The organism is Ilyomonas limi, assembly GCF_005233845.1.
GTDB classification, from domain to species: Bacteria; Bacteroidota; Bacteroidia; order Chitinophagales; family Chitinophagaceae; genus Ilyomonas; species Ilyomonas limi.
In genome coordinates, this window is sequence record NZ_SZQL01000016.1 from 1 (window position 1) to 115343 (window position 115343).

Here is a 115343-nt window from a genome sequence, read left to right on the forward strand (position 1 = left end):
CACAAACGGCGAACGGCAATCCCTTTCAAATTGAAGAGAGCCGTTTAGTGGATAAAGCGGTAGGTGATAATCGAACTAACAAAACTCTACCTCCTAACTGACCGAAATAACGGGACGCTTACAAAAGCATTAAAAGAAAACCCCGCGGCAAAGCGGGGTTTTTATTTTTAAAATATAGATAAAAATTTATTTTAAACCACTAAAATGCTTCGTTTACAAATAATTCAACAAAACAGAAAGCTTATTATAAAAGCGTTTCTTATACACTGCTTTATACGCCATCTTGAGGTGGCTTTTATAAATTCCTCTTCACTCAAGACTTCCAGTTTGTCCGGCCCGTTTGCAAGTGCTTGCAATGCTGTTTTATCAGCAGGTTGTAGTTCGCCTGTAATGTCGCTTTCATTCTCAGTAAAGTAAACTATACCTACTTTTAATAGTTGTAGCAGTTGTTCATCATCAATAGCCTGCACCAATTGCAATACCTCACTTTCAACATCGGCTGCCGTAAATAGGCTTCTTCAAATATGCAAACTCGCTTTTGCGAAAGCAAAGCCTATCACCCCTCACTCCATTATCAACTGTTTATCAAAACCCAACGCTACCAATCGCTCATACGCCCGCCACACCTCATCCGGTATTTTCTGGTAAGTCTGAAAGCCTTTTTCGGGATAAATCTTAATGCGTTGTAAATCGCCTACCATAATATTAAGAACTTTTTCCAATGGTATGTCTTCGGTTGGATAATCTTCAAAAGCTATTTGGGATGAGGTAACTACAAACTGTTTACTTGGCCAATTTTTTTCAAACGTAGCAAGACTTCTCCTTTCCATATATGGCTTTTGCACAACAATGAATGTTTCCGGATCGAGCCCTTTTTCTTTTAGTAAGCGTTGCACCAGTTGTATATTTTCACCGGTATTGGTGGAACGGTTTTCAATCAGAATAGCTTCTTTTGGAACACCCTTTTCCATTGCGATACGGGCAAATAAATCCGCTTCCGTTTCTGTCCACATTCCTTCTGTTAATCTACCCAATCCGCCTGCAAAAATGAGTAGTGGCGCCCAGCCTTCTAGATACAATGCTGCTGCCCTGTCGGCCACTCTGGTGTCATGACTGCCCAAGGTTAAAATGCAATCAGATTTAACAAGCGTTTGATTGACGTGGTGATAATCCCAAATCTTTTTGGCTAATGCAATAACTTCTGTTGGTATCATAATTGAACGCGAATGTAAACAAGTAGGATAATGTTTACGCGCAGTTTTCTAAATGGCTCTGTGTTATAATTCCTTATGTTAGGGTATAATGTTTTGTCAAACTAAATGGAAATAAAGCATTGCGTCGTTCTCCCATCATAAATGGGATTAATAAGATAATTGTAGTACCTAACAGCTTAGTGCGGCTTTCCCCGATGTACAGGACAAATGTTACCGTAACCAAATTAAATGCAGTTTGGTAATTAAAATAGGCTTTGTTGCATGAATATATAATTTCTAAAGAATAATGATCAGAATGTAGATAAAGGTGATTTCGCCAACGTAAATCACCTCTTTTGTAACAACGCTGATTAAAGAATATTCATTTAAAAGCTGAATTTTTGAATAAAATATATTCATGCAACAAAGCCATTAAAATATATACCCTACATTAATTTAAAAGAATATCGCAAAACTTGCTGCTTTAGTTTCTGTTTTGATGTTGCCTAAAAAAATTGCTTTGTTACAGGAGCCGTTATATCCTACCATATTTCTATCTTCCTTTTGTCTCATCTGATAGCCGTTAACAGGGCCCTCTTTATAAAAAGTAAAGTTGGAGTATAATTCAAATTTATATCTGCTGTAAAAAATTAGATTGCGAACGGTACTCCCATTATTAAAGTTGCTTAATAATTCAACATCAGCGTTGTAGCGCGATGTTTTGCCGCCTTATGTATTGTCAATTGCCCCATAAAAACCTATCAAACCACTTTCTACTGCCCACTTTCTACTTTAGGAAAGTTATACTCCAGGTAATCTTTTGTCCTGAATTCCACAAAACCGGCGGTAGCAAAGTTGCCTTTGTCTGCAAAATAAGGTCCTTTATTAAAGTTTACTTTGTCTATCAATTCAGGAATAACAAAATGCAGATCTGCATATCCTTGTCCGTGTGCATGGCTTACTATGTTTACCGGCATTCCATCAACAAAAATATTAATATCTGTTCCATGGTCTAAATCAAATTCCCTGAGAAATCATTGTTCTGCTTTTCCTCCGCCTGCATGTTGCCCTATAAACAACCCCGGAACCATTCTTAATGCTTCCTGTGAGTTATTGATAGACCGTAAATGTATATCAAGGTCACTTATCGTCTTAAAGACACTGCCGTTTGCTATTGCAATTACCTCTACTTCTTCAAGGTCTGATACTTTGGGAGCTAAAAATGATAGAATATTTTCCAGTATCAGTAAGTGATGATACTGCTAATACCTTTGCCTCAAAGCCGATACAAGAAATAAACAATTTATCACATGAAACAGATAAGCTTCTTAAACTAATAAAGCTATTCTCATCTGCCAGAGCATTAAAACGGATATCTTCACTTTGAGCAAAAGCATCCTGAACAGGTACTTTAGTAACAGCATTAACAATATAAATGCCTTTGCTTATATTTTGAGAGAATGCTAAGCTGCTATCAGGTAAGAGAGAAAAAAAGAAAAGTATTTTAATTTCTCTATAGGATTTCTCATAAAATGACTCTTACATGCTGATAAAAGACTATTCAGCAAAGAAGAAAGAGAAAACAAACATCTTATTCTATTTATAAAATAATAATCCTTTCAACTGTCCAGTACGCTGCAATTAATGCAATGATGGCCGACATAGGATATACCAGCTTTCTTTTATAGGTAAGCCTTTTTCCAAAGGGTATTACAATCAACCCGAACACCATTAAAATGACAGCAATCTGACCGATCTCCACACCAAGGTTAAATGCAATGATGGATGAAAAAAAATTATTGCGCGGAAGCCCCACTTCATTTAAAGCACTCGCGAAACCCATACCATGCACAAGACCAAAGAAAAATACAATAAGCACCCGCCAGGGCTTTAACTCGCTTAGTATAATATTTTCGACAGCAACAAATACTATTGATAAAGAGATTACAGGTTCTATGAGCTGGGAAGGCGCAACAATGACGCTTTGCATACTAAGGGCAAGCGTAATAGAATGTGCAACCGTAAATGCAGAAGCCTGCCACAGGATAGTAGAAATTTTAGTACTTAACAGGCAAAGACTAATCACGAATAATATGTGATCCAGTCCATAAGGAACAATATGTGTAACGCCCATTTTAAAATAGAACCAAATCACATCTCCGGTTGGCGCTCTTTCCATGGTGATATTGATAGGGTGTGCTAACACTGGCAGCGCCAATAATATAAAGCACAGCAGTGCAGGTAATTGCTTATATAATGTGTTCTCCAACCTCATACCGGAACGGAATTATATTCTAATGGGCATTGCTGCTAAATGATATCCAGCATAAGAGCCCGTCTAAAATGGAACAGATAATATAATGAAAAGTAGCACCGTGTTCATAAAGAATGCACTCCTTATTAAACTAAAGTTTTTATAATGCCTGCAATATATTTTTACCTTCTGTTTTCAAGTGCTCAGTAATATTTGCATTTGTTTGTAATGCCGTCTGCAGTGTTGTTTTAGCCAGTGCTTTATTGCCTGCTTTTGCATAAATAAGTCCTGCACGGCAAAGCAATGTTGGGTTTTTACAATTGGTCTTAAGCGCAGCTTTAATGTAAGTAACGGCTTTCTGGTATTCGCCTTTCGAATAATACACCCAGGCAAGACACTCATTCACATCAATATTATCGGGGCGACGGTTGTATTCCAGCAAGGCATGTTTCTCTGCATCATCAACATCATTAATATTTAGGTAAGCATAAGCTAATTCCTTATCAACATAGTGACCAATATTTGCATCCTTCATACCACTTTCCGCATCTTTCGTCATAGCAGCAATCACTCCTTTTTCTATCGCATCGGCTTTGCTTTTGTTGCCTTGCTGACGGTACACTTCGGCTAAAGCTTCTTTAAAAGAGTAGTCCATTACCGAAGTATCTGCCTGCTGAAAATATTGAACAGCTTTAGTGTAATCTTTTTTAGCAGCAGCAATGCGCCCCAGGCCGGCGAGTGCATACGCGTAGCCTGGCCTTTCCTGTAAAGCAATAGTATAGTGCATTTCAGCATTAGCCAGATCGCCGGTGTTTTCGTACAAATGTCCTAATTGAATCCTTGCCCATTCGGTAGCTTCTTCACCAGGATAGCCGGCATCCACCGCCATCTTCATGGCTTCTATTGCGCCGGGATAATTACCATATATTTCACGCAAATAAGAAGCCCGTGAGTAAGAGCGTATATCTGGTCTTATTGACAACATTTTATCGGCATCATCCACCGCAGCTTTATAATTACCCATTTCTACATTACCATCTACACACAAGCCGTACACATAAGAGTTATAAGGACTGATAGCTTTAATTTTTTGTGCAAGTTCCAGCCCGTCTGCAAAATGATGTTGTGATAAGTACAACAGCGACTTTAGTAGCATAGCATCAAAATCGGTGGAATCAATGCTCAGGGCATCATTTACATATTTCATGGCAGCTTTGTCGTAATAAGTATAGTTGCCGGTTATACGTGCTTCCTGTATGTACAAAATAGCCAGCTTCGTTTTGGGTTTAACGTCTTCCGGATGGTTTTGGATAACCTCTATTAAGGCAACAGCCTGGTTTTTCACCTGCGGCCATGCAGGGTCTTTCGCAGCAATACCTTTTCTTTCGAGGATTACATAATTATCAGGTTCGTTGCCGGCGTTTTGCTGATATTTATAAATGATGAGAAAGAGCATGGAGATGGAGAAAACCACCATAGCAATGTATAATATATTCTTTTTCATACATGGGGTTATAGCTGTTAAGGAATAAAAGACCGCACCTGTTTATGCGGCCTTTTATTGCCTAACTATTGTTTATTGTTTAGTAACACGTACACTTTGCTGCAACTGCCCGTTGATAACTGCATTAACAAAGTAAACGCCACGTGCCACACCCGACGCATCCCACGTAAGTGAATAAGTACCTGTGTCTTGCTTCTGGTTCGTTAATACTTTTACCTGGTTGCCTTTTGCATCGTAAATAAGGATAGTAACACTGGAAGGCGTTGTAAGCCGGTATTTGATGGTACTGCTTGTTGTTACAGGATTAGGATAAGCCGACATAAAATACCGGGGAGCAGATATTTCTTTTCCGCTTATGCTATTAGTTATAGGAGCGGTCGATGGTATAGCTTCCTCCTGCTCTGGTTGCATGGTAGCATTGCAACTGCAGGTAGGGTTAATACCCGACCACGGCAATTGCTCGTAAGGAAAGCTCTTTCTGAAGGTAGTATCATTCTTGTAAACGCCGGTATTGTAACGCAACACTTTAATCAGGTCTGGTGTTACAAGGCTTTTACCGGTGTAATCATCATAAGGTAGGCCCAATACAGCAAGCACGATACCTCCTACCGCCTGCAGTTCAATACGCGTAACATCATCTTCCAGTCTTCTTCCATTGGGGAATCCATCCATGTTGGGTATCCATTGAATGTCTGTTGTTTGGTTATATTTAGGATCGAGTAAGCCGAAGACAGCAGCTCTCAGTAAACCTTCACGGCTAAAGAATGGATCATTTCTGGGCGTTGGCGGTACCGCCATGTTGAGGCGAAGCATATCACCGCCGTTGGGCAGGAAGTTGTTGATAAACGGCTTACCTGGTGCAAGCGGATTACCTGCTGGTTTGCCGGTAGCCAACTGGTAAGGACTCAGGTTAGGCACGCCTGTATTGAAGATAGGCCAAAGGTCAACCGATCTTGGCTGTCCCGGACCAGGCAACAATAAGGTACCAAACACAGCGTCATCCAGTGCAGTACCTGCAACAGCCGAAGTTCCTTTTAATGGATACAGACCGTTTTGACCATTACCAAAACCAAACGTACCTAAGGAGTTCTTCTGAACACGCAGCTTGCTAAAAGCCGGGATAGCACTGCCAAACTGAGCATCATCCATGTACAATGCCAGCTCGGGGTTATAGAAGTAATTGCCAAACTCATCTAAGTGCTGAAGGTCCTGATAAGGAGTCAAAGCATTCCAGTAGTCTTTGTCACCAATTGGCACTACTGCTTCATTGGTTAAAGGCATGCCTAATCTTGACACCTGTACCCAATCGCCTGTTTCTGTTTGAGTACCGTCGGTATTTAATACACGCATGCTTCTTCTGCTGGCGGAAGCCCATACACCAATTACAAAATCTCCATCCAAAATATTGGCAGCCTGGTCTGCCGTCTTGTGGTCTTTTTGCAGCTCAGCAATAGGAACCATTAACGCAATGGTAGATACATTTTTGCATTTCAGACCGTCTGATGGTGGTGTAGTTTGGCGCGGTGCATCGCCCAGGTCAAAAATACCGCCGAGATCAACAAAGAAAGGATCATCCACCGGACCTACAAACACATCTTCACCCGAGCTTGCTGTAGTGATGGCTTTGTTGAAAAGCTGCTGATAACTGCTGGCTCCCAAGCCTACAGGTGTACTAATGGAGCGTGGACCAATGTTGTAAGGTGCTACGTAACCGTCCGACTTAACAATACTAAAGCTCTTACCTCCGTCAGTGCTTTTTTCCATAGTGTAAGTGTTCTTCAGGTTTTCCTTACCAAGCCTGATGTTGAAAAATGTAGTAGGGTCTTCGTTGGTACGCTTAAAAGTAAAGCGGTAAACAATGTCATCGCCCGGAGTGTTGATGTTATTATCAATATGGATTTCGTAGCGGATGTTCTCTCCAAAATGATAATAATTAGGTCCTCCAAATGGCAATTGTCCGGGAATGTAATTGGCAATGATGCATATCTTATCCGGCTGGTCGGGGCTGCGGAAAGCATACACATCGGTGTTGTCGGCCAACGGGTCGTCGGCAATCATAGGAGCTTCCCTGTGGCTGGATGACATCAGGATGCCGGACAGCATCACAATGGCCAGTGCAGGAAGCCAACCTCCCATGCTGAGTTTTTTTTGCATAAATGATTAGTTTAAGCGAATGAGGAGATATGGTTTGAAATCGAAAGCGGGTACAGCAATCGTTCTTTAACATAAAATTACGAAATCTGATTGTTTTTGGATTTTGAAATAAAAAAATATTTACAACTTAATCCAGGCTCAGCCTGCAGTTTAAAACTGCTGGAAATACCATGGTTTTCGGGAGTGTGAGCTACTGCAGGACATACTGGAAAACCCTTTACTACTACCGGAAAATTATTGAAAACCAACTCATCAGGTTTACATTATACAGTGTATCAGCGCAGCGCAGGAGCACAAAGGAGAATGTTTTGTGTTTCTAAATGGCATTGTATTGGTGAGCCTAATGTTGCTCCTGCATTTTTAAAAATAATGATATGCGTTTCAGCAATAAAGTATGTATCGTTACCGGTGCCGGTTCGGGCATTGGCAGAGCTACCGCACAGCGCCTCGCTGCTGAAGGTGGTAACATAGTAATAGCCGACCGCGATGAACAAGGCGGCAACGAAACAGTGAATTTAATTACCCAAAAAAATGGCAATGCCCTTTTTGTTAAGTGCGATGTAGGTGACGAATCAGCCATAAAAACAACTATAGATGTTGCCCTTGCCAAATGGGGTAAAATAGATGTGGTAATAAATAATGCTGCTATGATGACTTTCAAAAAAATTGTTGACCTCCGCGCTGATGAATGGGACAGGTTGATGCACGTAAACATGCGCGCTGTTTTTTTGTTTTGCAAATACAGCATACCGCACATGAACGGCGGTGCGGTAGTAAATATCAGCTCGGTACATGCACACGAAACCACGGCTAACGTGATCCCGTATGCCAGCAGCAAAGGTGCTATGGAATCTTTTGTGCGCGGCGCCAGTCAGGAATATCCGGCTTCGCAGGTGAGATTTAATTGCGTGGCGCCAGGTGCAGTAGATACGCCCATGCTTTGGAACAATCCCAACGTAAAAAGTGGTGCAGAAAAAATAACCGGCGCCATTGGCAAGCCCGAAGAACTCGCGGCTGCCATTGCTTTTATGGCGTCGGATGAAGCTTCTTTTGTAAACGGCACCACGCTGGTAGTTGATGGTGCACGATTAGCCGTTTTATAAGCCTTATGTATGAGTAATTTATTATCGGAACAATTCATGTTTGCCACAGGTATCGAGAATAGTTACCCAACTATTTTATTACCCAACGGTATGAAAAAAAGAGTGGATGAAATGGCTAAAACAGATCACTATACTCATTGGGAAAAGGACTTTGAATTGACTGCTTCGCTGGGCATCAGTTTTTTACGGTATGGTCCGCCTTACTTTAGCACGCATGTAGGTCCCGGCAAGTACGATTGGGACTTTACCGATAAGACATTTGCCAGATTAAGAGAACTGAACATCTCGCCTATTGTAGATCTGTGCCATTTTGGTGTACCCGACTGGATTGACAATTTTCAGAATCCGGATTTTCCCGCATTATTTGCTGAATATGCACAGGCATTTGCGGAGCGTTTTCCTTATCTGCAATATTATACGCCTGTGAATGAAATATTTATTGCAGCTACTTTTTCTGCCTTATATGGCTGGTGGAACGAACGGCTTACGAGCGAGCAGGGGTTTGTAACGGCACTGAAGCATTGCTGCAAAGCCAATGTTATGGCCATGCAGGCTATATTGAAAGTGCAGCCCAATGCTATCTTTATACAAAGTGAATCATCGGAATTTTTTCATACTTCCAAGCCCGAAGCCGTCAATATAGCCAACTTTTTGAATGAGAAACGGTTTCTCTCGCTTGATCTCATTTATGGTTATCCGCTTCCTTCAAGAATGTATGAGTTTTTGCTGGATAACGGCATGACGAGAGAAGAATACCATTGGTTTGAAAACAACCAGGTAAACGCCCGTTGTATCATGGGCAATGACTATTACATCACCAATGAACATTTAGTACACTCCGATGGCAGAACAGAGCCTTCGGGAGAGATATTTGGCTATTATGTAATAACACACCAATACTACAGCCGCTACCGGCTACCGGTAATGCACACCGAAACCAACAGAGTAATGCCCGACTCGGTAAACTGGCTGTATAAAGAATGGGCAAACGTACACCAGCTTAAACGTGATGGCGTGCCGGTGATAGGCTTTACCTGGTATAGCCTGCTGCACCAAGTGGACTGGGATACTGCCTTACGTGAGGATAACGGATGTGTAAACGAATTAGGCTTATTTGACCTGCAGCGCAATATTATGCCCGTGGGCGAAGCGTATAAAAAACTGATCCGCCAATGGAAAGATGTACTGGCTGCAGAAAGCTATGGATTGAATTATTGAGGGAAAAACTTCTTTGTTTTTATACTGATTTGCTGCGTGTCTTCGCCGGCAAGTATAAAAAAAGCAGGGGTACATCAACATTTACACTACAAGATAAATAGTCCCACCAACCAACAAGCCATTGATGAAGGATCATAATACAAAACTTACTATTTTGCCCACTGCTGAAAAAAGTTATGTACAATTAATGAATAATGACTTAGGAGTGGGTATTTAATTTCTTTTGAAAAAAAATAAATTATTAGTTTTAAATATTCTATATGGCTGCTGTTTTAGAACCGTTTCCTGAAATACAAAGTCCACGATGCTTGCACAATGCAGCAATGTATATTCTCTTCTATCTTTTATGTTAAAAGGCAGTACCCCAACAACTATAGCGTCAATTCACCCCAGCCTTTACGGTACTTCCTTTTTACAAACTGGTTGGCAAGTTCAAAATTGGTGATGCGCATGTTTTCGCCATCCCATTTATAGGCAATATATCTTCCCGGCGTAGTGTTGTTATTGTCTTTCCCTTTTACCTGCAGGTTGAAGCTTCGCAACAGCAAATTGCCCATCAGCACTGTTTCGGTAAGCGGACCTGCATAACCAACAAAAGGCGAATCCACTTCGGCATTGCCATAACCTGCAATACAGGCATCTACCCATTGCCACCAATGTCCATCCATATCGCCTTCTACACGCGGGTATTTTTTGGGTACATTCACATCTTTATTCCGCGAAAGCGGTAATAATCTTGGATGAGTGCCACCCCAGCCGCAGGAGATTTTTCCTTTAGTTCCTATAAATAAAGTGCCGCCTTCATAGTCGTTTGCTTCGGGTGTATCGGCGAGTGCAGTATTCTCATTTACATCTGCATCCAATTCTTCCGGCCGGTCAGGTACAAGACCTCCATCCATCCAGTAGAGTTGTAGGTCACGCCCGTCTTTTAGTTTAAAAGTATAGCGCAGCTTACTTGCCGGCGGTATGCTTTCAGGGAAAAAAGCTTCTTCAAAAATGCCGGAGTATATCGTAACTGCACTGCAGGTTACTTGGGTAGGATAACCAAGATTAAACAACTTAAACGCAGGTCCAATAATGTGACAACCCATATCGCCAAGCGCACCAGTGCCAAAGCGCCACCAGCCACGCCAATTGAAAGGCACCAGGTTGTCTATATAATCTATATATTCTGCCGTACCCAGCCATAAGTCCCAGTTCAATTCTTTTGGGACTGGCGGATGTTGGGTTGGCCAGGGAATGCCTTGCGGCCATACCGGGCGGTTTGTCCAGTTATATACCTTTTCAATGTCGCCTATCAGCCCGGCATCAAACCATTCGCGTAAGGTGCGCATCCCATCGCACGAAGCACCCTGATCTCCCATTTGTGTAACTACTTTATATTTATCGGCAGCCTGTGTTAATATGCGTGCTTCGTAAATATCGTGGGTTAACGGTTTTTGCAAATACACATGCTTACCCATCTTCATTGCATGTAAAGCTACAATGGCATGATTATGATCGGGTATGGCAATAGAAACAGCATCGAAATTCTTTGCTTCTTTATCATACAGTTCGCGCCAGTCGTGGTAAAATTTTGCCTGCGGAAATTCTTTTCTGCGCGGCGCGGCCATACGGTCGTCCACATCGCAAAGACAGGCAATCACTGCATTCTTTTTTGGAGCCGTAGCATAATGATGAATATCGTTGGCACCCTCGCCACCACAGCCAACAGCAGCAATGTAAAGTTTATCGCTGGGTGCCGTGTAGCCTTTGCCACCCAACACATGGCGCGGAATAATGTAAAGACCGGCAGCAGTTACGGCTGTGTTTTTAATAAAATCTGCACGACTTAGTTTAGTGTTATTTGGTTGTTTCATAGTGGCGGCATTTAGCAATATATTGATGGTGTTGCAGCGTTACATGCTTTATAACTTTATACGATTTACTATACATAATTAAGTACATTCAAATAATTAGTTTAAAGTAATGCAGAAGATGCAGGCAGCTCAGTCATTCCGGAATTGCGTCCGGTCACAACACCGTTATTTGCAATTAGAAGGGCGCTTTGCCCGGAATCTGTGGCAGCTTTGGTTAAAACTAATTTCCTTGATACATTTAATAAAGCTGCAATTACCCAATATTAAGTAATCGTTGAATAATAATAGAACTAAAGTAAAATGCAACTTACAGCAACAATGCAACTTACTGAGATAAAATGATACAATACTTAAATAATCTGCAGACTTTGTTTGCGCAGCTCAAATAATATAATTGAAACAGCTATACGCTTGTTTATCCATCACAGTAGTAATCGGTTATTTGTTGCGGTGTTAGTTGTTCATCAGGCATAAGCAAGCATTTTATGCAGCCGAATGTGAGTAACAGCAGTACAATTATCCATTTTTCAAAAAAAGCAATACAACAATTTTGCTTTTACCTTTACACCGTTTTCATGCTGCATTATACATAGCAGCATTTGTTTTTTATAAATACACACCTATGAAGTCTTTTTTTGCTTTTTTACTTCTTGCCACCTGCTTGTTTACGCCTCAGCGCTCGGCTGCATGGGGTATGTTAGGACATCGTATTACCGGGCAAATTGCAGAAAGTTATTTAACTCCAAAAGCTAAAAAAGCTATTCATGCCATACTTGGCGATTCCATGATTGCTATGTCGAGCAACTGGGCAGATTTTATTAAATCCGACAGTACCCTACGCTATTTAGATCGCTGGCATTATATTGATTTTGAAGATAACATCAGTTATGAGGCAATGCAGACTTATTTAAACAAAGACACTGTAACAGATGCTTACACACAGTTACAATTTCTTACAGCGCAGCTTAAGAATAAAAAATTACCATTAGATACACAGCGTTTTTACCTGCGTATGTTGATACATATTGTTGAAGACCTGCACCAGCCAATGCATGTAAGCCGCGAAGCAGATTTGGGTGGCAATAAAATAAAAGTGCTGTGGTTTGGCGAGCATACCAACCTGCACAGCGTATGGGACGAAAAATTAATTGCATACCAACAGCTTGGTTATACCGAATATGCCAATGTTCTCAATCATACTACCAAACAACAGGTAAAGGATTGGCAGCAGCAACCTGTTAGCCAATGGTTGTTTGAGTCCTATACCATTGCACAACAATTATACAGCGAGATAATACAACCTGACCAAAAGCTGAGTTATCGTTACAATTTCGACCATGTTGCAACATTAAACCAACAGTTGTTGAAGGGTGGTGTGCAATTGGCAGGATTACTGAATAGTATTTTTGGATAAAAAATTTGTTCACAGATAACACCGATGAACACTGATGAAATAAGGAGTTGAACTACGAAGACACAAGGGACACGAAGGATGTAATAAGAAATACTTCTTATATCGTACTTATTCTGAGCTTTTGTTATGTTATTCTCTTATAACCAATATCGAATAGTTCTAAATTAGCTGTACTCCCTGTGTCATCTGTTAGAAAATAAAAAAATCAAATTTTACATTTCCATAATTATACCGTCATATGCTGGCACAATAATTATAACCTTTGATATTAAAAACAGAACAACACATGAAACGTTTATTTTTTTTAGTAGCTTGTTGCGTAGCTTTAGTGGTAAGTGCCCATGCACAGTTAAGAAAAATTCCTGCCGAAGCAACAAACGCCTTAAAAGCTAAATTTCCAAATGCACAAAAGGTAGAATGGAAAGACAAGCTTACTTATTTTGAAGCCAGTTTTGATAATAATGGAATAGCCACTACTGCCGATTTTTCCAACAAAGGCGAATGGCAGCAAACCGAAACCGCTCTGACCTGGGAAGAAACACCGGCGGCCATAAAGGATGGCTTTAAAAAAAGCAAATATGCCGATGCGGATGATTGGAAAATGGGTGATACTGTAACAAAAATTGTAAAAAGTGATAATAGCACGCATTATCGCATTTATGTAGATAAGGTGGATGGTATTCAAAAGAAGTATTTATACTTTAATACCAACGGACAGTTGGAGAAAGATGCCCTGACATTATAAAAAAATGGAAATATTTCATAAAGCCTGCTAATTGTAAGCAGGCTTTTTTAGTTTGCGCCCATGAATAGAATTTTTGTAACGCTTATTGTCCTTTTTCTTTTTATTTCATTGGCGCAGGCACAGCCCGATCGCTGGCAGCAGCGTGTTAAATACAACATCAATGTGCAGATGAATGTGGCAACCAACCAGTTTTCCGGAGTGGAAAAAATAAGCTATACCAACAACTCGCCCGATACGCTCAATCGCTTGTTTTTTCATACCTACTGGAATGCTTTTCAGCCCAACAGCATGATGGATGTACGCAGCCGCGAACTGGGTAAAACCGTACTGGGTACAACTGCCAGCGGACAGGAAGTACGCGATTGGGATTCGCGCGTTAAAGACCGCATCAGTAAGCTGCAACCAGATGAAATTGGGTATCAGCATGTAACCTCTATCCTCATTAACAATCAACCTCAGCAGTTGGTAGATCACGAAACAATATTGGAAGTAAAACTAAACAAACCCATTTTGCCACACACCACCACCAACATGACCGTTGCCTTTGAGGCACAGGTGCCTGTACAGATCCGTCGCAGTGGTCGGGATAATGCCGAGGGTATTCGGTATAGTATGAGCCAATGGTATCCAAAAATAGCAGAATATGACTATCAGGGCTGGAATGCAAATCCATATATTGCCCGCGAATTCTATGGCGTGTGGGGCGATTATGATGTAAACATTACAATAGATAAAAATTATTTGCTGGCTGCCACCGGCACGCTGCAAAACGCTAATGAAATTGGCTATGGTTACCAAAACGGTGCAGCGCCTGCCAAAATAGCTCCGGTGCAAACCACTGATCCTACCCTTACGTGGCGTTTTGTTGCGCAAAATGTACACGATTTTGTATGGGCAGCCGATACTGCTTTTACCATGATTAAAAAGCAAACAGCTAATGGTAATGGCCCGCTGTTGTATATCGTTTATAAAAAAGTAGATTCTTTGGAGAGCAAATGGCAGCAAATGGCAGACACCGTACAGCTGGTTTATCCATACATTGCTAAGACCTTTGGACCGTATCCTTACAAAAACTATTCTTTTATACAAGGTGGCGATGGTGGTATGGAATACCCGATGGCTACTTTAATAAAAAGCCCCAGCATTGGTACCGCTTTGCACGAATGGATGCATAGCTGGTACCAGGGAATGATGGGAAGTAACGAAAGCCTCTATCCGTGGATGGATGAAGGCTTTGCTACGTATGCCGAACTTCGTATTAGCGGGAACATGCGCAATAGCCCGGATTTTTGGTTTGCTAATGCGTATAAAAGCTATTACCGCCTTGTACAAAGTGGCCGTGAAGAGCCAATGACTACACATGCCGACTTTTACAATACTAATTATGCGTATGGACAGGCAGCTTACTCCAAAGGTTGCGTGTTTCTGGAGCAATTGGGGTATATTGTTGGTCAGCAGGCACTGGATAAACTTTTATTAGCCTATTACAATACCTGGCGTTTTAAACATCCCAATCCAAACGACTTTATTCGCATAGCAGAAAAAGAAAGTAACATGGAATTGCAGTGGTATAAAGAGAATTGGGTATATACCACCAAAACAATTGACTATGCGTTGGGTAATGCCAATACAGATAGTAACGGCAATGCAGTGATTACGTTGAAACGTATTGGTGAAATACCCATGCCGGTTGATGTGCTTATTACTTATCGCGATGGAAGTAGAGAGTTGCACTATGTGCCGCTGAGCCTGATGTATGGTGCAAAAAAAGCAGAAGATTCTACCGCATTTGTTGTGCATCCCGAATGGAAATGGACACACCCGGAATATGCTTTACCTATTACGCACAAAGTACAGGATATTAAAGAAATTGAAATAGATCCCAGCCAACGTTTAGCAGATATAAACAGGGTGAATAATAAGATTGTGATTCCGTAGTACACACCGTTATTTACATTACGTGAAGTTTTTGGCACGTGTTAGTGAAAGATGCCTGTACCCGTTATTGTGAGCACAGCGAAGCAATGTACTATTCCTTAAATTATTTTTGACGGTTTAGTTTGAACTTTATACTTGTTCTTTATCATCATGGATGCATATTTTGATTGTATTATTACCTACGGCTTGCTTCGCTATCGTTCGCAATGAAGCTCATTCACCTTTTAAATACATATAAGCATCTGAAATTTATTTTGCTTATACTAAACTCATGTATGCAACAGTGTACTGAGCAGTAAAACAGAACAGCAAAACCACTAGTATTTACCATTATTTTGTTTCATACATACATTACGCAGCCGCCGGTACACCGCTCAAAATGATGCAGCGTACCGGCGGTCATCTTTTTATAAAAACATTACACTATTCCGCTATTTTTGAGCAGGTACTTATTGCATCAATAATATTATCAATCATACAAATACATTTATGAAAAAATTAAAAACTACTGTTTGTGTTATCTTACTTGCATTTGCAAGTTTTATGGCTGCTGCACAAAATACCGGCAATAAAAAATGCAATGTACTGGCTTATTATACCGGCGGTGCGGCTGAAATAGATAATTACAATATCTCCGGGCTTACGCATATTATCTTTAGCTTTACGCATTTGCAAGGCAATAAGCTGCATGTAGATAACGCAAAAGATACCATCACTATCCGTAAACTGGTTTCGCTAAAAAAACAATATCCCGGACTTAAAATCATTTTTTCGATGGGTGGCTGGGGCGGTTGCAAAGAATGTTCTGCCGTGTTTAATACTGATGCTGGCAGAAAAGAATTTGCGGCTTCATCCAAACAATTATTACAATATTTTGATGCAGATGGATTGGATTTGGATTGGGAATATCCCACCATTAGCGGCTTTCCTGGTCACCAGTTTTTGCCCGAAGACAAGCACAACTTTACTATGCTGCTCCAGGAGTTGCGAAAAGCATTTGTTAATAAATACGAATTAAGTTTTGCGGCCGGTGGTTTTACCGATTTTATATTACGCTCGGTAGAATGGGACCAGATTATGCCGCTGCTCGACCGTGTAAACCTGATGACTTACGATTTGGTGCATGGTTTTTCTACTACCAGCGGGCATAGTACGCCATTGTATTCAACACCATACCAACGTGAGAGCGGCGATAATGCCGTTCGCATGTTAGACTCGATGCGTGTGCCGCTAAACAAACTGGTACTGGGCGCTGCTTTTTATGCCCGCATCTTTCAGGTACAGGATAGTTTGAATAACGGATTGTATCGCCCTTGCAAGTTTCTTCGCGGCGTGGATTATAAGAATATGGATACCCAGATTTTGAATGATACCAACTATCATTACTATTGGGATAGCATTGCTCATGCTCCTTACTTTTTTAACGACAAAGAAAACTTGCTGGTAACGTTGGATAACAAACAATCAGTTGCCGAAAAAACACAGTACGTGATTGATAAGGGTATGGATGGAATTATGTTTTGGGAGTTGACGGGTGATGTGCCACGCAACGGATTGTTGCAGGCAATTGATACAGTGGCAGAAAAAAAATGAAGAAAGTTGTTTAGGGAAAGTATTCCGTCATTGCAAACAAAATGAAGGACGCTGTTGGTTAGTTTTATTTACATTTAAAAGGTCAAAATGCCTTTTACCATGGATGAATATTTTGGCCGATACATCAAACGATATTACATATTTAGTGAGAAAAACAACTTTTGAAGAGAACGTTGTGTTAGATTATAAGAAAAGACAGCAGTTTTACTATCCAGACAAAGTAAGCCTGGACTCAACTAAAGTATGGTTTTATAAAAAACGAAAGAATAGCGGCACATAATATAAGTCTTGCTGTCATAGCGGCTAGAAGATTATGTGCAGAACATAAGAAATTCTATTAAACTATATATCTTTATCCATACTGACGTGCAAGCATGCTGCTCCGGCAGCAAGGCGGCGGGCATTATCTGCCATTTTCAAAATTTCTTGCTTATGGAAAAATTCAGAAAAAATAAATGGATAATTGGACTTTTTCTTATAGCAGTATTTTTGTTGCTGCTATTAATCAGGCACTACTTTCTATTTAACTCACAAAATAATGTCTATTCATTCGTATCAATACTTTTATTAATTGTAGGGATTCTGCTATTTATTCCTTTTGAATACATTCCATATTTTTTTTATGACAATAGAGAATATGTTGCAAATAAAACGGCAGAGCAACTTGTTAAAAAACTTCGTTATAGAGCGTTACTTTTTAATAACATTTCAATTGCCGTGCTTTTAATAAACATAGTAGTTATAGCTCTGGGGTTCTATCTGTTAATCAATCCACCCGTGAAAAATGTTAGCGATCAAAATCTACTTGCAACGAGTTTAACAATCAGGATTGGCGCATCAGTATTATTGATATTTTTAGTCCAAATTCTGTTCAGAGTATTTAAATACACACTTCGTATAGCTGCATTTTATAACGGGAAAGCGGATGCTATTGAATTTAATAAAATAATGCCAGAAGCAAACCTGGAAAAGTTTATGGAGTTATTTACTCCTGATAAGTATGACATATCTGATTTGCAACAACCCTCAATAACAGATAACCTTGTTACAAAGTGAATGTTACGAAACATATTATTCATGTAATGAGTTGCTTATTGGTGTTGAACAATAATGCTTGATAAAAAGCCAACTAAAGTCATATGCTGTATTGAATCTTAATGGGCTTTACCAACTATTCTTCAGTAGTATACTTTAAATTTAAAAATAACACTTATTCTGCGTATTGCCTCAAAGTTGAATGCCAGACACGCTTGCATTGAATAATTTCATAAATACCTTATTTAACTATTACAAGATTGTAGTTGCGGAGTGCAGCATTTACCGGCACATTCAATACATTTTAAATTTCTTTCACTAACAAGTTTTGGCTTTTTGTTATCGTAAACCTCTGCTTTTACGACCTGTCAAATATATGCAGGAAAAAGAATTTATACGGCTTACAAGCGTTTGTAATCATAAGCAAATTTTAAGCATGTTCTAATAAAATTAAGGGCATTCTAATTTTTGGAAATGTGTTGTATTTGTAGCTTCACTCTCAAAGAAGGACAGGCTATGAAAAAGTTTATCGTGACATTCAATTACAATGGTTTTGCCTTTACGGCAAAAGTGTTTATTCACAAGCATGGCAATACAATAGTTTATTCTACCCAGTTGATAGAAGACTACTTAGCATACATGTTTGAAAACAAGGAACTGATTTTTTCAAAAGAACCGGATGGCTACAAACTGGTGTTGTTTTCGGGTGCCACACGCGATGAACCACACTACAGCGAGATGCTGGATTGGCATATTAAAACAGAGTTTATTGATAAGACAAAAACGCTGTACAAACAAACGTTTAGCATGTCTTAACAAAGGGCTGTTTTAATAAAAAATAGCTGATAAATTTTTTAGTTAAAATAAGGCAACCTGTATTGTAAAAAGGGTTTCCTTCCTATCTTTACAACTCACCAAAGAAAAGGAGGTATTCATGCAATCTACAGATAAATCATGGACGCCTTCGGTTAGTATCGCCTAACCGGGCTTCTCCAAAAATAATCTGCCCCGCACGGGCGGGGATAGCCACTGCCACACAAAGCAGTGGCTTTTTTATACATTGAAGTAAGCCTTTTCTGCTGTAAGATTAAGGTACGGATGCGCTGCCTGCAACTGTGCAACTTTACTGGCATACTGTTGCAAAAACTGCTTGTGTTGCTGCGAAGCGGGATTGAAAGGTTTATGATTTCTGGCAATATTAATTTTACGAATATCTTCTGCTAAAGATTTTGCACTTTCTTCTACACAGGCATCAAAGAAATGCTCTAAAACAAACTGTGTGGCAGGATAATTAGGATGCGCCATATCTATATCGTAAAAACGATAATCGCGCAACACATCAATTACTAATTCATACGCAGGGAAATAATTTAATTTATCAAACTTGTTTACTACATGATGCACCGCTTCAATTAGTCTTGCTTTGCTGCGGTTATTCTCTATTACCCCATCGCGCAAGTGCCGTACAGGACTGATGGTGAAAATAATATTCAGTTTTGGATTAAAATGAAACAACCGAAACAGCATGCCATCCAAAGCTGTTACAATTTCTTCAATAGTGCACAAATGCTTTTGAAAAGTTTGTGCCGGTGCTTTGTGGCAATTGGCCACATTGTTTTGTTGCCTGCTAATTCCTTTTTGCAAGTCTGTTGGTGCAGTTGCAATAAGCTTATATATAAATGATGAACCTAATGTAATGATAAGCCAATCAGCCGCTTTTAAAAAATGATGTGCTTCCTGTTGAGATTGGTTGATAGCTTGTAAAGCCAGTGTTTTATCAGGATTGGAAAAGCGGCTGTGATGATGCCAGCTATGCCACGCCTCATTGAGATAAAATAAATCTTCATCTGTGTATTGCTTATTATCAATATAAGAGATAATACTCCCACAAACACTTAACGGATCAAACAAAATTCCATTAGGGTTTTGCAATACCTGGAATTTTACATCACTTAAATAATTGCCGATATGCTCGGTAAAACAAGAACCGATAAGCAGCAATTTATCCCGGTAAGTAATCGGTTCTGTTAAAGGTTTTATTTGTATAGGAATCTGGAACTGCATTACACAAAAATTTCCGAAGCAATAGCCATACTTTCGGCTAAAGCTTGCTTGTTGATATAGGTAGGAATAGCTTGTTGTTCAAAAAAATAGATCATCTTTTCAGTAGGCATATTTCCTACCAAAGCATCCTGCGCCATAGGGCAGCCACCAATACCTTTTAAAGCGCCATCAAAACGGCTACAACCTGCTTCGAGCGCGGCTTGCAGCTTGTATTTATAGTTTGTGGCAGTCGTATGCAAATGCACACCAAACTCCACATTGCTGTACTGCGGAATAAGTGTGTTTAATGCAAAATAAATTTGCTCTGGTGTTGCCAATCCTACCGTATCAGCCAATGAAATAATGTGAACATTTCTTTGTACCATTTCATCTGCATACTGCAACAAAATGTCTGCATTATATTCATCATTATACGGATTGCCAAAGCCCATACTTAAATAAATCACTAACGTTTTACGGTGCTTCAAACACAACCTTTGAATAGCTTCTACCGTTTGCAAACTTTGTTCAATCGTGCTGTTGGTATTGCGCAACTGAAACGTGAGTGAAATGGAAAACGGAAAACCTAGATACGTAATTTCATCATATTGCACTGCTTCTTCCGCACCACGGAGATTGGCTACAATAGCGAGTAGTTTCGTGGCAGTAATTGATAAATCTAAATGTGGAATTACTTCTTTTGTATCGCGCATTTGAGGTATGGCTTTGGGCGATACAAAGCTGCCAAAATCCAATATATCGAAACCCACTTGCAATAAGCTATTGAGATAACGTATTTTATCTTCCGTAGTAATAAAATGCTGCCAGCCCTGCATTGCATCGCGCGGGCACTCTATTATTTTTATTGCTCCATTATTGGGTAATGCCATACATCCTTTGTTTCATTGCTTCATACAAAATAATACCTGCTGCTACCGATACATTGAACGAATCAAAGTCACCTTTCATAGGTATGGTGAAGTGTTCATCTGCTTCATCGGCCAATCCTTTTTGAATGCCTTTTTCCTCATTGCCCATTACTATGCAACAAGGCTCCTGCATGTTGAGTTGGTGTAATTTTTTTACAGCTTTCATTTCACTGGTAAATAATTTGATGCCATTCAAGTGCAGCGTTTCTGCAGCTTTCAGCAAACCTTGTGTACGGCACACCTGTATTTTTTCCAAAGCACCGGCGCTACTTTTCACTGCTTCTTCGTTTAGGGCACCAACACCTTTTTCGGGTATGATGATCGCCTGCGCGCCACAACATACCGCACTGCGTGCAATAGCACCAATATTACGTACATCGGTTACACCATCGAGCATTAAAAACAGTGGCGCTTCACCTCGTTCATTTACCCAGTCAATCACCTGCTGCAAATCCTGATATGCCACGCCCGACTTAAAAGCCACGACACCCTGGTGTTGAATGTTAGTCAGACTATTCAGTTTTTCAACGGGCACAAATTGCACCGGCACATTGTATGTTTTGGCAAGTAACCGTATCTCATTGATGCTTTCGCCGGAGGCATTTTTAAACAATAAAATCTTATCAATCAATTGCCCGCTTCGCAAAGCTTCTGCCACCGGATTACGGCCGGCAACAATGTTTTTTTTCGACTGGTAATTAGGACTTTTCTTAAATGGTTCTTTCTTCAAATCTTTTGTTTCTTTAGAACAAAATAAAACAAAAAGTCCCGCTCTAGAAGCAGGACTCTTATTTACAAAGAATTTATTAACTGGTTACTCTACTACTATATTCTCGGAGAATACACTTTTATCTGCATTTATCACACGAACTACATACATGCCAGGAGTAATGGCTGCAGGCAATTGGATGGTTTGCGTTTGTCCTTTTACACTTACATACGCCGCTGTACCGGCAACTTTTTTGCCGCTTAATTCTGCTACTTCTATTGTGCTTTTACCCTGCACAATATTGTTGAAATACACATGCACGGTTTTGTTTTTAACCGGATTGGGATAAACAGCTATTGATTTGCCTGTAAACTCTTTTACCCGTATTGTTGGTACGTCTGTTTTTTTAATACCACATGCAATAAAATTGCCGTTAGCAAAGTCGGAAGCATTGAATACTTTTTCTTCTTTCTGGTCTATAGCACTGGCTTCCAATGTAGATAAATCAACACGATAGTAATTATTGGCATCTAACGAACTGCTTACCACTATCTGCCCGTTTTCATCAACGGCAGCAGCATTTACACTGTAAGGCGCTGGCAGGTTTTTGATAGTACCAAGGAAATCTGCTGTCATGTTTGCCGGGTTAATTTTAAATACATGTCCTGCAATAGTAAATAAATAAAGATTACCACCATCATCTGCCACCATATCGCCACCCCAGCTTTCAGCCTGCGTATGCACGCTGATATCGCCGTTATTTTTCCCATCTTTCAGGCTGCCCAAATCCGTAATATGGATGTTTTTGCCGGTAGAAAAACGAATCAAATGATTGCCACCGTTGGTTAATGCATAGCCGTAGCCATCGGAGCCAAAGGCCATACGGGTAATATTATCTGCCTCTCCGGGACGCGATACAAACTGTTTTACGTGTTGGTTTTCTACATGAAATATTTTCAGCTCGCGCTGGTTAAGATCAATGTACTGCAATTCGTTGCCAAAAAGGCTAATAAAATACAACCTGTTTTGCCCTGCATCATATGCCGAAGCTGCACTTAAAGATTGCGAACTGCCTACAGCAGGTTGATTACTAGCAGCAGCGTTTATTACATTGCCGGTAACGGCATCTACATGCGCTGGCTTTTGGGAAAGCGGAATATAAATATTACGTACCAGTGAGCCGTTGCTTAAATTCACTTCGCGCAAAACAGTCCAGTTGAGGTTTCCTTTAACTTCTCCGGTAATAGCAAAAGCAGTATTTTTTTGCGCCTGCGCCTGCGGAAGAATGGTTACAAACGAGACAGCAAGGGATAGCAAGAGTATAGGTCTTTTCATAAAAACAGTTTTTACAGTAAGCAAGTTAGTATAATATTTTGTCAAGTAAGGCATTTGCATCTAAGCTTTTTTTATTTGGCGCAAAGATAGTCTCCTTTGAACATAATAGATTTATTATACATTTAAAATAAGCTCTATTTAAGCCGACTTGCAGCTTTTTTTACACTTCCATATTGCATTAACATTGCTTTTGCCTTTTCGTAATCGTACATATCCAATTGTTGCATCAACATGCGGGTGCCGCGGTCAATCAATTTTTCATTGGTAAGCATCATATTTACCATGCGGTTGTCCTCTACTCTGCCCAGTTGTATCATTACTGTAGTAGAAATCATATTGAGTACCAGTTTTTGCGCCGTACCGCTTTTCATACGCGTGCTGCCGGTTACAAATTCGGGACCGGTGATTACTTCCACGGGAAAATCGGCTGCTGCTGCCAGCGGGCTGCCGGCATTGCAGGTAATGCAGCCGGTAGTAATACCGTTTTCTTTACATTTTCTTAAAGCTCCAATTACATACGGCGTGGTGCCACTGGCGGCTATGCCCACCACCACATCTTTTGGAGATATTTTATATTCCTGCAGATCTTTAAAGCCTTGCTCCGTATCATCTTCTGCATTTTCTACAGCTTTAATAATGGCGGTGTTGCCACCAGCAATAATACCGATAACCATATCGTACGGTACGCCATAGGTGGGCGGACATTCGCTTGCATCTAAAATACCAAGCCGCCCACTGGTGCCTGCACCGATGTAAAACAAGCGCCCGCCCGCGAGCATTTTATCTGTGATTTCTGTTATTAATTTTTCTATTTGCGGCAGCGCTTTTTCTACGGCAAAAGGTACGGTTTTATCTTCATTATTAATGTTGGTTATCAGTTCTTTCACCGTCATTTTTTCCAAATGCCGGTAAGGCGAAGGCTGCTCGGTAGTTCTGATAAAATCGTTAGCCATTTTGTTTGGTTCTGTTGTTTATTGGATAAGTTATTAATTGTTTCATAAGCTGTGGCAATAATTGAGTGATTAAGCAAATACATTTTTAAACTCCAGCATCAACAGCACTTCTACACAGAGGCAAGGATTATACTTTGTAATTCATCACATTTTAATAGAATTACAAAATTTTAAAACAATGAAATTACAAGAAACATACTTTATATGTATTCGAGTCTTCATAGTTCCATTATTGCGGCATTTTTGTGATAACGCTCAACCCACTCCATAATATTTCAGCAAACCTTCCATTGGGCTTTGCGCCACTTTTCCCAACTCAAACTCGTACGCATTGCATAGCTGTTGCAATATATCTTTAAAACCATAAGCAATACTGCCCACAAAATGAATAGGCATTTTCCAGCTTTCAGTGTATTTGCATAAATGCTGAAAAAAGAAATCGTTTAATCCATCTTCCAAAATATTTTCAATCATATAATGCCCGCGGTTTTGCGCCAAAAAAATGGCATACGATGCCAAGTAACGGCTGGGCAAAGGTTTGGTATAAACGCTTTCCAGAATATCTTTTGCTGTAACGGTAAAAGTAGCATCAAAACGGGCACGCAGGTCTTCATCAAAGGTGTTGTATAAATAATATTGAATTACTTTTTTACCCAAATAAGCACCACTGCCTTCATCGCCCAATACATAGCCTAAACCCGGGCTGTTTTTTACTATTTTTTTACCATTATAATAGCATGAATTGCTGCCCGTTCCCAATATTGCCACCACACCTTTTGCCCTGCCAACTGTAGCATGTACGGCAGCCATCAAATCGTGTGTTACTTCCACCGTTGCAGCCGGAAATGTTTTTTGTAAAACGGCTTTCATCAATTTCAAATTATCGGTATTGCCCAATCCTGTACCGTAAAAAGCTACTTTGCTTACTATTACTTTGGGCATGTTTGCCAGCAATTCCGCCTGCAAAACAGCTGCAATTTTTTCCTTTGATAAAAAATAAGGACTTATGCCGGCAGTGATGATGGTTTGTATTTCACCATCACGTACCAATCGCCACTCACATTTAGTAGCGCCACTGTCGGCTATCAGCGTTATGGCCATGTATCAAAATTTTATTTATCTTAAATAAAGTATTGCAGATATTCGCGCATCGTATATTAAGATACAAAGAACGAAGATTTATGGGAAGTAAAAAATTTCAGGTATGGTTGCCATTGCTGTTTGCCATTGTAATGACAGTGGGGATGGTGATCGGCTACCAGATGCGCGCGAAAACAGCGGTTGCAAATTCTTTTTTCCAAAACAATATCAGCAGCAGTGTGTTGCCGGAAATCCTCTCGCTTATCAAAAATAAATATGTAGATAAAGTAGGGACGGATAGTTTAAAGGCTGATGCTATTAATGAAATGCTGGCGCATCTCGATCCGCATAGTGTTTATATTCCGCCTTCGGAACTGCAGAATGTAAACGAAGATTTGCAGGGCAATTTTCAGGGTATTGGAATAGAGTTTCAGATATTTGACGATACGGTAAATGTAGTAAATGTAATAGCGGGCGGGCCATCCGACGAGGCAGGCATGGAAATAGGTGATAAAATGCTGGCAGTGTATGACACTATCTCCATTGCCGGAGTAAATATCAAACCCGATAAAATACGCAATCTGTTGCGTGGTGAGGGCGGTACCGATGTGAATGTTACGGTGCTCCGCAACGGGCAGCAAAAAAAACTGACCATCGAGCGTGGCACGATACCCGTTCCTTCGGTAGATGTGAGCTATGTAATTGCACCGCAAACCGGCTTTATCCGCATCAATAAATTTGCAGAAACTACTTACGAAGAATTTTTAGACGCTCTTAAAAAACTGCAGCAACAACACATCCAAAAACTCATATTAGACCTGCGCGGCAATGGTGGTGGTTTTTTAAACGAGGCAGTGAGTATAGCTGATGAATTTTTGGATGATAACAAATTGATTGTATACACACAAGGTACCAATGTGCCCAAAACCGAGTACCGCTGCAAGCGCGAAGGTTTATTTGAGAAGGGAGAACTGGTAGTCTTGGTGGATGAAACCTCTGCATCGGCAAGCGAGATATTGGCAGGTGCTTTACAGGATTGGGACCGGGCCACCATTATTGGTCGCCGCACCTTTGGCAAAGGCTTGGTGCAGCAGCAATACAACTTAACAGATGGTGGTGCTTTGCGTTTAACAGTGGCGCGCTATTATACACCTTTAGGCCGCAATATTCAAAAGCCTTACAACAAAGGCAAAGAAGCTTACGAAGAAGAACTGATACAACGCTTTCACAATGGCGAAGTAGTAATTGGCGATACCACCAAGCCAACCACACAAGCATTTAAAACACCGGGCGGGCATCTGGTGTATGGTGGTGGCGGCATTACGCCGGATATCTTTATACCTTTTGATACAACTGCACAACCACAACCGGTAGTAGATTTATTTTACAAGGGAACGCTCAGCAACTTTGTGTATCATTATTACATGGATCATAAAAGCACGCTGCAAAGTATTAAAACGCCGCAACAGCTCACCAATCAATATCGTCCTGATAATAATGACTGGCAACAACTGGTCAATTTTGCACAGCACGATCGCATCAATCTGAGCAATGTTTCGGAAACAGTGAAACAAGATGTATTAAAAAAATTGTCTGCTTATCTTGCCCGGCAGATGTTTAGAACAGAGGGATATTTTGTAGTAACAAATCCAAAAGACCCGATGGTGGAAAAAGCACTGGCGGTGTTGCAATAGCATTGACAGACCACAGTTGTTCGTTGATAGAAACAGCATTGAACCACTAAGAGTTTATAAGACAAATAAGTCTTTTTGAGTAGCTTATTTTCCTCAAGTCTTCGCGGTTCAAAGCAATTAATCTAACCCATAAAATCGTATAAAATAATGGTCAGATATTGCCTTGCCTTAGATCTGAAAGATGATGCAGATTTAATTGCTGAATATGAGCAGCGCCATCAGCACGTCTCGAAAGAAATCATTGATAGCATCACGAGTGCAGGTATTAATGTGATGGATATTTATCGTACCGGCAACCGCCTGTTCATGATTATAGAAGCGGATGATAGTTTCTCATTCGATAAAAAAGCGGCGATGGATGCAGCCAACCCCAATGTGCAGGAATGGGAAACACTAACCTGGAAATTTCAGCAGCCGCTACCCTGGGCAAAAGAGAATGAAAAATGGGTGCTGATGGAAAAAATATTTTCTTTACCCCAACCACACCAGCATGAACCTACACCTGCAAAATAAAGTATTTGTGGTAACGGGTGGCGCCAGCGGTATTGGTGCAGCCATTTGCAAACTGATAGCTGCAGAAGAAGGCATTGCGGTGATTGCAGATAGGAATACTACGCAAAATGAAACATTGCTGCAGCAACTACAACAAGCCGGGAGACAGGCAATGGCCGTGCAGGCTGAACTCACCAATGAAAGGGATTGCAAAGCGGTGATTGATGCAGTGATTGCTGCTTACGGCCGTATAGACGGGCTGGTAAATAATGCCGGCGTGAATGATGGCGTAAGTTTGGAAAATGGCACTGTAGAAAGTTTTAACCGCTCGCTGGATGTAAGCTTAGTGCATTATTTTGCTATGGCGCACTATGCTTTGCCCCACTTGAAAAAAACAAACGGATGTATTGTAAATATTGGTTCTAAAGTATCTGTAACCGGGCAAGGCAATACTTCGGGCTATGCGGCGAGCAAAGGCGCTATTAATGCACTGGCGAGAGAATGGGCTGCCGAGTTGTTGCCATATGGCTTGCGGGTGAATACCGTAATACCAGCAGAAGTAAGCACACCGCAATACGAAACCTGGATACAAAAGCAGCCCAGCCCCGAAGAAAAGCTGCAACAAATTGTATCGCGCATTCCACTGGGCAAACGTTTTACCACCCCCGAAGAAATTGCGAATACTGTTGTATTTTTATTGAGTGATGTATCGTCGCACACTACCGGGCAAGTTATTTTTGTAGATGGCGGCTATACACACCTCGATAGGTCGCTGACATAAAAGTTGTGAGTGGTCGGTTGTGAGTTTGGGAAAAATAAAAAGGTGAACATAAAAGTGTTTTATAAAACAACACTGTTTTCACCCCTCACCACTAAATACACACAACCAGCCACTCACCATTCACCACTATTGTTGCTTACCATATAAATCAGATTCATGGCATTAGCTACTACTTCGCAATCAACGATTGCTGCTTCTGAACAAGGTACTAAAAGCTATTTGTTTCCTTTTATTTTAGTTACCTGCTTATTCTTTTTGTGGGGATTTTCTTATGGGCTGCTCGATGTGCTTAACAAGCATTTCCAGGATACTATGAACGTATCTAAAGCCCGCTCTACTTTGCTGCAGGCTGCTTACTTCGGTGCCTATTTTTTAGTGGCTTTGCCCGCCGGTTTGTTTATGAATAAATTTGGCTACAAGCGTGGCATCATTGTAGGCTTATCGCTTTTTGCAACAGGCGCATTTTTGTTTTATCTTTTTGCTGCTTCCGATATTGCAAACGATTCCAAATTCAACTTCTTCCTGGGTGCATTTTTAATATTGGCATCCGGACTTACTTTTTTAGAAACGGCTGCCAACCCCTACTCTACTGTTTTGGGTAAGCCGGAATTATCTGAATTCCGATTGAACTTATCGCAAAGCTTTAATGGTGTGGGCGCTTTCTTAGGTCCGCTGGTAGGTGGCTATCTGTTTTTTAGTGAAGGTGAAGGATCTACAGGCAGTTCGCAATTAGGTAGCGTACAAATTGTATATGTGGTGATTGGCATTGTGGTATCGTTGTTTGCTATCTTGTTTTGGCGCACCCACTTACCCGAAATAAAGGAAAGCACTATTGTTTCCAGTATTGACCAGGACATTAAACCATTGGCAGCACACAGGCACTTTATCTGGTCGGTAGCTGCACAGTTTTTTTACGTTGGTGCACAGGTAGGTATCGCAGCCTTATTTATTAATTATTGCATTGAAGCAGACCGCACTATTAATGCCCAGACAGCATCTAAGCTATTAGGTACCAGCTTACTACTGTTTACCATCGGACGTTTTACCGGCTCGGCATTGATGAAGAAATTCGCACCTAATAAATTGCTAACGGTTTATGCACTCATCAATATTGTTTTGTGTGTTGTAGTTGTGTATTTAAAAGGTATTTTTTCTGTGTATGCATTAATGGCTATTTTCTTTTTTGAGTCCATTATGTTTCCTACCATTTTTGCTTTGGGAGTAAAGGACTTAGGGCATCATACTAAAAAAGGTTCTTCTTTTCTGGTCATGTCTATAGCCGGTGGAGCGATTATGCCGTATGTGATGGGCTTTATTGCCGATAAAACAGCTTATACTCCTAATGCTTACCTGATTCCGCTGTTTTGCTTTGCGCTTGTTGCGTGGTATGGATGGAAAGGGTATAAAGTGAAATAATTATTTCTTTTTTACCGCAGAGAACAGAAGTAAATAGCGTTTGGGTAATGGAACTGAGTTTATATCCAAAAGATTTCGGCAAACGGGCATATGATAAAGGGGTAACTTTGGACTATTCAAGACCAAATAAATCTACAGATAACCTGTTTGTAGAATCATTCAATGGTTTATTCCGGGACGAGTGTCGGAACATCAAATGATTCTTATCACTGGAAGATGCCTATGAAAAGATCAATGCCTGGATAGCAGAGTATAAGAACTTCAGACCCATACTTCTTTAGTGGGCTTAATACCGGCACAGGTAGTGGAAAGATGCCAGGCATTAGAAACAGAAAAGAAAACCTGAGCCCTTGCCGGGCTTCTGCTCATTGAAGCATTTTTTGCAGCTATAGAATAAACATCAGCAGCATCAGAAAAAACGATATTTCAAAGAGCAGATTTAAGCGCTGTAATAAGCCCGGAATCTCTACTTTTTGCATGCCCGAAATTAGGGAGGAAGCCAATCCTACAACACATACAATACCTCCACATTATCAGGTATTTCAAAAAGATGCAAATATTTAAGCCGTTAATCAAAAAAGAGTTGGATTATTTCATATTTATTTATTTACTTTGTAATTCAAAGTACTTTTAAATGAAAGTAGAACAAGATTATATCCGGGATATAGCGGAAATGCGCTCCCTCATGGAACGTTCTTCTAAATTTCTGTCGCTCTCCGGTTTGGCTGGTATTATGGCAGGTGTTTATGCCTTGGCTGGCGCCTATATTGCTTATAGGTTTTTTAATTTTAATCCCGATAAAATCGTTTACAGTATCGTGAAACCAGAAAGCTTATACGCTGATTTATTCAAGGTTGTTTTATTAGCCATTATAATATTGATATTAGCTATAGGTACGGCTATTTTTCTTTCCTTTAAAAAGGCTCATAAAAGGGGTGAAAAACTTTGGAATCCTACTGCCAGGCGGCTGCTCATCCATATGGCAATTCCACTTATCGCAGGCGGTCTGCTGATCCTTATTTTGACCTCTAAAGGATTGATTGGCCTTATTGCTCCATTTACGTTATTATTTTATGGGCTGGCGTTATACAATGCCGGTAAATTCACTTATGAAGAAGTGAAAAGCTTAGGACTTATTGAGATAGGATTAGGATTGATCAGCTCCTACTTTGTTGAGTATGGATTATTGTTTTGGACTGTAGGTTTTGGGGTGGTCCATATTATATATGGTATTTATATGCATTACAGGTACGAAAGATGAAAATAGTAACCGATCATTTACATAAAGCATTCGAAAGCAGGATCAGGCTGGGAATTATGTCGGTGCTGGCAGTTAATGATATGCTTGATTTTAATACATTGAAGGACTATCTGGATGTGACCGATGGCAACTTGGCCAGCCACCTTAAAGCATTAGAAAAGGAAGCCTTTATTGATGTAAAAAAGTCGTTTATTGGAAGAAAACCAAATACGAAATATTTTATGACGGAATTGGGCAAAAAAGCGTTTACTGATCACCTGAAAGCATTGGAAAAATTAATAAAATCGCAGCAATAGCTATGCATACAAAAACAGTACAACAGAACAATAAACAGGATAATGAGTATTTGCAGCTTTTAGTTTAAGAGAAAGAGCAGGACTAAAAATTTTTTGCCTTTTTACTTTGAAAAACAAAGTTCTTTTAAGAAAAAACAACAAAACAATTTATAACCTTAAAACAAACAAAATGACACAGAAAAACAATGCAGCAGAACAGCCCGAACAGATTTCAATGGGTAAACCAATGTTGATAGGCGCAGTGATTGGTTTAATCCTTATTTCACTATTTGTATTTGGAGTTGATGAGCCTAAACCAGAATGGGGAAAGCTATGGATGCTTAAACCGCTGATCATCGTTCCGTTTGCAGGTGCAACGGGAGGGCTGTTTTTTTACTTCATGAACTATCTGAGTTCAAAAGGCAGTTTTAATAAAACACTGGCTATTATACTAAGCCTGGTAGTATTCATTATCGGACTGTGGCTTGGATTTGTTTTAGGATTAAATGGCACGTTGTGGAATTAAAAAACCTTAGCTGATCAGAAGTAAAAACTTGACCAAACCGCTTTAAAATAAAAACAAATGAAAGACGAAATACTCACCCATCTAAACGACCCCAGGCAACTTGAAAAGATGTACCGGACGAACAAGATGGTTTTTAAAAGGGAGTTCAGTACACTCTATCCGGAGCTAAAAGGCAACACACTCGCTGATTGCTGGAATGAAAGACTGAATTACGAAAGTGAGGAAATTAACCGGGGCACAGGCAGGGAATTATTATTTGTGATTATTGCTTCGCTCCTGGCGGGTGCAATTGCAAAGCTGCCGGCAATTCTACATATAAACGAAGCGTTTTTCTATCCCAGAAATATTGGTTTTATCATTTTTCCGGCGCTATCGGCTTACTTTGCCTGGAAAAATAAATTACCAGCCGCCAAAATTGCTTTTATAGTTGGTACAATACTCATTGGTTTAATTTTTATCAACTCCCTTCCTGATGTTCAGCAGAGCGACACCTTGCTTTTATCGTGCATTCATTTACTCTTATTTCTATGGTGTGTATTAGGTTTTACTTTTGTTGGTGAAACCAAAAATGATGTTGAAAAACGCCTTAGCTTTTTAAAATACAACGGCGACCTGATAGTTATGACCACGCTCATCCTGATAGCAGGCGCAATTATGACCGGTATAACCATTGGTCTTTTCTCATTGATAGGCTTTAACATTGAGCAATTTTATTTTGAGAATGTTGTTGTTTTTGGGCTTCCTGCTGCGCCTGTTTTAGGCACCTATCTTACGCAGACCAACCCGCAACTGGTAGGTAAAGTTTCGCCGGTAATTGCTAAAATATTCAGTCCGCTGGTATTGGTGATGCTGGTAATTTACCTCGTAGCAATGGTATATTCGGGTAAAGACCCTTACAACGACCGCGAGTTTTTACTAATTTTTAATGCACTATTAGTTGGGGTGATGGCTATCATTTTCTTCTCTGTTGCCGAAACAGCTACAACAACTAAAAGCCGGCCGGAAATCTGGGTGCTTTTTTTGCTATCTGTTGTAACTATCATTGTTAGTGGCATCGCGTTGTCTGCCATTTTATTCCGGATTTCAGCATGGGGAATTACGCCAAACAGGGCTGCAGTTTTGGGAGGCAATGTGTTGATTCTGGTAAATCTTTTATTAGTAACTGTGCAACTTTTTGGGGTTCTTACAAAGAAGGCTGATATAACCAGGGTTGGAAAAGTCATTTCCTCCTACCTGCCCTTTTACTGCATTTGGGTTACGATTGTCACCTTTCTATTTCCGTTTTTGTTTGGGTTTAAATAAAGCAGCAGGTCAACAGCAATGTCGGTTGCTATGTTGCCTACGCCGCATGGGTGCTTTATGGATGAATCAACTTGCAAAAGCGATAAATTAACATAACGCATAGTCCTGCTTCTTTTATTTGCTTTTTGTAAAAAGCTGTTTTTTACAACGGAAATTACTAACATTCAGCTTAATGAATTAGCCTGCGGCAGGTCTGTGGTTCAAACCATCATTTTTAAATATTCTCTAAAAACTTCAACCGACAGACAATCTTCTGATATTGTAGCAAAATGTATTAATTATAGGGTATTTCATTATTAGAGTTGCTGTTGAAAATGGATTAGCATTGCGATGGTTGCCCAATGCTCATATTGTACTGATCATTTCCATATCTTCTTCTGCCATGGCTCTTGTTTTGGCACGATGAATAATCAATTTTCTTCCTCCACAGAAAACAGCAAACGCCGTTATTGCGCAGCAAGCCATTACGCCAGCCATAGGCAGTGGAGTGCCGTTTTGCAACACACTTACAAGTGCCGAAGCGCCTGCACCAATACCCATTTGAATAGCGCCCATCAACGCGGAAGCGCTGCCCGCAGTATTGCCAAAAGGCGCTAAAGAAAGTGCAGATGCATTTGGAAAAATAAAGCCTTGTCCACACAAAAATAAAAAAATGAGCAGGATGGTAATAAATAGTCCGTTTAAACCTAAGAAGGTGATGGCAGCCAATATGATTCCGATGATACTTTGACAGCAGGTTGCTGCTTTTATGATTTGCTCACTGGAATACTTTCTTAATGCCAGATTATTGACCTGGCTGGAGCCAATCACACCTATAGAAATCAGTGCAAATATCCACCCGTATTGTTTTTCGTTTACCTTAAATAGCTCCATAAAAACATAGGGCGACCCGCTGATATAAGCATATAAACCAGCATAGGCAATAGCGCCCGTTAACGTATAGGTGTAAAACTGCGGATGCTTAAGAATGCCTGTAAAATTGCTGAGAATAGCACCGGGCTTCAATGAAAAATAGGGATCAGGTTTTCTGCTTTCGGGCAACAAAAAATATACGCCGGCAAGGATGAGGAGGTTTATAATAATGAGTATTGCAAACACATACCGCCAGCCAAATGCAGCAGTAATATAACCACCTACGGTGGGGGCAATAATCGGCGATACCGCCACTACCAGCATTAGCGTAGAAAATATTTTGGCATTTTGTTTCACTTCAAATATATCCCGCACGATAGCCCTTGCCGCCACCATACCCGCACAGCCACCAAAAGCCTGCAAAAGCCGGAAGATAATTAACGCATGTACCGATGTAGCCATAGCACAACCTACGGAGGCAAGAAGGTAGATGAAAAGACCGGTGTACATCGGCTTTTTTCTGCCAAACCGCTCCAGCAGCGGGCCATAGACCAATTGCCCCACCGAAATACCTATAAAAAAACTGGAGAGTGATAACATAACCTGTGCTACGGATGTATGCAGACTTTTCGCAATATCCGGAAAAGCAGGCAGGTACATATCAATAGAAAAAGGACCAATGGCGGTGAGCAGACCCAATATAATAATGAGATGAAAGTATTTTTTGGCGCCGGTGTTGTTCATAGTATATAAATACCGCAAAGGTACTTCGCAGTATTTACCGCTTTTAAATGATTACCTAACAAAATATAGCTTTCAAATAATTATGCGGGTTAAAGTTAAATGCCATGATAACAGCAACAGATCTTAAATGAGCCTGTGCAAAACGAATAGGGCGGTATGAGCTATGTATTCATTCAACACCCTTTTTCGGGTAGAACCACCTGGGCTATACAATTTATCCTTTTCAATAAGTGTCCGCTCCATCCTGCCGGATGTTTTTACGGAGAGGAGGAATTTGTGCATGCCCATGTTTTAGCACATGTAGTGTTAGGAAAATACAATAATTTTCTTAATAAATATTATCATACTTTTTATAAATAAGGATATTGCTTAAATTCGCTCCACTATTGGCTTGCCATCATCCTTTCTGTTCATAGCCAATACTTTGTTTAACTAATAACTTTGCATCATGGAGTTTTTAAAAGACGTTCAGGATTGGTTTGTCGGTTTTTTTGGTATCAGACATATTTTGGATGTTGTTCATTCAGGCGACTATAGCTCGCTACTCTCGCTCGACGGACTTACCTGGATTATTGCGCCATTATTTCCGGTTCTGCTGTTTCTGGAGATCATGAAAGCATTGATCTTTAGAAAGTTCAGAGCCATTGATTATAAAATACCTTTCTTCTCTTATGTGCTCAATGCCTTTATAGGACGGTTTTTGTCTATCGGGCTTGTTGTAGTGTGTATCGGACTGTTCGAAAAATACGCGATTATCAAAATCTCGTTTACCTGGTACTGGTTCATTTACGGCTATATTGTGTGGGAGTTTGGTCATTTTATTTACCATTATCTCGGGCATAAAGTGCGCTTGTTCTGGTGTTTACACTCCACCCATCATGCACCGGAAGCAATGAACCTATCCGTTTCTTACGCCCACTTTTTCCTCGAAGGGCCTTATGCCGACTTTATCCGGACCACCGTTTGTATTCTTCTTGGTGTACCGCCGCCCATGCTGTTCCTTATTATGTTTATTGATGGTGTTTGGGGTGGCTTTATACACATTGGCGAGCACATGATGCGCGATGGCAAGCTCGGTCCGCTGCATAAATTCATTCTCACGCCCATGCATCACCGTGTACACCATGCCAAGAACCCATTGTATATGGATACCAATTTCTGCAACCTGCTCAATATCTGGGATCGTGTTTTTGGCACCTACCAGTTGCAGGAAAAGACAGTACCCATTACTTATGGCATCACCAGAGAAATGGCACCCAACAGCTTTCTCGATGCATATTTTGGTGAGTTCGGCGCATTGATCAAAGACATACGTAAAGCACCCGGCATTAAAAATAAATTCCTTTATCTTATTATGCCTCCGGGCTGGAGCCATACCGGCGATCATAAAACCGCCAGTAAGGTTAAAAAAGAATACTTTCAAAATCCACGACCTGAAATTGCAGAGGAAGCACGGGAAACACCGGTATTGGACGGTGCCGAGCCTTCGGTTGCCCAGGTAATTGCATAGATTATATCAGGGATGGAGCTTACTGATACCAACATTTTTATGGACGAATAATCGGGATTATCAATCAGTTCTCCAATAAATGATGTAATACTTTTTTGGAGTTTAATTATTAACTTCTTAACTAACCAGCCTTCACAGAAGCTACCATTAAATTTAGAAGTATTTTACCTTTTTAAACTGTCCGCTTCTGTTTTTGATGTGTCACCCATCATTGGAGCTACCGTACTCGTGTTATCGGACGTAGGTGGAGTAGTAATGCTATTGGTATTACTGTCTGACCCTCAGCACTTTCACTGCCATTTCAGCAAGACGTGAAAACACCTGCTATAGCGGCAATCAATAACATTTTTTTCATAATGAACCTATCTTTTTGGTGGCTGAATGCAAGCTGCTTACATAAAAGTAATAGCAGTTATTTACTGCTGCATAACAACGGGTGAAGTGGATTGCAATTGTTTTCCAAATGGTTTCTCATATAAACGCTTTCCGGTTGCCTTATGCAATGCGTTTGCAAGCGCACCAAAAATGGGCGGGAACAATGGATCACCAAGACCGGTGTCATGGTCATTTTTCACAAAATGTACCTCAATCGCCTTTGGTGCTTCGCTATATCTAACCATGCGATAGGTATTAAAATTATTTTTTTGTGGCGCTCCATCCTGAAATGTCATTTCTCCATACAGCGCATTTCCGATACCATCTACTATTGCTCCTTCGCCCATGTTGGCTGCTGCATCAGGATTTATCACCATGCCGCAGTCAACAGCAGCATACACTTTTTTAATAACGGGCTTATTGTCCTTCATCGTCAGATCAATCACTTCAGCTACTTCAGGTGTGTTATTTATGCTGCTTTCTTGTGCATAAGATGATTGAACAATCATAATGAGAAAAATAGTGCAAAATTTTTGCTTTCATGTGTTATTAATTTATACGTTTTACATAGAGAAATTTGGTTGTGGGATGATGTTATTTTATTGCATTATATTCTGCATCCGTTACCTTTTGCAACCATATTGTTTTTCCTTTTTGTGCAGGTGAAATCGCGATATAAGCAAAACTGCTATTTGATACTGCTGCGTGCCAATGCGCTACACCTGGGAGACATTTGATGACATCTCCTTTATGAACAATCTGCCCCGGCTTACCCTTCTCCTGGTAGTATCCGGTGCCTTCCGTAATAAGCAGAATTTGTCCGCCGGGATGAATATGCCAATCCAATTTTGAACCAGACGCATAGACTGCCTGAGCAATGCCAAAAGTGAAAGCAGTATCCGGTTTACTTAATTCATTGAGCCAGATAGTTCCTGTATAATTATCCGTGTTTTTACCTATTTCACCTTTTGGAAAAATAGATGTATCCTGTGCTTGCGCCAGAGTAAACAAAGTAACACAGAATACAATCATTAAATACAATGCTTTTTTCATGAGTGTATTTTTATTGTTTTTGAGTTATTTCATAATGCACTAACGACCTACCAGTTTTTGCAACTGTTCAGGATAACGGGCACCCTGAACTTCAATTTTAGAAACCGCATCATTAATTTCTTCGCGGTCATTCTCTCTTAGTTCTATATCCACTGTGCCAACATTTTCTTGCAACCGATGCATTTTGTGGTGCCTGGAATAGGAACAATCCACGGCTTTTGTGCCAGCAGCCATGCTAATGCTATTTGTGCATTCGTGGCTTTTTTCTCTTTAGCAATCTTATCCAACAAATCCACCAAAGCTTGATTTGCTTTCCGGTTTTCTGCGGAAAAGCGCGGAACCGTATTGCGAAAATCATTCTTATCAAATGAAGTATGCTCATCAATCTTTCCTGTTAAAAAACCTTTACCCAAAGGGCTAAATGGAACAAAGCCAATTCCTAATTCTTCGAGCGTTGGAATGATTTCTTTTTCGGGTTCTTTCCACCAAAGTGAATATTCACTTTGCAGTGCTGTTACGGTTGAACAGCATGTGCTTTGCGAATGGTTTGCACACCTGCTTCTGATAAACCAAAATGCTTTACTTTTCCTTCTTTGATTAATTCCTGCACTGTTCCTGCAACATCTTCTATTGGAATATTTGGGTCAACGCGATGCTGATAAAATAAATCAATCACATCTGTTTGTAAATGTTTTAAAGATGTCTCTGCAACAGTTCTTATTCTTTCAGGGCTGCTATCTAATCCCTGGCTGGAGTTGCCATTTTTAAAACCAAATTTGGTGGTGATAACTACTTTATCCCTGTAAGGCTTTAATGCTATGCCCAGCAATTCTTCATTACCCCCCTGACTGTAAGCTTCTACAGTATCGAAAAAGGTAACGCCCAACGCTACTGCTTTTTGAATCAGGGCAATGGCATCGGCTTCATTCGTTGCCGGACCATAACCGAAAGTTAATCCCATACAACCCAAACCCAGGGCTGATACCTCCAGCCCGCTTTTGCATATTGTTATTTTAAAACTATTAATCCGCATTTTTATAGGTACCAAGCCATTTTACCATCGCCGGGTCGCGGTGGTCGAAGAATTGACTTGTTTTTGTATCCAGTTTTTTTATCGCTTCCATATCGTCAATACTTAGTTCAAAATCGGAAATGTTGAAATTCTCTTCCATTCTCTCTTTACGTACAGATTTTGGAATGGTAACCGCACCTCTTTGAATAAGCCATCGACGGATAACCTACGCAATAGATTTGTTGTATTTATTTCCAATTGACAGTAGCAACTCATTATGAAAAATATTATTCTTACCTTCTGCGAATGGTCCCCACGATTCTATCTGCACCTTATTTTCCTGCAGGAATTGTTGCGTTTGGCTTTGCTGGTGGAACAGATGGGTTTCAATCTGGTTAACTGCCGGAACAAGTTCGTTGTGAATAGTCAAATCAATCAATCTATCGGGATGAAAATTGCTTACACCAATGGCTTTTCCTACTGCCTCTTCGTTGCCATAAGAAGCAGCGGTATCAATCAATCTGTAACCTGTTTGGATGGCCTCATAAACACTTCTCTCACATTCAGCTAAATCTGTTACCTGGAAAACGCCAAATCCGAGAATGGGCATTTCAACGCCATTATTTAATTTTACTTTTTGTATAGCTTATTTTTTCACTATACAAAGGTCCTGGCATTTTTCTGCCTGCATGGTATACAGATTGCTGATTTACTTACCATTATTGCTGATTAGAAGGTGTTCATCAATGAAATAAGAATTCAAGGTGATAATTTTGAATTGAATAAAAATATGGTGATATGGATAATATGCGACGTTTTGAGACTATCAGCGAATACAATGAATTCAACAATAACGAAACACTTCATCCGTTGGTAAGTGTGGTTGATTTATCAAAGGCAAATCCCCGGTTGGGTTCCCGTATGTATTTCGGCTTCTACACCATATTTTTAAAGAGGTAAAATGCGGTGATTTGGTATATGGCAAACAAACTTACGATTACCAGGAAGGTACTTTGGTTTTTCTTGCACCCGGACAAGTTGCTGGTGTTAACAGCAGTGGAGAAACGTATCAGCCCAAAGGTTATGCACTGGTATTTCATCCTAATTTAATACATGGCACTTCGTTTGGAAAGCATATTCAGGATTATACTTTTTTTAGCTATCAATCCAATGAAGCATTGCATTTATCAGAACGGGAACGGAAAATTGTGTTGGATTGTTTTTCGAAAATTGAATATGAACTGGAACCTGCCATTGACAAGCATAGTAAAGGGTTGATTGTATCCAATATTGAACTGTTTTTGAATTATTGTGTTCGTTTTTACGACCGCCAGTTTATTACCCGGGACAATGCACACAAAGGTATTTTAGAAGGGTTTGAAAATTTGTTGAATGAATACTTTAAGACAGATAAACCTCAAACAAACGGCTTGCCTTCCGTAGTCTGGTGTGCAAGTAAATTAAACTTATCGCCCGGCTATTTTGGTGACCTGATAAAGAAAGAAACAGGAAAAACGGCATAGGAATACATACAATCGAAGGTGATTAATGTAGCGAAAGAAAGAATATTTGATTACAATAAGTCGGTTAGTGAAATTGCTTATGAATTAGGGTTTAAATATCCGCAGCATTTTACACGTTTATTTAAGCAACGGGTGGAGCAATCACCGAATGAATACAGGATGCTCAATTAATTAATTTACTTAGTACAGGTGCTGCACATTGTTAAATATCCTTCTATTAATAAGTAAAATATCAATCGGAAAAGACACAGGCCTTTTCAATTTAAACTATAAAAATTATCACCAGCCACCGCCTAACGCCTGGTAAAGATTTACCACTGCCTGCAGTTGCTGTAACTTATCATTTACACTGCCCAACTGTGCTGACAATAAAAATTGTTCGGAGGTAAGCACATCGGTATAATTGGTGGCAGAACTGTATTGCAATAATTCTTTTGTATAATCAACCGCTTTCTCCAAAGCTTCTATCTGGTGAGTGCGGCTTGACTGTTTTTCTAAAGCGGTTTGATAAGCATATAATGCATCGGAAACTTCTGCGCCGGCATTCAGCAACGATTGCTGATAGGCATAATAAGCTTCCTGTTGTTGCGCTTTTGCAATGCGTAAACGAGCTTTATTTTGTCCGTTATTAAAAATGGGTTGGGTAAGTCCGCCTATGATGTTATAAAAAATTGATCTGTTAAACAAGTCTTTGATTTTTATAGACGAAACACCGGCTTCAGCCGTTAATGTTAGTTGCGGATAAAAATAAGTGCGGGCTACATTGGTGTTTTCAAAAGCAGCCCTGAAAGCAAGTTCTGCCTGCTGCACATCGGGTCTGTTTTTTAACAGCAAAGAAGGAATGCCGGTTTGCAGATCAGTATAAATTGTTTGCTCCTCCAAGGTACTGCGTTTAATAGCGCCTGGTGTCCTGGCTAATAAAATACTCAGCGCATTTTCGGTTTCACGAATACTGCGTTTCAAATCGGGTATCGTTACTTCCGCAGCATAACGATTGGCTTCGCTTTGTACAACCGCAGCACCCGTTACAACGGCACTTTCTTTTAGTGCTTTCATCGTTTCTACTTCCTGAATACGGGTTTCCAAAGTTTGCTCCGTTATCTTCAATTGCTGGTCTAACGAAAGCAATTGATAATAATAGCTTGCAATGCCCGCAACCAGTTGTGTTTGTATGGCACGTTTGGCTGCATCGCTTTGCAATAAATTAGCAAAAGCCGCCTTTTTTGCGCTCTTTAATTTTCCCCAGATATCCGCTTCCCAACTGGTGCTTATACTTGCCTGATAAGCTGTGATAGCTAAAGGAAATGTGCCGATAAAATCGGGTGGCAGATTGAGTGAAGCAATAGACTGCTTGTTGCGGGAAACGTTTGCTTTACCATCAATACCCGGCAAAAAAGCCATCCGGCTCTGTTGAAAGTTGGCATTTGCTTCGTTGATACGTTCAATCGCTATTTTCAAATTTAAGTTTTCGCTTATACCTTCTGCAATAAGATTTTGCAATACCGTATCACTGAACAATTGCGTATAAGGTAAGCTGGAAATAGATACAGTGTCTGCAGTATCCAATTCTATTGAAGCGTTACCAGAGCTCGTATCGCGATACAGTTGCCCTTTTACTGCCACGCCTGGCTGCTGATATTTTTGTGTAACACAGGATGCAAATAAGAGTGCAATTATCAGTATTAGGAATAGTTGATTTCGTTTATGTCCGTCGTTCATTTTGTATGTAATTGATCGGATAGAATTTTTTATTGAATAGAGGTTTGATCTGAAGCCGGAACAGGCAAAGGCTTTCTGCTAATGCGTTCCTGTAATGTTTGAAAAATGATGAACAATACCGGGATAACAAAAACGCCGAAGATGGTTCCGATAAGCATACCCCCAACAGCACCTGTACCAATAGAACGGTTACCTTCCGCACCTGCTCCCGTTGAAAGCATTAACGGTAAGATGCCAAAAATGAATGCAAAAGAGGTCATTAATATTGGTCGTAAACGGGCAACCGAACCATTGATAGCTGCCTGCACAATGCTTTGTCCTTCCCTTCGCCGGTCAACCGCAAATTCTACAATAAGAATCGCATTCTTTGCCAGCAAACCAATGAGCATGATGAGTGTTATTTGCAGGTAGATATTGTTTTGTACGCCAAACAGGTTTGCAAAGATGAAAGCGCCTGCCAAGCCAATGGGTAACGACAACAGCACCGAAAAAGGAAGCAGATAACTTTCATATTGTGCGCTTAATAAAAAGTACACAAATACAAGGCATAATAAAAAGATATAAATAGTTTGGCTACCGCTTGATATCTCTTCACGGCTTAATCCGGAAAACTCATATCCATAACCCACCGGCAATGTTTGCGCAGCCACTTCCTGGATGGCTTTGATGGCATCGCCGGAACTATATCCCTCATTTTGCGCACCGGATACAGACATAGCAGTAAACATATTAAAACGGTTAATAAACTCAGGTCCATACACCCGTTTTAAGGTAACAAACTCCGATACCGGCGCCATTACATTATTGCCCGTTCTTACAAAAATATTATTAATACTTCCCTCTGTACCGCGATACGCCGCATCAGCCTGTATCATTACACGATATTGCTTTCCAAATTCATTGAAGTTAGAGGCATACAAACCACCATAATAGCCCTGCAATGTGTTTAAAACAGCCGCAGGTGGAACATTTGCCTCTTTACATTTGGGCACATTCAGGTCAATCTGATATTGAGGGAAATTGGTATTGAAAAAGCTCTTTGCATATTGTATCTCAGGGCGTTTGCTTAAAGCGGCGAGGAATGTATCTTTTACGGCAACAAACTTACTGATGTCGCCACCACTTTTGTCCTGCAACTGAAACTCAAAACCGCTCGTGTTACCAAAACCTTCGAGTGTTGGCGGGGCAAAGAAAAGAATATTGGCACCTTTAATATGTGATGTTAGCTGAAACAATTTATTGACAACAGCATCAACAGTATGTTCTTTTCCTTTGCGTTCATTCCAGGGTTTTAATTCCATGAAAAAAGCTGCATAGGAACCACCACTTCCACCGCTTAAAAGTCCGAAACCGCCTACTTGGGTAACCGAAGCCATTTCGGGTATGCTTCTGCAAATGGCCGCTACCTGGTCGGATATTTCTGAAGTACGTTCCAGTGAAGAAGCCGGTGGCAGCGAAATATCTGCCATAATAAATTTCTGGTCTTCATTAGGCACGAATCCACCCGGCGTTGTTTTCATCAAAAACCATAATAAAGTACCAAAAACAGCGATGCCAAATAATGCAATCCATTTCCTTTTTGATAAGAAACCAACAGAACGTTTATATTTAGCAGTTACTGCTTCAAAGCCGACATTGAAAGCATTATAAAAACGTTGCATAAAACCTTTTCGAAGCTTGTTCTCATGATGTGGTTTTAATAATAAAGCACACAGTGCGGGACTAAGCGTTAAGGCATTTACGGCTGAAATAATGATCGAAACAGCCAGCGTTAAACCAAACTGTTTATAAAATACGCCTGTAGAACCTGAAATAAAGGTGACCGGCAAAAACACCGAAGCCATTACAAGGGTAATGGAAATAACGGCTCCACTGATTTCACTCATTGCTTCCTGGGTAGCTGTTTTTGCCGAAGAAGCGCCATGATCCAGCTTTGAATGTACCGCTTCCACCACCACAATCGCATCATCTACCACAATACCTATTGCCAGCACCAATGCAAACAGTGTAAGCAGGTTGATGGTAAAGCCAAATAATTGCAGAAAGAAAAAGGTACCAATTATTGCTACCGGTACGGCTATCGCAGGTATTAAGGTTGAACGAAGGTCTTGCAGAAAAATGAACACCACAATAAAAACAAGCACAAAGGCTTCGAGCAAAGTGCGGATAACCTTTTCAATGGATACATTCAAAAAATCATTCGCCGAAAAGATCATGGTGCTGGTTACACCCGGCGGAAAGTTTTTGGAAGCTGCTTTTATGGTACGATCTATTTCCTGTATCATTTCATGGGCATTGGAGCCTGCAGACTGAAATATACCAAGCACAATAGAAGGCTTTCCATCGGTAAGGGAAGTAATGGCATACGTAATAGAACCCAATTCAATGCGGGCGACATCCTTCAAACGTAACAATTGTCCGTTCTGTGCCGAACGGATAACAATGTTCTCATATTCTTCCGGTTTTTGAAGTCTGCCTTTGTATTTAAGCACATATTCAAAAGACTGGTTGCTGTTCTCTCCAATTTTACCCGGCGCCGCTTCGATGTTTTGTTCTGCCAATGCATTGTTGATATCATCGGGCACTAATCCATACGTTGCCATTACATCAGGTTTTAGCCAGATACGCATGGAATAATCACCGGTGCCCCAGGCTTGTGCATCACCTACGCCATTGATCCTTTTAATTACAGGTACCAAATTAATGTTGGCATAATTCTGCAAAAACTTGGCATCAAAAGAGGGATTGGTACTGTTAAGCGCAAACACCATTACCATACTGCTTTGCTGTTTGCTGGTGGTTACACCTGCGCGGGTTACTTCGGCAGGCAATAGCGGCATTGCTCTTGATACACGGTTTTGAACGTTCACAGCAGCGAGGTCGGGATTGGTTCCCTGCTTGAAATAAATAGTAATGCCAGCCGAGCCATCGTTACTTGCAGAAGAAGTCATATAGGTCATGTTCTCCACGCCATTAATTTGTTCTTCCAGCGGAACGATCACACTGTTCATTACCACGTCGGCATTGGCGCCCTGGTAAGCGGTAAATACCCGAACAGTGGGCGGCGCAATATCCGGGTACAGGGTAATGGGCAAAGTTACAATGCCTATAATACCAAGTATGACGAGGATAACGGAAATAACCGTTGATAATACCGGTCGTTCTATAAATGTTTTGAGCATAAAAAGACGGGAATAAGATAATTATTTCAAATTCTGGTAAACTTTCTCTTCGGGTTTGATTTCCGGTTTGATGACCGTGCTGTCCTGTAAAGTGCTGGTGCTTTCATATACTACGGTATCGCCTGCCTTTAAACCTTTGGTTACAACAAAATACTGCCCGGATGGAACTTGCATCACTTCAATTTCCCTGCTGATAACCTTATTGCCATTCGTTACGAGAAAAACAAAGCGTTTGCCCTGCATTTCGTAGGTAGATCTTTGCGGAACGAGGATGGCATCATTAACAGATACGGGGATTTGCACGATAGCGCTGGCTCCACTGCGAAGAAGCCCAACCGGATTAGGAAACGTTGCCCGGAAACTTGCTGAACCGGTTTCTGTATTGATCAATCCACCACCCGATTCTACACGCCCTTTTTCAGGATATTCAGTACCATCAGAAAGTACTAAGGTAACCTGAGGCAAATGTTTCAATTTCTCCTGTAAAGTATTCCCTTTGTATTGTCTTGAAAAATCAAGCAATTGTTTTTCATTCAAAGAAAAATAAGCATACACATTTCCAATGTTGGAAACAGTTGTTAAAGGCATTTGGGTGGTGCTGCTTACGAGGCTTCCCAATCTATAAGGAAGTGTACCCACCACGCCATTCACCGGACTGGTGACGGTGGTATAGCCTACATTTATTTTCGCATTGGCTAAAGCCGCTTTTGCCTGCGCCAATGCAGCCTGACGTGCCTGTAGGGTGTATTCTGCTGATTCCAATTCAAACTTGCTGATGATGCCTTTATCTACCAAAGGCTTTGTTTTTTTTACCTGTAATTCGGCGGCACTTACATCCGCTTCTGCGCTGCTGATGGCTGCCGCGGCATTGTTTACGTCCTGCTGGTATTGGGGGGCGCTGATACGGAAAAGCAATTGCCCTTTTTTCACCACTTCCCCTTCGTCAATGTATATTTTTTCGATGTAGCCATCAATTTTTGGACGTATCTCAATATTCTGCTGACCTTGCAAAGTTGCGGGATAAACGGTTTGCAACGTAGCCGTTTGTGCAATCACTTTAAATACCGGGTAAGTGGGTGTTGGAGGAGCAGCACCTGCAGCATCTGCACTGTTATTTTGTTTATTACCACAGGAGACAAATACAAGCGATAATGCAGTTAGTAATAAAGTATAAAATATTGCTGCGTTTAAACTCTTCAACAGCAACGTAGTTTGCTTCATTGGTTGGAATTTTTTGTTTAATAAACAGTTAGTTATGGGATAAAAATTATTATTGAAAAATCAGATCACAGATGAGTTTTTTCCGTTCGTTCATCAAGTGGTCGTATTGCTTATCCGTCAATTTAAATAGTTTTTTTTGCAAAGGGCGAACAATTAACGGATAGGTTGTTAATGAAAAAAGGTTCATCATAAACTGAACAGGATTCATGGCTTTAACATGCCCAACGGTCATTTCGGCTTCCACTTCCTTAAGAAAGGCATTGGTGTGGCGATGGCTTTTTGCTTTTTTTTCATAAAAACTGCTACTATCAGAGAGCATTTCTGTAATAACAAAAGTTTCCTGATAAGGATAAGCAATTGCCTCAGTTAATATAACATCTACCATGTGTTCTATTTTCTCTCTAAATGGAATTGCAGATTCCATTATATCATTTAACCTGGAACTTAAAGCATCCATAGCTTCGTTGAATACAAGCTTTATCAACTCATCTTTCGACCTGTAATAGTAGTGCAGCGAAGTGCGACTAATACCTGCTGCGTCTGCAATATCCTGTGTTGTTGCATGCAGTTTACCTTCAGCAAAAAAGATTCGCTTTGCCGTGTCTTTGATCAATTGTTCTGTACCCGTATCTCTTGTTGCCATTTGTTTGACAAAATTGTCAAACATTTTTGAAATAGAAAACTTTTTTTGAAAGATGATTCAACTGTTATATAAATTATTTTAAATTTAGATGGACGAAAATAAATGCCTATAGCTGCTCTTCCGGATGATAACTTGCTATCTGGAATTTAGTTGTTTATCCTAAAATAGCTTAGTATAAGTGTACTTAATATTCCTAACAAAATATCTTAAAACAGAATGCAAAGCGCAATACGCAACAGCCCTATTTTTATCGTGTTTTCAGGAATGTTTTTGAACAAAGTGGTTTTACTTTCATTTTATGTAAGCAGAGCCAGTAAAATGCTGTTGCAAGCAGTCCGGAAAGTGAAATACCAACATGCAAACATCCGCAAGTTTCGGATTTTATGACCACAAAAACAGTTCGAGATTTGTATCACAAAATTCAGTACGATGAACATACAGGAACAAATTAATTATAACCGCATTGCAGAAGCAATAGATTATATAAAAACAAATTTTAAAGATCAACCCAGCCTTGATGAAGTTGCTGAAAAAGTGCATTTAAGCCCATTTCATTTTCAACGGCTGTTTAGCGAATGGGCGGGAACAACTCCAAAGAAATTTTTGCAGTACATCAGTGTAGAACATGCTAAAAAATTGCTGACAGAGCACCAGGCAACGCTTTTTGATACAGCTTACGAAACAGGACTTTCGGGCACCAGCCGGCTGCACGACTTGTTTGTAAATATTGAAGGAATGACACCTGCCGAATATAAAAACGGAGGAAAAAATCTCCACATCAATTACAGTTTTGCTGAGAGTCCGTTTGGCAACCTTGTGGTGGCTGCAACTGCAAAAGGCGTGTGCTATATGGCTTTTGAAGAGGGCGAAGACAAGGCAGTAGCAGATTTAAAAGGCAAATTTCCGAATGCTACTTTTCATCAAAAATTAGATTTGATGCAACAAAATGCCTTGTTCATTTTTCAAAACGACTGGAGCAAACTGCATCAAATAAAACTGCATTTAAAAGGTACCGATTTTCAATTAAAAGTGTGGGAAACCTTGCTAAAAATACCAATGGGGCAATTGTCTACTTACGGCGCCATTGCTCAAAAAATAAAACAGCCAAGTGCTTCGCGGGCCGTTGGAACCGCTATTGGCAGCAATCCGGTTGCATTTCTCATCCCGTGCCACCGCGTTATTCAAAGTACAGGAACATTGGGTGGTTATATGTGGGGCAGCACCCGTAAAGCAGTTATGATTGGTTGGGAAAGTGCAAAAATAAATTCGTTGGAAGTTGTTGAAGAATAATTGTTTTAACCGCGAAAGCCGCCGCCGTTAGCAAGGCAAGTGCAAAGAGCGCCCGCAGATTGTATCCACAGAAACTTGCAAATAAATTTTTACTCAAAAAACAAACAGCTGCGTCCAACAATGATACAACACACAGCAATTGACGACAGTGATTTAAGACGCTTAATCAGGCAGAAAAAGGTTTGCTTTGGTGGCAACAAAAAATTGAAGATTTATGGAACGCTGCAATGCGCTTCGGGCAAATGGATGAAAAAAGCACACAGGGTTTTCTTTGGCACAGAAGGTGAAGCTGTGCAACATGGCTATCGTCCATGCGGGCATTGTATGAAACAACAATATCAAATTTGGAAACATGGATTTATTCAGTAACGAGTCAAACCGCACTACCAATCTGTTACCTAAAGACGGAACAGTATATTATTACGGAAAAATATTCTCCAACAAAGAAGCTAATGAATACCTGAACAGTTTAATGAACAATGTAGCATGGAAAAACGATGAAGCTATCCTCTTTGGAAAGCGAATGATTACAAAGCGAAAAGTAGCCTGGTATGGCGACCATGACTTTGAGTATGCTTATTCCAACGTTACAAAGCGGGCTTTAAAGTGGACAACAGAATTATTAGCATTAAAGGCAATAGCAGAAGCACAAACAGGTGAACAATTTAATTCCTGTTTACTCAATCTTTATCATAATGGCAGTGAAGGAATGGCGTGGCACAGCGATGGAGAAAAAGATTTAAAAAAGAACAGTGCCATTGGCTCATTGAGCTTTGGTGCAGCACGCAAATTTTGTTTCAAACACAAGCAAACCAAAGAAACGGTCTCGCTTATTTTGGAGCACGGCAGCTTGCTGGTGATGAAAGACACCACACAAACTTACTGGCTTCACCGGCTACCACCTACAAAAACAACAGACAAGCCTCGTATTAATTTAACCTTTCGGACAATTGTGTTGTAAACTTCCGCTATTAAAGGCTTACCAAAAGCGTACTGAAAACTAATACTTGCAGCTCTTTTTGCAACAGTTTACAATAATTTCTGTATTTTAGTTCTACAGGTCTTCGATGTAAAATATTCGCCCTTCATAAACAGGCTTTTGCTATAGTATAAGTGGAATTATTTGGTGATGTAGCAGGGTAATGCAGAAGAAATTGCTCTATTTTTTGCTTAAGGGTATACCATCGTATTATTACGAAGAACGTGGTGTTGAATTGCTTTATAAAACCCGCTTACAATTGAATTGATATCTTGTTACAAACGGGTTCTTACAGTCTTATACATCAAAACAAATAAACTGTTATGACACAGGAAAACGCAATCAACCAGGCAAAAGAAGCAATAGGTAAGGCACAACCAGACGACTATATACTTACACCTACAAAACATGCAGCAGAACTGAAAGACAAAGCACCCGCTCTTGCTGCCATTTTAAACAGCAGCGAGCTTACGATTACTGCAGAACAATACGAAAATTACGATAAGGAAGCCTTGGCTGCGCAAAATGAATTCAGGCATGTTTTTAACAGGGCGAATGGATTAGCGTTAGCTACCGCTGTTTTAGTAGCACTGGTGCTTGCAACAGGAATACTTCAGTCCTTTTTGCCAGGTAATACAGAACATTATGTTATCATTGGTTTAAGTATCGGAGCTATCATCACCGGAGCGTTGGCCGCCAAAGACCTGAATACCGTTAAACAGGGAGAATTGTTGAAAGACTGGATGGCAAAACGTGCAGCAGCAGAATGCAGCAGACTCGAATACTTTAATACAGTGGCAACAGCACCTGTTGCTCCTACCGGCGAAATTCCTACGGCACTTTTAAAATTTGAATACTTCAGAAGATACCAGTTGGATGTACAACTAGCCTTTTTTAAAAGGCGTGGGGCAAAACTTCGCGAAGATGCCAGGAAAACACTTTCTTACAGTAGCTGGGCCATTGCGGGCGCGGCAATAGCAACAGGAATAGCAGGAATACTAAGTGTTGTTAAGCCTCATTTTGCTGCTATTGCTACCCTGGGTTCTGTATTTGCAGCACTAAGTGCTTATGCAACCATCCGCGAACAAATTTACCAAAGCCAACGGATTGCAGAAAGATATACCTTAACAGTTAATACGCTTCAAAACCTTTCCAGAAAGTTGGATGATGTTCGTAATGCAATATTTACATTGGGAGATCTGCCAATGCTTGACTTTATTGCAGCAATACATGAACAACTCTCTCTTGAACATAAACAATGGCTTGGCGAACACAATAATGCTCAGGATGTGGTAGATAAGCTGGAAGCAGCACTCAAAAAGGCTGCTGCACAACTAACCAGTAAAGCTGATACTACCAAGGCGACCGTGCAAAGCACACCTTAACAAAATAGTCAGGAGCATATCAAAGATAAGCTCCTGACTTTCCGCTCAATTGTTATCTGTACGAAGTGCAAAAAGATTGCAGGCTTACTACGAGAGTTGCTTGATATACTCATAAACTATCTTTTGCTATGATCGTCCAGTCATCTGTACCATGCCCTTGCGTAATCCATTTATCCATCAACGATGCGACAGCCGGTATAACGGTTAAATCAGCATCCGCTTCCTTTGCGGCACTCATCATCAGTCCGGCATCTTTACGCGCCATGTTCAATTCCCAGGACGGCTCATTGTATCTGGCATCTGTAATGCGCTTTAATCTTCCCGGAACCATAGCACCCGGATTCCAGCTATTAAATAAAGTAAGCAGTTCCTGAGGCTCAATATGATGTGCTTTGGCAAGCGAAAGCGCATCAGCGAGTCCGGCTGTTAGACTTATCAAAAACGAATTGCCTATAAGTTTGATGCCCGCTGCTTTACCTTCTTCAGGTCCAAAATTGATGAGTTTTCCTGTCATCTTCGATAGCTCCGGCTCCAGCTTTCCTATAACCGACTGGTCGCCGGAAACCAGCATAAAACCAGTGCTTTCCAATGCATTTTGCGGACCCATAAATACAGGCGCATGGAGGTAAATAAATCCTTTGCTTTTCCAGTAAGCTGTTCTTTGGATAGCGCCTTTGGCAGAAGTGGTCGTATGATCTATAATGGTAGCGCCCGCCTGCAATCCCGCACTTGCTTTTTCCAGTACTTCATCCACGGTAGCGTCATCCTTCAACGTAATATGAATAATATCCGCTCCATGTACTGCTTCGGCTACATTGTCAAATGCTTTTGCACCATACGGTTCCAATGCTTTTGCTTTGGATGAAGTACGGTTCCAAACCTGTATGGTTTCGCCTTGATGCAACATTGCCCTAACGAAATTGGAGCCTAATAACCCCATTCCTAAAAATGCTTTCATAGTGTTATTAATTTTTGTAAAGTTAAGTGCAAGCCGTTATTGCTATTTCGGCAATACTAATCAGCATGAATGATAAAAATAAAGTTGTTCATATTGGCTCCCGGGCGCTTTCTGTTGACAGCATTAGGTTATTGGGGCTGCTAAATATCAATCTATTTTCTTTCGCTTTTTTATGTCTAAGATTCATCAATGTCAATCACCGGTTTATATTCTTTTACCAGAGGTCATCTGTAGTTAATTCTCATTTCCATAATTGTCTTCGCACATCTCCTGTTCTTCAAAGTGTTATCTCTGCGCTCTTCAAAGTAAACAATAATAACAGATCTGCTTTTTATTATTTCTCTCCATTCACATTTTACTCACCAAACATTTCCAAAAGCAGTTCATCCAAATAAAACACCTAATTTTCAATTATTTTTATACCCAATTCAAACTACTTACCACATGAAAAAAATCGTAGCCATTATTTCAGTTGCTTTATCTGTTTACGCGTGCTCCGGAAATAATACCGGCACTGAGTCTGCTAATGACAGCACTGCCAATGCAGATGCCTCCGCTTCAGCATCTTCCGCCGGCAATGCATCGCTGCAAAAAGCCTGGGAAACAGATACGGTGCTTACTACTGTCGAATCTACTTTATACGACCAGTCCGGCAATATCATTTATACCAGCAATATTGAAGGAGATGCCTCGAAAAAAGATGGTAAAGGTTCTATTGCCACCATAAAACCAGATGGCACGATCATAAATGCAAGATGGGCAACCGGACTGAATGCGCCTAAAGGAATGGCATTGCTTGGCGGTAAGTTGTATGTTGCCGATGTGGATGAAGTGGTAGTGATTAATCAAAACGATGGTAAAATTGCGCAACATTACCCGGTAAAAGGCGCTGCTTTTCTCAATGATGTAGCTACGGATGGCAGTAAGATTTACGTTTCGGATACTAAAACCGGCAATGTGTACATGCTTGACAATGGCAATGTAAGCACCATAGCCGAAGGCAGGGATGGCGTAAATGGACTGGCCTGCGATAAAAGCGGACAGTTGTATATACTGGACGGCAAAGGATTGAGTAAATATACAGTTTCCAGCAAGCAAAATCAGTTTATCAACCAGGTAGTGACAGGTGGCGATGGGCTGGTAATTCTTGACGACAGCACTTATCTTGCCAGCCGCTGGCAAGGCGAAATCTATTTAATTAAAAACGGCAAGGAGCAACAACTGCTGGATACCAAAGCCGATTCGTCCAACACCGCAGACATTGATTATATTCCATCTGAAAAGCTGGTGCTGGTACCTACGTTCCTAAAAAATAAAGTAGTAGCATATAAGCTTTCTTATTAATACAACTGTTGAGTAGTTACCTTTTAAAAGATACCAAAAACAGGTTTATTGATTTGGATTTACATAACAGGAAGCAGTTGCGTAAGTTGTTGCAGTAGCTTTATCTTTTACTCCGAAGAGCGTGAGAAACGGAAAGTATTGTAATATGTATGCAACTGCTTTGTTTTAAAAAAGCTTGTATAGTAATATGAATCAGGAAAAGTGGTTTGACAGAACCTTCGATTTTTCATCGGCTCAAAACATATTTCCATCTATTATAGAACGGCTTGCCGGCACACCCGCGCGGCTGGAAGAGAAGTTTTTATTTATACCCGAAAATATCACCACCATACGTGTTAATGATACCTGGACTATTAAGGAAAATGTTGGTCATTTAACCGATCTCGAACCATTGTGGCAAGGCAGGCTCCAGGATATTTTGAATGGTGAAAAGGAACTCCGGCCAACCGACCTGCAAAACAGAAAAACAACAGAGGCGGCTCACAATGCAGTGCCAATAACAACATTATTAAACAACTTCAGGCAAATACGAAAACAAACGGTTAAGCGATTACAGACTTTAACTGAAGAACAAATATTTCTGTCTGCATTGCACCCGCGATTGAAAACACCCATGCGCACAATGGATTTATTCTTATTTGTAGCCGAACATGACGACCACCATTTGGCAAGAATAACCGAATTGGTGAAATGGATAAAAGAACACAATGGAGAATTCTCCTGAGTTAGGGTAGCGCTATCTTCAACATGTTCCCGAGACCTGATTCGACTTAAACCAGCCAAAACGCTTTCTGCGGCGGGTATCTGTCCGAACCTTATTTCAACAGGCTAAGTTTAAAAAGCAGCAACAAATGTAAACAATAGCTACTGCTGGACATTCTCGCTTTTAGGATTAATTTTTGCAACCACATCCCTTATCGTCATTGCTTTTGATATGTTTTGAAGTAAGGAATGGCCTATGAAATTAAACCTGCCGGATAGTGCATTCCGAAGAATTCCACGTGAGTCAAATACTGCTCCCACATACTGGCTCACACGTTTTATTATGCTTCGATTACTAGGGCTTATTTATGCTGTAGCTTTTTTAGTGGCAATCAACCAAATTGTTCCGCTTATTGGTGCCGATGGGTTATTGCCGGCAGATATGTTCTTAAAACAGATACAGGATTCAGTAGGATCTATCGCTGCCGGCTTTTGGGTACTGCCGTCTATCTTTTGGTTCGGGCATTCGGATGGAACACTTTTAACTGTCGCATGGATTGGGTTTCTGCTTTCGGTAGTAGTTATGGCAGGCTATGCCAATGCGTTGATGATGACTGTTCTTTGGTTCCTCTATATATCTTTTGTTCATGTAGGGCAAGACTGGTATAGTTACGGCTGGGAAATTCAGCTTACTGAAACCGGTTTTCTGGCTATCTTTCTCTGCCCGCTGCTCGATGCTCGTCCGTTTCCGGGGCGTGAGCCACCTTTACCCATTATCATTTTATTTCGTTGGCTTATCTTCCGCATTATGCTGGGTGCCGGCCTGATAAAATTGCGCGGAGATGAAATGTGGCGAAATGCCAGTGCACTGAATTATCATTTTGAAACACAGCCCATTCCTGGTCCATTGAGCCGATGGTTTCATTTTCTGCCACATACGGCTTTAAAAATTGGTGTCTGGTTCAATTGGCTGGCAGAAGTAGCAGCGCCTTTTTTCGTGTTCTGGCCGCGACTGGCACGGCATATAGCTGGGGCGGTGATTGTATTATTTCAAATTAACATTATCCTCAGCGGCAACCTTTCATTTTTAAACTGGCTGACAATCGTTCCCGCCTTGGCCTGTTTTGATGATGGCTTTTGGGCAAAGCTGTTTCCTAAATTGCTCGTTCAAAAAGCAAGTACGGCTGCAACGCACGCCAGGGAATCGCGTGCGATGCAAACTACTGCCTGGTTAGTGGTAGTTATCGTTGTGTTTCTTAGTGTGGCACCGGTCACTAATATGTTGTCAACACAGCAGATAATGAACACCTCTTTTGATCCATTAAATCTCGTAAACACATATGGTGCATTTGGAACCGTAGGGAGGGAACGTTATAATGTGATATTTGAAGGAACATCAGATAATGACTCTACCGATAATGCCCATTGGAAGCCCTATATTTATAAGGGTTTACCTGTACTGCTGGATAAACGTCCGCCGCAGATAGCACCTTACCAGTTGCGTTTAGACTGGCAAATGTGGTTTGCTGCTATGGGCTCGCCCGAAGGCTATCCCTGGACATATAACCTTGCATGGAAGCTCCTTCATAATGATGCCAATGTAATAAGTTTATTTGCCAACAATCCCTTTCCTGATAAGCCGCCGCGTTACGTTAGAGCAGTATTGTATCGCTATCAATTTGCGAAGCCCGGTAATCCGCAAGGGCTTTGGTGGACAAGTGAGCGGCTTGGCTTATGGCTTCCGGTATTGTCTGTTAATAACCAGCAGTTGGTTGACTATTTGAAATATCAAGGCTGGGTTAAGTGAGCGTAATGGAGAATACGGGATGTACTTCTCCTTTCGTAAAAAAAACTTATTTCTATTGAGTTTGATTAAAATTTCATTTTCTATTCATTGTTAATTCTTAATATGCTCCCCCTGCCACAACCTACGCAAACACAACTACAACATAAGCCTACTTCCGTAATGCTATTTTTACCTTATAGTTATAGAAAAATAAGCCAACATTTACACCTTACCTGCCATATACATAAAAGAAAGTAATGCGGTACACCAGATCATAATCCTGTTTAAATGGTCCTGTTACGTCTGTACGTTTGCTGATGTACCGGTTGTACCATATATTGGGCATCACATGCACATTCTTTATAGGGGTAAAATCAAGCCCGGCGGTAATAAAGTGCTCTTTATTATTAGGCTCATAACTGGCAGAAAGTCCTTTGTACGATTGGTAATCAACTGCATTATATTTTGTATCGGGATTATAGGTATCAAAACGTGCAAAAAAGTTCAGTTTATCTTTTACCACTACTCCTCTTACAAACGTGGAAATGCCGGTTGCATTGGCGCTCAGCGTATCATTAATGCCATCACGTACACCTATCACGTCGTTCTTGCCATGGTTAATAAATGCTTCTACACCGGCGGTAAAGGCAGGAGTGGTATAAGCAGCAAAGCCTTTTATCATATTCATGGAATGATGGAGACCGGGATTCCAATTTAAACGCTGGTAATCGGCATATAGATCGAACACCAGCTTTTTATCAAAAAACTTTGCATATACATCGCCGCCAAACCATTTATACTTATCATTCTCTGGTCTTGCAGCAGTGCCGTTGCCTACAAAAATATTGTAACCCAAATTTCCGGTTTCAGGATCAAATTTTCCCTGCAATCCAACTCCAAGATCAAAAGAAGGTGTACGGCGGATATCGGTAATCGTGCGCTCTATAGACCGATAACTCCATATCGGATCTACAACTAATGAAAAAGCCGGTGTACTTTGCTGACCTACCACGAGGTCTGTTCCTTTCCAAATGTTTTTCCAGCGGAGATTGGCATATTTAATATAAAAAGTAAACTTGTTATCAATGGTTAAGTCGCCGGTTGTAGTACCATTTGCAGTAACCACATTGTCTTCGGCGGCCAGGAGCAGTTCAGCAGAAAATTTTGGATGTATATCGTAATTATAACCCAGATAAGCCCTTCTTATCTGAAAAGCATTCCTGCCCTTTTCAATACCTGTATATTGATTAGCACCACCTCTGTTCAACGTATCGGCATGGGCTTTATAATAATAGTCTCCATACGTATAGCCCCACAGTTTTCCCGAAGGTTTGAAAGCAGTATCAGCAACCTTTTCCTGTGCAGCAATTTGTGTAATAAATAAAAAAACAACAATAAGCAAAAACAACCACTTCTTTTGAAAATACAATGTGTAAAATTTTAAGTGCGTAAAATCGTCGGCAATATTATTAAATTGTTAAGTCAATATAAACAAATTGCTATTGATGTATTTAAATGTTGATAAAGCATTGTAAATGTTTTTCACCCCGGTGCATGTCTTCACAAATCAGAGGATACGCCAAGGCGGCAGGCTAAGGAAATAAACATCCAACTTCAATAAACATTATTAATCGTTAACTTTAAAGTAATATTTCTATAACGATTGCTTAATGTTTCTGTAACAATGAGGTAATGCAGATAAGTGAGTTTTGCGACAAACAAACCTCATGAATCGTACTATTATTTTAATCCTCTTTTTATTCATTACACAACTATCTGTTGCCCAGTTAAACACCACCACAAAACTATCTGGCAAAGTAACCGATGCAGTTACCGGCTCGCCGGTAATAGGCGCTTCTGTTGTTATTACTGCTACCAGAGGCGGCGCACGCACCGATGTGGAAGGCAATTTTTTTCTGCAGGTAAAAACGGGCGAAACGTACGCTATTGAAATATCCAGTGTAGGTTATCAAACCAAGGTAATCAATGACATTAAAGCATTGGAACGCGACAATGCACCTGTCAACATTTCGCTGGAGCAGGTGAGTGCAGAATTGAACACCGTTGTAGTAACAAGCAGTGCCCGTAAAGAGGGTATGGCATCGTTGTACACAGCGCAAAAAAATGCATCGGCTATTTCGGATGGTATTTCGGCTGAAATCATCCGAAAATCGCCCGACCGTAATACGAGCGAAGTATTGCGCAGGGTAAGCGGCACTTCCATACAGGATAATAAATTTGTAATTATCCGTGGCTTGAGCGAGCGCTACAACAGTTCGTTATTAAACAATACCATTTTACCCAGCACCGAGCCTGATAAGAAGGCCTTTTCATTTGACATTCTGCCTTCTTCTTTGGTAGATAATGTTACGATTTATAAATCGGCTACACCCGACTTGCCCGGCGATTTTGCAGGCGGCGCCGTAAAGGTGGCTACCAAAGATTACCCCAGTAAAAAACTGAGCGAAATAGGTGTTTCCGTAGGATATAATTCTTTAACCACCTTTCGTAATTTTTACAAAGGTTATCCCGAAGGTTCGATGGACTGGCTGGGCTTTTTTGATAACAAAAGATTAATGCCCGGCTCTTATTACCGCCATCGCGGCGCACAATTCATCAATCTTGATGATGCTGCTAAAACAAGCATTACCAAACAATTTCCTAACACCTTTGGTTACGAACCGGCTTTGCAAAGTCAGCCAAATGTGAGTATAGCTTATACCGGTGGCAACACGAAGCTGCTGGGCGAGAGCAAAAAAATAGGATATATCTATGCTATTAATTACAATAACAGCAGGCGCATAGCAGACCGTTACAGAAATGAATATGAGCAGTACAACGTGCAGGCTTATGATTACAGCACTACCAACTACGATATGCGCAGCACCTTGTCTGGTTTACTGAATGTAACGTATGCTTATGGCAAGAGCAAAATATCGCTGAAGAACTTATACAACAACGATTTTGTAAAAACAGTAGGCATTCGCAACGGAGAGAATGTAGTGAATGGAGAATCTGGTACGTTTTTATATAAAAGTACCAACAGCGAAGCGGCTGCAAACGGTATTCTTAACACGGTATTGGAAGGCTTACATAGCCTGCCTCACGACTGGACAGTGGACTGGAATGCATCGTATGGTTTAACCTATCGCTGGCAGCCCGACCAGCGCATTCTTACCTTTCACACTTACCCCGGCGATGGCACTTATTATTTAACCTTAAGTAACGAAAACTCGCCCGAAATCACCAATGCGGGTCGTGTATATTCTTTCTTAAAAGAAAATATTTATGGCGCCAACATCAATGTTACCAGGCAGTTTAAATGGAAAGGTATGGTGCAAAAACTAAAGTTTGGTACCAGCAACTACTATCGCGACAGAAATGTGGAAGTAGATGCATTGGGTTTTTCAGTGCTCAACACGCATGGCTATCGCGTACAGATACCTGAGGCAAAAGGCACTACATACAGCAATATTTTTAGCCCTGAAAACATAGATAATTATCATATTACATTAGCTACTATCGGCGCCAACTCCACCGATTATCATGGCACCGGTTTGCTGAATGCCGGCTATGTAATGCTGGACAATAAGTTTTCGAATAAAATAAAACTCACCTGGGGTGTACGGGCAGAAAGATCTGTACAACAACTGCATACGGTAAACAGACCAGATATTCAACTGGACAACTTTGATGTGTTGCCATCAGGATTGTTTACGTATAGTGTAAATAACAAAACAAATATTCGTCTGGCAGCTTCGAAAAGTGTTAACCGTCCGGAGTTTAGAGAGTTGGCAACATATCGTGTGTTCGATTATGAAAACTACATTATTCAGCAGGGTAATGATACGTTGCAACGGAGCAAAAACACCAATGCTGATTTGCGTTATGAATGGTTTCCTGCTGCCGGTGAAATCATTTCTGCCAGTGTGTTTTACAAATACTTCAACAGCCCCATTGAGCAAACCAATCTCGCCAATGATGTGTACAGTTTTGTAAATGCCACCAATGCAAAAGTGTATGGTATTGAGTTAGAAATAAGAAAACGGCTCGACTTTATAAGTGGTAATTTCTTTAATCACTTAACCTTTTATACCAATGCCGCCTACATCAAAGGCTCGGTGAAGTTTGGCGATGTAACGTACAATAGCCCAATGCAGGGTCAGTCACCATATCTGGTGAATGGAGGTTTAACTTACAGCACCGATAACGACGCGCTCTCGTTTAATATTTTATACAATCGCATAGGTCCACGTCTCAAATTCAGAGCAGTAGGTGGTGCCGGCAAAAATGTATATGAAAAGCCCAGGGATGTATTGGATGCAAGCGTAAGCAAAAAGCTGCTAAAAAACAGGATGGAACTACGGCTTACAATAAGCGACCTGCTGGCTGATGCACATGTGTGGTATTATAAGTTTGATGCGGCTCCGAAGTCTATTAATTATAATGCTTCAACAGACAGAATAATGAACAGTTATCAATATGGCGCTACCACTTCGTTAAGCATCAGATACAACCTTGGTAAGTAACAATATCATCCTCTTTTAATAACCTTTTGTTAACCCCTGGATAACAGTGCAGTAACACTGTGCAAAGACATTTACCCATTAATAAAAAGTAATAATTATTATGAAGAAAATTGCATTTGCCGTCTTAGCCGGAATGCTAATGATTGCAGCAACAACTACCTCGTGTAAAAAGAGCGACAACATGCCCGACCCGCCTATTGATACAACAGGTAACGGAGGCGGCAACGATACTGCTACAGATATAATGATTCGCGGTGTTATCAGCAGCAGCCAAACATGGACAAAAAACAAAACGTATCACCTGCGCGGTTATGTATATGTAACCGATGGTGCTACATTGACCATTGAACCGGGAACCAAGATCGTCTCCAACAAAGACTCTGCGGGCGTGTTGGTAATTTACAGAGATGCCACCATTAATGCAGCAGGCACTGCCACCGAACCTATTGTATTTACCTCCGGCGAAGCATCGCCTGCACCGGGCGACCTGGGCGGCATAGTGCTGGTGGGACAGGCAACAACAAACGGCAACCATAGTGTGCTGGAAGGTGGTGTTGACCCTAACTTTAGTGCATTTGGCGGTTCAAACGATGAACATAGCTCTGGTACCCTGCAATATGTACGTATTGAATATGCCGGTAAAGCAGTAAATCCGGGTGATGAAGTAAATGGTTTATCACTGTACGGTGTAGGCGCTGGCACTATCATAGATTATGTACAGGTAGTAAGAGGATTGGATGATGCGTTTGAATTTTTTGGTGGCACCGTTAATTGTAAGCACCTGATTGCTTATAACTGTGCTGATGATGACTTTGATATGGACGATGGCTACCGTGGTAAAATACAGTTTGCTATTTCTGTAAAAGACCCTGTTTTTACCGATAACAAAGGAACAAGTGGTGATATATCGAACAATTTTGAAGTGGATAATATTAACCCCAACAACGGATTTTTATTTACCAGAGCACCTATTACTTTCCCTGTTTTATCCAACTTTACCGCTATTGGCCCAAACAATGCAACAGGTACCAGCACCGATTATGGGTATGGAATGCGTTGGAGAAGAGGCAGCAAATTTATCCTCGCCAACTCCATAGTGATGGGCAGTCAAAAGGCTGGTCTCGACCTGGATGATGACTCTACTGTTTCGTATTACAAGCAAGGCATCAGCAGGTTTTACAATAGTTTTTTAAATGCAAGCGCCGTTGCAGTACCTTATAAAATAGATAAGCTGGATCCAAAAGCAATCCCGCCGGTTTGGGACACTGCGAGCCTGCGGGTAATGACAGAAACTACCAATAGAAGCAGGTATTATGCAACTGCTGCTGATATGATGCTGGCTGATCCGTTTAACGATGCCGCACCGGGCTTAAAGCCAACAACCGGCTCGCCGGCATTGACTGTACCTGCTGCATTCGACTTAACAGAATTGAGCGACAGCTTTTTTGATAAAGTTTCGTTTATAGGCGCCTTTGATGCAACCAACGACTGGACAACAGGCTGGGCAATCTGGGGCAAATAAACGTTCATGAGGAATAGCGCAAAGCTATACATCCCCGGTTCCTCTACCGGGGATTCTTCTGTAGCAGTCATCCGCTTTTAAGATAAACCGCATAAATCAGCATAGGCAAACCGTACTGGTTTTTTCTATATAACTTATTAAAGTTTTAAACTAAAGCTACTACTCTTCTACTTATAAATTCTAATTGATATTTGAAACAAGAGTGGTGCATCCACTGATACATCACTCTTGTTCTTTACCAAACAATTCTCCATTTTAAGAAGTTGCATTTTTTACTTCCCCGGCGCTCTTTAGCACTACTACGCTGTGGCTGGCTACCTCTACGGTGTCACCACCTTTAAATCTGCAATCACAGCCATCATCATTCAAAAAATCTTCATTAGTATCCAGCACCTTGGTAAACTGGTGATGATCTATTTTTGAAGGTAATGTAAACGTCACGTTTTCATAATGGGCATTAAAAAGCATAATAAAATTATCGTCTAATACTTTTTCTCCTTTATAGCCTAAGGTATCTATTGCCTCTCCGTTTAAATAAACGGTAAGTGTTTTGGCAAAATACTCTCTCCAGTGTTCTTCTTCCATTGGTGAGCCATCGGCGGCAAACCAGGCAATATCTTTTTTACCGTGTATAGATATACCCTGAAACCAGCCGCGCCTGCAAAACACAGGATGCTTTTTTTGGAAATGAATCAGTTTTTTGGTAAAAGAGAGTAGGTCTTTGTCTGCCTTATCCCAGTTAATCCACGAAATCTCATTATCCTGGCAATACGCATTGTTATTGCCATGTTGTGTGCGGCTCAGCTCGTCGCCGGCTACCAGCATGGGCACGCCCTGTGATAAAAATAAAGTGGTGAGAAAATTACGCTTTTGTTTGTTGCGCAAGGCTATCACATCGGGGTTGTTTGTTTCGCCTTCTGCACCGCAGTTCCAGCTTCTGTTGTGGCTTTCGCCATCGTTATTGTTTTCTCCATTGGCTTCATTATGTTTTTCATTATACGATACCAAATCATTCAATGTAAAACCGTCGTGCGCTGTTATAAAATTGATGCTGGCAGTAGGCATACGATAGTCGTTTTTATACAAATCGCTGCTGCCGGTAAAGCGTTCGGCAAACTCGGCCAACATACTGTTTTCGCCACGCCAGTAATCGCGCATACAATCGCGGTAGCGTCCGTTCCACTCTGCCCAGCCCGGCGGAAACTTGCCCACCTGGTAGCCGCCTTCGCCAATATCCCACGGTTCTGCAATCAGCTTTACCTGAGAGATAACCGGATCCTGATAAATAATATCAAAAAAAGCACTCAGCCTGTCCACGGCGTGCAGCTCGCGCGCAAGTGTAGAAGCCAGATCGAAGCGGAAACCATCAATGTGTATGTCCAATATCCAGTAACGCAGGCTATCCATCAGCAGCTTGAGTACTGATGGTATATAAGTGTTTAAGGTATTGCCGGTGCCGGTATAATCCATATAGTAGCGCTTGTTCTCTGCTGAAAGGCGGTAATAAGAGGAGTTATCTATACCGCGAAAAGAAAGTGTTGGCCCCATTTGGTTGCCTTCGGCAGTATGGTTATACACTACATCCAGTATCACTTCTATACCTGCCTTGTGCATTTCTTTCACCATATTTTTAAACTCTATTACCTGGCCGCCCCTGCCATTGCCGTTGGAATAACGCACATCGGGCGCAAAATAGGCAATGGTATTGTACCCCCAGTAATTGGACAATCCTTGCTGCTGCAAATGCCAGTCGTTTACAAAGTGGTGTACGGGCATTAGTTCTATAGCTGTAATGCCCAATTCCTTAAGATATTTAATAGTTGCCGGATGCGCCAATGCTGCATAGGTACCTTTTATCTCGTCGGGAATATCAGGATGCAGCTTGGTAAAGCCTTTTACATGCGCCTCGTAAATAATGCTCTGGTGATAAGGCACCTTGGGCTGTTTATCATTTTCCCAATCGAAGTTGTTGTCTATTACCACCGATTTTGGAATAAAAGCGGCACTGTCCAGCTCGCTAAAACTCAGGTCCTCGGCAGGGTTGCCGGGTATATAACCAAACAGCGCTTCGCTCCAGTTGACGGGGCGCGAAATGGCTTTGGCATAAGGGTCAATGAGTACTTTGTTGCGGTTAAAGCGATGACCATTTTCCGGTTCATAAGGGCCATCCACACGATAACCATACATTTGTCCTGGTTTAATGCCGGGCACATACACATGCCAGTTGTGGTGATAGCGCTCTTTTATTTTTATCACTTCTTCCACTTTTTCCTCATCATTAAACAGGCATAGTTCTACACTTGTTGCATTTTCGGAATAGAGCGCAAAATTTACACCTTCGCCATCCCACGTTGCTCCTAAAGGGTGTGGGCTACCCGCATATACGGTTTTACTCATAGGTTATATTCAATAAACAAATTTTATATGCTAACGGCAAGTCTGCAGCAATCGCCTAACATCTACATAAATCATTCCGCAGTGGCAGGTTGCAGATGTGTAATGTTGAAAAAACGGTAATGTATTTAGGTAAGTATTTTGCAGATGTGTAAAGCAATGGCTTGGCAAAAATCAATGCAAGAGTTGTTTTACTCATTGTAGATGGAGATACCAAAAGTGTAAGAAAGAAAACTGAACTTATTTTATTGTAAGTTATAATAAATCATTAAAAGTTACCATTCGTCCTGCTGAAGCACGAAGCATTTGTAACTTGATAATTCTGTCCGAAATCCGCCGGTATTAAGCCTTGGTTATTATAGAATGCCAGATAATTATGCGGAATTAAAAACAGTCCAGGATTAATACTATACATAGAATCAGCTATAGAAACAACTTTCCTATAATCCTTCGATTCTGCTATGGGCAGGATAGCAAATGAAGAGGATTACAAAATCAAGCTAATTAAAAGTAAACAAACGTCTCTTCGCCGGCGCAGAAAAGCAGTACACCAATCGCCTGGGGAGTTGTAATTCCCTCCTATTCCGCAGTTGCATAATGGTGTTTTGCCACAATATCCGCAACAATTTTATCGGCATGTACCCGGCTGTTCTCTATAAACCAGATATGCGTATCCATGCCACCACACACTACACCAGCAAGGTACAAACCGGGTACATTGGTTTCCATCGTATCGGGATGATACACCGGACAATGCTTTACGTTATCAGCGGTTTCTATACCAAAACTTTCCAGCATCTTAAAGTTGGGGTGATAACCCGTCATTGCAAGCACCCAGTCGTTGGGTATGGTTATCAATCCGCCAGGAGTTTCAATCATTACCTCTTTTTCGGTTATTTCTTTTAACGATGAATTGAAATACGCCTTAATGCTACCTTCTTTTATACGGTTTTCAATATCGGGTTTTATCCAGTATTTTACACGACCTATTTCGCTGCCACGTATCACCATCGTTACGTTGGCGCCGCGCCGCCAGGTTTCCAGTGCTGCATCTACTGCGCTGTTGTTGGCGCCTACTACCAGCACATTCTGGAAAGCATAAAAATGTGGCTCTTTGTAGTAATGTTTTACTTTGGGCAAGTCTTCGCCCGGTACATTCATCATTACAGGAATATCGTAAAAGCCAGTGGATACAATGACATTCTTAGCTTCGTATTGACCTCTGGAAGTAGTAACAATAAAATGCTGTTCCCCTTCTTTCTTTACACTTTCCACTTTTTCAAACAAGTTTATCTGTAAGCCATAAAACTGTTTTACTCTGCGGTAATACTCTATGGCTTCCTGCCTGCCTGGCTTGGGCGCCATACTCATAAAGGGCACACCACCAATCTCCAGCCTTTCAGACGTGGAAAAAAAGGTCATAAAAAGAGGGTAATTATAAAGGCTGTTTACCAGCGCACCTTTTTCGATAATAATATAACTCAATCCTGCTTTTTTTGCTGCTATACCACAGGCAAGGCCTATTGGTCCGCCACCAATTATCAATACATCATACTTGCTCATGGCGGCAAAGGTAAGTGAGTGTGTTATTTTCTCACAGATAACACAGAAATACACGGATGTTACTGAATGTTATTACATTTTCTATTTGCGGATAACAGCCGGGAAACTAAAGGAAGCGGAAAACGATAGAATAATTAATTCATAACTGCAGCTATATCTATTATGGTAAAAATTCAGCCATTTACAGGAAGGCTGAAATAAAAAGTAGAGCCTTGTGCGGGCACGCTTTGAGCCCAAAGTTTTCCAAGATGGCTCTTTATTATTTCGGAACAGATATATAAGCCAATGCCTAAGCCCTCAAACTCAGCAGCAGTATTGTTTACCCGGTAATAAGCAGTATATATATCGTTAATGTTTTCTGGAGCAATGCCAATACCAAAGTCCTGTACCGATACATATACTTCATCCTGCACTAAATAGCTTTTTACTACGATCGTATCGGCACCGGGCGAATACTTTATAGCATTGGACAGTAAGTTATTTATTACCTGTTCAAGCCGTAGTTTATCGCCTGTAAAGAGTATTTCGGCATTCTGCTCCAGCACAATGGTGTGTGTAACTGTTTGCTGCTGCATATGCTCGACGCACTCCTTTATCATTTCTCCAAAGTTGAACTCTTCAAAACGATATGCCATTTTATATGCATTTGCTTTCGATACATCCAGCAGGTTGCCAACGAGCCTTTCCATGCGCAGCAACTGGTTCTCGGCTTGTTCCAGCACATGGGGGTATGCATCATTGTCGGCCATTATTTCACTTTTATACAAATACAGCAATGTTTTAAGTGTGGTAAGCGGTGTTTTAAACTCATGGCTTACAACACTCAAAAACATATCTTTACTGCATTCTGCTTGTTTTTGCTCGTGTATATCGGTTACTGCCACAAGCCATTGCATTATTTTTTGCTCTCCGTTCTTTAAAGGATAAGCACGTGCCAGGTGCCAGCGGTATTGCCCGTCAGAAGCTCTTTTAAGACGGTATTCTATCTGCAATTCTTTGCCGGTACGTACCGAATACCACATGCCATTGTATGTACGTTGTATATCATCGGGGTGCATAGCTGCTTTCCACAATTTATTTTTTGGGTAATCCAGCGGCAGTCCGGTGTACTCGTACCATTGCTTGTTCCAATACTCAGCCCTTCCCTTTGCATCCGCTATAATAATTTTTACCGGCAAATCTTCCATCCAGGCTGCGAAGTAAGCACTTTCAGGTATATTATTGCTATCAAATGCTATTATGCTGTGCAAAGTTTCCTGAGGAATATGTGTAAGTAAATCTTCTTTCATGTGGCTATTAGTTGTTTAGGAAAATCTTTTATCTGCACACTCCACACCGTTATGTAAGCCAATGATGGTAAGTAAGATACTATGGGGTAAAAAGAGGGTACAGTTTTAATAATATGGCAACAACTTGCTAATGATGTATGCCCGGGCTTATGTAAAAACCTCTAATACTAAACTACATACAATATAAATCATTAGGTATGAAATTTACCTTAAAATATCCATAGCAAATAATCCATTGTAAGTAACGCTATAGTTTACAAATCAATATACAAAAACCATACTGCATTTATTCACGAAAACAAATAACATTTGCTTACAAGCACGCCTTGTTTTAGCTTAAGGCGGAAAGATACCGTTGTGCTCGTGTTTTTACACAATTGGCACTGTAAGCAGATGAATATTGTAAATTGTTATCTAATGAATCACCACTATTTTCTGCGTTTCACCGGTTGTTTTGTTTTGCAAATAATAGGTGCCATTCGCAAAGTGGCTTAGGTTAATATCAGCTTTATTATTGATAGTTTTTGAGAGTATCATTTTTCCGGCTGTATTGGTTAATTCAATAATCGCATTACCATTTGTTTGCACATGTACCATATGATTTGCAGGATTAGGAAAAACCTGTAAACCAGCTTTATTGTTGGAAATGTTAATCATTCTATTGCCGGTAATCAAACTTTCATTAACCATAAAGTCGATAGTATCGGAATAAAGCGTAAGTTGGGTGGCTATAGCATTGGTAACCTTTACATAATACTTGCCGCTTTGTACAGGCATAAAGGTCGAATCGCCCTGAATAGTTGTGCCATCTTGCTCTCCTGTTTTAAACCATTTATACGTATTATGTGTAAGCCCGCTACCAGCATACACCGATAATGTATTGCCATGCTGGTGTATTGAAATGTTTGCCTGCGGAGCATATATTGCAAAAGGAAAATTTTTGGCTATAAATTCAAGCCCGTTAAAGGTAGAATGGTTATAGCTTACATTAATCTGTATAAAATAAGGATTGGGTAATAACGGATGAAAATTGTTATTCTGAGCTAATAAATTATGGCTTATATCAAGGTAATTCAGGCTATGCAGTTTGCGAAAGGAATTTGGTACTGAACCGGTTAATAGATTGTTACTTACATCTAAATAATAGGGATTTATAGCATCACCAATAAAGGAAGGTATATTACCGCTTAACTGATTGTATCCTAAATCTAATAATCCAAGATGTACAAGATTAGCAATAGCAGATGATATAGAACCGCTTAACTGATTATGGTTTAAAAATAAGGAGCCGAGCTTTGAAAGATTACCAATAAAAGGAGGTATAGTACCTGTAAATTGGTTATAACTTAAGTTTAAATAACCCAGATTTGTAAGACCGCCAATGAAAGAAGGAATAGTTCCGCTTAAGTGGTTAGTACCTAAATTTAACCCTTGAAGGTTTACAAGATTTGCTATAGTGGAAGGGATAGATTCAATTTGATTTTCGTTTAAACCTATATATCCAAGCTGCACAAGATTACCAATAGAAACAGGTATAGCGCCACTAAGTTGATTCGTACTTAAATCTAAATAATTAAGATTGCTAAGATCGCCGATAGAAGAAGGAATAGTGCCGCTTAACTGATTGGAAAATAAAGTTAATTGATGCAGGCTTGATAGATTACCTATAGTGGAAGGAATGGTGCCGCTTAAAAAATTATGCTCAATAGAAATATCCGTTAGGAGTACAAGATTACCGATAGTAGAAGGTATAGAACCGGTTAATCCATTTTCATAAAGATACAAGTGCCGAAGGTTGGTAAGATTGCCAATTGCAGGAAGTATGGAGCCTAATAATCCATTGCTGCTTAAATTTAGCAGCTCAAGCTTTGTAAGATCATAAACAGAAGATGGAATAGTGTTTCTTACCCCATTGTTTTCTAAGTTTACCGCTGTTACGCGTGTACCGTTTACGGTTATTCCATACCAGGTACTTACCGGTTCTTTTGTAAGCCAGTTTGTTTTATTGGTCCAGCCAGGCCCATTGGTGCTGTTATAAAAATCAACCAATGCAAGAGAGTCATTTACATCTACCTGCGCTTTGATGGAAGTAAAGCTGTTTGCACCTATGGCAAGCTGTAAGCAAAAAAGAATAGCATAATATTTCATGCTGTTTGGTTTTTATAGTGAAGAACAAGGCAGCATATCAGTTATGGTGTGCTCAGGAGCTATGCAAACACATTTCCTTTAATGTTTTATACTGCACAACTGTATAAAAAAGCACAGGCAGTACAAGCAGGCATTCGATATGCTCATTATATTAAAAAAATATGCAAAATATCACTCCACAGAAACAAACAAAAAGTAAGCAGGTAATCCTATATGTGCAATCAGGTCTTTAGGTTAATATCCATGTGGGCAAATTGAGCAACAGGGTATAAACGCACAAAAGATTACTCCTTGAAGATACAAACAATTTGCTCCTTTTTAAAAATAAACTCTACCGGCTAATTTCAATTACAATATACATTACTATCCAATAGGTATGCTTGTAATTTAAAATATTCGAACTTGAGAAACCTTTGTTGCTGTTATAACGTATCTTTAAAGACATATACCTGTGTTAATATAATAGATTATGCTGATGAATGAATTACTATTTACCTGTTAATATACACCTAGCAACTGTTATTACATGATAGCACTTACTTCTTCTTACTTTTCGTATGCATATGACTGCTTATAAAACCACATATAGGAAGCTTTTATTGCCGTTTTTAATATGGATTACGGCTGTTTTTATTTTTATAACGGGATGTAAAAGAGAATTGAGTTGCGAAGGCTGCCAGCATCCAGTAGCTGATGGGATACTTAATTGCGACAGCTTTTTTATACATGGCGATTATACTGCCAGCACTACACCTAATGACAGCAACTATGCAGCAACATCCGTTACGGTTTTTACACCCGGCGCATACACCATTTATTCAGATACAGTAAATGGCTATTATTTTTATAAGGCTGGTTACTTCGAAAACACCGGCGCACAACAGGTTACTTTAAAAGCTTATGGACAGATAAATTCAAGCGATACCAGCCACTTTACCTTTCATTTTGGAAACTCAGTATGCACTTATGATGTTGGTCCACCCCAAGATACGGAGCCGCCTATGTACTATAGCTTTGTAGCAAATGGCATTCCGTATTCCGGTATTTCAGATAGTGCTTATTTAACCTATCAGGTGGTTTCGGGCGATGAAATATATGGCATGTCTTTTCGCACCTTACTCCTTACTCCTTCCGATTCCCTTTTTAGTTTGGGCGTCAACCGCGTAAATACACCTGTTACCACCGGCACTTACCACGCAGCACTTGCTGTTGCAGACGATTTTTCAGGAGGTATCAATTTTTCGGTCAATAATGAATTTATTTACGGTACCTCCCGTTATCTCCCCTCCTTTCAAATTTTTCTTACTGATTATGGCTTGCCGGACAGGCTTGTGAAAGGTACTTTTTCGGGTCCTGTTATGGATGGGGGAAATAATACCATCTATATTACCAAAGGCAAGTTTAAAACATACTTAAGGCATTAATAAAACATAGCAGTAAGAAAACATAGCAGCAAGAGAGGAAATTTAAAAATATAAATAGCTCCTTGCTTTCAGCAATACGTATGTCCATAGAGCTGTTCAGCGTTCCAGAATTTTATATATAAAACGGGTATAAAGTTTTATGCCTTTTTTATATAGAACATTTTTAAAAGCAATTAATATTATAAAAGCAGGTGTTTACAAAAGTACGGGATCGTTTGCTATCACCTGCCATTATTAGGAGGAGAAAAATAACTATGCAATGTGAACAGTAAAATACAACACTCAATAAGATAAAAGCAAAAAGGCTCTGAACATTTACATTCAGAACCCTTTCACTTTTATTTTATTCAACATCAATTACTTCACAGGCATCATTTTGAGGCATACAGGCTGGTCAATGTCTATTTTTAAACCGGCATCCTGTAGCAAACCAAAGTTTTTGTTGATAACATATACCTGAACCTGGTTGCTGTCGCGGCACGCCACCAATAAAAACCTGCCGGTTGGATCTATCATAAAATTGCGCGGATGTGCACCTACTTTTTGGTGTCCTACCAATATCAGTTTACCATCGGGGCTGGTTTTGTAAATAGTAATATCGTTGGCAGCACCACGGTTGGAAGTATATAAAAATTTACCATCAGGTGTCAGGTGAATATCGGCGCTGCCTTTATCAGTTTTACTGCCTTCCGTGGTAGATTCAATCGTTTGTATCTCGGTCAGCTTCCCATTACTGCTGTTGTATTGATAAGCAATTACATTGCCCGATAATTCATTGATCACATAAGCATACTGACCATTTGGATGAAAAGTGATGTGGCGTGGGCCAGAGCCATCCGGCACTTCTATATATGCGGGATCGGCTGGGGTAAATGGGGTTTGTTTATTATTCGGGTCGAAGCTGTAAGTGTAAATGCGGTCGTTGCCCAAATCGCAGGAATACAAATATTTTTCATTCGGAGAAAATACTACGCTGTGCGGGTGCGGCTGTCCCTGGCGCTCCACATTTACACCATAGCCTTCGTGCGGCAGTATTTGTGCAGCCGGCTGTAAAGCACCATCTGCACCTGTAGGTAACACACCTATATTGCCACCGCTATAGTTGGCAGCCACTGCCCATTTACCGGCAGAATCTACAGATATATACGCCGGATCATCGCCGCCGCTCGGTTGCTTATTAATAAAATGCAGTTCGCCTTTTTGCTTATCAAAGCTAAAAGCACTTACATCACCGCCATTATCGCTCTGTGTTTCATTTACGGCATACACATACTTCTGGTCTTTCGTAATAGCGAGATACGACGGATTAACAACGCCGGTGGCTTTGCTTATAAAAGTAGCTTCGGCTTTGTTGGGATTGAATTTATATACATAAATGCCTTCGCTCTTACTCGGTGCATTGGTGTATGTACCGATGAGCAAATAAAAGATGGGGTTTTGAGCAGATACATTCATAACAACAGCAAAGAAAATAATGGTTAAGAAATAGCGTATCATAATCGTTTTATAGTTTGAGGCAAGATAATATTTAATAGCACATGCATGACACGGATTTGATCTGATTTTTGTATTGAGTTAATCTATTCCTGAAATAATCAGTACCATCATTTTCCCAGATAATCCATGTCATCCCTGTCTGCCGACAGGCAGGTGTGTGCTATAAACAAAAAAGAGCTCAACATATTGTGAGCTCTTTAAAAATGTAGCTGGTCTTTATATTACCATCTGCTGCCGCCGCCGTTGTTGCTGCCGCTGTAAGAAGAGCGACGGTTGTTGCTGTAGCCACCACCGTTGTTGCTTCTTTCTTCTTTTGGCTTAGCTACCGTAACGCGGATGTTACGACCCTGAACAGATGCACCATCCAACTCGCTGATTGCCTTTTGAGCAGCAGCATCGTCGGTCATTTCAACGAAACCGAAACCACGGCTGCGCTGGGTCATCTTATCAGTAATAACTTTGGCAGAAGTTACTTCGCCATACTCTTCAAAAAAACCTCTTAAGTCATCATCTTCTACGTTGAAGCTTAAGTTTGAAACATAAATGTTCATGCTAAAAAATAATTGATAAATAATTAATAAATTGAGCAGCAACAGGTGTAAACATTTATTCACTCTTAGCAGAAAACTTGCGTAGCAGAAAAATAATAACTTACGATGACTGAAGAACTCAAATTGACGATGCAAACATACAGGTAAAGTTTGAATAAAAAGTATTCTTGTGTAATAATTATCTGTTAAGTAAAAAGAATAAAATAACCTGACATTAGAAATTGAAAAACAAGCCGTTTTTACTTCTTTATAAAACACTGTATTCCTGTAAACACACCACTAAATGCAGGATTTCATTAATGTATCAATATCAATAACGCACACTTACTCCTATTTCTATTACAACCGCTCATTTATTGATTTTCTACTTACCTGCGGCGCTCTCAAAAAAACTTACCGCTGCCGTTCAGCCATTTTTACATACAATTACCGTTTATCTTCGTCGTTATACTTGGCAAAACTGATTGCTTACGGGAATGTTCCGGTGGATTAACATACTAATTTTTGTACTGCTTTTGTTAGCTGCCATGTCGGCGGCTGCACAATACAGTAATCTCCGCCATAAAAAAATTGCAGCATCCGGGCTTGTTTCTGTAGATACTTTGAGTATTGTTCCACACACAATCGTTATAAAAGATTTCGACAGCAGCTATTACAGTATTGACGAAGTAAACAGCACGCTGCTCTGGCGAAAGGCAACCCATACAGACAGCGTCGTTATTTCGTATCGTGTTTTCCCATCCAGGCTCAATAGCATTGCAAGGCGGTTCACTTTTGACAGTATTAAAAATAATTTTATTGCTGAAAGTCCTGCCACTGCCTATAAAACAAATGAAAACCGGCTGTTCAACTTTGGCAATGTGACTTATAATGGCAGTTTTGGTCGAAGTATCAGCGTGGGTAATACGCAGGATGCGGTATTTAATTCGCAGTTAAACCTGCAAATCAATGGTATTATCGGCGACAGCATACAGATTGCTGCCGCTATCAGCGACAATAATATACCTATTCAACCCGATGGCACCACGCAGCAATTGAACGAGTTTGATAAAATACTGCTCCAGTTTAAAAAAAAGGATTGGGAAATTAATTTAGGCGATATTGATTTACGACAAAACGAGGCATATTTTCTTAAATTTTATAAACGATTGCAAGGTATTTCCTACCAACAAAACTTTAATGTAAATAAGCATATTACTAATACCATACTCTTAAGTGGCGCTATTGCTAAAGGCAAGTTTGCACGCAATATTTTGGCTGTGCAGGAAGGCAACCAGGGACCTTACCGCTTGCAGGGCAACAATAACGAGTTGTATTTTGTTGTGTTGGCCGGCACTGAAAAAGTGTTTATTGATGGTGTGCAGGTGCAGCGCGGCGAAGAGGGGGATTATATTATTAACTATAACACTGCCGAGATTACGTTTACATCGCGCCGGATGATAACGAAAGACACGCGCGTGCAGGTAGAATTTGAATATGCCGACCGCAACTTTTTAAACTCCATGTTGTATGCGAGCAATACCACCAATTTCAACAGCAAATTCAAGCTAAACGTTTCGGCATACACTAATGCCGATGCAAAAAATTCACCCATCAATCAAACACTGGATGTGCCACAAAAACAATTTTTGGGCAACCTGGGAGACAGCGTACAAAATGCTTTTTACCCTGTAGCGGCAAGAGATAGTTTTAGTGCTTCGCAGATTTTGTATAAAAAAATAGACACTGTTTATAACGGTGTGCACGATTCAGTGTATGTGTATTCTACCAATAAAGACAGCGCAAAGTATAGTTTATCTTTTATTGAAACAGGCATAAACAAAGGCAATTACATTCCTGCATACAGTGCAGCAAACGGCAAAGTGTATCAATGGGTGGCTCCGGTAAATGGTATTTCGCAAGGTTCGTATGAAGCGGCCGCTTTTTTGGTTTCGCCCAAAAAACACCAGGTTATAAGCGTTGGCGGAGCATATTTTTTGGATAAAAACACTACTATCAAAGCCGAATTTGCATCGAGCAGATATGACATCAATACTTTTTCTGCGAAAGATAAAAACAACGATGATGGTTATGCCGGCAAGTTGTCTTTTATAAAAAACATAGACTGGAAAACAAGTGCTGGTAAGGCTTACACGCTTACTGCCGGTGCAGGTTATGAGTGGGTAAATAAGAATTTTCAGCCAGTGGAACGGTTAAGACCAGTAGAGTTTTTACGGGATTGGGGACTGGATTTGATTGCCGCGCCTGCCACTGAGCAATTGCCGTATATAAACATGCAACTGACCGATGATAAAAACAATGCTATTCAATACCAGTTTAACAGTTACATCCGCAGTGATGGCTATAAAGGCATTCGCAATATTATCAACCACAATCAGGATATCAAAGGCTGGCAACTGCACAATGTATTTAATATTACCAACATTGCCATGCCATTGGATAAAGGCTTTTACCTGAAACCATCTATTGAGGTAAATAAAACTTTCTACAACTTTCACAACTATGCATTGGGTGCTTCTTATGCTTTGGAACACAACAAAATAAAAAATATTGCTGCCGATACCATAACGCCTGTAAGTTTTGCTTTTGAAACCTTGACTGCTTACCTCAAAAGCAACCAGGATAAAGCTAATAAATGGGTGTTCACATATTTCACGCGCAGCAATCAATTGCCAAATGGCAAAACGTTATCGCAGAGCGACCGCAGCCATAACTACAATTTTGAAACAGAATTGTTGGAGAATACTAACCATCAATTAAGATTGAATGTAACGTACCGGCAGTTACTTATCAATAATAAAAAGCTCACCAATCAGGTGCCCGATAATAGTTTGCTTGGGCGTGCAGAATACACCATTAATGAATGGAAAGGCTTGTTGACCGGCAATGTATTATATGAAATTGGCGCCGGTCAGGAGCAAAAACGCGAATATTCTTACATAGAAGTGCCAGCCGGTTTGGGACAATATGCCTGGAATGATTATAATGGCGATGGCATACCGCAGTTGAATGAATTTGAAATTGCCTTGTTTCAGGATCAGGCAAAATATATACGCATTTTTACACCCACAAACGAATATATCAAGGCCAGCTACAATCAATTCAACTACAGCTTTGCGTTGAATCCAAGAGCACTGGCGAATGATATCCGTAATAAAAAATTCAAAAATTGGATAACCCGTTTTTTCCTGCAATCTTCTTTGCAAACAGGCAAAAAACAGCTTGCAAACGGACATCCGGTATTTAATCCGTTTAAAGGAGATATCACCGATACTGCATTAATTAATTTAAATTATATCATCAGCAATACCTTGGCTTTCAACCGCAGCAGTGCCATTTGGGGCGCCGATATTACCAATTTGGTCAATTATAATAAATCGTTGCTAACGTATGGTTTTGAGAGTCGCCGGTTACGGCAGTGGACCGGCAAAGCGCACGTCAATATTGCCAAAGCGTACACTATTGAATGGATTCAAACGATGGGCAGCAACAGCCTGCTTACACCATCTTTTGACAATCGCAACTATAATATTCAAAATTTTTCTATTCAACCCCGTATTACTTATACTGCGGGCACCAAATTCAGGGTGCAAATGGGCTATGAATTAGAGCAAAAGAAAAACGAAATGCAATATGGCGGTGAGCAATCTACCAGTAATATACTGAATATAGAGAGCCGCTACAATGCAGTTAATAACACCAGCCTTTCGATAAAATTTGCCTATAATAACATTCATTACACCGGCGAGACCAATACTACCACGAGCTATATTATGCTGGATGGATTGCTGCCCGGAAAAAACTTTTTATGGAATATTAGTCTAACCAAGCGGCTCATCAACAATCTGGAATTGAACTTTGAATACGAGGGAAGAAAACCGGGAAATGCAAGAACAATAAATATTGGCAGGGCAAGCGTGCGTGCACTGTTGTAATGCTGTTGAGGAGGGGCAGCCAAGGCATTATCTTACGTTGAAAGGTATTAATTTTTGCTTATAGTTTAAAGCACAGAAAAGAGTGGAAGGTGCTTAGTTTTAAAGCAGCGATTCAGGCAAAAGAAAAGAACGGATGTAGCAGCTTTTCAAACAAAATTTACAGCAAGATTATATTTAATTCCATTTGTGGAAACACATATTTACCCTTGGTTATGAAGCTGTGATACTGTGCAAAGAATGATGATATTTTAAGCTTTATTTTATCGCAGATACAATTATTTAATAATTTTTAATTTGTTTATTTATACCCAAAATATTTGTTACATTTCTTAAACTGTTATTAAAATTGTATATATAGTATTATTTTTTATCATAAGTGCTTTGTAAAGCCATCAATTCAATTACATTTGCGCCAATCAAAATCACAATACCGAATGAAGTTAACTGCGCAGCCAAAACGCTTACTCGTTTGTTTTACTGCTTTTACCACCTGCCTGCTTTTTTCCTGTACTACCCAACGTATTGCCTATTTTCAGGATATTCCCGATTCTTTGAGTGTTAACAGTGCAAAATACGTAGATTTACCTCCCTTTACACCGCCGGTTGTACGTCCGGATGACATCCTGAACATCAATGTTCAGACATTGGATCCGCAGGCAAATATGATATTAAATCAAGGCAATTTACCCATTCAATCAGGTGTTACTACGGTTAACCCTAATGCGCCTATGCTGAATAATCAAAATGCTGTTTCGGGTTACCTGGTAAATAAAAATGGGGATATTTTTATGCCATATATCGGCAGTGTGCATGTACAGGGGTTAACTACCAGTGGTATTCACGATACGGTGTTAAACAGAATTTCTGTTTATTTCAAAAATCCGGTGGTAAATGTTCGTTTTGCAAACTTTAAGGTAACGGTGCTTGGAGAGGTAAGACAACCAGCTACCTTTTCGCTGCCCAACGAAAAGCCAACTGTGCTGGATGCTTTGGGGCTGGCAGGAGACATAACAATCTTCGGTAAGCGCAATAATGTACTGCTGGTGAGAGATGCGGAAGGCAGGAAAGAGATTACCCGCCTTGACCTTGATAGTACTAAAATAATAAATTCTCCTTACTTTTATCTAAAACCTAATGACGTGTTGTATGTGGAGCCGACTGAATCGAGAGTTGCAAGTACCAACGCCTTCCGTACAAGAGATATAGCTGTTCTTTCAGCAGGTATTTCGTTACTGACAGTAGTAGTGGCGCGCCTGCTCCGTTAAAATATTACCAATCAAAACTAACTTCATTTACATTCAATCTTTTATGATACGGGAAAATAATAATGCAGAACTGGTGGCAAAAGAGAGATCCAGCGACGTTGACCTTAAGTTTATTGTGGGGAAAGCCCTCGGTAACTGGTACTGGTTTGTACTTTCGGTGATTGTATTTGTGGCGCTTGGCGTAGTGTTCATGCTGGTAGTAACGCCAAAATTTAATGTCGCAGCTAAAGTAATGGTAACGGGACCTAACCCGCGCCTGCCAAGTGGTAGTACTGACGAAGCAATGCTGCTGTCGGACATCAAATCGTTCTCCGACGTAAACTACAGTAACGTAAACAATGAACTGCAGGTATTGCATAGCAGAACGCTGATTATGCAAACTGTAAGAGACATGCAGTTAAATGTAACCTATTGGCAAAAAGACGGATTAGTGTACCGGGAAGCCTATAAACGCTCACCTTTTTTTATAACCTTGTTGGAATTGAAAAGTGGCCCGGTGTACATGCTCTACGATCCGCAGAGTTATGAGATTACTATTGATAAAGACAAAGTAAATTTTGAAGACCAGAATACTGACAGTACTTTCTCGGCTCACTTTGGCGATACGCTTAAGTTTACCTATGGTACCTGGGTATTACAAAAAAATCCGGTTGTACAGGCCGACCCTGAAGGCGAGTATGCACTAAAAGTTGGCTCCTATGGCGGTGCTTTTAATGCTTATAACGCTAATATTATTGCAATCGTAACTACTACCGGTGTTACTACTATCGATCTTACCTTGTCCTCTCCTGTAAAAGAAAAGGGAGAAGACATCTTAAGTCATTTGATCAATTTATACGTGCAATCGGATATTGACCACAACAATAAAATTGCCGACAGCACCATTGCATTTATAGACAGCCGCATTGTAGGTGTGGCTGAGGACCTTAATAATATTGAAACGAATATTGAAAGGTTTAAGAAAAACAATAGCATTGCCGATCTAACTGAACAAGGAAAAGCATTGCTGACCAACAGCATAGCCACCAACAAAGCACTGGATGAACAGCAAGTGCAGATAAGCGTGGTAAAAGATCTGGAAAATTATTTGGAAGATCAGTCAAACAATACACGGGTAATGCCTACAACTGCCCCCATTAAAGATCCGGCTTTTTTAAGCCTGCTGGAAAAATATAATGGCTTGCAGTTGGACAGGCAAAAAATGCTGGCAACCAGTACCGAAAGCAACCCGGCAATACAAACGCTGGATCTGCAGGCGGCTCAATTGCGCGATGACCTGCTGCATTTGTTAAAATCGTATGAGAAAGGACTGGTAACGAGCAGAAACGACCTTTCCCGCCAAACCGGCAACTTGTTTAGCGATATTCAAAAGGTTCCTACACAGGAGAAGTTGTATCTTGATATGGCCAGGCAGCAAAATGTGTTGCAGGCATTATATACTTACCTGCTGCAAACAAGAGAACAAACTGCAGTTTCCAAGTCAAACAGTATTTCTCCCATCCGCATAGTAGATGCGCCGCAAAGCGATCCTGCGCCTTATTTCCCCGACTCCACTATTGTGATGCTGGCTGCCATTCTGCTTGGTTTATTGTTTCCTGCAGGCACCATCTTCATTAAGGAACTGCTGAATACAAAAGTGTTGACGACCGATGATATTGAAGATGCTACCGAAGTACCTGTAGTTGCGCAGATTTCGCATAACACAAACAAGAAAGCAATGCTGGTGGTCACCAAGGATGCACGCACTCAAATAGCCGAGCAATTCCGCACGTTGCGTACCAACCTGCAATACCTTATTACGGGTGCCAATGAGAAAGTAATACTTTTCACATCCAGCATGAGTGGCGAAGGGAAATCGTTTATGGTTATCAACCTGGGCAGTGCACTGGCTTTATCAGGCAAAAAAGTGTTACTGATGGAAATGGATTTGCGTAAGCCCAAGCTTTCTGCCGATCTTAAATTGTCAAACGAGCCGGGCGTTACCAACTATATTATATCAGACCTCAAGTTGAGCGATGTAATAAGGCCATCCGGCATACACGAAAATTGCTGGGTGCTTGGTTCGGGCGATGTTCCGCCAAATCCATCGGAACTTATTAACAATGAAAAAGTAAAAAAACTATTTGCAGAAGCAAGACAACAATTTGATTATATTATTGTAGATACGCCGCCGGTAGGCTTAGTTACCGATGCACAACTTATCAGCCGTTATGCCGATTTAACGCTATACGTTATCCGCCAGCGTTTTACAGCTAAGCGTCAGGTAAGCATTGCTGAGCAATTGGCTGCTACCAACAAAATGCCTAAGCTGAATATCATACTGAATGATATGCGCAAAATACCTGGTTATCACTTTGGCACCAGCAAGTACGAGCGTAATTATTACGAAGAGGCAAAAAAGCCGTTTTATAAAAAAATATTCAGGTTTAGTTAATGCATAACATACAACTGCCGGTTTGATATGCTGTATTCACTTTAAAACAAAATATTGTAACGTGAATATTTGAATAACAAACCGGCAGTTTATTCTTCCATAGCTCTTTTAAACAATAGTAATAAAGGACAAAAGCACGCTGGAAATGTTGCTTTAACTGCCTGTTCTTTTAATTTATAAGTTATAAATGAAAAGGAAGAACGGATAAAATAGCAAAGCTGGTTATTCATTTATACCTGCTGGTTTAACTGGCTAATTTTACTCCTGCTTTTATCTATAACTGCTGCAATTTTTATAATTGTATAGCTTTGAAAGTTGAAGGATTATAAAACAGGCAAATACTAATCAACCACTACACAGCTTTACAAAACTGTTGATAATAGCTTTTGAACAAACAACACATTATGCCGGTAAAACGTACCATTATATATGTAATGTCAGATAAAAGATCAGGCTCTACCTTATTGGAGAATATTTTATCCAAATCTGATGAAACGGTATCAGTAGGTGAACTGGCGCTGCTAAAAAATCACATTTTTCGCGAAGGTGCAGGCTTTCGCTGGGACTGGAACTGCTCTTGTGGCTCGCCGGTAAAGGAATGTGTTTTCTGGAGTAAAATTCTGGAAGGTATGGATTTAGATTCGCCCACATTCAACACCAAAATACGCTGGAACTTCAAATCGAACCGCACACTTGCCGGCAGCATATTGACACCGGTTTTTAAAGGTACGCTACAAAATATTGATAAGTATAAAATAAACGCAGACACCATCCATACTCTATATGCTATTTACAGAAAGATATTTGATTTTACAGGCAAGAACTTTATTATAGATTCTTCCAAAAATCCGGTGCAGGCATATATGTTGTACAGGCACAAACCTGCCGATATTGACGTAAAAATTATTGGGCTTAAAAGAGACCTTCGTGCAATCGCAGCGTCCAAGCGTAAATGGAATAATTTAAATAATAAGGATGTAAATAAATCGCTCGGCTGGTTACTGCGCAATTCTTTCTTATACAATAAAATCTGTGGACAGGTTTTAAAACTGGTAAATGCCGGAGATAAACTGCTGATTAACTACGAGCAATTGGCAACAGATACACAGCCGCAACTGGATAAGGTGGTACGAAAAACCGGATTACAGCCTTATAAAGCACCCCAATATATGCACGTAGAAGACGACGATCATACCATTGCCGGCACGCCGCAGCGCTTTACTAAAAAACCTATCAAATACGACAATAGCTGGGAAGAAGCATACAATCAAAAGCCAGTACTATCTTTTGTTGGCAAAATCATGAATAAATTGTAATAATGGTTAATAAGCAGCAGATTGTTAAGAGTGGCATCTGGCAGATGATGAATACAGGTGTTATTTTTATTTCGCAGTTAGGCTACTATGCCATTTTAGCCCGTATGCTGCCTCATGCACAAAAAGAGTTTGGTGTGTTTGCCCTGCTAAACTCGTGCATGGTGTTTGGCAATGTAGTAGCCGAGGCAGGCATGGGCGACGCGTTATTGCAACGCAAGCATGTAGAACCGCAGCACAAAAATGCGGCATTGTATTATAGTCTTGCAACCGGCGTTTTCTTTTACCTCATTTTATACATTGCTGCTCCCTGGCTCGCCGATTTTTATCAGCAACCTATATTATCATTAGGTTTACGGGTGATTGGCATCAGCTTCATTCTGTATTCTTTAGGATCTCCTTCTATCAACTTGCTGCAAAAAGAATTTCAATTTAAAAAAATATTCTTTAGTGACAGTCTCAGCCTCCTGGCTTCCAACGTCTTTGGTATCGTACTCGCTTATTATGGTTTTGGTGTAATGGCACTGGTGTACTCCACTCTGTTTTACAACATAAGTAAAGTGATTATGTTGTGGATACAGGAGCCATTGCCGGTAAAAATCGGCTCTACCTGGCGCCACTACAAAGACCTGCTCAATTATGGTTTGCTCCTTACCGTTATACGCATTACCAACTACATCAATTTATCAGGCATCAACTTTATGTTGGGCAAAATTATCACTATACAGGAAGTAGGTATTTTTGACCGGGCCAACCGCATCTCCAATATTCCCGGGCGATATATTGGCGACATCGTTCAAAAAATATCTATGCCCACCATGGTAAAGGTGGATGGCGATGACAAGCTGTTCAATGTTTATTACAAATCACTTTCGTTTTTGCATTCACTATTAGTACCAGTATCTGTTTTCTTTGGCGTATTCAGTATGCCTTGCGTACTCATTTTACTTGGGGACCAGTTTATCTCCGCCAATATGTCTTTAAAACTAATGCTTTTTGCACTGCCCTTCCAGATTTCCACCCGTTTGTCAGACGGCGTAATGCGGGTAAAAGGATTGCTGGTGCTCAATCTTAAACGTAAAATATTATCTACGATTATCCTGGTAGTATGTATGTATTTTGGCAGCTACTGGCACATTACCGGCATATCCGCAGGCTTTCTCATAGCTACGGTTATTAATTATTACATTATGATAGTAACGCTGCGTGGCGGGGTTTTCCCTGATAGCTGGCAGCAATTGTTGTTCAAACCTTTTATCAATGGTATCCCTTTAACCATTTATACCGTTGTTCCGTCTGTTATTTTGTACGAAGTGCTCAGGATTGGCTTGCATTTAAATGAGGTTGAATCCTTTTTGGTAATGGGAACGCTGGTAGGTTTATTTTTAGCATACGCATTTTTCAAAAAACCCAAATTGCTTGGTAAAGATTTCTTGCCAATCCGTGAAATATTACTAAACAAGAATAAAAATAAAAAAGGGCACAGAAAACAATTGGCGCAAGATGAAGAAGCAGCGATAGTAGAACAAAAGGGCGAAAAGCCGGCGGTGAAAATTGATTTGTGATTTAAAACAGGAAGTTATGAAAACGAATCTGACTTTTAATAAAGAAAAAATTATCCGGTTTATAGGTAGCGTTATGCTGGTAGGCGCTTTATATACTGCGCTGGTAGAGAACGACTCCAATTACATCCTGCTGGTATTTTTACCACTTGTGCTGATGGACCGAACTTTTTTAATTCCGCTCCTGTTTACCATTCCGCTGGTTGAAGGCGTATTTATGACAGAATCCGGCGCATCCAATGCCGAAACGATAGCCATTGCTATGGTAGCGCCGGTTATAGGCTATGATTTACTTAGGAAAAACCGGGTAAACATTCCCATGAAGGTACTTGCACTTTTTGTTATATTTATTATAATGGAGATTGTAGGTTTTATCGTATATAAGCAGCATCCATACATCAGCAAAACGGTAGCAGCTTGGGTAAACCTGCCTGCCGTACCGGTTACCGGTAAAACGATAGCAAGAGTGTTGAAGCTTATTTTCTTTATCGTATATCTGAAACTGCTTATCAATTATGGTAAAGAATATATTTATAAGGCACTCAGCCTGTACCGGCTACTTGCACCTTATATTATTCTTGCTATTGTAATTTATACGCTTAAATACGGCATAGTTGCGGCAAATTTTGGTGGTATTATCCACTTTGGCGGTGCCTCGCATGGCGATTTTACCGCCTCACTCGATGCAATTGCTGTTTTCTTATTTATAGCTATATTCGAAAAAAGAAAGAACTATTTCGAAAAGGTTCTCTCACTCGTTACCCTTGCTTTACTCTTTTACCTTATCATGAACATGGGTTCACGCAATGGATTGGTGAGTTTTATTTTTGTAACGGGCATCAGCATGATATTGGTCTTAGCCAAACGCAGCGGCTCCATGACCTTTTTAATGATGCTGGCAGGCGTATTTGCAGTTGCTATTGCTGTTATTCTGTTTGCCGACTCCCCTACCATCAACCGCTTTGCTTACCAAATGGACGAAGCAAACGGGGGCGAAAGAGTTGATTATTGGGCGGCAGGTTTACGTGCTATTTCCGAAGCGCCGCTGTTTGGTATGGGTGGCGATGAAACATCTTCGCTTTATGTTGTATCGAAATATACTTTGGTAGAGCCACACGTAATGCATAACACCTTCCTGGAGGTCGCAGTAGAATACGGATTGTTAGGCTTGCTCTTTTATATCATCTTTGTTTTTACCATTTTACGATGGGGATACAAAAGTTACATGTATGCCATCAAAACCAACGATCTTGTATTAGCAGCGCCGGCAGTTGCTTATACAGTATCTATATTCGCCGGCTTGTTTATCAGTCGTGTATGGGAAACACCACTGTGGTATTATCTCTGCCTTATTTTTGCCATTGGTACTTTATGGGTATTTCCGCAAACAAAGTTCAGCTTTCAGCGCAGAAGAAAGCAAGCATTACCCTCAACTACCGAACCCACCTATGCTTATGCAGATTAAGCTTGGTAGCAGCATATTTGCAAGACAAGGGATTGTTTAAATTAACTATGCGCTTACATGGAGCAAAAATTTTTCATCAAAGTAAGGCTCTTTAAACAGCTCGCTGATACGTACCACGTTAGGTCTTAAACCACTTTCATAAATTTCCTGTGCAAGATCACCACCTTTGAGGCAGATAAGCCCATTGCTTAACGAAGCTTCATTACCTTTCTTAAGCAATGGTTTTGTCCAGCGCCACAGGTCTTTCAGCGGTGCTACTGCACGTGATACAGCAAACTCGAACTTCCGGTTTTTTATGTCTTCTACGCGTGCGTGTTGCATTGTAATATTTTTTATTCCTGCTGCCTCAGCAACTGCTCTTACCACTTTCATTTTTTTACCTATACTATCCACTAAGTGAAAATGTACTTCGGGGAAAAAAATGGCTAACGGCACACCCGGAAAACCACCGCCCGTACCAATATCTATCACCTGCATACCGCCGGCGAAATTGGCAACAGCAGCAATGCTCAAAGAATGTAACACATGATTTTCGTACAGGCTTTGAATATCTTTGCGCGAAATCACATTTATCTTTTCATTCCACTCGGTATATAATGGCTGCAAAGCGGCAAACTGCTGTAATTGCTGTGGTGTAAAATCGGAGAAATATTTTAAAATAATATCCATATTTTTTTCAGTAAGCTGCCTTATAAACTTGCATTTAGCTTCTTTTTGCAACAGTTATTTCCATTTTTTTGCAGGTTTTTTAAATAAGGATGGCATGAACAAAAGATAATATATCATCATCCATACATCAAACAAAAGAAAGTATGGCCAAAGGTCCCCTTCATTCAGTTGATTCATGCTTTTGTTCCAGACAAAAGCTACTATAGCAAGCCTTACCAGAAAGATAATCAACACCAGCCACCAATTGAAAAAAAAAGCGGCTAGGATAGCTAACGGATACATCAAAAAATTGGTAAGGCTATACAATCCCAACAAAAACTTGTGGCTGCGCCTGTAATACCTGGAAGTAGTATAGTGCCTGTTTTTTTGTTTTATCCATTCGCTCCAGGAAGTCTTCGGCTCACTCAACGTGTGCGCATCTTTATCAATAACAATCGCTGTGTTTTTGCTGGTAGCTACTTTATTAATAAACAAATCATCATCACCGCCGGGCACATGATTGATGGATGAAAAACCTTTATTACGAATAAAAATATTGCGTTTATAACTCAGGTTTCTGCCTACACCCATGTATGGCATGCCTGCGAGCGCAAAAGAAAAATATTGTAATGCAGTATGAAAAGTTTCGAAGCGGATGAACTTATTAAGCAGGCTTTTCTTTTTATAATAAGCACCGTAGCCCAATACAATGTCTATACCCGGCGCATAACCTTGCTGCATTTTCTGCATCCATTGCTCACTTGCAGGAATGCAGTCTGCATCGGTAAGCAATACTATTTCGTAACGCGTACTTTTGATACCCATAGAAAGCGGAAACTTTTTTCCGGGAATCATCAGGGCTTCCTGTGTAAGCGGTATAACGTTTAAGTTTTTAAACCGTTTTTGAAACTCTTCCAGTATGTATTTGGTTTCATCCTCCGAGTTGTCATTCACTATAATAACTTCGTTCGTGGTACGGTAGCTTTGAAAAAAAATGCCGGGAAGATTTTTTACCAGGTTATTCGCCTCGTTTTTAGCACAAATAATCACCGAAACCGGGTACTCCTGAGAAGTTGTTTTTACAGGTGGCACAAAATAAGCCAGCCGGCGAAAGAAATACAGGTAATAAAATACCTGCACTGCAACCACCAAACAAAAAAGTATGAAGAAGGTATATGAAAGAAGGCTCATGTAGTGTTACAGAGATTTGGCGGGCAAGTTATAAAAACCATTCATTCTCTACACTGTTATCACTTATTTCTTTTTACTCTTCCGGATTGCCGTTATCCGCTTGTATCACCAAATTTCCGTTGCTGTTGATGGCTAAAGCAGTGATGCTTTCGGTGGTATTATCATCCCGCGGCTCTTCATTGTGCTGAATAACTGTTGGTTCGATGGTTTGCTCAGCCAGTATTTCTTTTATTTTAGGCAGATCTGCTGTGCTGTTGATGCCAAAATAATCCATAAAACTGCGGGAAGTAGTGTAAATTAAAGGTTTTCCCGGCAACTCTTCATTACGTCCTGCAATAATGATGAGTTCCTTTTCCAGCAGTTTTTGTATGCTGTAATCACTGTTTACGCCGCGGATGGCTTCTATCTCACCCTTTGTTACCGGCTGGCGGTATGCGATTATTGCAAGCGTTTCCATAGCAGCGGTGGATAAACGTTTGAGGTGTTTTTCACCATTCAACTGCACAATGGTTTTATAAAAAGCTGGTTTGCTGAGGAATTGCCAGCCGCCGCCACTTTCCTTTACCTCAAACGGATAAAAATCGGCACTATATTTTTCCTGAATGCCTTCCAAAGCGGCCTGCACCTGTTCGCCCGTAATGCGCTCTTCCATAAAGCCAAATGCATTATTAATCAGCTCTGCCACTTCATCAATATTCAGCGGCTTATCGCTTGCAAAAATGAGTGCTTCTATATGTGGAATGATTTCGGAAAGTTCCATGCGCAAAAAAGAAAAAGCCTGAACATCCAACGAATATTCAGGCAAATTTTATGTAAATAAAATTAACCCTGCAATGCAGCCGCACCACTTACAATTTCGGTAAGCTCGGTAGTAATAGCTGCCTGGCGTGCACGGTTGTAGGAGATTTTAAGGTTACGCAACAACTCGTTGGCGTTTTCACTGGCTTTATCCATCGCTGTCATGCGAGCACCATGTTCACTCGCATTCGCATCGAGTACTGCCTTATATAGTTGCGTATTTAGAATTTTAGGCATCAGCTCAGCAATCAGCTCCTCTTTATTTGGCTCAAAAATAAAGTCGGCTTTTCTGGCGCCAGGTTGCTTTTGCACTTTGGCTATGGGTAAAAACTGTTCTACCACAAATGCTTGCGTAGCAGCATTTTTAAACTGGCTATACACCAGTTCCACCGCATCAAATTCACCGTTTTCAAAAGCTTTCATAGCAGCGGCAGAAACAGCCTGTACCTGCTCAAAACTGAGGCTTAAAAATAAATCTTTGAAATCGGCATTTGTCTTATAGCCAAAACGGGTAAGCGACTCATATCCCTTTTTACCCACATTCCAGATAGTTACATTGCTTTTGGCAAACTGTGCCGGATATTTAGAAGCGATAGCTGCCCGTGCAGCTTTTACAATGTTGGCATTGTAAGCACCGGCCAAGCCGCGATCGCTGGTAATAACAATTAGTAATACTTTTTCCACCGGGCGTTCTGTTGCCAGTTTTATGTTTACGTCGCCGCTGTCTATATTACTTACAATATTGCTCAGCATTTCCTGCAGCTTTTGTGCATACGGACGCATTTGCATAATAGCATCCTGTGCACGCCTCAGCTTGGCTGCGCTCACCATCTTCATGGCTTTGGTAATTTGCTGTGTAGATTGTACCGATTTGATGCGGTTGCGAACTTCTTTTAACTGGCCTGCCATACTAAAGATTGTTTATAAAAGTAGTATTTTTTCGGGTGGCAAAGGTAAGGTTTTATGAGGAAATAAGTAAAGGAGAATTGAGCTATTCGCCACGTATGTAAGTACACAGGTATTACCAGAAGATTTTAGTTCCTAAAAACTATAGCTTACTACAATAAAAAACTCCCTTCGCGCAAAAAACGTAAAGGGAGTTTTCAATTTGGCGTCACCTACGCAATGTTTTGTGTCTATGGCAATTCGCGTAACCGTAAGCTACACTATACATCAGCAGGTGACATATAAGTTGAAATAATTTTACAAGGCAATTTGTTTTTCAGTCATCATCTTGCGCAAGTTAATCAAACCGTAACGCATACGTCCCAAAGCAGTGTTAATACTACAATTGGTAAGGCGGGCAATATCTTTAAAACTCATATCGCCAAAGTGTCGCAACACAATTACTTCGCGCTGTTCTTCGGGCAGTTTATCCAGCATGATGTACATTTTCTCATTGCTTTGCCGGCGCATCATTTTTTGCTCTGCGGTTTCTTCCACCACATTAATTACTTCAAAAATATCCTGGTTATCACTGGTAACAATAGATGGCGCTCTTTTTACTTTTCTAAAGTAATCCACACACAAGTTGTGTGCAATGCGCATAGCCCATGGCAAAAATTTTCCCTCTTCGTTATAACGCTTGTTGCGTAGTGTATCTATGATTCTTATAAATGTTTCCTGAAACATATCTTCGGCCAGATATTTATCTTTTACCAGAAACAAAATAGAAGAATACAGTTTTTCTTTATAACGGGAAATCAGTGTCTCAAATGCATGCACATCGCCATCCTGAAATAGAAGAACCAACTGAGTATCAGAAAGGTTATTTAGTAGCCTCATACAGATGAAAAGAAGTTTTATTAAAACTTGTTTTTTAAAATGGTTGTTAAAAGTTCTGTTCGTGTATAATTTCTGGTATAGGCTATGTGTTTTGTATAAAACAATGTGAAAATAGGAATAAGTTTGATGATAAAAAAATCACCAATTGTAAAACTTTTGCAAATAAAGCACATTTTAATATCACACGTACAATAGTTTAATAAAGTTATAATGTTAAAAGAATCTGTTCAAAAAGTAAAAAAAACAAAACCTACGCAAAACACCGACAATATTCTAATAAAAGGTGCCCGTACACACAATCTTAAAAATATTGATGTTGTTTTTCCACGCAACAAATTCATCGTTGTTACCGGCGTTTCGGGCAGCGGCAAGTCATCTCTTACTATAGATACGTTGTTTGCCGAAGGCCAGCGCAGGTATGCCGAAAGTTTAAGCGCTTATGCAAGGCAATTTATGGCGCGCATGAACAAGCCCGATGTAGATTACATAAAAGGACTTTGTCCGGCAATTGCCATTGAGCAAAAAGTAATTACCCGCACGCCGCGCAGCACTGTTGGCAGCATGACCGAAATTTACGATTATCTGCGTTTGCTGTATGCACGGGTAGGTAAAACTATTTCGCCAATCAGCGGACGCGAAGTAAAGAAAGATGATGTAACAGATGTAGTAGAGGCAATAAAAAATTTACCTAAAAATACCAAAGTTGTAATACTCACCGCCTTTAAGCAACACGCCAGGCGTCAAGTGCGCGAAGAGTTGAATATCTTAACTCAAAAAGGCTTTGCCCGCATGTACATCAACCGGCAGCCGGCAAGAATAGAAGAATTGCTGGAACTGAATGAAGAGGATCTAAAACAACAATTACAAATAAGCAACGGGCAGCCTGCTTATATTTTAATCGACCGGATTGTAGTAAAGGATTTTGAAGAGGAAGACATTCATCGTATTTCCGATTCTGTTGGTACTGCTTTTTATGAAGGGGAAGGGGAAATGTATCTGGAAGTGGATGGCAGCAAACTGCTGCATTTCAGCAATAAATTTGAGCTGGACGGAATACAGTTTGAAGAACCGGTGCCCAATCTTTTTTCTTTTAATAACCCTTACGGCGCTTGTCCTGTATGCGAAGGCTTTGGGCAAGTGCTTGGCATTGATCCGGATTTAGTAATTCCGGATAAAAAAGCCAGTGTTTACGATGGCGCTGTAGCGCCCTGGAAGGGTGAAAAATTAGGCTTGTGGCGCGAACGTTTTGTAAAAGCAGCAGCCCGCTACCAATTTCCTGTTCATAAACCAATCGCAGACCTTACCGAAGAGCAATATGAACTCCTTTGGAAAGGCAACGGTACGGTACAGGGCATTGACGATTTTTTTGCCGAAGTAGAACAAAACCTATATAAAGTTCAATATCGCGTGCTGCTGAGCCGTTATCGCGGCAAAACGGCTTGCCCAAATTGTAAAGGTTACCGCCTGCGCCCGGAAGCGTTGTATGTAAAAATTGGCGGCAAACACATTGGCCAGTTGTGCCAAATGCAGGTAAAAGATTTAAAGGAGTGGTTCAATGGTCTTTCGCTTACAGAACATCAAAAAGAAATTGGCAAGCGCATTTTGTTGGAAATCAACCAGCGCCTGCAAACCTTGATTGATGTAGGCTTAGGCTACCTTACGTTGAATCGCTTAGCCAATAGTTTAAGTGGCGGCGAAAGCCAACGAATACAACTCACACGCAGTCTCGGCAGCAATTTGACCAATTCCTTGTATATTTTGGATGAACCTTCTATTGGCTTACACTCGCGCGATACGGAAAAACTAATAAAAGTATTAAAGCAGTTGCGCGACTTAAACAATACTGTTGTGGTAGTGGAGCACGATGAAATGATTATGCGCGAAGCCGATTACATTATTGATATGGGTCCGCTCGCCTCACATCTTGGCGGCGAGGTAATTGCAGCCGGTAATTACAATGAAATCGTTGCAAACCCTAACAGTTTAACCGGCAAATATTTAAGCGGAGCACTCACAATTAATTTGCAAAAAATACCAAGAAAATGGACTAAAAGCATCACCGTAGAAGGTGCAAGGCAAAACAATTTAAAAGATATCAGCGTACAATTTCCCCTGAATATGTTATGCGTCGTAAGCGGTGTGAGCGGTAGTGGAAAAACCACCCTGGTAAAGCAAATCCTCTACCCTGCCCTGCGCAAACTCAAGGGTGAATTTGCCGATAAAGTAGGTGCACACAAAGCCATAACCGGCGATATAGATAGCATTACACAAATAGAACTCATCGATCAAAATCCTATCGGTAAATCATCGCGCAGCAACCCCGTTACTTATATAAAAGCGTATGATGAAATACGTGATGTGTTTGCACGCCAACCGCTGTCAAAAATGCGGGGCTTCCAGGCAAAGCATTTTTCCTTTAATGTAGATAGTGGTCGTTGCGACGCCTGTAAAGGTGAAGGCGAACAGGTAGTGGAAATGCAGTTTTTGGCAGATGTGCATTTAACCTGCGAAGTGTGCAATGGCAAGCGTTTTAAAGAGGAAGTGCTGGAAGTGCAATATAACGGGAAAAATATTTACGACATACTGGAAATGAGCGTGGATGATGCAATTATCTTCTTTAAAGAAGAAAGAACGTTAGCCAAGGCGTTACAGCCTTTGCAGGATGTAGGTTTAGGCTACATCAAGTTGGGGCAAAGCAGCGATACCTTGAGCGGTGGTGAGGCGCAGCGTGTAAAACTGGCGAGTTTCCTCGGCAAAGGCAAAGCGCAGGGACATCTGCTATTTATTTTTGATGAGCCAACTACCGGATTACATTTTCACGATATCAACAAACTACTTTCTTCATTTTATGCGTTAATAGAACAGGGACATTCATTAATAGTAATAGAACATAACACAGATGTTATTAAAAATGCGGATTGGTTGATAGATTTGGGACCAGAAGCAGGAGATGCAGGCGGCAAACTGGTATTTGCAGGTAAACCTGCAGATATTAAAAAAGTAGAAGAAAGTTATACAGGTAAATTTTTGTAAGTAATTCTTTTGTATTTTTCAGGGCAAATTCCCCACAAAAACACACGAAAGAACTGCTTGTTAAGTTTGGGTTGTATTGGATGATAACAGCGTTTGCTGCGGCTAAAATGAAGGCGATCATTTAGGCACTGTTAAAGCAACTTTAAATTACCGGTTTAGTATTTTGAAATGTAAACAGGAGCAAACCTTTGTTGAAAATGGAAGTCCTAAAAAAATATTTTTCAACCTTCTCTTAATTGACGTTATTTTTTACAATAAAAGTTACAAGTTGTGCTTTCAATCTATGATTTAAACCTGCTATCATTATGCAATACCGTTTATTACGAAATAACAAAGAAAGCGGTCCTTACACAAAGGCGCAGCTGGAGGAGATGGGTTTAAAGCCTTACGACCTGCTTTGGATTGAAGGCAGAGGCGGCGCATGGTTGTATGCTTCTGAAATAGATGATCTAAAGTCTATTGCTCCGGCAATAGAAGAGCAGCCGTATGACCGTTTTTATAAAGGAAAAGAAAAGCAGACTGCTATAACAAATAGTAAACAAAATAATTCTTCCAACGCAAATACAACGAACACTACCAATACAGCTACCCTAAAGCAGCCTAAGCCGCGCTTTCGTATATCGGGCGACAAAGTAGTAATGATAGATAATGCAGCACTGCAGGAACCAAAGCCACTACATGATGCTTTATCTTCTTTTACCAAAACACAACCGCAACAACCCGAAGCTGTGGCCGCAAAGGCAGCTCCCAAACAAGAGATTGCCACTCACATTCAATCGGTAGGGCTGGACTGGGAAGACATGTACACTGATTGGAAAGGAGAAGCTAAAGAAAAAACAGAAAAGCCGGCGCCTGCCAAAGCGCAAACGATGGAAGAAGTGAGGCAACGCTTTGAAGAAGCAAAGCTGAAGCAATTGGGCGAAAAACAACATAAAACGGCTAATAACACGAAGCAAAACATAATGGCAGCCGTAGCTATTCTCGTGCTGGCAATTGGTGGTTATGCGGGATACAAAATGAACCAGGGTAGCGATAGTAATAGTGCTACACAAAGTACGCCGGCTGTAGAAAAGGCAGTAATACTACAAAATGGAAATAACCAGCAGCAAGATCCTGCTGACGCGAATTCAAATGTATCTGCATCTGCACAACAGCAAACTGATGATAATACAAGCGAAGTTGCCAATGAAGTAAAGAATTCATTACCTGCGGATAATTCAAAAACGGTAAATCCTGCACCCTTATCTGCAGAAAACAACAAAGAAAATAATCCTGATACGAAAAAAGAGCAGTCGCAAATACCTGCAAAGAATACAGAAGCAAATACTACTGTAAAGACCGATAAAAAAGCCGTTCAGCAAGAACCGGTAACAGATAACAATAAAGTTACTGCCGGAAAAAATACTCAGGAAGATTATACGCCATACGACATAAAGAAAGGAACCGCTACTGCGCCCATACAAGCTCCGCCTGTTACAGAACCTGCCATAGCAAAACAGGAGGCATCTAAAAAAAGTATAAGCGATTATATATCGGTAAGCAGACTAGGTAGCAATACTAACAGCGGCAGTGTACAGAATGTATTGTTATCTGTAAAAAACGTAACCGATTTTCCAATAGATCTTGCAGTGGTGGATATACAATACTATGGTACAAACGGGCGCTTTCAAAAAGGGGAAACAATGTATGTAAGAAATATAGGCGCAGGTGATAATATAAATGTGCGCATCCCCGATAGCAAAACATCACGTTCCATCAGTTATAAAGTATCGCTTGTTAGCTCTGAACAAAAAACCTTGTATCTTGTAGGCGATTAAACCAACACCTGCCAACGTGTTGGATACCAACACCGTTATTGTATCGTCCTATGAAATGCATTGTATTGTTTGGCGCAGGCAAGTCTGCTACGGCGCTCATTGATTATTTGAAGCAACTGGCTACAGAGAAAAAATGGCATGTAATAGTAGCCGATTACGATTTTAAGATAGCAAAAGAAAAAACCGGCAATCATCCGCAGGTAAAAGCAGTTAAAGTAAATATTGAGAATGACCAGCAGCGGAAAGAGTTGGTGCAAAAAGCACATGTTGTTATTTCGCTGATGCCACCCCACCTGCACCATCTTATAGCACTCGATTGTATTCTGTTTCATAAACATTTACTCACCGCTTCTTATGTGGATGAAGAAATAAAGAAGTTGCAAAGTGATATTCGCCACCGCAACCTGCTATTCCTGTGCGAGATGGGTCTTGATCCCGGCATAGACCACATGAGTGCTATGCAACTGATTCATTCTATACAGGCAAAAGGGGGTGTAATTACTTCTTTTAAATCGCACTGTGGTGGATTGGTAGCACCCGAAAGTGACGACAATCCATGGCATTACAAAATAAGCTGGAACCCGCGCAATGTGGTATTAGCGGGTAAAGCCGGTGCCATGTACAAGGAAGAAAGCCAGGAAATTCATAAGTCATATCCCGATTTATTTACCAACAACAAAATGGTGCATATTCCGCACCTTGGCAGCTATGCTTTTTACCCCAACCGCGATTCACTCCGCTATCAGGAGTTATACCATTTAGAGGCGGCACACACTTTTATCCGCACCACACTCCGGCACCCTGATTTTTGTTTTGGCTGGAAGAACATTATTGACCTGAAGCTCACCGACGAAGAAAAACAATACAATACAGACGGGCTGAGCATTGCAGCGTTCTTCAGGCAGCATTTTGAAAAAAAAGGCTTTGACCAATGGCTCAACGATATGCTGATGAGCCGATTAAGTTTTGCTAAAGAGTTGATGGCGCAGCTTACACAAATAATTGAAACGGAAGAAAATGCCAAGGAACAGGATGAGCAAAGCAACGGCTTTTTGGTAGTGGACGAAAATGGCGAACTAAGCAGCGTTGCTATTGAGGATGTAAAAGATAAAGCTGCCGAAACAGTGGCCGGCAAAATGCATGAAGCCAATTTAACCTTAAAGCAGTTGTTTTGTTTGGGGTTGGACGATGAAATGCAGATTAATAAAGGACTTTGCAGTGCTGCTGATGTATTGCAGTTTATATTGGAAAACAAACTTGCTTTGCAACCCAGCGATAAAGATATGGTTGTAATGCTGCACGAAATTGAATACACATTAAACAACAAGCCGGCAATAGCCAGAAGCGCTTTAATAGTAAAGGGTAAAGACAATGTACATACTGCTATGGCAAAAACGGTTGGCTTGCCGCTCGGCATTGCAGCTAAGCTTATACTGGAAGGAAAGATAAAAGAAACCGGCTTGCATATTCCCGTAATTCCATCCATTTACGAGCCGGTGCTGGAAGTATTAAAAGAGCATGGTATTGCTTTTTATGAAGAAGAGTAAACAGGATTGGTACTATTCCATCTTCTCCAACATTTGCAGCAGGTCTTTCACACCTTCTGTAGCGGGCTTTTCAATTACGGTAAGATTTTGTAAATAGCCTGTTTCGGGAATGTTTTTATCAATGATAAACTTGGGTACAAACGGTGCTACATAATGCACCAAACCTGCTGCCGGATACACCACCAGCGAAGTACCAACTACTACAAAAATATCTGCCTCTGCAGCAATGTAAGCTGCTTTTTCAATCATGGGAACGGGCTCTTCAAACCACACAATATGCGGACGCAGTTGTGCTTTATCCTCTGCCAAATTGCCCAGATTAATGTCGCCTTTTATCTCATATACCAGCTCTTCATTTTGTTCGCTGCGCATCTTAAATATTTCGCCATGCAAATGCAGCACCTTTGTACTGCCGGCACGCTCGTGCAGATCGTCAATGTTTTGAGTAATTATGTGTACATCAAATTCTTTCTCCAAATCAGCTAAGGCTTTGTGTGCGGCATTGGGTTGCGCTTTAGCTACATCCTGCCGGCGCATGTTGTAAAAATCGAGCACCAACTGCGGATTCTTTTTCCAAGCACGTGGCGTAGCTACTTCATGTATATCATACCCTTCCCACAAACCATCACTGTCTCTGAATGTTTTCAGTCCGCTTTCGGCACTGATGCCAGCACCTGTGAGCACTACGAGTTTCTTTTTTGCCATAATGCTTTTATTTATAAATTATCCATCATCTACAATTGATTAGCCTTATACACTCTTAAGAAATTTTCGCCCAAAATTTTCTTAATATCTTTCTTGCTGTAGCCACGTTTTTTTAGTGCTTTAGTAATAAGCGGATAATCGGTAATATCATTTATCTGTTGGGGTGTAATGCTAATGCCATCCAGGTCGGAGCCTAAGCCCACATGGTCAATACCTGCCAGTTGTACCAGATAATCGATGTGGTCTATTAACATGCTTAGCGGTGGACGCATCGCTTGTATTTCATCCTTGTATTCCGCATATAAATAATCAGAAGCATAGTAGCTTTCAGGGTTTAATGCTAATAATGAATCTCTTTCTTTTTTATGCCTCGTATCAAAGGCGTCCGACTTTCTTTCAAAGCTGCTGTCTATAAAACCAGGATAAAAATTAATGTCAATTACCCCGCCGTTTTTTGCAATCGCAACAATCTGCGAATCCTTCAGATTACGTGGCACCGGACATAATGCATACGCATCGCTGTGTGAGGCAATAATGGGTTTGGTAGTGGTATGGATAACATCCCAGAACGTTTGCTCGCCTACGTGGCTTACATCTATCATCATACCCATCGCATTCATGCGTTTTACTACCTGTTTACCAAAATCATTCAATCCTTTCGGCTGGTGTAGCAAAGAGTCGTGTGTTTCGTCTCTTGCAGATGTTGCCCATGATGGAGAATTATTCCACGTGAGCGTCATATAGCAAACACCACGGTTTTTAAAACTATCTAAATATGCCAAATTATCCTCTATCATGTGACCACCTTCAACGCCCATCATAGCTGCTAACTGTTTATGTTGTAAAGCTTCCTGCAGATCAGCATAATTCTTCACAATTTTCATCTTTGCAGGGTTGCGTGCGGCAGCAGCATATAAAGTATCTATCTCCCGTATAGCCCTGTTAAACGCTTGCCCTTTACCAAAAGAACCATCGCACCAGATAGAAAATACCTGTACATCTATACCGCCTTTGCGCATACGGTTGAGGTCGGAATGGGTTTTCACTTTGAGGTTATTATCAAAACGGTAGTGTTTTTCAATACAGGTAGATAATATATCGTTGTGCGAGTCAGCAACAATGGCTTTTTTATGTATTTTTTTATAGGATTGCGCCTGCGAAAAAGTACAGGAAAAAAGAAACAATAATAACAAACAATATTTCATTCCAACATTCATTAAGTGCGAAAGATAAAGGTTTATGCTCACGGTTTTACATTAGAATTTTACCTTAATACTTTGTACAGCAGTTTGTTTAATGATAACAGGAAGGTGCATTTATTCTGTTATTACTATCTTTTCTTTTTTCATTGCAATGCGGTAGAGCATCATTGCCATGATTATAAAAAATACCACACCTAATAGCTGATATAATTCGGGGCTTAACGCCTTTTCCAAACCACTTTCGGCATTCAGCTTCTCCAGTTGCGCGGCAATGTTTTCGCTGCCGGCAGTAAGCAGCGCAACCGCTACACCGGCTAATGAGCCGCCCGCCACCAGACCGGTTGCAAACAAATTGCCTTTGCCTAAATCATCTTCTTCCGGTTGTTCGCCTTTGCTCCTCTTTCGCCAATCAACTATGCCACGCACAGCACCACCGGCAAATATGGGCAAGGTAGTACTCAATGGCAGATAAGCACCCACTGCAAAACCGAGTGAATTAACACCGCACAACTCCATTACCACCGCAAGCGCCACGCCTACAAATACAAACTGCCAATCCAGATTGAAAGACAAAATGCCCTTTATCAAAGTAGCCATGAGCGTAGCCTGCGGACCGGGAAATTTATCGGTGCCAATGGCATGGGTAAAGCCTTGCTTTATCATATCCGATGTAGGCGTATCCAGTACTTTTATGGTAAATCCAATGACAATAGAAGAGACTATGGCGCCAATAAAAAGTGCTATCTGCTGAAAACGCGGTGTGGCGCCAACAATATATCCCGTTTTTAAGTCTTGCGAAGTAGCACCTGCATTAGCCGCCGCAATACATATCATACCGCCCACCACCAGCACCATTGGTTCGTACGTTTTGCCGCTCCAGCCAATACCTATAAATACCAGGCACGTTGCCATTACGGTGGCAATGGTCATACCACTGATGGGGTTGTTGCTCGAACCAATAATGCCCACAATTCGGGATGAAACAGTTACGAAAAAAGCACCGAATACTACAACCAACACACCCAGCAATAATTTACTCAATACACTATCGCCGGGAATCATGGGAATGAAAGCCATGAGCAATATCAGAGCAAGACTACCTATCAGCACTACACTTAAACTTAAGTCTTTATCGGTGCGCGCTACGGTATTGGTAGTTACTTTATCTTTCAATGAACCGATACTTTCTTTAAAAGAAGAAATAATGGTAGGAATGGTTTTTAACAACGTGATAAAACCACCTGCAGCAACAGCACCGGCACCTACCTGCCGTATGTACGCGCGGTACATTGCATCGGCTGTATCGGCAAACTGGTGCGTGACAGGGTTCCAGTTACCCGGTCCGCCGGGCATAGTTACACTGCTTAAATATCCCAGCTTTACCAGTTGCGCTGCAATCATGGTTTGGTCTTGTATTAGCGTAGCCAGCAAAGGATTAAACACCAGCCATGATAACACGCCTCCAGCTACCAGCGCACCCGAAATACGCGGGCCAATAATGTAACCTACACCGAGGTATTCAGGTGTTATCTCTCCACTAATTTTAGCTGCCGGAAAGTATTTATTGGTAAGTTTAGTAGTGAACTCCGGCACTTCGGCAACCACATGAACAATCCTCTGTAAAAAAGCATATACCAGTGCCACGCTTACCCCCCAGAATGCTGTTTTTGCAATATCGCCGCCCTTTTCTCCTGCTTTCAGCACCGATGCACAGGCGGTACCTTCAGGGTAAGGCAAGGTATCGTGTTCTTTTACAATGAGTGACCGACGCAGTGGTATCATCATCAGCGTGCCTAAAAGTCCGCCAAAAATGGCTAAGATTAATATCGTGAGATAATTGAAAAATTGCTCGCCTACGCTTTGATCATTTACTACTGAAAGGAATAAAAAACCGGGCAGGGTAAAAGCAACGCCCGAAGCAATGCTCTCACTGGCAGAACCGGTTGTTTGAATGATATTATTTTCCAGAATCGTTGTTTTTAGCAGCTTTCTGCCGATGGTAATGGCAATCACTGCAATAGGTATAGATGCACTTACGGTAAGTCCGGCTTTTAATGCTAAATATACATTGGCAGCACCAAACAAGCAACCCATAATACAACCCATCACAATGGCTTTAAGCGTAAACTCTTTCATGTGTACATCGGCTGGTACAAAGGGCTTAAACGTTTTCTTTTCCTGCATTTGATGGTTAGTTTTATGGAGTTTAAAAGTAATAGTTATTGGTTGATTGCATATTGCAGCTATAAGATTTTATATTTTGTGGTAGCAGTAAACGGATAGGTTTGTTGTAAGATACATCCATTAAACAGCGCAAGCATACTATATAACTATAAATAGTAAATGAGGGTTGTAAGGATAGGTAAATATCCGATTAGCAGGAGAAGTGCTCTTTTCAATAGTAATAGTTTAATAGCTTTAATGCATTAGCAAGCGGTACTTTGAAACAAGTCTTCCGCAAAATAAATACTTTATTTCATTCAACTTCTTCAATGCCCAACGGATAATTCAATTGGCTCGGCAACAGGGTGCCCGGTGGTAAAGTTTGTACCCAGCAGCGCTGCAATGGTATTAGCAATTTGCTCCTGATAAATTTGCTGCTTCATTTTTATTTCACCTGCCGGTTTAATATCCGGACCCAGCAAAGCCAGCCAGATATCTGCAGAGCCTCTCAATAAAAAATTATGACTTTTCCAGTGTTTCACCTTCTTACCTCTACCATGATCTGTGGTTATAAGCAACGAGGTTTTATCTTTATAATTGGGATTCGATTGAATAAAATACCAAAGCTGCGCAATCATCCTGTCAATATTGTTCAACGATTGAAGATATTGGTCATACTCGCCTCTGTGAGCACACTCGTCAGGATCACCAAAAGAAATGTAAACAACCTTGGGAAGATGTTGCGCTACATACTCTTTCGCCGCTACAAAGGTAAGCGCATCATAACGGGTGGCATTGGTATCAACAATCACCTCCTCCTGCAGTTTGTTCAATAACTGTACACGGGCATTGGCTGTATCGGGCAAAGGCGTGTAGCCACTATACACCGGCAATTCGTTTCGTTGTGTACCTAATATCTTTGGAAAGATACTCCATGAGGTAAAAGCAACTACTTTATCGTTGTAAGCTGGTTGATTATTTAAAAATTCAAGGATATTAGTGTTTTTGTTTTCAACAGGTTTATTAGAATGAATTCCTGCGGGATAGCCAGTCAGAATTTCGTTGTAACCAGGATAAGAAAACCGATGATTATTGGCAACATTTACTTTATTGCGATACTTTCTATTGCCATACAACTGTCCGCGCTGCGCTATTATACTCCAGAAAAAAGGCATTAGTTTTTTTCTCCTTTCCGCTACCGATTTATCCCAAAACATCTGCTTTGCCAGCGAGGTATCCTTTGTAAAACGGGTGTTATTGATCAAAGTAGCATCAGCGCCCGAAAAAATTTCCTGCCAGCGAACACCATCCAGCGTTATGATAAATATATTTTCTGATTGGGTAGATTGCGCTGGTGCAAAAAGTAACTGCATTAACAATAACAAGGTTAAACACCATTTCATACGTTAGGTTTTGCAAAGTTTTATCTTACCTGTAAACCCAATGAGAAGCAATCATTAAGTTTACATTAATAGGTGGGGAAGACTTTTGAACAAGTATGCATCGTACAGTTGAATGACTGTTGAAGTGCATGCCGCTTTGTATAACATTATTATACAATAAAACTGCCAACGTGCTTATAAATGTTAGTTCAGCCTGCTTTGAATGAAAGAATAATAGCAGATTGTAAGACTATTTATTATATAATTAACCTTTTATTAATTCAACTCACTCAACAAACTATCTATATCCAGCGCTTTGGTGTACATATTCAAAGAACCATCTTCGTGGTAAGGCCACTCTTCTTTTGGCCGGTCCCAATACAATTCTACACCATTGTTATCCGGATCATTTAAATAAATAGCTTCTGAAACACCGTGGTCGCTTGCGCCGGTAAGCGGATATTGTGCAGCGATTAAGCGATTTAAGATGGAAGCTAAATTTTTCCTTGTTGGATACAATATTGCTGTATGATATAAGCCTGCACTATGTGCTGGTGCCGGAGGAGCACCTTTACTTAACCATGTATTCAAACCAATGTGATGGTGATAACCACCAGCAGAAAGAAAAGCTGCCTGCCTGCCGTACATAGTTGTTACTTCAAAGCCCAGCAGGTCGCGGTAAAATTGTAGCGACCGCTCCAGGTCGGATACCTTTAAGTGCACATGTCCTATATGTGTTTGTGCAGGTATGATGTATTTTTCTTCCATGTGTTGTAATCTTTATTAATAAGACAAAAATGCTGTTCTCTTCAAAGATAGGTTATATCAAAAGTTATCAATAGCCTTATGATTGAAGCATAACAATAGAAATTATCCTTTATGCACATCATTCCTAACAATCAACTATCACATTTCAACTTATACATTAGTTTATATAAGAAGCAATGCTGCATTTAGTTGTATTTTGCATCGCTTTTGCATACTGTATAAAAGCAGTACAAATGTTCGGAAGTTTTTAGTAAGCCAAACCATCTGCTCCAATACTAAAATCCATCTTAGAGTAAGTGGCGGGAAGACGTGGACGTATGCGCGGAGCGATCGGGTTGTCCCTGAACCCACAAAGTGGTTCATGGAGGCAAAAGAAGATAATAGTTCCCGAAATAACCAAGCGAAGCGTTCTGATGAATACCATTGAAAAAACATCAATACATTCATACTTTTTGGTTACTTTTTTATCAAGAAAAAAGTGACAAATAAGAACTATTATACTGAAATCATCCTATGAACACTTGTTACTTAACAGCATCGTTATTCTAAAACTCATTTTATGTCTCAACCGCTTCAAAAAGAACAGGCGCTGGAGTACCACTCCAAAGGTCGCCCCGGCAAAATAGAAGTTGTATCTACCAAAGAAGCCAAAACGCAGCGCGATTTATCACTTGCTTACAGCCCTGGTGTTGCCGAGCCTTGCAAAGAAATTTTTAGTGATAAAGAATGTGCGTATAAATACACTGCCAAAGGCAATCTGGTAGCCGTCATCAGCAATGGTACGGCGGTGCTTGGCTTGGGCAATATTGGTCCCGAGGCCAGTAAGCCGGTGATGGAAGGTAAAGGCGTGTTGTTTAAAATCTTTGCCGATATTGATGTGTTTGATATTGAAATAAACGAAACCGATCCCGAAAAATTTGTCCAGATTGTAAAAGCATTAGAGCCCACTTTTGGTGGCATCAACCTAGAAGACATTAAAGCGCCGGAATGTTTTTATATCGAACGTGAATTGCGCGAACAGCTTTCCATACCCGTCATGCACGACGATCAGCATGGCACCGCTATCATTAGCAGTGCGGCGTTGCTGAATGCACTGGAACTGCAGGATAAAAAAATAGAAGAAGTACGCTTTGCAGTAAATGGTGCGGGTGCTGCAGCTATGGCTTGTGTGCAGTTGTATGTATCATTAGGTGCGCAATACAAGAATTTTATTTTATTTGATAAAGATGGCGTACTGCACCAGGAACGAACTGATCTGGACGACATCAAACGGAAATTTGCCGTAAACAGGGCAGATTGGACGCTGACAGAAGCTATACAAGGTGCGGATATTTTTGTGGGTTTAAGTGTAGGCAATGTAGTAACGCCCGATATGATTAACAGCATGGCGCCCAAACCCATTGTGTTTGCCATGGCAAATCCCGACCCGGAAATTACGTACGAAGCCGCTACTTCAGCCCGCCGTGATATTATTATGGCTACCGGCCGCAGCGATTACCCCAACCAGGTAAATAATGTGCTTGGCTTTCCGTATATCTTTCGCGGCGCGCTGGATGTAAGAGCTAAATGCATCAACGAAGAAATGAAACTGGCAGCCGTAAAAGCGTTGGCACAATTGGCAAAAACAGCAGTACCCGATATTGTAAATTTGGCTTACAACCAGCGTAATATGGCTTTTGGCCCCGATTATATTATACCCAAACCACTTGATCCGCGCTTGTTGATAACTGTTGCACCCGCAGTGGCAAAAGCCGCCATAGAAAGCAACGTAGCCCGGCAGCCGATTACCGATTGGGAAACGTATGCCATTGAACTTAATAAACGGCTGGGCCTGGATAATCAAATTATTCGTGTAGTGGGCAGCAAGGCACGCCGCAACCCGCAACGGATTGTTTTTGCAGAGGCGGACAATCAAAAGATACTAAAAGCAGCCAGCATTGTATACGAAGAAGGGGTAGCTTATCCTATATTGCTTGGAAATAAACAAGCCATTAATGAAATAGCAACGGCTAATAAAATAGACATTTCCGAAATGCCTATTATTGACCCACACAGCCCCGAAACAGACGAGCAGAAGGAACGGTATGCGACGGTCTTTTTTAGTAAACGGCAGCGTAAAGGCTTCAACTTGTACGAAAGCAAAAAGATAATGAATGACCGCAACTATTTTGGGTGTATGATGGTGGAAATGGGCGATGCCGATGCGTTGATTTCGGGATTAACCCGTAATTATACCGAAGCCATCCGCCCGGCTTTGCAAATTATTGGTACAGAAGAAGGCGTAAAGAAAATAGCCGGCATGTATCTCTTGCTTACCAAGCGTGGACCACTTTTTCTGGCAGATACTACGGTCAACTTCAATCCTACTGCCGAAGAACTGGCGGATATTGCTTTGCTGGTAGCCAAAGAAGTACGCAATTTCAATTTAACACCACGCATTGCCATGCTGAGCTACAGCAACTTTGGCAGCAACAATTCGCCCGAAGCAAAGCTGGTAGCAGAAGCTACGCGTATTTTAAAACAACACAATCCATCATTGATAGTAGATGGCGAAATGCAAGCCTGGCTACCGTTTAACAACGAGGTGCTGCGCGATAATTATCCGTTCAGCGATCTGGTGGATGAAGAAGTGAATACACTTATTTTTCCAAATCTCGCTGCCGGAAACGTGGCATACAATTTACTAAAAGAGGTGGGCGGCGCCGATGCTATCGGTCCTATCTTATTGGGCATCAAGCGGCCGGTGCATGTGTTGCAATTAGGCAGTTCAGTGCGCAGTATCATTAATATGGCTAATATTGCAGTGGTGGATGCACAACAACGATCGCGCAACAATGTGGATGAAATAGTAGCGCAGTTGCCCTGGTGGAATAAACTAAAAAAGAATAAACGAAAAGTAATACAATAATGGCTTCTCTTCTTACCCATACCGGCAGGTACTTGCTTACACTCAAAGCAATGTTTCATAAGCCGGAAAATGCCAAAATGTACTGGCGCGAGTTTATGCACCAATGTGCCGAAATAGGGATTGGCTCACTGCCGATTGTGGTAATTATTTCGGTGTTTTTGGGAGCAGTGACTACGGTGCAAACGGCTTACCAATTGGTATCGCCGTTAATACCCAAAGCAACTATTGGTATGATTGCGCGGGATACCATTATGCTGGAACTGTCGCCTACCGTGGTGTGCATTGTGCTGGCCGGTGTGGTAGGCAGCAAAATAGCCAGCGAACTGGGCAATATGCGGGTAAGCGAGCAGATTGACGCGCTTAAAATTATGGGCATCAGCGCCGAAAGTTACCTGATACTACCTAAGATTCTGGCGTCGTTGTTAGTTATTCCCATGCTCATTTCCATATCGCTGTTTCTTGCTATTTTAGGCGGACGTATTGCTGCCAGTGCCGCCAACATTCTTTCGGTAGATGTATTTGATGCTGGTTTAAAACAATCTTTTGTTCCATTCAATTTAACTTTTGCGCTGATTAAGGCATATACATTTGCCTTTATTATTTCCAGCATTTCAGCTTATTATGGCTTTAATGTAAAAGGCGGTGCGCTGGAGATTGGACGCGCCAGCACCAAATCGGTAGTAGTAAGCTGTATTTTGATATTGATGGCCGATTATATGCTGGCAGCGCTGCTCTTGTAATGTTTTTACTCGTATCACTGATGAAAAGAAAGCGCAGCATTTTTACAGATCTTTGTGAGAATAAATATTACTGCTGGAGACGATATTCTTTTGGATGATTATAGTTACACCCTTATTTTTGCAGCCCACTAAACCGATTGCCCGATAGTATAAGGGTAGTACAACAGATTTTGGTTCTGTATGTCTTGGTTCGAATCCAGGTCGGGCAACAAAAAAGAGCATAGAAATATGCTCTTTTTTATTTCTGATATCCATACAATTTTTAGCTTTATTCGCCGGCTTCTATATACTGCTGTTCACAAGATTTCTTTACTTTTTATTGGTTTTACATTTTATAATTTCAGCGTGATAGTAACAGCTTTCGATTATAGAATCGAACTAAGCATACATACTCAATATTATTCCGAATTATCATTTCAACCAAAACAAATCAAAACCTTTTGCCAAATGAATTTCCTTAGCAAGGCCTCCTCTTAATTAATTCTCTCCTACTCTATTTTCATAATTACCGCTTCTGCACCACCAAGTGCCAGTGTGTTGGTAAATGTCAGTCCTTCCAGTTCGGGAGTAGTTGCCAATACCACTCTGCCTGTAAAGGGAAAATTTTTGGGCGTAAAATAACATGGAGCATTGCTAAGGTTAAGCACCATCAGGTATTTGGAAGCACCATTATCCTGGCGAATGTAGGCCAGCGCATGTTGGTCGGCATACACGGGTATGTAAGCACCTGTCATGAGTGCAGGTTCCTTTTGCCGCAGTTCTATCAAGCGCTTATACAGGCATAGCATTGAATAGCGGTCTTCTTTTTCGATGGTTACATTCCGGCGACGGTAACTACGGTGCAGGCGCAGCCAGGGCTTGCCCGTAGTAAAGCCTGCATGCTCGCTGCTGTCCCACTGCATGGGCGTGCGTGCAGGATCGCGGCTCAGGTTTTTATCGGGCATATTCAATCCCTGCGGGTCCTGCACTTCCTCAAACGGAATAGCTACGTCCTGCATGGCTATTTCATCGCCGTAATAAACCGTAGGTGTGCCGCGTAGTGTAAGCAGTAACATAGCTGCTACTCTTGCCTGCTGCAAGCCCACGCGGCTGGTGATGCGCGGCTGGTCGTGATTACCCAGCACCCAGTTGGGCCAGCTATTCGCCGGCAAAGCACCCTCGTATTCATCAATAGCAGCAGCAATCTGACGTGCATCCCAGGGCAGCGATAGCAATTGAAAATTAAATGGCAGGTGCGCACCGGTGTTGTTTACTCCGTAGTATCCAATAAGCCTGTGCACAGGCAGGTACACTTCACCAATCATCATACGCTCCTTATATTCATCCAGTACCCCGCGCATTTTGCGGACTATGTCGTGTACTTCGGGCTGGTCGGTACTGTACACATGCAATAGTTGCTCATAAGTAGCCATATGCGGCTGATAATCTACATTTACGGGCTCGTCACGCAGTCTGGCATCTTTTATCATGTGCCACATTACATCTACCCTGAAACCATCTACCCCTTTATCCAGCCAAAAACGCATGACGTTGAACATGGCTTCCTGCACTTCGGGATTGCGCCAGTTGAGATCGGGTTGTTCTTTTAAAAAAGCATGATAATAATACTGCCCTGTTTTTTCGTCCCACTCCCATGCACTGCCACCAAATACGCTCAGCCAGTTATTAGGCGGCGTACCGTCTTCTTTAGCATCGCGCCATATATACCAGTCACGTTTGGGGTTGTTTCTGGAAGATCGTGATTCCAAAAACCACGGATGCTGATTGGAGGTATGGTTGGGTACTAAATCAAGAATGAGTTTCATACCTCTGTTATGTACTTCTTTCAGCAGTTCATCAAAGTCCTCCATCGTACCAAAAAGCGTGTGGATGCCTTCATAATCTGAAATATCGTAGCCAAAATCTGCCATGGGCGACGGATAAATAGGCGACAGCCACACTGCCGTAATACCCAGCCATTGCAGATAATCTAAACGTTTAATGATGCCCTTTAAGTCGCCTACGCCATCGCCATTGCTATCCTGAAAAGAACGCGGATAAATCTGATAAATGATGCCTGTTTGCCACCAGAGGTATTGTTGATCATTCATAAGTATGCTGCCCGTTTTGTGGTTAAAATTGTTTGCTGCGCAAAAGTGTTGCCAGTATAAGTAAAGGTTGATTGTAAAAGCAAGGAGCAGGTAGTTACATCCGCATTAATAGTGGCAGGATTTTTAAGCATAAGAGTTTTAAACATGCATTTTATATTTGAGAGTAAAGCAACATCGTCACTGCGACTGCGAGGAACGAAGCAGGAAGCAGTCAGTGCTCAACCTTACATCAATATAGAAGGCTTAATAGAAGGCTTAGTTTGATTGTACTACCATCCACAGATTGCTTCACTCCGTTCGCAATGACGTAGCGTAAGATTGCACTTCAGCAGCTTTCAAACACCTATGGTTCTAAATCCTGTCCATATTCCATAATGGAAAATTATAAACTGCTATACACCACTGCGCCGCAAGGCTGTAATTGGATAATTTCTCCACCTTTTACATCCGCTTGCAATGATTGTGGTGCTTCATCTACCATCCACTGTTGTTCTTTAGAATCGAGCGTTTTATGCCAGTGCTCTTTGTAAGATGGCAAAGTATAAGCAATTGCTTTATCAGAAAAATTAAAACAACAAACCAAAAATTTCTTGCCAGCATCATCCTGGCGGATTACGATTAATCCATCCTGGTTGATATTGTATGCCTGTAAATTATTCTTATTAAAGTTCTTCAGCATTTCGTTGGTGCGGCGCAGTTGTATTAAAGTCGTTATCCAATCCAGCATTATTTTATACTTACCTTCTTTGCGCTTATGCCATTGCAGTTTGCAGCGGTTAAACGTATCTTCATCATACGGATCGGGAAAGTCTTCGCCTTCCCTCAGCCCATAATTGGCAAATTCCTTGCGGCGTCCTTCCTGCACAGCTTTAATGTTGCTTGTATCGTGATGACTGATGAAAAAAAAGAACGGTGTGTCTTCGCCATATTCTTCGCCCATAAATAACATGGGTATATATGGCGAAAGCAAGAGCGCCGCAGCCGCCAATTTTTGTTTTTCAAAACTAATCAGCACACTCAGCCGCTCGCCGCCAATGCGGTTGCCTGCCTGGTCGTGGTTGAGGTTAAAAGCTACAAAGCGGTTACCCGGCACACCTGCTGAAGAAGTACCATGCCGTCGCTTGCGAAATTGTACCCATTCGCCGCTGTGCACAAACCCTTCTTTGTAAGCTTTTGCCAACTGTTCCATCCGGTAAAAATCAACGTAGCGGTCTTTGCCCTCTTTATCAAGAAATATATATAAAATATGGTGAAAATCATCGAGCCATTGCGCATCAAACCCCCAGCCACCCTCTCCGGTATTTTTAACAACACGCGGACTATTAAGGTCGCACTCGGCAACAAGGTATAAACGGCGCCCAGATTGCTGCTCTGCCTGTGCTACTTTTTGTTGCATCAATTGCCAGATATTTATAGCGCCTTTATCATACATCTCGTGTATTGCATCCAGCCGCAAACCGTCTATATGATAGTTTTTAAACCAATATACCGGGTTATCACTGATGTATTCGCGCACCCCGTCGCTCCATTCATCATCAAAGTTTAGCGCATCGCCCCAGGGCGTACAATATTTATCGGTAAAATAAGGCGCGTACTCCGGCAAAAAATTGCCTTCGGGGCCCAAATGGTTATATACTATATCCAGGAACACGGCAATGCCTTTTTGATGGCAGGCATCTACCAGTTTTTTTAAGCCCTTTGGCCCGCCATACGAGTGATGCACTGCATACAAATATGTGGCATCATAGCCCCAATTGCGGTTGCCCGAAAATTGATTGACAGGCATTAACTCAATAGCATTTATGCCGGTTTCCGCCAGATCATTCAGATAAGGAATAATGGCTTCAAAAGTACCTTCAGGTGTGAAAGTGCCTACATGTAATTCGTAAAAGATAAAGTCTTCAAAAGGCAAACCATGCCAGTTTTCATCGTGCCATTGGTAAGCTTCGTGATCTATTACAGCAGATGCGCCAAACACATCTTCGGGCTGATAACTGGAGGCCGGATCGGGATAATCTTGTTTACCATCAGGCTTAAAAAAATAGTGACTACCTGGCTGTACATTATCTGCCGTTACACTAAAATACCCATCATTATCCTTTTGCATTTGCAGTTTTTGTTCTTTGGGATGTACTACATGCAACTGCATTGTTTCTTTTTCGGGTGCCCACACGGTAAAGCGTGTTGTATTGTTTTGAAGGTATTGTGCTCCGATATTCATAATGGCCGGAAAAGTTTTATACATGAAAACACGTAAGAAGCAAGGTATATGCCATTAGTGAAACATTGGGCAAACAAAGCCCTCGGATTTAACAGTAGGAAAAAGGAGTAAAATTTAATATTAAATAAACAAAATATGAGGTTAGTAAGGTAAGCGTCAAGAGACAAGGTTGGAACATAAGCTGTAATAATGTTTATAAAGACAGCTCTGCGGAAGGATCCCAAAAGTATTTATCAAAGTCCTGAATAATGTCATCTTTAATAACGAGTCCTTCCTTTTCCAATGCCTCCTGCATGGAAGATGGCGGGTTGAAATGTGCTTTGCCGCTCAACATGCCCAGCCTGTTCACCACGCGATGTGCCGGCACAGGCGGCTGTACATAATGAACGGCATTTAAAGCCCAGCCTACCATGCGGGCACTCATTTTGGTGCCGAGATATTTGGCAATAGCACCAAATGTTGTTACCCTGCCGGGCGGTACTTGCCGCACTACATCCCACACGTCCTCAAAAAAAGACTGGTGCTTAGGAGCAGGTACATCTTGCTTGGTGGCAGCATTTTTCATTGTTTTAGTAATTTATTTCACCGCAGCGGCAAAGTAGCAGCGTTTGCGCAGAGTGAATTTCTGGTCTTGTTTTCAACAGTATATAAAACATATTTTCATTACAGAAACATAGAAGAATGGAACCACTAAGGTTCAAGAGTATAAGTTACACAGGGTATACTTTAGTAAATCTTAGTGAAATACTGAGTTCTTCGTGCCCCTGTCTTGCCGGGAGCCGGTACCAGTAAGGCAGGGCAGGTTTGTGTTTCAAATAATTATTTTTGTTCCGTTTCTACATATCCGCATGCCTCCATTTACTCTTCTTTTCCGCGGGGAGGCGCTTCCCTGTTTTTTCGTTCTTCCAGCAGCCGGCTACGACGCGGCTCAGGCACCATCTTATAATCATATGGACAATTGCGGCAGCCATTACCACAGCAATAACCACGCTGCAACAGGTATTCTTCGGTAAATATTACCAGTCCTGAATTGTCGCTATAATATTCATCATCATCCGGCAATTGCTTCACGTTCCAATAGTTTTAATTGTTCATCTTTTTCTAAAGGCAGCGGCTGGCTGATGGCAAACTGCAAATAATGGATGGTGTTGCTTTTTGCAATGTCCATTTTTTCGTAATGCGTTTGTATGCGTAACTCTGGTGCTATATTTTCATTGGCATATACATTATCATTATCTACGAGCAGCTCCAGGTTGTACAATTGAATCACCTGTTTGGTAAAGGTATATAAATGGGGGCTATCAGTTTTTAAATGCACCACGCCAGTGGCTTTTAAAATGTGTTGGTAGATGCGCAAAAACCGCGGATGTGTCAACCGTTTTTTTTGTTTGGACGCACGCAACTGTGGGTCAGGAAACGTAATCCAGATTTCGTTTACTTCGCCACCCAAAAAATAATCGCCCAACTGCTCTATACTCGTGCGTAAAAAGGCGGCATTGTTTAAACCTTCATCCAGGGCCGTTTTTGCACCGCGCCATATACGGTTGCCTTTTATATCTACACCAATATAATTTATATCGTTGTGCAACCGCGCAAGCCCCACCGTATATTCGCCCTTACCGCAAGCCAGTTCTAAAATTATTGGGTGATGATTATGAAAGAACGTGTGCCATTTGCCCGCTATATCCTGCGGGTATTCCAGTACATTGGCAAACTCTTTTATATCTGCAAAACGCTGTAATTTTTTTTGTGCCATACTGGTGGCGAAAATACTAAATGTAGGATGAGTTGTGAGTTATCAATTGTGAATGGAGAAAAGTGAGACGTAAGAATAAAGATGTACCTTAAATTGTGATATTTCAACAGATGTGAGACAATCCAGGTTTCATTTTCTATAATACCACCTGCTATTTCTTGGGATGATCTCCACTTCCTTTTCCCAGTATTTTGCGGTTACTTTCGGTTGGATCGGAATAAGTTGTTCCAGTTCCAAGTATCTTTCGTAAGGCGTCTTTCCATTTAAAGAGGCATGTGGTCGTTTATGGTTATAAAAATGTTGCCACTCCAGGAGCCTTGGTGCTAATTCCAGATTTCTCTCCTTGTATGGAATAGTTGAATAGAATTCAGCTTTGTCAGACAGTTGCGATCGTTCTACTTTACCATTTAAATGCGGGCTTCTCGGTTTTATAGGTCTGAACTTAATGAAGTGCTCTGCCAGCTCATACTGAAACAAGTCATTAAAGAATTCTGTTCCCCAGTCAGTTTGCACCCGTTGAACAGGGAATTGAAATACATCCAGCACATAGCCCAGGAAATCAACAGTTGACTCAGCCTTTTTATTTGGATACAACTTTAGTGCTCTCAGCCGTGTACAGTCATCTACGGCTGTAAACTGGTAGCATTTAGCTCCAACTTTTGTAACATCCAATTGCACCCGATCTCCAGGAACAGGTCTGCTATAGCGGGTATAATCACTGTGTTTACGATATTTTTTAATAGCAGGTGTATGATGCTTTTTAAGCACTCGCCAGATCGTTGCTGATGAGAGATCAATATGATGCACTCTGAGCAGATGAATATGAATTCGCTGAGGACCGAAGTTGTACGTTGAACGAATGGATTGAATCAACTGTTCCAAGTCGTCATTGATCTTCTGCTTTGCCAGTTTCTTGGGGCGTTTGGAACGTCCTTTTAAACAATCTTTCCCTTCAGTATTACAGCGTTTAATCCACCGGTAAAGCGTAGATCTGGGAATGCCACATTTTCTGGCTGCTTTGCTAACAGAGCCTAACTCCTCAAAGCACTTGACCCATGTTTCCCTGGCTTTTATTTGCCGTTTTCCATCATTCATTACAGAGCAAGAGGAGTTAAGAGTAATGAAATAGAATAATGCTGCCGCAGGCTTGCTCGTTTTGAGTATATGTCTTTTGCAGCTGTAGGAATACTATTGAGCCTTTATCAGAAAAGACACATACTCAAAACGAGCGTTGAATCATTTCCTTGATAATCCAAACTAAATTACAAAATGTAGCGAATGTCTTGAAACTTCACAAATAATGCTCTTTTTCGTACATCAAACCACCTCAAAACAACAATGGCTCATGTGTTTCGTCATCCAGCCTTTGCAGTACCAGTTGCGATTCGTTGGGGTTTTCGGCATTGAATTTCAGCCATACATAATAGTCGGTAGTTTCTTTGTCGTTTTTTTCATTAACATGGGTAAACTTTATTTTGATATTTTGCACGGGCGCCAGTTTGGCTATTACATCCTGCCGGCTTAGCTTAAAGACTTCGTTTTGAATGCGGTACGTTTTTTCGCTCAGTGTCATTTCGTTATACAAATCTTCGGCTTCTTCAAAATCGGTAATATCAATTGGCTGCCGTTCGGCTAATGCTAAAATAATATCATTGTGCTTTTTGGAAGCATCTAAATACGTGTCGTATGCTTTTTGTTTTTCTTGAAGGGTATCTACTAACTTTTGCAGTTCAGCTTGTAAATCGGCCATTGTATGGAAAGTTTTATTGGATGGATGCAACAAGTATGCCTGCAAAGAATTAACTTATAAGTAAAAGAAGGACAAAGTAATACAGGATTAAAGTACGATGTTGTACAGCTAAGTGCCACCAGAGGCATACTGTTTATAGCAGATAAGTATGGAACCCTGCAGGCGCTTCCTTAGGAGACTCCGACGGAGTGTCGGGACAAATCAATTGTGTATCCTTCTAAAAACGGTACATTTCCGCAGGAACCGATTTCTCATTCATTGATATTCTGCTATTAACGTATTGCTCCTGCTGAATTTAATTTATCCGGCCTGAATAATATGGAATCAAAGCCCTTAATTATAGTTGGTGTGCGTGCAATATTTATTACTTTTTGTTCATTTTTATCGTTGCATTTTCTTTACAAATACATTTGTTTAGCCCACACTCCAATGTTCATCCTTACCTTTGCGGCGCGATTTTTTATATACATCTATTTCATACAACAATAAACTATGTTTGAAAGAATTGCTACAGTAGATGTAGTGCTTGTTGGTGCCGGTATCATGAGTGCTACGCTGGGCATGCTGCTAAAGGAGTTACAACCCGATATGTCAATCTCCATTTTTGAACGGCTTGATATAGCGGCTGCCGAAAGTTCGGATGCCTGGAATAATGCCGGAACCGGTCACTCGGCTTTTTGCGAGCTAAACTACACCCCACAACGCCCGGATGGTACTATAGATACGAAAAAGGCAGTAAAAATTGCCGAATCGTTTGAAATATCCAAAGAGTTTTGGGCATATATGATAGAAAAGCAACTGATAGATGTGCCGGAATCCTTTATAAAAAAAGTGCCGCACATGAGCTTTGTGCAGAATGGCGATGTGGAATTTTTGAGAAAAAGATACGTAGCCCTCACTTCCTGCCATCTTTTTAAAGGCATGCAATATGCCGAAGACTACAATACGCTGCAGCAATGGATGCCGCTGATGATGAAAGGCAGGGATCCGAACCAGGAAATGGCTGCTACACGCATGGACCTGGGTACCGATGTAAACTTTGGCGCGCTTACCCGCTGCATGTTCGACCATTTGAAAACAACAGAAGGCGTTTCACTCCATTTCAATCACCAGGTACGTACGCTGAAGCAGGATAAAAAAGGCAGGTGGCGGCTTAGGGTAAAGGATAATACCAACGAAAAAACCAGAACAGTGGCTGCAAGATTTGTTTTTTTGGGTGCCGGTGGCGGTGCATTACCGCTGTTATTAAAATCGCGCATACCAGAAGGCAAGGGCTTTGGAGGCTTTCCTGTAAGTGGTCAGTGGCTGCGTTGCGTAAACGAAGCAGTAATAGCCCAGCACAATGCAAAAGTATATGGACAAGCACCTGTGGGCTCGCCGCCCATGAGCGTGCCGCATTTGGATACGCGCTTTATTAAAGGGAAAAAAGAGTTGCTGTTTGGCCCGTATGCAGGCTTTACCACCAAATTTTTAAAACAAGGCTCGTGGCTCGATTTGATACTCTCGCTGCGCATCAAAAATATTTTTCCCATGATGGCGGCAGGCTGGCACAATATACCACTAACCAAATACCTGATACAACAGGTACGTCAATCGCCCGAAGACCGGCTGGAAGCACTGAAGCAATTTGTACCTACAGCTAAGCTGGAAGACTGGAAGCTGGAAGTAGCCGGACAACGTGTGCAGGTAATAAAAAAAGACGAAGAAGAAGGCGGCATACTGGAGTTTGGAACCGAAGTAGTGAGCGCGGCAGATGGCTCGCTGGCGGCTTTGCTGGGTGCCTCGCCAGGTGCTTCTACGGCAGTATCTATTATGATTACCGTATTAAACCGCTGCTTTAAAGAAGAAATGCAAACGCCGGAATGGCAGCAAAAACTAAAACAAATGATCCCTTCTTACGGCGAGCCGCTGGGCAGCGATGCTAAGCTGTGTGCGGAAGTGCGGGCTTATACGAGCAGGGTGTTGAAATTGTGATCAAATGCAATTGGTTCTTTATATACGTGGGACAGCATTAGGAGTTTTCTACATACTGTTCCACGTAGTTGTTTTATAGGGTTAAACTTTTTATACGCACCGTAAGTGTAAGTGATATGTTTGCAGCAAACTGCTATCCACATGGTGAACTATTTTGTAAACCTATTTTATCGAATGTTTTATCTTAATGATGGCTTGATATTTATATTCGGCAAAGTGATGTTGCAAGCCCTGTTGTGCAAATCGGCCTAACGTTGGATGAGTTTGCGTAAGGTCGCAGCTATGAATTGTATATATTTGAGAGTTAATAGCCAAGGCAACGAACGGCATACAACAGACAGAAGCGACATATAAAAAAATGAAATCATTTTTTAAAGAACTATTTGAGTACAGTCACTATTTCAATCAAAAATTGTGGGACACTTTTACTGATAATGCCGATAAAACATCGGACATGTCAATAAAGTTGTATAGCCATATTCTTAATGCTCACCGGGTTTGGAACAACAGAATTGAACCTAAGCAAACACCTTTTGGGATTTGGGAAATTCATCTTATTCAAGACTGCAAAGACATTGATAAAGTGAACCATGAGCATTCGTTGCTGATACTTGATAAGTTTGACCTGAACGACACAATTAACTATACAACCACTAATGGACAAGATTTCCGTAACAGTGTTCGGGATATATTATTTCAAGTGGTTAATCATTCAACTTATCATAGGGGACAAATTGCAATTGAATTTAGACAAAGTGGACTTGAACCGCTTTTAACAGACTATATTTTTTACAAACGGTAATATTATAAGCCTCAATGACACCAACAAAAATCTTGTGCCTGGCTTCTTAAAATGTTAGAAGACCAAAAATAGCAGGCGAGTTTATAAA

Annotated in this window: 89 protein-coding genes, 1 tRNA gene and 2 pseudogenes; 45 read left to right on the forward strand and 47 right to left on the reverse strand. The window is 40.8% G+C overall.

Translation table 11 applies throughout. The features are described 5' to 3' along the window. Positions 1-563 precede the first annotated feature (563 nt). The 5 genes from FC093_RS17760 to FC093_RS17780 form a co-directional block, all read right to left on the reverse strand. Complete coding sequence (locus tag FC093_RS17760) at positions 564-1214, reverse strand: YdcF family protein (protein WP_137263160.1); 651 nt, start codon at positions 1212-1214, stop codon at positions 564-566. A 752-nt stretch (positions 1215-1966) separates the two neighbouring features. After that, entirely contained in the window at positions 1967-2170 is a 204-nt protein-coding gene (locus FC093_RS24110) for a hypothetical protein (RefSeq protein WP_206106612.1), read from the reverse strand. Positions 2171-2793: 623 nt separating this feature from the next. Further along, on the reverse strand, positions 2794-3468 hold the full coding sequence (locus tag FC093_RS17770) for a HupE/UreJ family protein (protein ID WP_137263161.1): 675 nt from the start codon (positions 3466-3468) through the stop codon (positions 2794-2796). Positions 3469-3607: 139 nt separating this feature from the next. Further along, complete coding sequence (locus FC093_RS17775; protein WP_137263162.1) at positions 3608-4951, reverse strand: tetratricopeptide repeat protein; 1344 nt, start codon at positions 4949-4951, stop codon at positions 3608-3610. Between the two features lie 72 nt (positions 4952-5023). Continuing rightward, positions 5024-7105, reverse strand: coding sequence for a DUF4331 family protein (locus FC093_RS17780; RefSeq protein WP_206106613.1), 2082 nt, complete (start codon positions 7103-7105; stop codon positions 5024-5026). Between the two features lie 374 nt (positions 7106-7479). Between FC093_RS17780 and FC093_RS17785 the strand changes: the two genes are divergently transcribed. Next, positions 7480-8208 carry an SDR family NAD(P)-dependent oxidoreductase gene (locus FC093_RS17785; protein ID WP_137263163.1) on the forward strand — a complete coding sequence of 243 codons (729 nt, stop codon included), beginning with the start codon at positions 7480-7482 and terminating at the stop codon, positions 8206-8208. Positions 8209-8217: 9 nt separating this feature from the next. Then, on the forward strand, positions 8218-9426 hold the full coding sequence (locus FC093_RS17790; RefSeq protein ID WP_137263164.1) for a family 1 glycosylhydrolase: 1209 nt from the start codon (positions 8218-8220) through the stop codon (positions 9424-9426). 371 nt (positions 9427-9797) lie between these two features. On the opposite strand, the gene FC093_RS17795 is transcribed toward FC093_RS17790, so the two are convergent. Beyond that, complete coding sequence (locus tag FC093_RS17795) at positions 9798-11285, reverse strand: Gfo/Idh/MocA family protein (RefSeq protein WP_137263165.1); 1488 nt, start codon at positions 11283-11285, stop codon at positions 9798-9800. Between the two features lie 622 nt (positions 11286-11907). Here FC093_RS17795 and FC093_RS17800 point away from each other — a divergent pair. From FC093_RS17800 to FC093_RS17825, 6 genes are all read left to right on the forward strand, one after another. Further along, a complete protein-coding gene (locus tag FC093_RS17800; protein ID WP_137263166.1) occupies positions 11908-12699 on the forward strand; it encodes a S1/P1 nuclease in 792 nt (263 codons plus the stop codon). 286 nt (positions 12700-12985) lie between these two features. After that, positions 12986-13444: a PepSY-like domain-containing protein gene (locus FC093_RS17805; protein WP_137263167.1), complete on the forward strand. Its 459-nt coding sequence runs from the start codon at positions 12986-12988 to the stop codon at positions 13442-13444. Positions 13445-13504: 60 nt separating this feature from the next. Next, positions 13505-15382, forward strand: a complete 1878-nt coding sequence (locus FC093_RS17810) for a M1 family metallopeptidase (protein WP_137263168.1) — start codon at positions 13505-13507, stop codon at positions 15380-15382. A 489-nt stretch (positions 15383-15871) separates the two neighbouring features. After that, positions 15872-16975 carry a glycoside hydrolase family 18 protein gene (locus tag FC093_RS17815; protein WP_137263169.1) on the forward strand — a complete coding sequence of 368 codons (1104 nt, stop codon included), beginning with the start codon at positions 15872-15874 and terminating at the stop codon, positions 16973-16975. A 432-nt stretch (positions 16976-17407) separates the two neighbouring features. Further along, the gene (locus FC093_RS17820; protein ID WP_137263170.1) at positions 17408-18031 is read left to right on the forward strand and encodes a hypothetical protein; all 624 of its coding nucleotides are present in this window, start codon (positions 17408-17410) and stop codon (positions 18029-18031) included. 495 nt (positions 18032-18526) lie between these two features. Further along, positions 18527-18826 (forward strand): hypothetical protein, encoded by a 300-nt coding sequence (locus tag FC093_RS17825; RefSeq protein WP_137263171.1) that lies wholly within the window; start codon positions 18527-18529, stop codon positions 18824-18826. Between the two features lie 237 nt (positions 18827-19063). On the opposite strand, the gene FC093_RS17830 is transcribed toward FC093_RS17825, so the two are convergent. The 6 genes from FC093_RS17830 to FC093_RS17855 all read right to left on the reverse strand — a co-directional run bounded on the left by FC093_RS17830 (position 19064) and on the right by FC093_RS17855 (position 25080). Next, the gene (locus FC093_RS17830) at positions 19064-20074 is read right to left on the reverse strand and encodes a GSCFA domain-containing protein (RefSeq protein ID WP_137263172.1); all 1011 of its coding nucleotides are present in this window, start codon (positions 20072-20074) and stop codon (positions 19064-19066) included. Further along, entirely contained in the window at positions 20074-20943 is an 870-nt protein-coding gene (locus tag FC093_RS17835; protein WP_137263173.1) for a hydroxymethylglutaryl-CoA lyase, read from the reverse strand. Before FC093_RS17835 ends, FC093_RS17830 begins: the two co-directional genes overlap by 1 nt. Continuing rightward, positions 20927-21712 (reverse strand): 23S rRNA (guanosine(2251)-2'-O)-methyltransferase RlmB, encoded by a 786-nt coding sequence (rlmB, locus tag FC093_RS17840; RefSeq protein ID WP_240743352.1) that lies wholly within the window; start codon positions 21710-21712, stop codon positions 20927-20929. Before rlmB ends, FC093_RS17835 begins: the two co-directional genes overlap by 17 nt. Positions 21713-21796: 84 nt before the next feature. Further along, positions 21797-23026 carry a T9SS type A sorting domain-containing protein gene (locus FC093_RS17845; RefSeq protein ID WP_170971145.1) on the reverse strand — a complete coding sequence of 410 codons (1230 nt, stop codon included), beginning with the start codon at positions 23024-23026 and terminating at the stop codon, positions 21797-21799. A 134-nt stretch (positions 23027-23160) separates the two neighbouring features. Beyond that, on the reverse strand, positions 23161-23979 hold the full coding sequence (gene murQ / locus FC093_RS17850) for an N-acetylmuramic acid 6-phosphate etherase (RefSeq protein WP_137263175.1): 819 nt from the start codon (positions 23977-23979) through the stop codon (positions 23161-23163). 255 nt (positions 23980-24234) lie between these two features. Further along, positions 24235-25080: an N-acetylglucosamine kinase gene (locus tag FC093_RS17855; protein ID WP_137263176.1), complete on the reverse strand. Its 846-nt coding sequence runs from the start codon at positions 25078-25080 to the stop codon at positions 24235-24237. Between the two features lie 80 nt (positions 25081-25160). Here FC093_RS17855 and FC093_RS17860 point away from each other — a divergent pair, with 80 nt between their 5' ends. From FC093_RS17860 to FC093_RS17900, 9 genes and pseudogenes are all read left to right on the forward strand, one after another. After that, positions 25161-26753 (forward strand): S41 family peptidase, encoded by a 1593-nt coding sequence (locus tag FC093_RS17860; RefSeq protein ID WP_137263177.1) that lies wholly within the window; start codon positions 25161-25163, stop codon positions 26751-26753. A 147-nt stretch (positions 26754-26900) separates the two neighbouring features. After that, a complete protein-coding gene (locus FC093_RS17865; RefSeq protein WP_137263178.1) occupies positions 26901-27266 on the forward strand; it encodes an L-rhamnose mutarotase in 366 nt (121 codons plus the stop codon). After that, positions 27244-28026, forward strand: coding sequence for an L-fucose dehydrogenase (locus FC093_RS17870; protein WP_137263179.1), 783 nt, complete (start codon positions 27244-27246; stop codon positions 28024-28026). The genes FC093_RS17865 and FC093_RS17870 overlap by 23 nt, the downstream gene beginning before the upstream one ends. A gap of 156 nt (positions 28027-28182) precedes the next feature. Next, positions 28183-29442, forward strand: a complete 1260-nt coding sequence (gene fucP / locus FC093_RS17875) for an L-fucose:H+ symporter permease (protein WP_137263180.1) — start codon at positions 28183-28185, stop codon at positions 29440-29442. A 46-nt stretch (positions 29443-29488) separates the two neighbouring features. Then, positions 29489-29711, forward strand: a pseudogene (locus FC093_RS24670) (integrase core domain-containing protein); the annotation flags it as partial. Positions 29712-30076: 365 nt separating this feature from the next. Continuing rightward, positions 30077-30703, forward strand: coding sequence for a hypothetical protein (locus tag FC093_RS17885; protein WP_137263182.1), 627 nt, complete (start codon positions 30077-30079; stop codon positions 30701-30703). After that, positions 30700-30999, forward strand: a complete 300-nt coding sequence (locus FC093_RS17890) for a winged helix-turn-helix domain-containing protein (protein ID WP_137263183.1) — start codon at positions 30700-30702, stop codon at positions 30997-30999. Before FC093_RS17885 ends, FC093_RS17890 begins: the two co-directional genes overlap by 4 nt. Positions 31000-31168: 169 nt before the next feature. Further along, on the forward strand, positions 31169-31504 hold the full coding sequence (locus FC093_RS17895; protein WP_137263184.1) for a potassium transporter KefB: 336 nt from the start codon (positions 31169-31171) through the stop codon (positions 31502-31504). Between the two features lie 57 nt (positions 31505-31561). After that, complete coding sequence (locus FC093_RS17900) at positions 31562-32806, forward strand: hypothetical protein (RefSeq protein ID WP_137263185.1); 1245 nt, start codon at positions 31562-31564, stop codon at positions 32804-32806. Between the two features lie 345 nt (positions 32807-33151). Here FC093_RS17900 and FC093_RS17905 read toward each other — a convergent pair whose 3' ends face one another. Beyond that, a complete protein-coding gene (locus FC093_RS17905) occupies positions 33152-34402 on the reverse strand; it encodes a multidrug effflux MFS transporter (protein ID WP_137263186.1) in 1251 nt (416 codons plus the stop codon). A gap of 448 nt (positions 34403-34850) precedes the next feature. On the opposite strand from FC093_RS17905, the gene FC093_RS17910 reads away from it, so the two are divergent. Beyond that, positions 34851-35912: a sterol desaturase family protein gene (locus FC093_RS17910; RefSeq protein ID WP_137263187.1), complete on the forward strand. Its 1062-nt coding sequence runs from the start codon at positions 34851-34853 to the stop codon at positions 35910-35912. A 416-nt stretch (positions 35913-36328) separates the two neighbouring features. On the opposite strand, the gene FC093_RS17915 is transcribed toward FC093_RS17910, so the two are convergent. The 5 genes and pseudogenes from FC093_RS17915 to FC093_RS24675 form a co-directional block, all read right to left on the reverse strand. After that, on the reverse strand, positions 36329-36796 hold the full coding sequence (locus FC093_RS17915; protein WP_240743353.1) for a molybdopterin cofactor-binding domain-containing protein: 468 nt from the start codon (positions 36794-36796) through the stop codon (positions 36329-36331). A gap of 85 nt (positions 36797-36881) precedes the next feature. Next, positions 36882-37340 (reverse strand): cupin domain-containing protein, encoded by a 459-nt coding sequence (locus FC093_RS17920; protein WP_137263188.1) that lies wholly within the window; start codon positions 37338-37340, stop codon positions 36882-36884. Positions 37341-37483: 143 nt separating this feature from the next. Continuing rightward, a complete protein-coding gene (locus FC093_RS24405; protein WP_317129054.1) occupies positions 37484-37942 on the reverse strand; it encodes an aldo/keto reductase in 459 nt (152 codons plus the stop codon). Beyond that, the gene (locus FC093_RS24410) at positions 37855-38301 is read right to left on the reverse strand and encodes an aldo/keto reductase (protein ID WP_262711030.1); all 447 of its coding nucleotides are present in this window, start codon (positions 38299-38301) and stop codon (positions 37855-37857) included. The genes FC093_RS24405 and FC093_RS24410 overlap by 88 nt, the downstream gene beginning before the upstream one ends. Before the next feature lie 61 nt (positions 38302-38362). Then, a pseudogene (locus tag FC093_RS24675) lies at positions 38363-38962 on the reverse strand (aldo/keto reductase). A 188-nt stretch (positions 38963-39150) separates the two neighbouring features. On the opposite strand from FC093_RS24675, the gene FC093_RS24415 reads away from it, so the two are divergent. Genes FC093_RS24415 through FC093_RS24425 form a run of 3 tightly spaced genes read left to right on the forward strand, consistent with a single transcriptional unit; the run spans position 39151 to position 40046 of the window. After that, entirely contained in the window at positions 39151-39312 is a 162-nt protein-coding gene (locus FC093_RS24415) for a hypothetical protein (protein ID WP_262711031.1), read from the forward strand. 11 nt (positions 39313-39323) lie between these two features. Further along, positions 39324-39875: a helix-turn-helix domain-containing protein gene (locus FC093_RS24420; RefSeq protein WP_262711032.1), complete on the forward strand. Its 552-nt coding sequence runs from the start codon at positions 39324-39326 to the stop codon at positions 39873-39875. Between the two features lie 18 nt (positions 39876-39893). Beyond that, complete coding sequence (locus tag FC093_RS24425) at positions 39894-40046, forward strand: helix-turn-helix domain-containing protein (RefSeq protein WP_262711033.1); 153 nt, start codon at positions 39894-39896, stop codon at positions 40044-40046. Between the two features lie 108 nt (positions 40047-40154). Here the strand turns inward: FC093_RS24425 and FC093_RS17940 are convergent, their stop codons facing one another. The 4 genes from FC093_RS17940 to FC093_RS17955 are packed head-to-tail and all read right to left on the reverse strand — an operon-like array spanning position 40155 to position 46640. Further along, positions 40155-41594, reverse strand: coding sequence for an efflux transporter outer membrane subunit (locus FC093_RS17940; protein ID WP_137263189.1), 1440 nt, complete (start codon positions 41592-41594; stop codon positions 40155-40157). A gap of 29 nt (positions 41595-41623) precedes the next feature. Next, positions 41624-44776, reverse strand: a complete 3153-nt coding sequence (locus FC093_RS17945; protein WP_137263190.1) for an efflux RND transporter permease subunit — start codon at positions 44774-44776, stop codon at positions 41624-41626. A 21-nt stretch (positions 44777-44797) separates the two neighbouring features. Then, on the reverse strand, positions 44798-45997 hold the full coding sequence (locus tag FC093_RS17950) for an efflux RND transporter periplasmic adaptor subunit (RefSeq protein WP_137263191.1): 1200 nt from the start codon (positions 45995-45997) through the stop codon (positions 44798-44800). Between the two features lie 49 nt (positions 45998-46046). Further along, entirely contained in the window at positions 46047-46640 is a 594-nt protein-coding gene (locus FC093_RS17955) for a TetR/AcrR family transcriptional regulator (protein ID WP_137263192.1), read from the reverse strand. Positions 46641-47069: 429 nt separating this feature from the next. Here FC093_RS17955 and FC093_RS17960 point away from each other — a divergent pair, with 429 nt between their 5' ends. The 4 genes from FC093_RS17960 to FC093_RS17975 all read left to right on the forward strand — a co-directional run bounded on the left by FC093_RS17960 (position 47070) and on the right by FC093_RS17975 (position 50294). Then, the gene (locus tag FC093_RS17960) at positions 47070-47930 is read left to right on the forward strand and encodes a bifunctional helix-turn-helix domain-containing protein/methylated-DNA--[protein]-cysteine S-methyltransferase (RefSeq protein WP_137263193.1); all 861 of its coding nucleotides are present in this window, start codon (positions 47070-47072) and stop codon (positions 47928-47930) included. Positions 47931-48050: 120 nt separating this feature from the next. Next, positions 48051-48299, forward strand: a complete 249-nt coding sequence (locus FC093_RS17965) for an Ada metal-binding domain-containing protein (RefSeq protein ID WP_137263194.1) — start codon at positions 48051-48053, stop codon at positions 48297-48299. Then, entirely contained in the window at positions 48283-48891 is a 609-nt protein-coding gene (locus FC093_RS17970; RefSeq protein WP_137263195.1) for an alpha-ketoglutarate-dependent dioxygenase AlkB family protein, read from the forward strand. Before FC093_RS17965 ends, FC093_RS17970 begins: the two co-directional genes overlap by 17 nt. Before the next feature lie 341 nt (positions 48892-49232). After that, positions 49233-50294, forward strand: a complete 1062-nt coding sequence (locus FC093_RS17975) for a hypothetical protein (RefSeq protein WP_137263196.1) — start codon at positions 49233-49235, stop codon at positions 50292-50294. Positions 50295-50403: 109 nt separating this feature from the next. Here FC093_RS17975 and FC093_RS17980 read toward each other — a convergent pair whose 3' ends face one another. Then, positions 50404-51252 (reverse strand): NAD(P)-dependent oxidoreductase, encoded by an 849-nt coding sequence (locus tag FC093_RS17980; RefSeq protein WP_137263197.1) that lies wholly within the window; start codon positions 51250-51252, stop codon positions 50404-50406. Positions 51253-51696: 444 nt separating this feature from the next. Between FC093_RS17980 and FC093_RS17985 the strand changes: the two genes are divergently transcribed. The 3 genes from FC093_RS17985 (at position 51697) to FC093_RS17995 (ending at position 55105) form a co-directional block, all read left to right on the forward strand. After that, positions 51697-52596: an NHL repeat-containing protein gene (locus tag FC093_RS17985; protein ID WP_206106614.1), complete on the forward strand. Its 900-nt coding sequence runs from the start codon at positions 51697-51699 to the stop codon at positions 52594-52596. A gap of 187 nt (positions 52597-52783) precedes the next feature. Beyond that, positions 52784-53320, forward strand: coding sequence for a DinB family protein (locus tag FC093_RS17990; RefSeq protein WP_137263198.1), 537 nt, complete (start codon positions 52784-52786; stop codon positions 53318-53320). A 321-nt stretch (positions 53321-53641) separates the two neighbouring features. Further along, positions 53642-55105, forward strand: a complete 1464-nt coding sequence (locus tag FC093_RS17995; RefSeq protein ID WP_240743356.1) for a lipase maturation factor family protein — start codon at positions 53642-53644, stop codon at positions 55103-55105. A 208-nt stretch (positions 55106-55313) separates the two neighbouring features. On the opposite strand, the gene FC093_RS18000 is transcribed toward FC093_RS17995, so the two are convergent. Then, the gene (locus FC093_RS18000; RefSeq protein WP_240743357.1) at positions 55314-56486 is read right to left on the reverse strand and encodes a hypothetical protein; all 1173 of its coding nucleotides are present in this window, start codon (positions 56484-56486) and stop codon (positions 55314-55316) included. 325 nt (positions 56487-56811) lie between these two features. Here FC093_RS18000 and FC093_RS18005 point away from each other — a divergent pair, with 325 nt between their 5' ends. Then, entirely contained in the window at positions 56812-59613 is a 2802-nt protein-coding gene (locus tag FC093_RS18005; protein WP_137263201.1) for a TonB-dependent receptor, read from the forward strand. 100 nt (positions 59614-59713) lie between these two features. Next, a complete protein-coding gene (locus FC093_RS18010; protein ID WP_137263202.1) occupies positions 59714-61135 on the forward strand; it encodes a hypothetical protein in 1422 nt (473 codons plus the stop codon). 255 nt (positions 61136-61390) lie between these two features. On the opposite strand, the gene glgX is transcribed toward FC093_RS18010, so the two are convergent. The 4 genes from glgX to FC093_RS18030 all read right to left on the reverse strand — a co-directional run bounded on the left by glgX (position 61391) and on the right by FC093_RS18030 (position 68529). Next, positions 61391-63532 carry a glycogen debranching protein GlgX gene (gene glgX, locus FC093_RS18015; protein WP_137263203.1) on the reverse strand — a complete coding sequence of 714 codons (2142 nt, stop codon included), beginning with the start codon at positions 63530-63532 and terminating at the stop codon, positions 61391-61393. A gap of 576 nt (positions 63533-64108) precedes the next feature. Further along, on the reverse strand, positions 64109-65092 hold the full coding sequence (locus tag FC093_RS18020) for a YpdA family putative bacillithiol disulfide reductase (RefSeq protein ID WP_137263204.1): 984 nt from the start codon (positions 65090-65092) through the stop codon (positions 64109-64111). 173 nt (positions 65093-65265) lie between these two features. After that, complete coding sequence (locus FC093_RS18025; RefSeq protein ID WP_137263205.1) at positions 65266-66381, reverse strand: PAS domain-containing sensor histidine kinase; 1116 nt, start codon at positions 66379-66381, stop codon at positions 65266-65268. Between the two features lie 414 nt (positions 66382-66795). After that, positions 66796-68529: a leucine-rich repeat domain-containing protein gene (locus FC093_RS18030; RefSeq protein WP_137263206.1), complete on the reverse strand. Its 1734-nt coding sequence runs from the start codon at positions 68527-68529 to the stop codon at positions 66796-66798. A gap of 599 nt (positions 68530-69128) precedes the next feature. Here FC093_RS18030 and FC093_RS18035 point away from each other — a divergent pair. Further along, entirely contained in the window at positions 69129-69953 is an 825-nt protein-coding gene (locus FC093_RS18035; RefSeq protein ID WP_137263207.1) for a hypothetical protein, read from the forward strand. A gap of 357 nt (positions 69954-70310) precedes the next feature. On the opposite strand, the gene FC093_RS18040 is transcribed toward FC093_RS18035, so the two are convergent. Continuing rightward, on the reverse strand, positions 70311-71450 hold the full coding sequence (locus FC093_RS18040) for a lactonase family protein (RefSeq protein WP_240743358.1): 1140 nt from the start codon (positions 71448-71450) through the stop codon (positions 70311-70313). A gap of 221 nt (positions 71451-71671) precedes the next feature. Next, positions 71672-72001: an RNA recognition motif domain-containing protein gene (locus FC093_RS18045; protein ID WP_137263208.1), complete on the reverse strand. Its 330-nt coding sequence runs from the start codon at positions 71999-72001 to the stop codon at positions 71672-71674. Between the two features lie 476 nt (positions 72002-72477). On the opposite strand from FC093_RS18045, the gene FC093_RS18050 reads away from it, so the two are divergent. From FC093_RS18050 to FC093_RS18075, 6 genes are all read left to right on the forward strand, one after another. Then, positions 72478-75936 carry a hypothetical protein gene (locus tag FC093_RS18050; protein ID WP_137263209.1) on the forward strand — a complete coding sequence of 1153 codons (3459 nt, stop codon included), beginning with the start codon at positions 72478-72480 and terminating at the stop codon, positions 75934-75936. A gap of 434 nt (positions 75937-76370) precedes the next feature. Continuing rightward, positions 76371-77201, forward strand: a complete 831-nt coding sequence (locus tag FC093_RS18055) for a polysaccharide biosynthesis/export family protein (RefSeq protein WP_137263210.1) — start codon at positions 76371-76373, stop codon at positions 77199-77201. 43 nt (positions 77202-77244) lie between these two features. Then, on the forward strand, positions 77245-79635 hold the full coding sequence (locus FC093_RS18060; protein ID WP_137263211.1) for a GumC family protein: 2391 nt from the start codon (positions 77245-77247) through the stop codon (positions 79633-79635). Between the two features lie 386 nt (positions 79636-80021). Next, entirely contained in the window at positions 80022-80951 is a 930-nt protein-coding gene (locus FC093_RS18065; RefSeq protein WP_137263212.1) for a sulfotransferase domain-containing protein, read from the forward strand. A 2-nt stretch (positions 80952-80953) separates the two neighbouring features. Beyond that, entirely contained in the window at positions 80954-82513 is a 1560-nt protein-coding gene (locus tag FC093_RS18070; RefSeq protein WP_137263213.1) for a lipopolysaccharide biosynthesis protein, read from the forward strand. A gap of 16 nt (positions 82514-82529) precedes the next feature. Beyond that, positions 82530-83975: an O-antigen ligase family protein gene (locus tag FC093_RS18075; RefSeq protein WP_137263214.1), complete on the forward strand. Its 1446-nt coding sequence runs from the start codon at positions 82530-82532 to the stop codon at positions 83973-83975. A 45-nt stretch (positions 83976-84020) separates the two neighbouring features. Here the strand turns inward: FC093_RS18075 and rsmG are convergent, their stop codons facing one another. From rsmG to FC093_RS18100, 5 genes are all read right to left on the reverse strand, one after another. Beyond that, entirely contained in the window at positions 84021-84644 is a 624-nt protein-coding gene (rsmG, locus tag FC093_RS18080; protein ID WP_137263215.1) for a 16S rRNA (guanine(527)-N(7))-methyltransferase RsmG, read from the reverse strand. Positions 84645-84698: 54 nt separating this feature from the next. After that, positions 84699-85814 (reverse strand): glycosyltransferase, encoded by a 1116-nt coding sequence (locus FC093_RS18085; RefSeq protein ID WP_137263216.1) that lies wholly within the window; start codon positions 85812-85814, stop codon positions 84699-84701. Positions 85815-85887: 73 nt separating this feature from the next. Next, positions 85888-86619 (reverse strand): SMC-Scp complex subunit ScpB, encoded by a 732-nt coding sequence (gene scpB, locus FC093_RS18090; protein WP_240743359.1) that lies wholly within the window; start codon positions 86617-86619, stop codon positions 85888-85890. Positions 86620-86636: 17 nt separating this feature from the next. Further along, positions 86637-87521: an ATP synthase F1 subunit gamma gene (gene atpG / locus FC093_RS18095; protein ID WP_137263217.1), complete on the reverse strand. Its 885-nt coding sequence runs from the start codon at positions 87519-87521 to the stop codon at positions 86637-86639. A gap of 294 nt (positions 87522-87815) precedes the next feature. Then, entirely contained in the window at positions 87816-88397 is a 582-nt protein-coding gene (locus tag FC093_RS18100; protein WP_137263218.1) for an RNA polymerase sigma factor, read from the reverse strand. A gap of 210 nt (positions 88398-88607) precedes the next feature. On the opposite strand from FC093_RS18100, the gene uvrA reads away from it, so the two are divergent. The 3 genes from uvrA to FC093_RS18115 all read left to right on the forward strand — a co-directional run bounded on the left by uvrA (position 88608) and on the right by FC093_RS18115 (position 94794). After that, positions 88608-91430 carry an excinuclease ABC subunit UvrA gene (uvrA, locus tag FC093_RS18105; RefSeq protein ID WP_137263219.1) on the forward strand — a complete coding sequence of 941 codons (2823 nt, stop codon included), beginning with the start codon at positions 88608-88610 and terminating at the stop codon, positions 91428-91430. Between the two features lie 305 nt (positions 91431-91735). Beyond that, complete coding sequence (locus FC093_RS18110) at positions 91736-93247, forward strand: DUF4339 domain-containing protein (RefSeq protein WP_137263220.1); 1512 nt, start codon at positions 91736-91738, stop codon at positions 93245-93247. A 50-nt stretch (positions 93248-93297) separates the two neighbouring features. Continuing rightward, positions 93298-94794 carry a saccharopine dehydrogenase C-terminal domain-containing protein gene (locus tag FC093_RS18115; RefSeq protein WP_137263221.1) on the forward strand — a complete coding sequence of 499 codons (1497 nt, stop codon included), beginning with the start codon at positions 93298-93300 and terminating at the stop codon, positions 94792-94794. Between the two features lie 12 nt (positions 94795-94806). Here the strand turns inward: FC093_RS18115 and FC093_RS18120 are convergent, their stop codons facing one another. The 5 genes from FC093_RS18120 to FC093_RS18140 all read right to left on the reverse strand — a co-directional run bounded on the left by FC093_RS18120 (position 94807) and on the right by FC093_RS18140 (position 101014). Further along, on the reverse strand, positions 94807-95499 hold the full coding sequence (locus FC093_RS18120; protein ID WP_137263222.1) for an SIR2 family NAD-dependent protein deacylase: 693 nt from the start codon (positions 95497-95499) through the stop codon (positions 94807-94809). Positions 95500-95528: 29 nt separating this feature from the next. Next, complete coding sequence (locus tag FC093_RS18125) at positions 95529-96704, reverse strand: dipeptidase (RefSeq protein ID WP_137263223.1); 1176 nt, start codon at positions 96702-96704, stop codon at positions 95529-95531. A 111-nt stretch (positions 96705-96815) separates the two neighbouring features. Further along, entirely contained in the window at positions 96816-98885 is a 2070-nt protein-coding gene (locus FC093_RS18130) for an OPT family oligopeptide transporter (RefSeq protein WP_137263224.1), read from the reverse strand. A gap of 305 nt (positions 98886-99190) precedes the next feature. Then, on the reverse strand, positions 99191-100267 hold the full coding sequence (locus FC093_RS18135; protein ID WP_137263225.1) for an alkaline phosphatase family protein: 1077 nt from the start codon (positions 100265-100267) through the stop codon (positions 99191-99193). A gap of 255 nt (positions 100268-100522) precedes the next feature. Continuing rightward, entirely contained in the window at positions 100523-101014 is a 492-nt protein-coding gene (locus tag FC093_RS18140) for a VOC family protein (RefSeq protein WP_137263226.1), read from the reverse strand. A gap of 559 nt (positions 101015-101573) precedes the next feature. On the opposite strand from FC093_RS18140, the gene FC093_RS18145 reads away from it, so the two are divergent. From FC093_RS18145 to FC093_RS18155, 3 genes are all read left to right on the forward strand, one after another. Continuing rightward, positions 101574-103922: an NADP-dependent malic enzyme gene (locus tag FC093_RS18145; protein ID WP_137263227.1), complete on the forward strand. Its 2349-nt coding sequence runs from the start codon at positions 101574-101576 to the stop codon at positions 103920-103922. Beyond that, a complete protein-coding gene (locus FC093_RS18150; RefSeq protein WP_137263228.1) occupies positions 103922-104662 on the forward strand; it encodes an MlaE family ABC transporter permease in 741 nt (246 codons plus the stop codon). The genes FC093_RS18145 and FC093_RS18150 overlap by 1 nt, the downstream gene beginning before the upstream one ends. A 138-nt stretch (positions 104663-104800) precedes the next feature. Continuing rightward, positions 104801-104871 (forward strand) — tRNA-Gln (locus tag FC093_RS18155). Between the two features lie 279 nt (positions 104872-105150). Here the strand turns inward: FC093_RS18155 and FC093_RS18160 are convergent. The 7 genes from FC093_RS18160 to FC093_RS18190 all read right to left on the reverse strand — a co-directional run bounded on the left by FC093_RS18160 (position 105151) and on the right by FC093_RS18190 (position 112479). Beyond that, positions 105151-106752 carry an alpha-amylase family glycosyl hydrolase gene (locus FC093_RS18160; RefSeq protein ID WP_137263229.1) on the reverse strand — a complete coding sequence of 534 codons (1602 nt, stop codon included), beginning with the start codon at positions 106750-106752 and terminating at the stop codon, positions 105151-105153. Between the two features lie 382 nt (positions 106753-107134). Next, positions 107135-108973 (reverse strand): malto-oligosyltrehalose trehalohydrolase, encoded by a 1839-nt coding sequence (treZ, locus tag FC093_RS18165; RefSeq protein WP_206106615.1) that lies wholly within the window; start codon positions 108971-108973, stop codon positions 107135-107137. A 193-nt stretch (positions 108974-109166) separates the two neighbouring features. After that, positions 109167-109538, reverse strand: coding sequence for an MGMT family protein (locus tag FC093_RS18170; RefSeq protein ID WP_137263230.1), 372 nt, complete (start codon positions 109536-109538; stop codon positions 109167-109169). Between the two features lie 293 nt (positions 109539-109831). Next, positions 109832-110044 carry a DUF5522 domain-containing protein gene (locus tag FC093_RS18175; protein WP_137263231.1) on the reverse strand — a complete coding sequence of 71 codons (213 nt, stop codon included), beginning with the start codon at positions 110042-110044 and terminating at the stop codon, positions 109832-109834. Further along, entirely contained in the window at positions 110025-110729 is a 705-nt protein-coding gene (gene trmB, locus FC093_RS18180) for a tRNA (guanosine(46)-N7)-methyltransferase TrmB (RefSeq protein WP_137263232.1), read from the reverse strand. Before trmB ends, FC093_RS18175 begins: the two co-directional genes overlap by 20 nt. A gap of 129 nt (positions 110730-110858) precedes the next feature. Further along, positions 110859-111824 (reverse strand): IS481 family transposase, encoded by a 966-nt coding sequence (locus FC093_RS18185; protein ID WP_137263233.1) that lies wholly within the window; start codon positions 111822-111824, stop codon positions 110859-110861. 232 nt (positions 111825-112056) lie between these two features. Beyond that, complete coding sequence (locus FC093_RS18190; protein WP_137263234.1) at positions 112057-112479, reverse strand: hypothetical protein; 423 nt, start codon at positions 112477-112479, stop codon at positions 112057-112059. A gap of 492 nt (positions 112480-112971) precedes the next feature. On the opposite strand from FC093_RS18190, the gene FC093_RS18195 reads away from it, so the two are divergent. Continuing rightward, the gene (locus FC093_RS18195; RefSeq protein WP_137263235.1) at positions 112972-114453 is read left to right on the forward strand and encodes a malate:quinone oxidoreductase; all 1482 of its coding nucleotides are present in this window, start codon (positions 112972-112974) and stop codon (positions 114451-114453) included. 358 nt (positions 114454-114811) lie between these two features. After that, positions 114812-115255, forward strand: a complete 444-nt coding sequence (locus FC093_RS18200) for a DinB family protein (protein WP_137263236.1) — start codon at positions 114812-114814, stop codon at positions 115253-115255. The last annotated feature ends 88 nt before the right edge of the window (positions 115256-115343 follow it).

Coding starts and splice junctions, on each gene's coding strand:
- FC093_RS18055 (WP_137263210.1), top strand. CDS start 76,371: ATGAAGTTAACTGCGCAGCCAAAACGCTTACTCGTTTGTTTTACTGCT.
- FC093_RS17975 (WP_137263196.1), top strand. CDS start 49,233: ATGACACAGGAAAACGCAATCAACCAGGCAAAAGAAGCAATAGGTAAG.
- FC093_RS18060 (WP_137263211.1), top strand. CDS start 77,245: ATGATACGGGAAAATAATAATGCAGAACTGGTGGCAAAAGAGAGATCC.
- FC093_RS18020 (WP_137263204.1), bottom strand. CDS start 65,092: ATGAGCAAGTATGATGTATTGATAATTGGTGGCGGACCAATAGGCCTT.
- FC093_RS17965 (WP_137263194.1), top strand. CDS start 48,051: ATGATACAACACACAGCAATTGACGACAGTGATTTAAGACGCTTAATC.
- FC093_RS17900 (WP_137263185.1), top strand. CDS start 31,562: ATGAAAGACGAAATACTCACCCATCTAAACGACCCCAGGCAACTTGAA.
- FC093_RS18115 (WP_137263221.1), top strand. CDS start 93,298: ATGAAATGCATTGTATTGTTTGGCGCAGGCAAGTCTGCTACGGCGCTC.
- FC093_RS17970 (WP_137263195.1), top strand. CDS start 48,283: ATGGATTTATTCAGTAACGAGTCAAACCGCACTACCAATCTGTTACCT.
- FC093_RS17940 (WP_137263189.1), bottom strand. CDS start 41,594: ATGAACGACGGACATAAACGAAATCAACTATTCCTAATACTGATAATT.
- FC093_RS17810 (WP_137263168.1), top strand. CDS start 13,505: ATGAATAGAATTTTTGTAACGCTTATTGTCCTTTTTCTTTTTATTTCA.
- FC093_RS18005 (WP_137263201.1), top strand. CDS start 56,812: ATGAATCGTACTATTATTTTAATCCTCTTTTTATTCATTACACAACTA.
- FC093_RS17870 (WP_137263179.1), top strand. CDS start 27,244: ATGAACCTACACCTGCAAAATAAAGTATTTGTGGTAACGGGTGGCGCC.
- FC093_RS18150 (WP_137263228.1), top strand. CDS start 103,922: ATGGCTTCTCTTCTTACCCATACCGGCAGGTACTTGCTTACACTCAAA.
- FC093_RS17780 (WP_206106613.1), bottom strand. CDS start 7,105: ATGCAAAAAAAACTCAGCATGGGAGGTTGGCTTCCTGCACTGGCCATT.
- trmB (WP_137263232.1), bottom strand. CDS start 110,729: ATGGCACAAAAAAAATTACAGCGTTTTGCAGATATAAAAGAGTTTGCC.
- FC093_RS18025 (WP_137263205.1), bottom strand. CDS start 66,381: ATGAAAGAAGATTTACTTACACATATTCCTCAGGAAACTTTGCACAGC.
- FC093_RS17800 (WP_137263166.1), top strand. CDS start 11,908: ATGAAGTCTTTTTTTGCTTTTTTACTTCTTGCCACCTGCTTGTTTACG.
- FC093_RS17990 (WP_137263198.1), top strand. CDS start 52,784: ATGAATCAGGAAAAGTGGTTTGACAGAACCTTCGATTTTTCATCGGCT.
- FC093_RS17915 (WP_240743353.1), bottom strand. CDS start 36,796: ATGATTGTTCAATCATCTTATGCACAAGAAAGCAGCATAAATAACACA.
- uvrA (WP_137263219.1), top strand. CDS start 88,608: ATGTTAAAAGAATCTGTTCAAAAAGTAAAAAAAACAAAACCTACGCAA.
- glgX (WP_137263203.1), bottom strand. CDS start 63,532: ATGAGTAAAACCGTATATGCGGGTAGCCCACACCCTTTAGGAGCAACG.
- FC093_RS17910 (WP_137263187.1), top strand. CDS start 34,851: ATGGAGTTTTTAAAAGACGTTCAGGATTGGTTTGTCGGTTTTTTTGGT.
- FC093_RS18030 (WP_137263206.1), bottom strand. CDS start 68,529: ATGAAATATTATGCTATTCTTTTTTGCTTACAGCTTGCCATAGGTGCA.
- FC093_RS17985 (WP_206106614.1), top strand. CDS start 51,697: ATGAAAAAAATCGTAGCCATTATTTCAGTTGCTTTATCTGTTTACGCG.
- FC093_RS17830 (WP_137263172.1), bottom strand. CDS start 20,074: ATGCAGTTCCAGATTCCTATACAAATAAAACCTTTAACAGAACCGATT.
- FC093_RS17890 (WP_137263183.1), top strand. CDS start 30,700: ATGAAAATAGTAACCGATCATTTACATAAAGCATTCGAAAGCAGGATC.
- FC093_RS18130 (WP_137263224.1), bottom strand. CDS start 98,885: ATGCAGGAAAAGAAAACGTTTAAGCCCTTTGTACCAGCCGATGTACAC.
- FC093_RS18125 (WP_137263223.1), bottom strand. CDS start 96,704: ATGAAATATTGTTTGTTATTATTGTTTCTTTTTTCCTGTACTTTTTCG.
- FC093_RS17865 (WP_137263178.1), top strand. CDS start 26,901: ATGGTCAGATATTGCCTTGCCTTAGATCTGAAAGATGATGCAGATTTA.
- FC093_RS17770 (WP_137263161.1), bottom strand. CDS start 3,468: ATGAGGTTGGAGAACACATTATATAAGCAATTACCTGCACTGCTGTGC.
- FC093_RS18140 (WP_137263226.1), bottom strand. CDS start 101,014: ATGGAAGAAAAATACATCATACCTGCACAAACACATATAGGACATGTG.
- FC093_RS24110 (WP_206106612.1), bottom strand. CDS start 2,170: ATGCCGGTAAACATAGTAAGCCATGCACACGGACAAGGATATGCAGAT.
- FC093_RS17760 (WP_137263160.1), bottom strand. CDS start 1,214: ATGATACCAACAGAAGTTATTGCATTAGCCAAAAAGATTTGGGATTAT.
- FC093_RS17905 (WP_137263186.1), bottom strand. CDS start 34,402: ATGAACAACACCGGCGCCAAAAAATACTTTCATCTCATTATTATATTG.
- FC093_RS17895 (WP_137263184.1), top strand. CDS start 31,169: ATGACACAGAAAAACAATGCAGCAGAACAGCCCGAACAGATTTCAATG.
- FC093_RS17995 (WP_240743356.1), top strand. CDS start 53,642: ATGCTTCGATTACTAGGGCTTATTTATGCTGTAGCTTTTTTAGTGGCA.
- FC093_RS17775 (WP_137263162.1), bottom strand. CDS start 4,951: ATGAAAAAGAATATATTATACATTGCTATGGTGGTTTTCTCCATCTCC.
- FC093_RS24410 (WP_262711030.1), bottom strand. CDS start 38,301: ATGGGATTAACTTTCGGTTATGGTCCGGCAACGAATGAAGCCGATGCC.
- FC093_RS18045 (WP_137263208.1), bottom strand. CDS start 72,001: ATGAACATTTATGTTTCAAACTTAAGCTTCAACGTAGAAGATGATGAC.
- FC093_RS17795 (WP_137263165.1), bottom strand. CDS start 11,285: ATGAAACAACCAAATAACACTAAACTAAGTCGTGCAGATTTTATTAAA.
- FC093_RS18040 (WP_240743358.1), bottom strand. CDS start 71,450: ATGATACGCTATTTCTTAACCATTATTTTCTTTGCTGTTGTTATGAAT.
- FC093_RS18110 (WP_137263220.1), top strand. CDS start 91,736: ATGCAATACCGTTTATTACGAAATAACAAAGAAAGCGGTCCTTACACA.
- FC093_RS18195 (WP_137263235.1), top strand. CDS start 112,972: ATGTTTGAAAGAATTGCTACAGTAGATGTAGTGCTTGTTGGTGCCGGT.
- FC093_RS18135 (WP_137263225.1), bottom strand. CDS start 100,267: ATGAAATGGTGTTTAACCTTGTTATTGTTAATGCAGTTACTTTTTGCA.
- treZ (WP_206106615.1), bottom strand. CDS start 108,973: ATGAATATCGGAGCACAATACCTTCAAAACAATACAACACGCTTTACC.
- FC093_RS17980 (WP_137263197.1), bottom strand. CDS start 51,252: ATGAAAGCATTTTTAGGAATGGGGTTATTAGGCTCCAATTTCGTTAGG.
- FC093_RS17815 (WP_137263169.1), top strand. CDS start 15,872: ATGAAAAAATTAAAAACTACTGTTTGTGTTATCTTACTTGCATTTGCA.
- FC093_RS17885 (WP_137263182.1), top strand. CDS start 30,077: ATGAAAGTAGAACAAGATTATATCCGGGATATAGCGGAAATGCGCTCC.
- FC093_RS17960 (WP_137263193.1), top strand. CDS start 47,070: ATGAACATACAGGAACAAATTAATTATAACCGCATTGCAGAAGCAATA.
- FC093_RS18145 (WP_137263227.1), top strand. CDS start 101,574: ATGTCTCAACCGCTTCAAAAAGAACAGGCGCTGGAGTACCACTCCAAA.
- FC093_RS17805 (WP_137263167.1), top strand. CDS start 12,986: ATGAAACGTTTATTTTTTTTAGTAGCTTGTTGCGTAGCTTTAGTGGTA.
- FC093_RS18070 (WP_137263213.1), top strand. CDS start 80,954: ATGGTTAATAAGCAGCAGATTGTTAAGAGTGGCATCTGGCAGATGATG.
- FC093_RS17855 (WP_137263176.1), bottom strand. CDS start 25,080: ATGGCCATAACGCTGATAGCCGACAGTGGCGCTACTAAATGTGAGTGG.
- FC093_RS18120 (WP_137263222.1), bottom strand. CDS start 95,499: ATGGCAAAAAAGAAACTCGTAGTGCTCACAGGTGCTGGCATCAGTGCC.
- FC093_RS18075 (WP_137263214.1), top strand. CDS start 82,530: ATGAAAACGAATCTGACTTTTAATAAAGAAAAAATTATCCGGTTTATA.
- FC093_RS18050 (WP_137263209.1), top strand. CDS start 72,478: ATGTTCCGGTGGATTAACATACTAATTTTTGTACTGCTTTTGTTAGCT.
- FC093_RS17955 (WP_137263192.1), bottom strand. CDS start 46,640: ATGGCAACAAGAGATACGGGTACAGAACAATTGATCAAAGACACGGCA.
- FC093_RS18100 (WP_137263218.1), bottom strand. CDS start 88,397: ATGAGGCTACTAAATAACCTTTCTGATACTCAGTTGGTTCTTCTATTT.
- FC093_RS17845 (WP_170971145.1), bottom strand. CDS start 23,026: ATGAAAAGACCTATACTCTTGCTATCCCTTGCTGTCTCGTTTGTAACC.
- FC093_RS17835 (WP_137263173.1), bottom strand. CDS start 20,943: ATGGCATTACCCAATAATGGAGCAATAAAAATAATAGAGTGCCCGCGC.
- FC093_RS18185 (WP_137263233.1), bottom strand. CDS start 111,824: ATGAATGATGGAAAACGGCAAATAAAAGCCAGGGAAACATGGGTCAAG.
- FC093_RS18160 (WP_137263229.1), bottom strand. CDS start 106,752: ATGAATGATCAACAATACCTCTGGTGGCAAACAGGCATCATTTATCAG.
- FC093_RS17860 (WP_137263177.1), top strand. CDS start 25,161: ATGGGAAGTAAAAAATTTCAGGTATGGTTGCCATTGCTGTTTGCCATT.
- FC093_RS18190 (WP_137263234.1), bottom strand. CDS start 112,479: ATGGCCGATTTACAAGCTGAACTGCAAAAGTTAGTAGATACCCTTCAA.
- FC093_RS17785 (WP_137263163.1), top strand. CDS start 7,480: ATGCGTTTCAGCAATAAAGTATGTATCGTTACCGGTGCCGGTTCGGGC.
- fucP (WP_137263180.1), top strand. CDS start 28,183: ATGGCATTAGCTACTACTTCGCAATCAACGATTGCTGCTTCTGAACAA.
- FC093_RS17920 (WP_137263188.1), bottom strand. CDS start 37,340: ATGAAAAAAGCATTGTATTTAATGATTGTATTCTGTGTTACTTTGTTT.
- FC093_RS17825 (WP_137263171.1), top strand. CDS start 18,527: ATGAAAAAGTTTATCGTGACATTCAATTACAATGGTTTTGCCTTTACG.
- murQ (WP_137263175.1), bottom strand. CDS start 23,979: ATGGCTAACGATTTTATCAGAACTACCGAGCAGCCTTCGCCTTACCGG.
- FC093_RS18010 (WP_137263202.1), top strand. CDS start 59,714: ATGAAGAAAATTGCATTTGCCGTCTTAGCCGGAATGCTAATGATTGCA.
- FC093_RS18170 (WP_137263230.1), bottom strand. CDS start 109,538: ATGAAAAATGCTGCCACCAAGCAAGATGTACCTGCTCCTAAGCACCAG.
- FC093_RS18200 (WP_137263236.1), top strand. CDS start 114,812: ATGAAATCATTTTTTAAAGAACTATTTGAGTACAGTCACTATTTCAAT.
- FC093_RS17945 (WP_137263190.1), bottom strand. CDS start 44,776: ATGCTCAAAACATTTATAGAACGACCGGTATTATCAACGGTTATTTCC.
- rsmG (WP_137263215.1), bottom strand. CDS start 84,644: ATGGATATTATTTTAAAATATTTCTCCGATTTTACACCACAGCAATTA.
- FC093_RS18085 (WP_137263216.1), bottom strand. CDS start 85,814: ATGAGCCTTCTTTCATATACCTTCTTCATACTTTTTTGTTTGGTGGTT.
- FC093_RS24415 (WP_262711031.1), top strand. CDS start 39,151: ATGGATAATATGCGACGTTTTGAGACTATCAGCGAATACAATGAATTC.
- atpG (WP_137263217.1), bottom strand. CDS start 87,521: ATGGCAGGCCAGTTAAAAGAAGTTCGCAACCGCATCAAATCGGTACAA.
- FC093_RS17950 (WP_137263191.1), bottom strand. CDS start 45,997: ATGAAGCAAACTACGTTGCTGTTGAAGAGTTTAAACGCAGCAATATTT.
- FC093_RS17790 (WP_137263164.1), top strand. CDS start 8,218: ATGAGTAATTTATTATCGGAACAATTCATGTTTGCCACAGGTATCGAG.
- FC093_RS17820 (WP_137263170.1), top strand. CDS start 17,408: ATGGAAAAATTCAGAAAAAATAAATGGATAATTGGACTTTTTCTTATA.